The sequence below is a fragment of the Paraburkholderia sp. EG304 genome, assembly GCF_046543485.1.
GTDB lineage: Bacteria > Pseudomonadota > Gammaproteobacteria > Burkholderiales > Burkholderiaceae > Paraburkholderia > Paraburkholderia youngii.
Genome location: NZ_JBKGUA010000003.1, coordinates 1 through 112,297, shown reverse-complemented (window position 1 = coordinate 112,297; position 112,297 = coordinate 1). Strand labels below are relative to the sequence as shown.

Genomic DNA, 112,297 nt, shown 5'->3' with positions numbered 1-112,297 from the left:
CGAAAAAATTGAAGAGCCGGAACAGCGGAATCAGAATCACCTGCGGCGGAAAGAACATGCCGGACACCAGCACCAGGAACAGGCCATTCGAGCCGCGAAAAGGCAGCTTCGCGAATACGTAACCGGCGAGCACGCCGAGCGCGGTCGAGACGATCGTGGCGGGCACGGTGACGGTCAGCGTGTTCACGAAATACTGGTGTACCGCGGGCTTCGACAGCACTTCGATGAAATTGCCGAGGTACAACCTCACTGGCAAGCTCCAGAGATCGCCCAGCGCAATGTCGCGCTGCTCCTTCACCGACGACAGCAAGACGCCGACAGTGGGTAACAGGAACAGCACCGCCAGCACCACGAGAATCGTGAAAGTGGCCGCTCTCGCCGGATTGAAGCGGGCATACAGACGCTCATCCATAGATGCGGTCCACCTTGCGCAACTGACGGAAATACAGGCCGATCACCGACACGGCGATCAGGAACAGCACCACCGAAATCGCACTGCCATAGCCCATGTGATATTTCTTGAAGCTCTCGTTGTACATGTGCATGGCCAGCGTATCCGAACTGTTGAACGGTCCACCGCCGGTCATGATGTAGAGAATGTCGAAACCCTTCAGTGAGTTGATCACCGACAGCGCCACCGCGACCACGGTGGACGGCGTCAACAACGGCAGAATCACGAGGCGGATGCGCTGCCAGCGGCTCGCGCCTTCGATATGGCATACCTCCTGCAAGTCTTCGGGAATCGCGGTGAGCCCGGCGAGATAGATCACCATCGACAGCCCGGTCTGTTGCCACGACCACGCGACGATCACGGACCACAGCGCCGTATTCGGTTTAGCGAGCCACGCAAAGTCGTGAGGGGTTCTTGTCGCGTGAGACAGAAACAGGTTGAGCAGCCCCCAGTCGGGCTGATAGATCCAGATCCAGATCTGGCCGACGATCACGGCCGACAGACAGATCGGCAGATAGAAGATGCTCTTGAACACCCGGGAACCGGGCACCTTCGAATCGAGCAGCAGCGCCAGACCTAAGCCCAACAGCGTCGGCAACGCGATAGCGGCAACGATCCAGAGCGCGGTATTGAGCGCCGCATGCGAAAACAGATGATCGTCGCGAATCCGCGTGAAATTGGACAACCCGACAAAATCATAGTCGGACGAAAAGCCATTCCAGTCTGTAAAGCTGTAATAGAACGACGACAGCAGGGGGCCCACCACCAGTATTCCGAAAAACCCCAGGGGCAGCGCGAGAAATACCACGCGCCATAGCCGATCGTGTTTCCTCATCTCGCGTCTCTACCGGAAAACAAGGCGGGCCGCCGTCGGGCGACCCGCCTTCGTGGAGGTGTTACTGCTTCTTGAACGCGGCCTGCGCATCCGTCTGGGTCTGACTCAGCAGGCCCTTGATATCGCCAGGCTGGTCGATGAACTTCGCGAACATCGACAGACCGACTTCGGACACCGGCGGCGGCGTGGCGAGGTCATAGTTGAAGGCGAAGCTGTTGGACTTCTCGACCGCGGCGGCGGCTTTCTGCATCACCGGGCTGTAGTGGGACTGATCGACCTTCACGTTGGCCGACAGCGCGCCCTGGGACGACGTCCATGCCGACTGCACGTCGGTGTTGCTGACCATGTAGTCGAGCAGCTTTTCGCTACCCGCCACGTTCTTCGAGTTGGCGGAAATCACGAGGCCGTCTACCGGACCCAGCGCGACGTTCGGCACACCTGCCTGCATCTGCGGGAACACCGCAACGTCATAGTCCTTGCCCGCCACCAGATGGTTGTTGTTCCAGTAGCCGGTGATCCACGTGCCCATCAGCGTCATCGCGGCATCGCCCTTCGCGACCTTGTCGGCGGCATCGGTCCAGTCGATTGCGTTGGCGTTATTGTTGAAATAGCCCGCATCGAGCATGGACTTCCATTGGCCCATCACCGAGCTCACCTGCGGATCGTCGTAGCGGGCATGCCCCGTCATCAGCTTCGCGCGATAGTCCGGCCCCGCGGTACGCAACAGCATGTAGTCGAACCAGAACTGCGCAGGCCAGCGATTCTTCGAACCCATCGCAATCGGCGTGATGCCTTGCGACTTGAGTTGCTTGCACATGGCGAGGAAGCCGTCCCACGTGGTCGGCATCGTCGTGATGCCCGCCTTGGCCATCACCTTCGGGTTATAGAAAACCCCGACGAAGTGATAGTCGACCGGCACCAGATAGCGATGCCCGCTGTAGCTCGTCGCCGCTGCCGCGATCGGTTTGGAGATCACGGAATCCAGCCCCGCGGACTTCCACATGCCGTCGATCGGACGCAGGCTCTTCGAATCGGCGATGAATTGCGTCTTGGCGCCCGCCCAGAAACTGAATACGTCGGGCAGGCTATGCCCGGCCGCGCGTACCAGGATCACCGACTTGAAATCCTCGTGTCCCACCGGGCTTTGCTTGATTGCGATCCCGGTCGCCGTGGTGAATTTGGCGAGTTGTTCGTTGAACGCCTTCTCCCCCATGTCGCCGGTGAAATAGTCGCTGATCGACACTTCGCCCGAATCCGCGAAGGCCGGGGTCGTGAATCCCGCGGCCGAGGCCAGTAGTGCAGCCAGCACAAGCGCGCGACGCTTTACTCCGTGTCTCCCCAACATGCCTGCCTCCGTAAAGTTGACGCATGCAAAACAACTTGGATTAAAAACTGAACTCACCCGACAGACCGACCCAATTCACCAGTACTGAATTTGCATAGGCACAACATCACTTCACATCTAGCGTAAAAAAATCCGTGTAATTCCCTACGTTGAGTGATTTTTCGGCTAGAGTTTTCCTATGTAAAACTTTTTAATGTTTTGCACACGAAAACTTTTATTGGTGTGGAGGGATATTTCATGCGACTGCTCCAGTCCCTGACTCGCGGCCTCGAAGCACTGACGTATCTGCGGACTCATCACGGCCCCGTCCGGCTAACGGAACTCGCGAGCGAACTCGAGATGGACAAATCCATGGCCGCCCATCTTCTGAAGACGCTGGTTGCCGCCGGCTATGCGGCGCAGGATTCCAACCGGCGCTATCTGGCCTCGAACGGCAGTCAGCCGGGCAAGCCGGTACAACGCACGCTGGAGGAAGTCGTCGCGATCAAGGAAGCATGGCGCCCGGCGCTGGAAAGACTCGCCGCGTCCACCGGGGAATGCACGCATCTGGCGGTGCTGGTCGGCTCGCGCGTCTGGTATATCGACAAGGTCGACTCGACCTTGCCGCTCAAGGTCGATCATCCGATCGGCGCGCTGTCGCCGCTGCACTGCACGGCGCTCGGCAAAGCGTTCCTGGCCTTCGGCCATGCCGAAACGCCGGCCGAATTGGCCACGTACACGTTGCGCACCCTGACCTCGGAGCTGGCTCTCGCGCAGGAGTTGGAACTAACGCGCCAGCGCGGCTATGCCATCGATGACGAGGAATTCACCGATGGCATCCGCTGCGTGGCTCGCCCCATCTACGACGGGCACGACGAGATGATCGCCGCGATGGGCATCTCGTGCCCGAGCGTGCGCGTCGACGCGGCCCGCCTCGCCGAATTGGGCGACATCGTGCTGCGCGAGTCGGGTAGTTGAACGGGGGATATCGTCGGCGGCGATTTCAGTCGCGACGCCCGCAAGCGACGATGCGTTGACGCGAGCCGAGCCACGCGACACGGGTTGAGCCAGCAGCCTGCTGGCTACAACTTATGAGGTCCAGTGTATTTCGACGGTCGAAACGGCAAACTTCAAATCGTCCGCCTCAAGACAACAGGTTTTCCACCCATCGTCTGTTTGGTCATCCATGCGGCAAGCGCCGAATCCAGGTAGTCGGCGTGTCCGGGAAACCAGTTGTACAGATGCATGCCGATGTCATGCACCAGCGCGCAACCGGCCTGCCCCGCTTCGACCGCTGCTTTAACGTCGCGGACTGACTTCAGCACGGCTTCGTGCTCTTCGATGTGGCAGTCGCGCGGGGGAAAGTTGGTGGTGCGCATCCATTCGTCTTCCTGCTCGAAATGGCTGACCGCATGCTTCTCGAATTCCTCGATCGCGGCAAGGGCGCTCGCATCGGTGCAGGTCACGAGCCGTAGCGCGACTTCATAGAATTCCTTATGCACGTCATCCATCGGCGTGAAGCCGAGGAGCCGTGCGTCTGACCACACAAGGCTGTTGTCACTCTCCCGCACAGGGGCTTCGACATCTTTCAATACAGGGGCTGTCATGTCCGTTCAATCCGGCTTTATCAAGAGTTCTATGATAGCCGTCAAACATGGAACGCCGCGAATTTCCCAGCATTCCATCATCAGCGTGGCTTAAATCCTTCCGTCTTTCGAGACTAGCTGGCTCGAACACCAGCGCCTCGCAGATCGAATATTCCTGACTCGGCTGGCCACGGCATACTGCTCCCTCGCTCAACACGACTTGCAGGAGCGCGATCGCTACGTCATCGCGGTCAAGCGTGACAGCAACGGACGCGGCGGTTCGATGAGCTTCATCGACGACACCGCCGAGGGCGACGCCGTGGACGTCTCCTTGCCCCGCAACGAGTTTCCGCGTGCTGGTTCTGATTCAGGAAATCCTGACGGCTGAAATCAGTGCTTCCTGAGACGACATTCCGCCGGCGCCGATTGGACGCACGCACCGATCTCCATAGCATCGACTCATCGTCTATCGAAGGGAAAATCATGGCGGGCAATCGGTCACTGCGTTCGGAGGTCGAAAAACTCGTTGGCCCGACACGGGGCCGCGGGGCGTGCGTGCGTCTGCTGGACCGCTCCCGCTCGGGTGAAACATGCCGCGTGCGCATTCAGATCGATCGGCCGTCCGGGACGTTTTCACTCTTCTTCTTTCGCCATGCCGACGGCACATGGCACGTGTTCCCGCCGGGCCTGCGCCGTCCGGAAATGGGGATAGGCCGCCTGGCGGCCTGACCGTTCATCAATCGATGAAACGTCACATCGTCGGGCGCTATCGCGGATTCGTTATCGAAGCACACATGGAGCCACGCACGGCCCGTTTGTCCGATCGAATTGCGCTGACCTATCACGTCACGTGGTCGTTACGCAGAAGGACACGAAAACAACACCTCACCGGTGATTTCGCCGATCCGGTTACATACGAGTCGGAGAGCGTTGCCCTCGTGTGCATCGACCGCGAGGCTCGCGCTCTTAGCGATACGATGCTGGCGAATCACGCCAGGCACACGCCAACCGCTACCACGCGTTCTGCAGATCCGCGATCGTCGCCGCCAGGAAGCGCGCCGCCTCGCCGCCTGTCACGACGCGATGATCGAACGTCAGACTGAGCGGCAAGATCCGGTGCACGGCAGGCGCACCGTCTGCCGCGACCACCTGTTCATGGATGCGCCCCGCGCCGAGAATCGCGACGGTGGGCGGCACGACGATCGGCGCTGCGTACTTCCCCGAAATCATTCCGAAGTTCGACAGCGTGATCGTGTTGCCGCGCATTTCTTCCGGCGGAATCTTGCGCGCGCGGATATCGGCGCGCATCCGGTCGAGACCGCCGCGCAGATCCGCCGCATCGCGATGCGCGACGTCGCGCAGCACCGGCACGAAAAGCCCATCGGGCAGATCGACGGCAATGCCGAGATCGATCTTCTCAAGGACGTGGCGTCGCCCCGTATGTCCGTCGAACCATGCGTTCAGTGGCGGCTCGGCGCGGCAGCCCGCGACCAGCGCCCGGATCAGGCGGATCGTCACGTCGGTGTGCGGCGGCCACGCATGAATATCGGCGTCGTCGATCACGGTCGCGGCGGCCACTTCGCTTTGCGCGCGCGCCATGTTGTGCGCCATCGCACGCCGCACGCCGCGCAGCACTTCGGCCGGACCGACTTCGCCAAGTATCTTCGCGACGCGCTGCACGTCAGCCGCCGTGATCACGCCTTCCGGGCCGGACGGCGTCACCATCGAGAGATCGACATCCAGTTTGCGCGCAAGCGCGCGCGCCGCCGGAATCGCCTTGATCACACCACCGGCCGCGCTGACGCCACCGCCCGTGCCAGGCGACGCAGGCGCCTCCTGCACGACATGCTGGCCAACTTCCATATGGCCGACGACAGTGCCCGCGTCTGCATCATCGGTCTCGCCCTCGAACGCGACGAGCGGCGCGCCCAGGTGCACGATATCGCCCGTCCGTCCGAACAGCTTCGTGATGCGGCCGGATTGCGGCGACGGAATCTCGACGATCGCCTTCGCCGTTTCGACCGACAGCAACGGTTGATCCGCGCGTACTTCGTCGCCATCTTTCACATGCCATTCGACGATTTCCGCTTCCTGCAAGCCTTCACCGAGGTCCGGCAGTTTGAAGATTTTCATGGCTTTACGACGCCTCCATAGCTTGCCGCACCGCCGCGACGATGCGCGAGGCACCCGGCATGTATTGATTCTCGAGCCGGTACAGCGGCACTACCACGTCATAGCCGGTCACGCGCTGCACAGGCGCGAGCAGCGAATAAAGCCCGCGCTCGGCGATATTGGCGGCGATCTCCGCGCCGATGCCGCCCGTGCGCGAACCCTCGTGCACGATCACGCAGCGGCCCGTCTTCGCCACCGAGGCCAGGATCGTGTTCATGTCGATCGGCTTGAGCGTCGCGACGTCGATCACTTCGGCCATCACGCCTTCCTGCGCGAGCAGATCGGCGGCGCCCTGTGCGTCCTGCACGGCACCGCCCCAGCACACCAGCGTCACATCCGAGCCGTCGCGCAGCGTAAAGCAGGTGTCGAGCGGCAGCCCTTCGCCGTTGTCTTCCACTGTCTGCCGGAACAGCCGATAAAGGCGGGTCGGCTCGAAGAAGATCACCGGGTCGGGATCGCGAATCGCGGCCAGCAACAACCCGTACGCGCGCGCCGGCGACGAAGGCGTGACGACGCGCAAGCCAGGAATGTGCGCGAACAGGGCTTCGGGGTTTTCCGAGTGATGCTCCGGGGCATGGATGCCTGCGCCGCACGGCGCGCGGATCACCAGCGGACAGGTGAGGCGTCCGCGAGTCCGATGGCGCAGACGCGACGCATGATTGAGCACGTGATCGATCGCCGGATACAGAAACCCGCTGAACTGGATCTCGGCGACGGGCTTCAGTCCCATCGCTGCCATGCCGATCGCGGTGCCCGCGATCGCTGACTCGGCGAGCGGCGTGTCGAGCACGCGCTGCGCGCCGAAGCGTGCCTGCAAGCCGGCCGTCGCGCGAAACACGCCGCCGTTCACGCCGATGTCCTCGCCGAGCAGCACGACGGCGGGATCGTGTTCGAGTTCGTATGCGAGCGCCAGATTGATCGCATCGATCATGTTCAGATCAGCCATGGCCGTTGCCTCCGTTCTGACCATGCCGACCATTGCCCGCTATCGGTGCGAATCGCTGCGCGTTTTCCAGTTGCTCACGCATGGCATGCGGCAGCGTCTCGTACAAGTGATCGAACATCGCCGAGGTATCGGGGGGCGGCACAGCCAGATACGCCTCGACGGCTGCCTCGACCTGCGCGTGACACGCCCGGCCGAGGTGCTCGTCCTGCGCTTTGTCCCAGGAGTTCATCCGCATCAGATACTTGCGCAAACGCAGCAGCGGCTCGTATTCCCATTGCTTCCGAATCTCATCCGGGTCGCGATAACGCGTTGCATCGTCGGCCGTCGTGTGATCGCCGAGTCGATAGCTGAGCGCTTCGATCAGCGTCGGGCCATCGCCTCGGCGCGCTTTCGCGAGCGCCGCATGCATCACCTGATGCACGGCGATGACATCGTTGCCGTCGACCTGCAAACCGTCGATGCCCGCCGCGATTGCCTTCTGCGCGAGCGTTTGCGCCGCGCTCTGCGTGCTGCGCGGCACCGAAATCGCCCACTGGTTGTTGTTGACGACGAGCACGAGCGGCGCCTGCCAGACGCCCGCCATGTTCATCGCTTCGTAGAAGTCGCCCTTCGATGTGCTGCCATCGCCGCAAATCGTCACGGCGACGCGCGGTTCGCCGCGCAACTTGAACGCGTAGGCCGCGCCGGCGGCATGACACACCTGTGTGCCGATGGGAACGCAATTTGGAAAGTCGAGCCGCGGTACGCTGAAGTCGCTGCCGCGTTCGTCACCGCCCCAATACAAGAGGCTTTCCGTCATCGTGACGCCGCGCAGCAATTGCGCCGCATGATCGCGATACGAAGGAAACAGCACGTCATCGGCCTGCATCGCGCTCGCGACGCCCACTCCGATCGCCTCCTGCCCCACCGACGAAGCAAACGTGCCGAGCTTGCCAGTGCGCTGCAGCGCGACCGCTTTGGTATCGAATGCGCGGGTCAGCACCATCGCGCGATAGAGGGAGATCAGCGCCTCGGGTTCCCGCGCAAAGGCCGGCAATGGCTGTACGGGCTCGCCTTCGGGACCGAGATATCGCGTATACCCGATGTGAAAACTGGCAGTCGTGGTCATGACCGCCCTCCTTATTCTTCCGATGTGGAATGCGTGCAGGAGATCACGTGCACAACCCGTGCCTGTAGGCGCGGAAGTGCCGGCGCCCTGAACGGCAATTCGGGCGGCTTATCGTTTGACACGGAAAGCGGGGATAAGGTGCGAAATTTTTCTGCGTAGTGCGTGTCAGTGCAGGAGCCGCATCTTTACGGCAGCACGACGCTGAAGGACATCGAACAGAACTGCCTCGCGCTGGCCGACGGCTACTTGCTGGCGGTCCGCGCAATTGACGATCTGTGGGCCAACCGGACCTGAGCCGCCTCTTCGGTCAAAGAAGCACGCGGGCTCCGCGATGGAGCCCGCTTCGGCCGAATGCTTCGGATTACTTTGCGACGCTATCCAGCGCGGTGGCCCGAATGAGCCGTGTCTCCTGTGCCGTGATCAGATGGCCGGATGCCTTCAGATAGGCGGGGAAGTCCGGGTGCGTATCGCGTGCCAGGCACCGTCGTTCGTAGTCGGCCAGATCGTCATACCCCCACAGGTGAGTGAACTGGTTCTGCGGTCCGACCATACTCGTCCAAAAACCGAGCGGATGTCCAAGCGTCTCGAGCAGGATTGGCATCGCGAGCCTGTCGAACACGTCGAGAAACTCGGGCATCTTGCGTAGCGCGATCGTGTAGACCCGGAAATCGACGAGGGGCTTGGCCAGAAACATTGGTTGGGTATTCATGCGTATGCCTTCTCGTTGCGAGTCATCGCTTTGGTGGCGATCGCATTTCCGGTGACGAACCCGAACGTCATATTCGGCCCGTGGGTGATACCGGCGCCCGGGTAGTTGCCGCCCATCACGCTGCGCCGGTCATTGCCGACCGCGTAAAGGCCCTCGATCTCGCTGCCGTCGGCCCGCAGCACCTCGCCCGTGACGCTCGTCTTGAGGCCGTCGAACGTGCCCAGATCGCCCATCACCACCTTCACCGCATAGAAGGGGCCGGTCGCTATAGGCGCCACGCAAGGATTGGGCTTGTGGTCCGGATCGGCGAGATAGCGGTTGAACGAGGTGCGGCCGCGTTGGAACGCCGGGTCTTCTCCGCGCTCGGCATCGCGATTGTAGGCATGGACCGTCATTTCGAGCGTATCGGGAGCGATGCCGCAATTGCGCGCCAGCTCGCCGATCGTGTCGCCCTTGATCAGATAGCCTTTGCGCAGCAACGGCCCCACCGGCATCGGCGCGGGCTTCGCATAGCCCAGACCATATTTGCCGAGCGCCACCTTATCGCAGATCAGCCACATCGCCGTCTCCCGTTCACCCTCGCAGGCGCGCATCAACGCGGCGCCAACGTCGTGGTAGGAGTTCGATTCATTGGTGAAGCGCTGACCGTTGCGCAGTACGCCGATCACCCCGGGCTTATACCGGTCGAGCAGATGCGGGAACACGCCAGTGCGGCCCTTGCCAAACGGCACCTTCGAGACAGGCATCCAGGCCGCCGCATCGTCGAAGCCGAGCTTCACGGCACCGCCCACCTTCTCCGCCATCGTCAACCCGTCGCCGGTATTGCCGACGGGCGTGGGCGACAGATGCTCACCGCCACGCTTCACATGCGGATAGACCTGCGCAATGCGCTTGAGATCGTGCGGGAAGCCGCCACAAGCCAGCACGACGCCGTGCCGGGCGGTGATTCGAAGCTCACCGTCCGCTGCGCTCGCGCGCACGCCGATCACCTTGCCGCTCTTGCTCAGCAGTTCCTTCACAGGCGTCGAAGTGAGGATCGGAATGTCGATCGCCAGCGCCGACTTCGCGAGTCTCGCGGCGAGCGCGTTGCCGCTCGTGACGTTGATGCCCCGCCGGTAGAGCGCCAGCTCCTTGATGTGCGTAGCCAGACGGCGGGCCACATACATGAACGAAACGATGGACTTGGTCGCGCGGAAGAAGTGCTTGAGGTCCGCGTTCGAGGAATTGAACATCATCCCCATGAACGTGATCGTCTCGAGCGGCTGCTTGAGGCGGCGCATGTCCTTGCCCAGCCCGCGAATGTCATATGGCGCGGCGAGGATCGAGCGACCGATGTCGACGCCGCCGGGCGCGTCCGGGTGATAGTCCGGATAGAGCGTGGGCACGAACTTCATCTCGGTCTCGCGCTCGAAGAACTCGACCATTTTCGGCCCGTTCTCGACAAAGCACTCGACCGCGGCGGCATCGTAGTTATTGCCCGTCTCGCTCATCATGTATTCGCGCACGCGCTCGACGGTGTCAGCCGGGTTCTGCTGTCGGCCGTATTTGCTCAGCGGAATCCATAAGACGCCGCCCGACAGCGCGGTCGTACCACCGAACACGGGCTCCTTCTCGAGCACGATGACATCGAGGCCGCGCTTGCGTGCCGTGATCGCAGTGGCGAGGCCCGCGGCGCCCGATCCGACCACGACCAGATCGCAGGTGATCTCCTTGGTCATATCCAATCTCCTTGTCGTTGTGGTGTGACGGCGCTCACGCGGCCGCAGTAGCGTTGAAACCGGGGCGCGGAACCATGTCCATCAGCATGCAATCGAGCCCGCCGTCGACGAGCACCTCCGCGCCATTGACGTAGGCAGCCATATCAGAGGCGAGGAACAGCGCCGGGCCGGCGAGGTCTTCCGGCTCGCCGATGCGGCGGCTCGCGGTGGCGGCGGCGCGGCGAGCCTCGAAGCCGGGCTCCTCGTAGAACTTCGCGGACAGCGCGGTGCGGATCATGCCGGGCAGCACACAGTTGCTGCGCACGCCGCGTGGGCCCCACTCCGCCGCCAACTGCCGCGACAGCAGCAGCACGCCCGCTTTGCTCGGGCTATAGGAACCGCTATTGGTCTGCGGATTGAGCGACGCAATCGACGCAACGTGGACGATACTGCCTTTGCCCGCCGCCAGCATGTCGCGCCCGAAAGCCCGGGCACACAGCAGATAGCCGGTCAGATTGACGGCGATGGCCTGGTTCCAGTCCTCGATCGAGACCGTCTCCAGCGCTCCGGCGCGCAGCAGCCCTGCATTGTTGACGAGCGCGCCGACCGGCCCGAGCTCCGCGCGAACCTTGTCGGCAGCAGCGGCAACCGAGGCTTCGTCCGACACGTCGCAGCCGATCGCTTGCGCCACCGCACCGGCCTTCCGAAGTTCGGCGGCGACAGCTTCAGCACCGGCAAGGTTCCGATCCACGAGCGCGACGTGTGCGCCGACAGCGGCGAACGCGCGCGCGATGCCGGCACCAATGCCACTGCCGGCACCCGTCACCACGCAGACCTTTCCGTTCAAGTTCAGCGCGTACGGGGTCGAGGCCGCTGCGCGATTTTCAAGTTCCTGTCTCATGTAATTACCTTCCTGAAATATGTATGCGATTACGCTTCCTGATATCCGTATCGACATTGAACGCCCCGAGCGCCTGTGGAACAATGGACAGAGTCGACATAGAGCAGGACATAACGTGCATCATGGCCTCTGACCAGCAGCGCCGCCGGACCGTGCTGCATTTCGCGCTCTATGGCGCGGAAGCCGACCAGCCTTGGGTCGACATGGTCCATTACGAGCGCATTCCGCTGCGTGCCGGGCGTTTCGATTTCGACATCGAACCGCACGTCCACGATGCGCTGATCCAGGTGCTCTACGTGACCGCCGGCGGCGGCGAGACTTTCATCGACGGCAAAACCTGGGCCGTCCAGGCGCCATGCCTCGTGGTCGTGCCGGCGCGCTCGGTCCACGGCTTTCACTTCCGCAGCGACGTCGACGGTCACGTGATCACCGCCGCGCAGTCCGCGCTGGAATCGCTAGCGATGACGGCCGCGCCCGAGCTGCTCGAATTCATCCGCACGCCGACGGTGTTGTCGATCGATCCCGCCGTGGAGCGCGGCACATCTCTGGACACGCTGTTCCAGTCGATCGGGCACGAGGCGGAGAGCCACGAGCGCTGGCAGTTCACCGCGGGCGCCGCACTCACTATCACCCTGTTCGTCAAGATCGGGCGTCTCAGCGAGAGCGCCCGGCTCTCAGCCAGTTCCGAGCAGCGCACGATGGCCGCGCGAATCGAGCGGTTCCGCGCCCTGCTCGACCGCCATTGCCGTGAGCGGCGCCCGGTCGCCAGCTATGCCGGCGAGATGGGCGTCACCACCGGCCAACTTTCGCGGATCTGCCGCGCTACGTTCGGGGTCTCGGCCATCGAGGCGATCGATGCACGCTCGATCCATGAGGCCAAGCGGCTGCTCGGCTATTCGACGCTCAGCGTGAAGCAGATCGCCAGCGAACTGGGCTTCCAGGACGAGGCGTATTTCGGACGCTTCTTCCGCAAGCAGACGGGACTGCGGCCAACCGAATACCGCTCCGCAGCGCACGACCGATCCTTGCCGCCTGAAAAGGCAAGAGCGAACTGACTCGCTCTCGCCCCTTGATCCGCTTCAGGCCGACAACGCCCCCAGCTTCACGAACAGATGCTCGGGCCCGGAGTTGGTCAGATTGTTGCCCCGCACATACTGGATCGGCCTTGCCGGATCGAGCGCAATCTCGCCGATCTTGCGGGCCAGAGCCTTCGTCGCGATCAGCGTCTCCAGCTTGGCGAGCGGCGCACCGAGGCATTTGTGCATGCCGTTGCCGAAGCCCAGATGACCGCTGGAATCGCGGTCGATGTCGAAGGTCTCGCCATCGGCAAACTTGCGGCTGTCGCGGTTCGCGGCCGACAGCAGCAATCGCACCACCGCGCCCTTCGGCAGATCGACGCCCGCGACGGTGGTCGCCTCGGTGGTGATGCGGCTCACGCGCTGGACGGTGCCACGGTAGCGCGCCACCTCCTCGACGTAACGCTCGGCGTCGGCGGGGTTTTCGCGGATACGTGCCAGCAGGTTCGGCTGTTCGGCGAACATGCGAAACGCGTTGGCAACGAGGATGGTCGTCGTGTCGTGCCCGGCGATGAACACGAACGCGCACAGCTCCTTCGCTTCCTTTTCCGAAAGCAGCCCGTCTTTCCACATGCGCGCGATATGTCCGCCGATCGACTGGCTGTCGGTCAAAGCGAGCCGCTCCATCGCTTCCTTCAGGTAAGCGAAGAAGGCCTGCGCGCTCTGCTCGTCGGTGCCGGTCCCCGGCGCATTGCGGGCCAGGCGCCCGAAATAGCTAAAGGTCTCGTCCGACCAGAACTTCATTTTTTCCTCATCCTCGTTCGGCACGTCGATCATCGCGGAGATCGTCGAGATGCTGAGCGGGATCGCGAAATCGTCGACGACGTCACCGCCGCCCTTGGCGATCATCACATCGAGCAAATCCTCCGCCCTTTGCGCGATCTGATCGATAAAGGGATCGAGCGCCAGCGGCAGGAACGACGGCTGGACGACCTTGCGCAAGCGCGAATGCGCGGGCGCATCGAACAGCGTCAGGAACGTCAGCGGCGGCGGGCTGACGACCTCGGAGGAAAACAGCTTCGGATTGCGGATCGCCTGGTAGACATCGTCATAGCGCGACAGGAACCACACGTCTGAAGTCGCCGATTGGCAACGCAGCACCGGCGCATGCTCCCGCATCCAGCGGTAGTGCTCGTAAGGGTCGCCTTGCGAGCCGTCATCGACCACCTTGAATGGTTCCAGCCCCTCGGGCCAGTCCAGCTCGTGTGAATAAGCCGGAAGCGTGCTGCCCGAGAATGGACACACCTGCGGCGCGCTTTGCGGCACGGCAGGCGGGAGAGCGGGAGCCGCTGCGGCAGCCGGTGCCGTCTTGCCCGTCGCCATGCGCTCCAGCGCCCGGCTCATCGTGGCCTTGGAATGGAGCGCATGCAGCGCAATCACGTCCCGCGCCGCGTTCAGGTCGCCCAGTTCGAAGGCGGCGACGATGTCCCGATGCTGCTGGACGATATCGCCGACGATCTCGATCTGGTCGGTCAGCGCGCGAGCGATGTAGTCCTGCACGGCCAGCTGCCGGTAGAGCGCGATCAACTGCGCGTTCCCGGAAGCTTCGATCGTGAACAAGTGGAACGCGTGGTTCGCCTCGATGTAGCGTGGCACGTCGGTAAAGTGCCGCCCGCGCACGAACGGCGCGGTCGCCTCGGCGAGCTGGCGGAAGGTGATCAGTTGCTCGCTCGACAGCCGGCCCATCGTCAGTTGAGCCGCCCCCAGTTCGAGCGCCATGCGCAGGTCGAACGCTTCATCGACATCGACAGGAGCGATGCGCTCCTCGCCGGTCTGGACCACGAGGCCCGTGCCGGCGAACTTCTCATAGTAGAAATTGCGCGGCGTCAGCCCCTCTGACGACAGAAAATCGCGCACCGCATCGACCATCGGCGGCGGGCCGCAGAGATAGACATCCGCTTCGCCACCATTGAGCTGCGACGCGCTGATGTGGTGGGTCACATAGCCCCTGTTGGGATAGGCACTGTCAGGGTTGGAAACGGTGCAGGCATACGTGAAGTTCGGCAGGCGCTGCGCATAGGTTTCGAGCCGGTCGATGCCGACCAGATCCTCATCGGTGTTCACACCGAGGATCATGTGGATGGGATACGGACTGCCGCCGTCCTCCACGATCTTGTCGAGCATCGACAGGAACGGCGCGAGACCCGTGCCACCCGCCAGAAACAGCACCGGCCGCTCGATGGCGCGCAGATAGAAGCTTCCCATCGGGCCGCGAAATTCGATCGCGTCGCCGACTTTGGCGGTTTCGCAGAGCCAGCTCGACATCACCCCTTGACGCACATTGCGCACAAGGAACGACACGTGCGGCTCGGACGGCCCCGAGCTGAACGAATAGGACCGGGTCTGATCGGTGCCGGGCACCTGGACATTGACGTACTGCCCGGGAAGAAAACTGAGATCCGCGCGGTTCTCGAGCTCGACCGAGAAGGCGATCGTAGTGTCCGACGCTCGTTGGCAGGCGACGATCCGCCCCTTGTGGGAGGACGGGCCGGTTCCCGAGACATCGGAGTTCGTGGCGATCTGGATCACGCAGTCGGAGCGCGGGCTCATCTGGCAGGTGAGAACCTTGCGGGCGCTCACCTCGTCCGGGCTCAGCGCATCTTCCACGCAGTCGCCCAGAACGTACTCACCGGACTCGCAGACCGCCTTGCAGGTGCCGCACACGCCATCACGGCAATCGAGCGGGATATTGATCCTGGCGCGGATGGCGGCATCGGTGACGCGCTCGCCCTCCTCGCAGTGGATGAAGCGGGTCACTCCGTCCTCAAAACGGAGGGTTATCTGGTGGGCCATGCCGGTGTCTCCTCTAGAGCCGCCCGATCAGTCCGCTTCGCTGTCGGTATGTTCGGGCGGGTGGCGCGCGAGGTAATCTTGTTTCTCTCGCAAGCGCCAGGTGGGCTTAATGGCGCCAATTTAGAGCCTGGGCCGCGTTCGCCTCAATGGACAGAGACGACGTTTGCCCGGACAAAACGTGCATCTAGATGGATACCCGATGGCGTTCGTAGTCTGCCCCTCACTGCTTCGGAGCCGAACTCAATAACGCCAAACGGCGCCTATCATCCAAGTACCGCCGGGCGGCGCATGCGCCACAGCACCGGCGTGGATTCACGCACCAAACGTGTTCGGCAGTCGATCCCGGATTGGGAGGTCACATGTCATCGCTACGCGCAAACGATTTGCTCCGTTCGAAGGAAGGAAGCCGTCTGCATGGCCCGGACCTCGATTGCTGGCGCCGCTGGGGACCTTATCTGAGCGACCGGCAGTGGGGCACGGTTCGCGAGGACTACAGCGACTACGGCACCGCCTGGGAGTATTTCCCCCACGATCAGGCGCGCAGCCGCATGTACCGCTGGGGCGAGGACGGCATTGCCGGATTCGGCAACGACCCACTCGACTGGTGCGTGTCGCTCGCGCTCTGGAACGGGCGCGACGCCATCCTGAAGGAACGGCTGTTTGGCTTGACCAATGCGCAGGGCAATCACGGCGAGGACGTGAAAGAGCTTTACTTTTATGTCGATGGCACGCCGACGCACTCGTACATGAAGATGCTCTACAAGTACCCGCACGATGCGTATCCGTATCAGGACCTGATCGACGAAAACGGCCGGCGCGGCGCCGATCAGCCCGAATACGAAATCCTCGATACCGGCGTGTTCGACAACGATCGCTATTTCGACGTCTGGGTCGAGTACGCGAAGCACACACCCGACGACATCGTGATGCGCATCAGCGTCGAAAATCGCGCGGATCAGCACGCGCCACTGCATGTGCTGCCGCTCTTCTGGGCGCGCAACCGCTGGGCGTGGTCAGGCAAGCCCGGCAGGCCGTCGCTGACGCTCGAGACGGAGTCCGCCGAAGGCGCGCGGGTGATCGCGCACAATCCCGCGCTGGGCACGATGATCGTCACGGCCTCGGCGCAGCAGCCGATCGAATGGCTGTTCTGCGAAAACGAAACTAATGTGCGCCGCATTTTCGGCATCGCCGGCGCGGGCCCGTTCAAGGATGGCTTCAACGATTACCTCGTCGATGGCGACGAGCAGGCGATACGCCGCGACGCGGGCACCCGCGCCGCCGCGCATGTGGCGCTGTCGCTCGCGCCGCACGAACGCGCGGTGCTGTATCTGCGCTGGCGTCCGGCGGCACTGCCGGGCATCACGCGCGACGACGCGCCGCTCGACTTCGAAGCGCTGTTCGCGCGCCGGATCGCGGAGGCCGATGAGTTCTACGCGGCGCTCCAGCACGATATCGCCGACGCCGATGCACGGCTCGTGCAACGCCAGGCGCTCGCCGGCATGCTATGGACGAAGCAGTACTACCAGTTCGACGTGACGCGCTGGCACGACGGCGACCCCGGTCAGCCGAAGCCGCCGAAAGGACGCCGGCACGGCCGCAACGCCGACTGGCGGCATATGTGCAACGGCGATGTCGTCTCGATGCCGGACAAGTGGGAGTACCCGTGGTACGCGTCGTGGGATCTCGCGTTTCATGCCGCCGCGTTCGCGATGATCGATCCCGACTTCGCGAAGAAACAGTTGCTGCTGCTCGTGAAAGAACGGTACATGCATCCGAACGGGCAGTTACCCGCCTACGAATGGGCTTTCGGCGACGCGAACCCGCCCGTTCATGCATGGGCGACCTGGCGCGTGTACGAACTCGACCGTGAAGTCACGGGCGTCGGTGACCACCAGTTTCTCGAAGTGATGTTCCACAAGCTGCTGCTGAACTTTTCGTGGTGGGTCAACCGCAAGGATGCGGAAGATCGCAACATCTTCCAGGGCGGCTTTCTCGGGCTCGACAACGTCGGGATCTTCGACCGCTCTTCCCCGCTGCCGACGGGCGGGCGCATCGACCAGGCCGACGGCACCGCGTGGATGGCCTCGTATGCGCTCGACCTGATGCAGATCGGACTCGAACTCGCGATGACGAACAACGCGTATGTCGAAATCGCGGTGAAGTTTTTCGAGCATTTCCTGTATATCGCGGAAGCCGTCGGTTGCAGCGAGGGCTGCAGAACAGGGTTGTGGGACGGCCGCGACGAGTTCTTCTATGACGTACTGCATCTTCCGGACGGAACCCGTGTGCCGATGCGCGTTCGCTCGATCGTCGGTCTGATTCCGCTGTTCGCCGTGCATGTGCTCGAAGAGCGGATATACGGTCACCTGCCCGGCCTGCGAGAACGGCTCGCGTGGTTTCTCGATCACCGCCCGAATCTGGCCAAACTGGTGTCGCGCTGGACCGAACCCGGCAAGGGCAATACCACGCTTCTGTCGCTGCTGCGCGGATACCGGATGACGGCGCTGCTGCGCCGCGCGCTCGACGAAGACGAATTCCTGTCCGATCACGGCGTGCGTGCGCTGTCACGCGTGCATCGCGGTACACCGTACGAGTTCGATCATGGCGGCGCACATGTCTGCATCGAGTATCAGCCGGCCGAATCGGATTCGCGCGTATTCGGCGGCAATTCGAACTGGCGCGGACCCGTGTGGATGCCCGTCAACTATCTGCTGATCGAATCGCTGTATGAATTCCATCGCTACTACGGCGACGAGTTCCGCATCGAGTATCCGACGGGGTCAGGCAACCGGTGCTCGCTCAGCGAGATCGCCGACGGTCTCGCACGGCGTGTCACCACCCTCTTTTTGAAGGACGAGCACGGCATGCGGCCGGTGATGGCGGCTTATCCGCAATTGCAGGCCGACCCGCGTTCGTCTGATCTCGTGCTTTTCCACGAGTACTTTCACGGCGACAGCGGACGTGGCGTCGGCGCTTCGCATCAGACGGGCTGGAGCGGTCTCGTCGCGCTGCTGCTGCAGCCGCGTCTGATGAAGCTGGCCCATGTGGCGTCCGATATCGCCGCCGCTGCCGAAGATGTGCAGGCAGGCGCGCCAGTCGCCGAAGACGCACTCCCCACGATGGCGCGTTAGACGACGCTCGCCTGCGGCAATCTTCATAACGCCTGTCGGACCAAAGTCTCATTGACCGACCGCAAGGTCGCGTGTCTTATTGGTTGGGGAGACTCCACGTGCCCGAGGAGTCTCCATTTCATCGTCCAAGGCGAACCGCGAAGCAGGAAGAGCGCAAACATGGACTGGAACCGCTGGTACAGCTTGAAGAGTTACCTCAGGTCTTCCCTGTGGACGGTCCCGCTCGTCGCAGTAGCGATCTATGCGGTGGTGAAGCCGCTCACTGAAATGCTGGGAAGGTGGTTGATCGGACACGACATCCTCGACCCGAAAACCGGCCTTTTCGGGCTGTCCATGACTGGCGCGCGGTCACTTGTCGGCGACATCGTTTCCGCAGACCTGGCGTTTCTGGTATTTACCTTCGGTTCGCTGCTCGTCGCGATCCAGGTCGCTGGCGGTCAATACACCCCGCGGATCATCGCGACGACCTTGCTGCGCGATAACGTGATCCGCAACATCTCGGGATTGTTCGTTTTCACACTTCTATTCGCCAACAGGACCCTGGGCTGGATGGGTGACAGCGAGGTGCACCAGCTTCAGGTATTCATTGCAGCGCTATTCGGATTCGCTTCCGTCGTCGCATTCCTTTTCCTGATCGACTATGCGGCGAAATTTCTGCGTCCAGTGAGCCTCGTGGCGCGCGTTGGAGAGCACGGGATCGCGGTCATCGAGAGCGTTTATCCCGCGCCGGCGACGGGCCGCATCGCCCCGCCGTGCGTTGACCGCAAGCGAGGCGTGCCTGATCGCATCGTTCGCCACAGCGGTACATCCGGCATCGTTCTGGCCGTGAATCTGGAAAGACTGGTCGCCAAGGCGAGGCGCACGAACTCGGTTATCGAATTCGTGCCGCAAGTCGGCGATTTCGTCGCAGTCGACGAACCCTTGTTTTATCTGTACGGGGACGCTGGCGCAATCGATGAAGACCGGCTGCGTACACTGGTCGCCTTTGGGACCGAACGCACGATGGAACAGGATCCGATGTTCGCGTTCCGCATCCTTGTTGATATTGCACTCAAGGCGTTATCGGCCGCGATCAACGATCCCACAACGGCCGTGCTGGCCATCGATCAACTACAGCGGCTATTGCGCGTAGTCGGAAAACGGTCTTTGTACACCGAAGAGATCAGGGATAAGTCTGGCCGTGTGTGCGTGATCTTTCGAACGCCGAACTGGGAAGATTTCGTGCATATCAGTTTTCGAGAGATACGTCAGTATGGCGCCGGCAGCATCCAGATCGCGCGGCGTCAGCGCGCGGCGATAGAGAATCTCCTCCAGTGCCTGCCGGAGCATCGTCACGACGCATTGCGTGTCGAGCTGACCCTGCTGGACCGAGAGATCGGCGCGCGGCATCCATTTCCGGAGGACCTGGCGTTGGCGCGTATCCCGGACTCGCAAGGGCTTGGAGGCTCGGAGACGTCGGCGGCAAGGCAGCCGGTCGTTTGAGAGGCGATCATGCGAAAACTCATCATGGGCATCGTCGAGTTCCGGGAGAAGATGCTGCCGCAATACGCGCAGCAGTTCAGCAAACTGGCGCTCGCGCAGACTCCCGATGCGCTCTTCATCACCTGCTCGGACAGCCGCGTCGTGCCGGACCTGCTGGCATCGACCCATCCCGGCGATCTCTTTACGATGCGCAACGTGGGCAATCTGATCCCGCCGGCGACTGCGGAGGGCGTCTCTATCGGAGATCTTTCCGAGGCAAGCGCAATCGAATATGCGGTGCTGGTGTTGAAAGTCGCGAATATCGTCGTGTGCGGGCATTCCGAGTGCGGCGCGATGAAGGCCGTGTTCTCACGCAACGCCAAGCTGAAATCGCCAAACCTCGATAAATGGCTATGCCACGCCAACAACGCGGCGTTTAGGCTCGAACAGGAAGGTCCGCTCGATGACCGCTTGAAAGCGCACGATCAATTGTCGCAACTCAACGTGCTGGTGCAGCTCGAACACCTGATGACCTACCCGATCGTCCGCCAGCAAGTCAGCGCCGGGGCACTCGTATTGAGCGGCTGGTGGTTCGATATCGCGACTGGCGCCATGTATGCCTATGAGCGCACGAGCCGTTCATTCGAAGTCATCGACCGCGCGATGGCTGAGCGGATCATTGCGCGCCTTGCGGCGCGGGCGAGGTGACGGTTTCCGAAGCTTCGCAACGGCACCGAATTGGCGCGCATGAAGTTAAACGACAGATATCAGAGTCAATCAGTGGCGCGGCACCGCCGCTCGATAACCAAAGTTAGACGCTTCTCTCTAATCTGCCAATAACCCCGGTATTGCACCACGCGGGTAAGTCCGAATATTACATATAGATTAGCAAATCCATACTGCGTCACGACAGGCGCTCAGGCTCCCTGAGAACGCCCGGTCAGTGTGCATGGAAGCCGCTTCCAGGCTCTGTGCAAAAAAAGACATGCTACGGAGACAGTATGGGAATTCGCTTGAAGAGCGTCGTGAGTGCGCTCGCGTTGTGTGCCCTCATTGACGTCAGTTACGCCGCCGACCCGATCAAGATCGGTGTCGACGGACCTTTCACCGGCGGTTCGTCTTCGATGGGCGTGAGCATGCGCGACGGCGTGCGGCTCGCCACCGCGGAAATCAATAAGGCCGGTGGCGTGCTTGGCCGTCAGATCGTGCTGGTCGAGCGCGACGACGAGGCGAAAAATGAACGCGGCGTACAGATCGCGCAAGAGCTGATCAACAAGGAAAAAGTGGCTGCGGTGGTGGGCTACATCAATACCGGCGTGGCGCTCGCGTCTCAACGCTTCTTCCAGGAAGCCAGGATTCCGGTGTTCAACAACGTCGCGACTGGCAGCGTCCTGACGAAGCAATTCACCGATCAACCGGATAACTACGTCTTCCGCAACGCCGCCGCCGACCGCATTCAGGCGCCGATGATCGTTGAAGAAGCGATCGCGAAACGCGGCTTCAAGAAGGTCGCGATTCTCGCGGACTCCACCAATTACGGTCAGCTCGGCCGCGAAGACCTCGAAAAGGCGTTGGCCACGAAAGGCGTGAAGCCGGTTGCGGTAGAAAAATTCAATATCAAGGACGTCGACATGACCGCGCAGCTGCTCAAGGCCAAGGAGGCCGGCGCTGAAGCGGTGCTGACCTATGGCATTGGGCCGGAACTCGCGCAGATCGCCAACGGCATGGCCAAGCTCGGCTGGAAAGTGCCGCTGATCGGCAGCTGGACCCTGTCGATGGCGAACTACATCGACAACGCGAGCACCAACGGCGAAGGCGCCCGGATGCCGCAGACCTTCATTCAGGAAGCGAACACGCCCAAGCGCAAGGCGTTCATCGACGCGTACCTCAAGGAGTTCAAGCCGAAGAACAACCGCATCGAATCGGCGGTGTCCGCCGCCCAAGGCTACGACTCGGTCTATCTGCTGGCCGCGGCGATGACCCAGGCGGGTTCGACCGAAGGTCCGAAGGTGCGCGCCGCGCTGGAAAACCTCAACGGCAAGGTGGAAGGCGTCGTGATGGTGTACGACAAGCCGTTCACGCACGACGACCACGAGGCGATCAGCCCGAACGAATCGACGGATGGTCCGGCAGCCCTGAATTCTCCGGTTCCGGTTGTCCGCCGCCCCACAGGATCAGATCGCGAAACAGGATCATCGGCAGGAACGAATGGACGATCAGATCCGTCGACGCCCGGCGTTTGGCGCGCTCGTTCGCATCGGCTTGCGCCGGCAACGAGGGATGCCACTTGCGCGACGAGCGCACGATATCGCCGATCGCCTTCGCCACGCAGATGCCGTTCGGCAGTCCGCCGCCCTCTTCGTCGGCCCAGGTCTGCACCAGATCCCACGGCTCGCCGATCGGCACGCCGAGGAAGTAAAGACCCAGCGACACCGCGGTCAGCAACTCGACATAGAACTGATTCGCCTGATAAGGCGCTGCCGGAATGCCCCGCATCAACTGCGGGTCGGCGAGCAGCTTCTTGCCCGAACCGACCTTGCACAGCGCGCTGGCGCAGGCCTTGAGCCGGTCGACGAGAGCGCGCACGTCGCGATCGGCAAGCGGCGACTGCCCGCCGACCAGATGATGCCTGACCGTCAATGAAATCGGCGTCGTGAAATTCGCGCGGTCCGTGGTTTTTGTCGGCACCACGATGGACATCACCAGGCCGCTGATGATCTCCAGGTCGGCCAGCATCGCATCGATGGAAGTACTCATCATTCGACCTCCGCTGCGATCTCTTTGATCGACGGATCGTGTTGGCCGTCGATCGTCGCCGTCTGCGTCGGCTCGGACGCGGCGATGATCGCCACGGCATACCGGATCAAGCCCTTGCAGCGTGCCGCCAATACTTTCTTGCGAATGCCCGACGGCGCGTCGCCCTCGTTCGCCCACTCCTTGAATCCGAGTCTGTCGAGTATGTGATCCTCGTTCTGTCCGAAGGTGGCGGCGCCGTCCGCTGGTATGGCCTGATGGGCGTCGGTCAGGCAGGTGCAGATGTACTCCTCGGCGGTCGGGCCACGCGCGGCCAGCGTTTGAATTTCGCGCTTGGCCCAGCGTGCGAGCGATACCGAGATCTCATCCATGTCATGCGTCAGGTTGCGCACCTTGACGTCCCTGCCGCGATCGTCGCCGAGAATCTGATAGACGGTCCGGTCGACCACATGCAGCCACAGCGAGGTCTGCGCAATGCGGATCTTGTGTTCGCACACGAGCTCTTTCGAGTCGCCCTCGAGCGCGCGCCGAACGTGCCACAACACGACGTAATGCCATACGAGGCCGATGAACTTGCCGAAGAAGAGTGCCTTGTCCTGCATCGATTCGTCGTGGAACTCGGGATATTCGAGCGGCGTCACCAGCGTCATCTTCGTGCGCGCGCCTTCCTTCAAGGTCCGATACAGTGTCGCCGCAGGGCTGTTGCAATACTCGTCCCACGACTCGCGCGCCCACCATTGCTTGTCGATATCGAAGAAACGATAGATCGAGAAAATGCCTTTCTCCGACTCGTGAACGTTCGCCGCGCCGCCTTGGGCCTGATGCGCCCCACCCGGCTGCGAACGCTTTCTCTCATCCGCGCGGGACTGGTCGCGGTTTGGGTCGCGATAAGCGTCGTAAATCACGCGAAGACCGTAGCGGGTTCCCATCGCGTTATCGATACTGGCCACCTTGTCGCTGAGTTCCTTGCGGATGGTCTCGAGCACCGCTTCCTGCTCATCGACGAGCTTGCGCTGCTGCTCGAGCGCGGAATAGTGTTCGGCGGCCACATAGATCGCGGCGAGCGCCAACGCGAGTACGACCGCATCGGTATAGCCCTCCCATATTTCTCCGCCGAACAGCAGTACCGCGGGGAAATAGCAGAACACGGGAATCCACCAGCGCGACACGAACCACTTTCGCAGCCTGCCGATTCCCCCCTTCGAACGGGAGATGCTTGCGGGCGCGGGTTCTCCTTCCTCTTCCGCGATGCGTTTGCGCTCTTCGAATTCACGCTCCGCGATCGTCCGAGCCCGCTCTTCCTCGCCACGGCAAATGTGCACGTAGAAAACCAGGAACGTGAAGGCCGTGACCAGCAATGCGAGCAGCCAGCTCTCGCCTATGCTGGTGGCGCGCTCCGCGTCGCTGACTTCCTTCATCACCGCGACGACCTTGTTAAAGCACTCGATGCCGGGAGGAAAGCAATTCGCACCCGGCACGCGATGCGAAAAGGTGAGTACCCAGTAGACGATGCTGCCCGCCACCACCACCATGCCGCCTAGCGCAGTGAGGACGAGCTTTGTTGCACTGGGGCCCTGCTCGACGCGGGAATCGGGTTTGTCGCCGAAGGGTTTGGAGCGGCGATCCTCATCTGACGGCTTTTCCATACGCATTGCCTCCTGATCCGATCAAGAGCACGAGAATGCGGAAACGGTGACGTGTGAACGCACCGTAGGTCGGAAGAGCGCCCGTGATGAGGGCTGTGAGCAGGCTATGCCAGTCGGGACGGGGCTGAACTCTCTATCTAAGATTGCGCCCAGGTGGATGTCAATTAGTGCACGCGGTCTGTGTGCGCCAGACCACAATCGGCGCCGGGCGGCTGACGGGTGGAACGTCCGGAGCCGTGATGCCAGGCAGAGCTAAGGCCGCTGGCGCTCCAGGCTGGCGAGCGGACGCCGGGCCCCGCTCGCCGCTCACCATGCGGCATGCGCGATGCCGCACAAGTCAGTCGCCATGATCCGCGCCCAGCCCCGCCAGCGGATGAGCGTCGCCTTGCCACGGCGAGCTCAGGAAATGCCGCACGCGCTCGGGTTGCACCTCGGCGAGCGTCGCCGGCGACCAGCGCGGCCGGCGGTCCTTGTCGATCAGTTGCGCGCGCACGCCCTCGCGGAAATCGCCTTCCTTGATCGAGCGCTTCACGATGCCGAGCTCCATCCGGAAGCATTCGGCGAGCGTCATCTGCCGGCCGCGCAGCAGCGCTTCGCGCGTCACGTGCAGCATCGTCGGCGAATGGGCGCTCAGTGCGTCGAAGGTCGCTTGCAGCCATTGCCGCACCTCGCGCGGCGGTTCGCGTTCGAGATCCTGACGCAGCGTCGCGACGATGCGCTCGACGCCCGAGCGCCGGTCGAAGTGGCGCAGTATCAGTTGCGTCAGCGCGCCGAGCGGCGCATGCGGCACGATATTGCACGGCGGCTCGAACACGGCGCGCAGCGCGTCGATGCGCCCGGTGTCCGACGTGTCGTGCGACATGCGCTGCAACCGCTCCTCGAAGCTCGCCAGCCAGTCGGCCGGCACGCACAGGTCGGCCAGTTGCAGGCGCTTCGCGTCGGCGCCCGCTAGCGTCGCGCCGGTCAGCCCGACATACAGCGCAAGCTCGGCCGGCATCACGCTCAGAAAATGGCTTGCGCCGACATCGGGAACGAAGCCGATGCGTGTTTCCGGCATCGCGATGCGGCTGCGCTCGGTCACGATGCGCAGCCGCGCCGCCTGGCCGAGGCCCATGCCGCCGCCCATCGCGATGCCGTCGAGCAGTGCGACCACCGGCTTCGGAAACGTATGCAACGCGTAGTCGAGCCGGTATTCGTCGACGAAGAACGCGAGCCAGCGCGGATCGCCCTGAGTTGCGAGCCGATGCACCTCGCGCACGTCGCCGCCCGCGCAAAAGCCCTTGTCCCCAGCGCCCTTCAGCACCAGCGCGACGATCCCGGCATCGGTGCGGCAATGCTCGACCAGCACGGCGAGCTCGCGCACCATCGCGTGCGACAGTGCGTTGAGCGCGGCAGGCCGGTTCAGCGTGATGATCGCCACGCGGTTGACGACGCGAAACAGCACGTCCGCTTCGGCCTGCGTATTCGACGCGTCGCGCGTTTCGACCACAACGCTTTGCAATGTGCTCATCGCTGCGTCTCCCGTGGTGCATGGCTCGTCTGCCAGCGCGGCGCGCGTTTTTCGAGGAACGCGTTGACGCCCTCGCGCTGATCCGCGCCATCGAACAGATCGACGAAACGCTCGCGTTCGAGCGCGAGCGCGGCGGCGCGCGGCACGCCATGCCGCGCCTGATGGATCAGCTCCTTGCTGAAGCTGACCGCCTGCGGGCTCAAACCGGTGACGCGCTGCGCCATCTTCAGCGCGGCTTCACGCGCGGCGCCGCGCTCCACCACTTCTTCGACCAGACCGATGCGCAGCGCGCTCGCCGCATCGACGCGCTCGCCGGTCAGAATCATCCGCTTGGCCCAGCCTTCACCGACGAGCCACGGCAGCGTCTGCGTGCCGCAGCCGCAAGGCAGCAGGCCGACCGCGGTCTCGGGCAGCGCCAGCACCGCATGCTGCTCGGCGATGCGGATATCGCACGCGAGCGCGCATTCGAGACCGCCGCCCATCGCGAAGCCGTTGAGCGCCGCGATCACGACAGGCCGCGCATTCTGCAGCGTTTCGAACGCCGCGCCGAAGCGCGCCGCCGCGGTGCGCGCGACTTCGCGATCGCCGTCGGCGAACGTGTTCAGATCGGCGCCCGCGCTGAAGAACTTCGGGCCGTCGCCGGTGATCACCAGCGCGCGCACGCGCGCATCGGCGTTCAACTGCTCGACGGTGCGCTGCAATTGCAGCAGGCCGTCGGGCGTGAAGGCGTTCGCGGGCGGCCGTTTCAACGTGATCAACGCAACGGCGCCGTCGTGCGCGTAATCGAGCTCGATCATTGCGCGCCTCCCTGGCCGTCACCGCCGCGGTCTCGCGAGCGATACAGCTTGATCACCGCCGAAAAGTCCAGACGTCCCGCGCCGTTCGTGCTCATCGTTTGATAAAGCTGCTGCGCGAGCGCGCCGAGATAGACCGGTTGACGCACGCCGCGCGCGGCATCGGTGGCGAGGCCGAGGTCCTTCAGCATCAGGTCGGTGCCGAAGCCGCCGGTATAGCCGCGCGACGAAGGCGCGGTTTCGATCACGCCCGGCATCGGGTTATACGTGTCCGAACTCCAGCAACGCCCGGTCGACGTGTTGATGATGCTGCCGAGCACCTTCGTGTCGATACCGAGCGCCTCGCCGAGCGACATCGCCTCCGCGACGCCCGCCATCGAGATGCCGAGCACGAGGTTGTTGCAGATCTTCGCGACCTGGCCGGTGCCGGTATCGCCGCAATGGACGATGTTTTTTCCCATCGCCAGCAGAACGGGCTTGACCTGCTCGTACGCGCTCGCGCTGCCGCCGACCATGAAGGTCAGCGTGCCCGCCGCCGCGCCGCCGGTGCCGCCCGACACCGGCGCATCGACGAAGCTGTTGCCATGCGCCGCGGCGAGTTCGGCAAACGCCTTCACGCTGGCGGGATCGATGGTGCTCGAATCGATGATCGGCACGCCCGGCGCGATGCCGGCGAGGATGCCGTCGTCCGCGACGAGCACGCTGCGCACGTGAGCCGCGGCGGGCAGCATCGTGATCACGCATTCGACGTCGCTCGCGGCCGCCTTCGGCGAGCCGGCCGCTTGCGCGCCCGCGTCGACGAGCATGCGCACGGCCTGCGCGCTGAGGTCGAACACGTTGAGCGCGTGGCCCGCCTTCAGCAGGTTCAGCGCCATCGGCGCGCCCATGTTGCCGAGTCCGATAAAGGCTATTTTCATGGTGTCGTCTCCGTATGTGCGTTCAATGCGTTCAATGCGTTCAACGCAGGCGGATCGTCGTGTTGACGCCGTCGTTAACGGTGTCGTCGTCGAACCAGCGCGCGGTGACCGTCTTCGTCTGCGTGTAGAACTGCACGACCTGCTTGCCGTACGGACCGAGATCGCCGAGTTTCGAGCCGCGCGAACCGGTGAAGCTGAAAAACGGCACCGGCACCGGAATCGGAATGTTGATGCCGACCTGGCCGATATCGATCTCGCTCTGGAACTTGCGCGCCGCCGCGCCGCTTTGCGTAAAGAGGCCCACGCCATTGCCGAACGGGTTCGCGTTGACGAGCGCGATCGCATCGTCGAGCGTCGCGACGTTGACGACCGCGAGCACCGGTCCGAAGATTTCGGTGCGGTAGATTTCCATGTCGGTCGTGACGTCGCTGAATACCGTCGGGCCGATGAAATTGCCCTGCTCATAGCCCCGCACGCTCACGTCGCGGCCGTCGAGCGCGAGTGTCGCGCCCTCCTTCAAGCCGGCGTCGATCAATCCGAGAATGCGCTCTTTCGCCGCGCGCGAGACGACCGGCCCGACATCGGTGCCCGGCTCGTGACCCGCATTGACCTTCAGCGTCTTCGCCTTCGCAACCAGCTCGGGCAGCCACTCGCGCGCGGCGCCGACCAGCACCGCCACCGAAGTCGCCATGCAGCGCTGCCCGGCCGCGCCGAACGCGGCGCCCGCGAGCGCGTTGAGCGTCTGTTCGCGATTCGCGTCGGGCAGCACGACCGCGTGGTTCTTCGCGCCCATCATCGCTTGCACGCGCTTGCCGTGTTCGCTGCCGAGGCGATAGACGTGCGTGCCGACCGCCGTCGAGCCCACGAACGAAATCGCCTTTACCAGCTCATGCGTGCACAGCGCATCGACCACTTCCTTGCCGCCGTGCACGACGTTCAGCACGCCCTTCGGCACGCCGGCTTCGAGCGCGAGTTCGACGAGCTGCATCGTCGACAGCGGGTCCTGCTCGGACGGCTTCAGCACGAAGGTGTTGCCGCACACGAGCGCCATCGGGAACATCCACAGCGGGATCATCGCGGGGAAATTGAACGGCGTGATGCCGGCGCACACGCCGAGCGGCTGACGCAGCGTGTAGGTGTCCACGCCACCAGCGACGTTCTCGGCGAATTCACCCTGCTGCAAGGTGCCGATCGAACACGCGTGCTCGACGACTTCCAGACCGCGGAAGATGTCGCCCTCGGCATCGGGAATCGTCTTGCCCTGCTCGGTCGACAGCGTCTTCGCGATGCGCGGCATATGCTCGCGAATCAGCGCCTGGTACTTCAGCATGATGCGCATGCGCGCGCCGATCGGCGTGTCCTTCCACGTTTTGAACGCGGCGTGCGCGCTGCGCACCGCTGCGTCGACTTCCGCGACGGTCGCGAACGGCACGCGGGCGAGGACCGCCTGGGTGGCCGGGTTCACGATGTCGCGCCACTCGGTCGTCTTCGATTCGACGAACTCGCCGTCGATCAGCAGTTTGACGGTGGCCACGGCGCCGGCAACGTCGCGGCTGGTCTCGTTCGAAGCAAGGGTGCTCATGCTGAAACTCCTGTGCGATGGCCGCGTGGCGGCCGGACAGCGATAGGGAAGAAAAAACGGTGCCCCGACGCGTCGAATCCGAAGCTCGAATTCGACGCGTGCGATTCAGACCGGGGCGGCAAAACCAGCAATAGCGTGGAATAACGACAGTCAACGCAAGTCGGGGAAATCCTCTTCCCAGTACTCGCGTCGGGCAGACGCGCGGGCTCGGCCGCGCGCTCCATTTCGCGGCGCCGCAACTCGACGCGGCGAATCTTGCCGGAGATCGTCTTCGGCAGTTCGCTGAATTGCAGACGACGAATCCGCTTGTACGGCGCGAGTTTTTCGCGCGAGAACGCGAACACCGCGCGCGCGAGTTCGGGACCGGCTTCATAGCCCTGACGCACGGTGACGAACGCCTTCGGCACCGACAGGCGCAACGCGTCCGCGCTCGGCACGACGGCCGCCTCGCCGATCGCCTCGTGTTCGATCAGCACGCTTTCGAGTTCGAACGGACTCAGGCGATAGTCGGACGACTTGAACACATCGTCCGAGCGGCCGACGTACACGTAGTAGCCGTCGTCGCGACGCAGCGCGACATCCGACGTGCGATAGAAGCCGTTGCGCATCGCCTGGGCGGTCGCGTTCGCATTGTTCGCGTAACCGGTCATCAGGCCGAGCGGCCGTTCGGCGAGCGGCAGCGCGATTTCGCCTTCGGTCACCGGTTGGTCGTCGGCATCGAGCAGTTCGACGCGGTAGCCGGGCAGCGGACGCCCCATCGAGCCGGCCACGACCGGCTGGCCCGGCGAATTGCCGATCTGGCAGGTCGTCTCGGTCTGACCGTAGCCGTCGCGGATCGTGATGTCCCACGCGTGCTTGACGCGTTCGATGACCTCAGGATTCAGCGGCTCGCCCGCGCCGACGATCTCGCGCAGCTTCACCGGATAGTCGCCGAGCGGCTCCTGCACGAGCATGCGCCAGACGGTCGGCGGCGCGCACAGCGTGGTCACGTTGAAGCGCACGAGCGCGGCGAGTGTGTCTTTGGGCACGAAGCGCGGGACGTTGAACACGAACACGCAGGCCTGCGCGTTCCACGGCGCGAAGAAGCAGCTCCACGCGTGCTTGGCCCAGCCCGGCGAGCTGATGTTCCAATGGATGTCGCCGGGTTGCAGGCCGATCCAGTACATCGTCGACAGATGCCCGACCGGATAGCTCTGATGCGTATGCTCGACGAGCTTCGGCTTCGACGTGGTGCCGGACGTGAAGTACAGCAGCATCGGATCGCTGGCGCGGGTGACGCCGTCCGGCGTGAAATCCGGCGCCGCCTCGTACGCGGCGGCGACATCGATCCAGCCGTCGCGCGGGGCGCCGACCGAGAAGCGCGTGAGCGGCACTTCGAGCGTATCGAATTTGCCCAGCTCCGCGCTGTCGACCACGGCGAACTTCGCGCCGCCGATCTGCACGCGGTCGCGCACGTCGTCGGCCGATAGCTGCGTGGTGGCGGGCAGCACGATCGCGCCGAGCTTCATCGCGGCGAGCATCACGTCCCATAGCTCGACGCGGTTCGGCAGCATCAGCAGCACACGGTCGCCTCGACCGACGCCCGCGCCGCGCAGAAAGTTCGCCATCCGCGACGAGCGCTCCGACATCTGCGCGTACGACAGGCGCAGGCCGTCGCTGGAAGGATCGTCGACGATCCACAGCGCGGGGTTGTCGTTGTTGCGCGCGATCGCGTCGAAGTAGTCGAGCGCCCAATTGAACTCGTCGAGCGCCGGCCAGGTGAATTCGCGGTACGCGCGCTCGTAGTCGGTGCGATGGCGCACTAGCAGATCGCGCGCTTCGAGAAAGGCTTTCGCTGCTGTCATCGTCGTCTCCTGTTCGGCGCAGGGCGCGCTCGGTTTTTTTGCCTCTGGTTTTTGCCGCCGCGACGCTCAACGAAGCATTCGCAGCCAGGCTATTGTGCGCTCAAACGCCGCCCTCAAACATGGCGCGCAATCACCATCCGCTGCACTTCGCTCGTCCCTTCGTAAATCTGCGTGATGCGCGCATCGCGATAGTGGCGCTCCACCGCATAGTCCTCCAGATAGCCGTAGCCGCCATGAATCTGGATCGCGTTCGAGCAGATCTGCTCGGCCAGCTCCGACGCGAACAGCTTCGCCTGCGACGCCTCCGACAGACACGGCCGCCCCGCCGAGCGCAGCCGCGCCGCGTGATGCACGAGCAGGCGCGCGGCGTTCAGCCGCGTCGCCATGTCGGCGAGCATGTTGGCGATGGTCTGATGGTCCTTCAGCGGCTTGCCGAACTGTTCACGCTCGCTCGCGTAGCGGCGCGCGGCATCGAACGCGGCTCGGGCGATGCCGACCGCCTGCGCGGCGATGCCGATGCGCCCGCCTTCGAGATTCGACAGCGCAATGCGCAGACCCTCGCCCGGTTCGCCGAGCAGATTGGCCTCGGGCACCGCGCAGTGATCGAGCGAGATCGGACAGGTGTCGGACGCGCGAATGCCGAGCTTGTGTTCCGGCCGGCCGACCTCGAAGCCCGGCGTCGTGGTCGGCACGATGAAGGCGGACAGGCCGCGCTTGCCGCGCTCGGGATCGGTGACCGCGAACACGATTGCGAGCCCGGCGCGCGCGCCGTTGGTCACGAACTGCTTGCTGCCGTTCAGAACCCACTGCCCGTCGTGCAGCTGCGCGCGGGTGCGCAGATTGTTCGCCTCGGAGCCTGCCTGCGGCTCGGTCAGGCAGAACGCGCCGATCGTGCGGCCAGTGGCAAGGTCGCGCAGATAGCGGTCCTTCTGCGCGGCGCTGCCGAAGTTCAGGATCGGCGCGCAGCCGACCGAGTTGTGCACGCTCATCAGCGTCGCGCAGGCGGCGCAGCCCGCCGCGATCTCTTCGAGCGCGAGCGCGTAGGCGACGTAGTCGGTATAGGAGCCGCCCCACTCGGCCGGCACCATCATGCCCAGAAAACCGAGCTCGCCCATCTGCGCGACGACCTCGGCCGGCAGTTGCGCGTCGCGATCCCATTGCGCCGCGTGCGGCGCGAGACAGTCGGTCGCGAAGTCGCGCGCGGCGTCGCGGATCATCCGTTGTTCGTCGGTGTAGAAGCTGTCCATGACTGCGTCCTCGTGGGTGCTGACGGCCGTGCTGGCGATCTCGGTGATGCGGCAAGTGTAGGCAAGCGGCCCGCGCCACTCGATGCTCGCTGCGCTCACATTTGCTGAGCGCTTTTGCCATACTGCTACCATGCGCGTGCATGGAGCCTCGTCATTTCAGGGGCTTCACGGACCATGAGCCAACCGATGCTGAGCGCTTTTGCCAGAGAAACCAAATTCCGATGAAAAGCGACAAAGGCACGATCTCCGTCAGTCTCGTCGAGGAAACGCTCGCGCTCGCGACGGCGCGCGGGCTCGATGCTCAAGCGTTCGCCGAAGCGGCCGGCATTGCCGCGCCGATGCTCGCGTCGCCGAAAAGCCGCGTGTCGTCGGCGCAATACGGCGCGCTGTGGGCCGGCATCGCGCGCGCGCTCGACGACGAGTTCTTCGGCCAGGACTCGCATCCGATGAAAAGCGGCAGCTTCATCGCGATGACGCAGATGGCGCTCGGCGCGCGCAACGGCGCGCAGGCGCTCGCGCGCGCGGTCGGCTTCATGCGGCTGGTGCTCGACGACCTCGGCGCGACGATCGACGCCGACGCCGAGCGCGTGCGCCTGAAGTTCGTCGAACGCGCGGGCACGCGCAAGCCGGCGATGTTCGCTTACGCGACGTATTTCATTCTCGTGTACGGTCTCGTCTGCTGGCTCGTCGGCCGGCGCATTCCGTTGCTCGAAGCGCGCTTTCGCTGCACCGCGCCTCCGGCCGCGCACGAATACCGGCTGATGTTCTGCGAAGACATGTATTTCGACGAGCCCAAGTCGTACGTCGATCTCGACCCCGCGTTTCTGCAACTGCCGGTGATCCAGACGTCGCGCTCGGCGCGCCCGTTTCTGCGCGATGCGCCGGGCAGCTTCATCGTCAAGTACCGCAATCCGGGTTCGCTCGCCGCGCGCGTGCGCAAGGCGCTGCGCGCGCTGCCGATGTCCGGCTGGCCCGCGGCCGATCAGATGGCCGCGCGACTGCACGTTGCCGAGGCGACGATGCGGCGGCATCTGAAGCAGGAGGGCCACACGTATCAGTCGATCAAGGACGCGCTGCGGCGCGACATCGCGATTGCCGAACTGCAACTAACGCAGCGCACGATCGCCGATATCGCGAACGCCGTCGGCTTCGCCGAGCCGAGCGCGTTTCATCGCGCGTTCCGCAAATGGACCGGCATGCGCCCGACCGACTATCGGCCGGCCCGGGCCGCGGGGCTCGATCTCACGCGTCGCGCCGAATCGGACTAAGCTTTAAGCGGCAACCGGCCAGCCTTGATCGAGGTATGGGCCCGCGCCGCCGGTTCGCACCGGCTGGCGCGACGGCCGTCAGCGATGAACACGATTCCGCGTCTCCCGCTCCGGCAGTCCGGTCCGCGCACGCCGCTCATCCACGGCGGCATCGCGGGCCGTTTGATGCGCGGCATCGCCGTGCTCGGCGTGCTTTGCGCGTTCGGCTTCGCGACGTGCGGAACGCTGGCGCCGCTGCAAGCGGCCAACGCGGCGCGCGTGGCCAACCTTGCCGCCGCAACCGCCGACAGTGTCGAGGTGATTCCGGTGAACGGCGCAATCGGGCCGGCCAGCGCCGATTTCATCGTGCGGGGCTTGCAGCGCGCGGCCAGTCAGCACGCGCAGCTCGCAGTGCTGCAACTCGATACCCCCGGCGGCCTCGATACGTCGATGCGGCAGATCATCAAGGCGATCCTCGCGTCGCCGGTGCCGGTCGCGACCTTCATCGCGCCGAGCGGCGCGCGCGCCGCCAGCGCCGGCACCTACATCGTCTATGCGAGCCATATCGCCGCGATGGCGCCGGGCACCAACCTCGGCGCCGCGACGCCGATCCAGATGGGCATCGGCGGTAACGAGCCGCCCGCCGGCGGCCCGCCGGGAATGCCGGGCACACCTGGATCACCCGGAACACCGGGAACGCAGGGCACCCCAGGCACGCCGGGACTGCCGGACATGCGCACGCTGCCGGGCGGCGCGTCCGGGCCCGCGTCCGCGTCGGCGCCTGGGTCGCCCGGCGCGTCATCCGAAGCCGCCAGCGCGCTGCCGCTCGACACCCAATCGACCGAACTGCGCAAGCAGGTCCACGATGCCGCCGCGTACATCCGCGGCCTCGCGCAGATGCGCGGGCGCAACGCCGACTGGGCCGAGCGCGCGGTCCGCGAAGCGGTCAGCCTGTCCGATGAAGAGGCGCTCGCGCAGCATGTCGTCGATATCGTCGCGCGCGACGTGCCCGACCTGCTGCGCCAGCTGAACGGCCGCACAGTCGTCACGAGCGCCGGCAGCGTCACGCTGCAGACCGCGCATGCGCCGCTGATCACGCTCGAACCCGACTGGCGCAGCCGCTTCCTCGCCGTGATCACCGATCCGAGCGTCGCGCTGATTCTGCTGATGCTCGGCATGTACGGCCTGTTCTTCGAATTCGCCAATCCGGGCTTCGTGCTGCCCGGCGTGGTCGGCGCGATCAGCCTGCTGCTCGGTCTGTTCGCGATGCAGATGCTGCCCGTCAGCTATGTCGGCCTCGGGCTGATCTTTCTCGGCATCGCCTTTCTGATCGGTGAAGCGTTCCTGCCGACCTTCGGCTCGCTCGGTTTCGGCGGCGTGGTCGCGTTCGTGGTCGGCGCCATGATGCTGATGGATACCGACGTGCCCGGCTACGGCATCCCGCTGCCGCTGATCGCCGCGGTCGTCGTGTTCAGCGTCGCGTTCGTGCTCGGCGTGTCGCGGCTCGCGCTGCGCGCCCGGCGCCGGCCGGTCGTGACAGGCTCGGAGGCGCTGATCGGCTGCGTCGGCGTGGTGCTGGACGGCGGCTTGCTGCCCGAACCCGAACACTCGGCCAGCGGCCCGCTTGGCGGCTGGGCGCGCGTGCACGGCGAGCGCTGGCGCGTGTCGAGCACGACGCCGGCCGCGCCGGGGCAGAGCGTACGCGTCACGGCGCGCAACGGCCTCACGCTGACCGTGGTGCCCGTCAAGCCAGCCGCCCCAATACAAGGACAAGGAGAACCCTCATGATCGGCTTCACATTCGGCTTCGGCAGCATCCTGATCCTGCTGGTGGCCGTGCTGATCGCGTCGTCGGTGCGGATTTTTCGCGAGTACGAACGCGGCGTCGTGTTCATGCTCGGCCGCTTTTGGAAGGTCAAAGGGCCCGGGCTGGTGCTGATCATTCCAATCGTGCAGCAGGCGGTGCGCATGGATCTGCGCACCGTCGTGTTCGACGTGCCGACGCAGGACGTCATCACGCGCGACAACGTGTCGGTGAAGGTCAACGCGGTCGTGTATTTCCGCGTCGTCGATCCGGAGAAGGCGGTGATCCAGGTCGCGCGCTACTTCGAGGCGACCAGCCAGCTGTCGCAAACGACGCTGCGCGCGGTGCTCGGCAAGCACGACCTCGACCAGCTGCTGTCCGAGCGCGAACAGCTGAACACCGACATCCAGAAGGTGCTCGACGCGCAAACCGATGCGTGGGGCATCAAGGTGTCGATCGTCGAGATCAAGCACGTCGATATCAACGAAACGATGATCCGCGCGATCGCGCGTCAGGCTGAAGCCGAGCGCGAACGGCGCGCGAAGGTGATTCACGCGGAAGGCGAGTTGCAGGCGTCGCGGCAGCTGCTCGAAGCGGCGCAGACGCTCGCGCGCCAACCCCAGGCGATGCAGCTGCGCTATCTGCAGACGCTGACGACGATTGCCGCCGACAAGAACTCGACGATCGTGTTTCCGCTGCCGATCGACCTGGTGAGCGCGGTGATGGAACGGTTCGGCAAGCCCTCGGCGTGATAGGACGAGATCTTGTCAGGACGCCCATTTGGCATCGACTAGCGTCGAACTTTTGAAGTTTTAAGCAAACCCGCCCGCTTTCCGCGCTGCTTGCGCTCACGTGGGGAACGCGGTTCGCGGCGGGTTCTATTTGCCGGCAGAAATGGTGCGCCGCTTTCTACTGCTTTACCCGGCGCGCACCGAAAAACGACCAGGCCCGGCTGTTTTTCCGCTCCGCAGGAGCCCGCCATGAATCTGTTCTCCCGCATTGGACTCGGCACGCTGTTGGCCGCCGTAAGTATCAGCACCGTCTACGCGCAAACGGTGATGCAGCCCAACGACCCGTCGGCGCCGAAAACGCGCGCCCAGGTCCGCGCCGAACTCATCGAATGGCTTGCCGCCGGCTACGATCCGAACGACTGGGTCAACTATCCGGAGAACGCGCAGGAAGCCGGCCGGATCGTCGCGCAACGCCGCGCCGAACGGCAAGGCCTCGAACCGACGACAGTGCAGTAAAAGCAGTCGCTGCCGCACCCGCAGCCTGAATGCCGCCCGCCGCGGGCGGCAGGGAAGCCCTTTGCGTCGCGGCAAGGTATCATCCCGTCCCTCCAACCCCCACGCAGCAAACCAGCCGCACCTAGCCGGAACCCGCACCATGCCAATCTGGGTCGATGCCGACGCCTGCCCGGCCGTCGTCAAGGACATGCTTTATCGCGCGGCGCGCCGCACCGGCATGCCGCTGACGCTGGTCGCCAACGCGTTCCTGCGCGTGCCGCCGTCGCCGCTGATCCGCGCGATCCAGGTGCCGGCCGGCTTCGACGCCGCCGATCAGCTGATCGTCGAGCGGGTCGTCGCGGGCGACCTCGTGATCACCGGCGACATCCCGCTCGCCGCCGCCGTGCTGGCAAAAAATGCCCACGCGCTCGATCCGCGCGGCAACTGGTTCACGCCCGGCACGATCGAAGAACGGCTGCGCATGCGCTCGATGCTCGACCAGTTGCGCGCGAGCGGCGTCGACACGGGCGGTCCGTCCGCCTTCAGCGCGCGGGATGGCAAGACGTTTGCTGGCGAACTCGATCGCTGGCTCGCGCGTCATGCGCCGCGCGGTGATGTGCCGGCGTCACAGTCGCCCGGCAAACCGCCCGCCTGACGGGCCCGGCAGGCCTGCCGGGGCAGCCGCAAGCGAGGGGGCGCCGCCGTTGGTGTTTACAATTCCGCCGTAACACCGCCGCGCGACCTGTTTTGCCGGGGCCGCGCGGAGACTGCCTCAATCACAAAAACACTTTCCGAACGACGAAAGAGAAACCCGCCCCATGGACTCGATCAAACGCTACTTCGGCTTCGACGCCGTCGACACCAACCTGCGCACCGAAGTGCTAGCCGGCGTGACCACCTTCCTGACGATGGCCTACATCATCTTCGTGAACCCGGCGATTCTCGGCGACGCCGGCATGCCGAAGAGCGCGGTGTTCGTCGCGACCTGCATCGTGTCCGCGCTCGCGTCGCTGATCATGGGTCTGTACGCGAACTACCCGATCGCGCTCGCGCCCGGCATGGGCCTGAACGCGTACTTCGCGTACACGGTCGTCAAGGGCATGGGCTACACGTGGGAGGCTGCGCTCGGCGCGGTGTTCATCTCCGGCTGCCTGTTCCTGATCGTCACGCTGTTCCGCGTGCGCGAGGTGATCGTCAAGGGCATCCCGCATTCGATCCGGATCGCGATCACCGGCGGTATCGGCCTCTTTCTCGCGATCATTTCGCTGAAGTCGGCGGGCATCGTGGTCGGCAATCCGGCCACGCTCGTCACGCTCGGCAATCTGCATGACGCGCACGTCGTGCTCGCGGCGATCGGCTTCTTCGGCATCGTCACGCTCGATCATCTGCGCGTGCGCGGGGCGATCCTGATCGGTATCGTCGGCGTGACGATCCTGAGCTTTTTCTTTGGCGGCAACCAGTTTCACGGCGTCTTGTCGATGCCGCCGTCGATCGCACCGACGCTGTTCAAGCTCGATATCCGCACCGCGCTGTCGAGCGGGATTCTGAACGTGGTACTGGTGTTCTTCCTCGTCGAGCTGTTCGATGCGACCGGCACGCTGATGGGTGTCGCTAACCGCGCGGGGCTGCTCGTCGAAGGCAAGATGCATCGGCTGAATCGCGCGCTGCTCGCCGACAGCACCGCGATTCTGGCTGGCTCGATGCTCGGCACGTCGTCGACGACCGCGTATATCGAAAGCGCGTCGGGCGTGCAGGCCGGCGGCCGTACCGGCGCGACCGCGATCACGGTCGCCCTGTTGTTCGTCGCGGCGCTGTTTTTCGCGCCGCTCGCCGAAGTGGTGCCGCCGTATGCGACCGCGCCCGCGCTGCTGTATGTGTCGTGCCTGATGCTGCGCGAACTGGTCGACCTGCCGTGGGACGACGCGACCGAAGTGGTGCCGGCCGCGCTGACCGCGCTGCTGATGCCGTTCACCTACTCGATCGCGAACGGCGTCGCGTTCGGCTTCATTTCGTACGCGGCGCTCAAGCTGCTGACGGGCCAGGCGCGCCAGGTGAAGCTGGTCGTATGGATCATCGCGGCGATTTTCCTGTTCCGATATTTCTATCTCGGCAGCGAGTGAGGATGTTGCGGGGCCGGGGGCGAATGTGTCGTCGGGTTCAGGGACCGTTTATCATCCGATCTTTCGAACGACGATCGCCCGGGTCGCAGCGACACGGGTCGCCGCCCAGGAGCCGCCATGTCCTCATATAACCGCACGACGGACCGCTACACGAGGCCCGCGATTTTCTTCCACTGGATGATTTTTCTGCTGGTGGCGCTGGCCTATCTGGCCATCGAAATCCGCGGACCGCGCGGCTCCGAGGGCCGCGAGTTCTGGACCGGCGTGCATTTCTGGGCGGGCACGCTGGTGCTCGTGCTGGCCGTGCTCCGGCTGCTATGGAGACTGTGGGCTGGCGCGCCGGAGGAACTCGAAAACAACCGGCTGCTCGCTTTTGTCGCGCGCTCCGCGCACCTCGCGCTCTATGTGTTCATCTTCGCGCAGCCGCTGCTCGGCATTCTGATGGTCAACGCGGGCGGGCGGCCGGTGTCGCTCGCCTGGACGGACATCAGCTTCACGCTGGTGCGAGCGGATTCGATCGCGCGGCCGCTGTTGAAGGACGCACACGAGTGGCTTGGCAACGTGTTCTACTGGGTGATCGGCCTGCATGCGCTCGCGGCGATCGCGCACCATGTGGTGTTCAAGGATCGGGCGCTGCGGCGGATCGTTTGAAAGCGATGCGGCCGGCTGCGTGCAGTCAGTTACGCCAGTTCGCCTCGTAAAAACGCACGTAGCCGCTTCTGAGCACCAGACACTGCGCGCGCGTTTCCGACAACAGCCGGCGCGTGGCGGCCTCGATGCGCGGCCGGTGCGTGTCGAACGCAACGATCATGTCTTCCTGCCGGGGGGACGCGGCGCCGAAGTGATCCTCGAGCGCTTCCGCGGTGATCATGCACTCCACCCTCTGCCCATCGACCATTGCCGGAAACGCCAAAGTAAGTTCGCGACCTGAATATTCAGGGGCTTCGTTCGGAAATTGGATCTGCATGGGAGTCACCTGGAAGAGTGCGCACGCGATGCGCTCGGGTAATGCGCGCGCCGATTGTTTGCTATCGCGTCAGCCGCTAGTTCCTCCTTGTCCCATGCAGTCGACGCGGGCCGTCACCTCAACGCGGCATAGTCAGTTCGCGCCACGCGGAGGTGAATTGATTCACTTTAGACGAGTTCGGGCGAGGTGCAAGATTTCCCCGATTTTTTCTTGAAGATGCGACTGATTTGCCTATGTTGCAGCGCGGCATCAAGCGGCGTCCGATCCCGTGTAAAGTGTCGCGCACCTGGTAACCGACCCGCACGATGTCCGCCCCCACCCGCCCGCCTGTAGTCCGCGTCGAACCGCTCGGCCAGAGCTTCGAAGCGCCCGATTCGCTGACGATTCTCGAAGCCGCCGCATTCGCGAATCTGCGTTTGCCGCGTTCGTGCCGCAATGGCACGTGCCGCACATGCTTGTGCCGGATGACGTCGGGGCGTGTGCGCTATTCGATCGAATGGCCCGGTGTGAGCCGTGAGGAAAAGGCGGACGGTTATATCCTGCCGTGCGTGGCGATCGCGGAAACCGACGTGGTGATCGAAGTTCCGGATGCGGTCGTGATACCGGTGAGGTAAATGATGGCGCGAGCGTGAGCGCGACGCGCCCACACTCGCCGACGGCTTCAGACGCCGCGTGTTACCGCCCGTTGCCCATCGCGCGGGCGATTTTCTTGTCCGTGTTGTACTGGCTCAGCGCATACACCGACCAGATGGCCGCCGGCACCCAGCCGATCACCGTGATTTGCAGAATCAGGCAGATGATGCCCGCAAACGGACGGCCGATCGTGAAAAACTGCAACCACGGCAGAATGATGGCAAGCAAAAGACGCATTCGGTTTTCCTGTTCCTGTCGTTAAGGCAGCATGCGTTAGTCCGAGCGGGACGCATCTGCTTCGTTGTTGAACTCATCGAGCGGCGCAAAGCGCGGCACCTTGACGCCGTCCTGCTCGATCAGCTCGAAAAACACCGTCGCTGGACGGGTCCAGATCGTACCATTGGCCGCCTTGTAGACGATCATCGTGACCGTCGGATCCGATTCGAGCGTGGCCTCGCAGACCAGCTCGTAAATGCCGCCTTTGTAGTGTCGGTAGCGCATCGCGTATGTCCTTATTTTGGGCGTCATCGAAGCATTTTCAAGCACGGCGCGCCTGAGCTCAGCCGCCCTCTTTCATCTGCTTCAGGATCTTGTAGACGGTCGCGCGACCCATCGTCAGCACCGCGGCCACGTAGTTCGCCGAGCTGCGGCCGCGAAACGCGCCCTGCGCGTGCAGCGCTTCGACGATTTCACGCTTGTGCTCGCGCGTCAGCGCATTGATGCCGATCTGCCGGTCGCGCAACCACGTGTGCAGATACGTGTTGATGCGGTCCTGCCAGTCGTCACGGAACAGATCGTCGCCGGGCGCGTCCGTCATCGTGCCGCCCTTGATGAACAGATCGAGCGTCGAGCGCACGTCCTCGAACACCGCGATGTTGAAGTTCACGCACAGGATGCCGGCGGGCTTGCCATCGTCGTCGAGCAGGATGTTGCTCACGCAGCGCATGCGGCGGCCGTCCCAGTTCAGTTTCTCGTAGGGACCGATGGTCTGGCCGCGCGCCGCGAAGTGCGCGTCGTCGAGCACCGACGGCGCGCCCACCTCGAGCCGCGACAGATTGTTCGCCAGATACGCGATGGTCTGATCGCGCAGATCGTGAATCACCACTTCGGCGCACGGATAGAGCAGCGCGGCGATGCCGTCGGCGATCGGCGCGTAGCGCTTCAACAGCAGGTCTTTGACAGGAGACACGTTCGGGTTGCGCATGGAAAAAACGCGAGGTTCGAAGGAGGCGGCGCGCGATCGCGATGACGACGATGCCAGATGCCAGCAGCAGGCTTCGGCGCGCATGCTCGGTCCGCCATTCAGGAAGCCGCCATTGTAGCGGCCTCGCGCGGGCGCCGCGAATCGACGCCAGACGGCAATTTTGGCGACCTCGCGAGCGCATTTTTTTCGTGCGATAAACACTGATCCACCGACATCCAACCGTCCGGAGCCAACCGATGGCCACACTCGAAGCGCTTCGCGCCGTGCTCGACGACACGCGTACGCCTGAGATCATTCGCAACCACATCATCGATTCGCTGCAGTACGCACTGCGCAACTATGGTCAGGTCTTCACGGCGAAGGAAGTCGAATGGCTGGCCAGCTGGAACGATGCGCGCTTGCCGCTGGCAGCCGCGCGCGAATTGCAGAAGCGCGTCGCCGAGACGTCGCGCTGACGCCCGCGAAGCCCCGTCAGGCGGGCGTTCCGGCCGTGTGCTGAAGTTTGCACTATCCAATCAGGCCTATTTCAGGCATCATATTGCAATAGTTGCACCTCGCACCCATATAGCACTGGCAGCACCAGGCAGTCTCAACCCGGCATCGCCGCACCACCCCCGACAGTTCGACCGCCCCTTATCGGCGATCCCGTCACTCCGGCAATGCGACGTCCGCATTCGCCGCCGCGAGAAGTACACCGAGCGGTTCAGCATCATGCGCCCGGCGCACGAATCGGCGCGCCGCTTCAGCGTTTTCGGTCGAATCCGCGTTTTCGCGCGACCGCTCGAGCCATTGTCATTGAGCCCGCCGGGTCTAGCAGGCCTGTGCCAACCATTTTCATCGCGGCGCGCCCATTGGTGCTGCGCCGCCGGTCCGCGTCACGACGCCTCGAGGAGACGTTGCCGCAAGCAGCGCCCCGCACGCGGCGCGCGGACCACGCAATACAGGACACGTTTTCATGAATTCAGCAGTCAGGACCTACAAGGGTTACGAAATTCACCCGCTCGTCTATCCGCGCCGCGCGGCGGGCGCGCAAGCGACCCGCAATCCTGGCGCCGGTTACGACGCGTCGGTGCGGATCTGCCGCGTCGGCGCCAATCCGGCGGCCGACGGCCGGGTGTTCCGTCTGCAGTATCTGTTTCCGTTCGACGGCATGGGCAAGGCGCGCATCGCGTGCATGGCGCATGCGGAACGGCTGATCGACGGCCAGGTGAGCGGTCAGTCGGTCACCGATCTTTGAGCGGCGTCATCGGCGCGTCACTCATGTCGCGCAGCGTGCTTGCGGGCGCCGCTGCTTTTCCAACGAATCCACACTCGCGCCGCTCGCAATGCCCGCGGCCGATTTCCCCTTTATCCCATCGACCAGGAGTGATGCATGGCGAAAGAAGAACTGATTGAACTTGACGGTATCGTCGACGAAGTGCTTCCCGATAGCCGCTACCGCGTGACGCTCGACAACGGCGTCGTGGTCGGCGCTTATGCGTCCGGACGCATGCGCAAGAACCATATCCGTATTCTCGCGGGCGATCGCGTGACGCTCGAAATGTCGGTCTACGACCTGACCAAGGGACGGATCAATTTCCGCCACAAGGACGAACGCCCGAGCGGCGGCGGCGCGCCACGGCCGGCGTCGCAGGGTGCGCGGCGTAGATAAGCAGTGGTGACGGCGCCGCCCAGCGTACCTGCGATGCCATGCAGGTGACGCGGGCAGCCCGCCCGAGCATCGAGAGTCAGCGCGAGGCCCTACAGACTCGCGTTATACCTTCCGACTCCGCGTTCTGCCTGAACGAACGCGCGGCGTCTTGACTGAAATCTGGCGGCGCGCCGCTTCGGCGACCACGCACGTCGCAGCGCGTCTCGCTACACTCCGAACACCGCCCCCAAATCCTCCCCATCCGCGCTTTTGCGCACCTGCTCGACCACCCGCTCCTCCAGCTCCGACAGATGCTCGCGCATCGCCGTCAACGCGGCTTGCAGGTCGCCGGCATCGAGCGCGTCGATGATCCGCGCGTGCTCATCGGCGGAACAGCTCGAACCTTTCGACGGGTCGAACAGCGCCTTGTACAGCTCCGTCTTCGCGACCAGTTGCCCGACCAGTCCAAGCAACTCGGTGCCGCCCGCCAGCTCCGTCAGCAGCACGTGAAACTGGCCGGCCAGGCGCACGGATTCATCGATGGCGCCCGCGCGCAGCGCCTTTTCCTCGCTACGCACATGCGCGCGCAAGCGCCGCTTATGCGCGGCGCTCAGCGCCCCGCACAGCGATGCGACGATGCCCGCCTCGACGATCTGCCGCGCCCGATACACCTGACGAATGTCCTCCTCCGACGGCGACGGCACGAACGCGCCGCGATTCGCTTCGAGCACGAGCTTGCCTTCGAAGCCTAGCCGCGCCAGCACTTTGCGCAGCGCGCCGCGCGTGCAGCCGAACGCGGCCGCGAGATCGCGCTCGACCAGTTGCGCACCGGGCCGCAAACGCCCCTGCAGCAAGGCCGAGGTAATCGACGCGTAAATGCGCTCTTCGACGCTCGGCGAGGCGTCGCCGCTCGCGGGGGGTGCGGGCGGAGCGGATTCTGCGGAGGAAGAACGCGAGGAACGCGTAGCCATGATTTCAGTGACCGTAGACGGTGGAAAACAAGAACGGAACAAAGCCGCAGCATTCTAGCGATGCCCCGCGCACGACGCCAATCTGCCGGGCTACGCCGCTGCTTATACCGGACATTCGGGAAAATGGTCAACCATTTCAAGTTACTATGGTTGACCAAAAACGCAGACTGCAACGTTTTCCCGCAGTCCGGCTCTCAGGCTCGCCATGAATTCGCCCACCAGCGCTACTCCTCACAGTACCTCCGCAAGCCGCGCCCGCTCCGCGCTCACATGGCACGACCTCGCGTGGCTCGGCGCGATCGTCGTGATCGGCATCAATTTGCGTCCGCTGCTGACCTCGATCAGCCCGTTGATGACCACGATTCGCGGCGCGACCGGCCTGAGCTTCTACGGCGCGTCATTGCTGACCAGCCTGCCGGTCGTCGCGATGGGCGTCGGCGCATTCGGCGCGGCGGCGTTGACGCGCAGCGTCGGCGAAACGCGCGGAGTCGCGCTCGGTCTCGCCGCGATTGCGCTTGCGTGCGCGGCGCGCTGGATTGCGTCGAGCGGCTTCACGCTGCTTTCTACGGCCCTGCTCGCAGGCGCTGGCGTGGCCGCGATTCAGGCGTTGCTGCCCGCCGTCATCAAGCAGCGTTTCCACGCCCGCGTGCCGCTCGCGACGGGCGTGTTCTCCGCGTCGATCATGGGCGGAGGCGGCCTCGGCGCGAGTCTGAGTCCATGGGTCAGCCGCGCAATGCAGACGTGGCACGCGGGGCTCGCGGTGTGGGCGCTGCCGGCCTGTGGCGCGCTCGCGTGCTGGTGGCTGTTGACGCGGCGGCATGCGCTGGCCCCCGCCACGCTGCGCACCTCTGCCGTGCCCGCGTCGGCGTTCTCGCCGTGGACCACGCGGCGCGCGTGGACGCTCGGCCTGTACTTCGGCATCGTCAATGGCGGTTATACGAGTCTGGTCGCGTGGCTGCCGGCGTTCTATCAGCAGCGCGGCACGAGCGTCGCAGCGAGCGGCTCGCTGCTCGCTGCGATGACGGTCTTCCAGGCCACGTCGGCATTGCTGCTGCCGCTGGCCGCCGCGTCGTTCCGCGATCGCCGCCCGTGGCTGATGCTCGGGCTATCGGCACAACTGGCCGGCGTGCTCGGCCTGATCGCACTGCCCGACGCCGCGCCGCTGCTGTGGGTCGGTATCGCGGGCGCGGGGCTCGGCGGCGTGTTTTCGCTGACGCTCGTGACCGCGATGGATCATTCGAGCGATCATCGCGTGGCCGGCCAGCTGGTCGCGTTCACGCAGGGCGTCGGCTTCATCGTCGCGGCCGTCACGCCGCTCGTGGCCGGGATCGTGCGCGGCTGGAGCGGCGGCTTCGCCGCCGCGTGGATCATGCTCGCCGGCTGCATCGCCGCAATGATGGCGGTGACCTTGCTGTTTTCGCCGCGCAGTTGTTCGCGCTGGCTTTGAGGCTTCGAGCCTTCGACCGCTTTGTATGCGATGCGCCGCTTCGGTGCATCGGGCGTCCGCTGTCCTGCGTGCCCCGTGCCGGTGCAGCGCGATCGAGATAGCCGCACATCTCGTTCGCGGACGATTCGCGGCGATCGCCACAAAAATCCCGATTTGCCCGCGCCATTTGCGCGCGCGCACGCTGCTCACACACGTCGCCAATCCCCATCGCGCGATGACTGGCATATCCATTGCTTTACCGGTAGTCAGATGGCCCTTCCCCTGACTCCATGCTGCGCGTTCTTCTTGTCACCGACACCGACAAACCCATCGGCGATCTGCGCGACGCGCTCGCCTGTCTCGGCTGCGAAATGCTCGCCGGCACCGCGACGCCGCAGGCGCTGCATCGCGCGGTGCAGGACGAGCGGCCCGACGTGATCATCATCGATACGGAGTCGCCGTCGCGCGATACGCTCGAACAGCTCGCCGTGATGCACGCGACCGCGCCGCGCCCTGTGCTGATGTTCAGCCACGACGCGAACCAGCAGTTGATCCGCGAAGCGGTCAACGCGGGCGTCACCGCGTATCTGGTCGAAGGCCTCGCGACCGAGCGGCTCGCGCCGATCCTCGAAGTCGCGCTCGCGCGTTTCGCGCAGGAGTCGCAATTGCGCGAACGGCTCGCGCAGGCCGAAAACGAACTGGCCGAGCGCAAGCTGATCGACCGCGCGAAACGCCTGCTGATGGATCAGCAGAAACTCACCGAACCGGCCGCCTACGCGAGTCTGCGCAAACGCGCGATGAACCAGGGCGTCAAACTCGCCGAGGTCGCGCGCGAGGTCGTCGCGTCGGCCGCCTCGCTCAAATGATGCGCTCATGAATCCAGCCACTTCCGTCACCGCGGCGGCCTTTGCAGAGCCGCCTGAAAAGACCCACCTGCGGCTCGGCTTCGTCGCGTTGTCCGACGCGGCTCCGCTGATCGCCGCGAAGCTGCTCGAGTTCGGCCATGCGCATGGACTCACGCTCGAACTGTGCCGCCAGCCGTCGTGGGCCGCCGTGCGCGACAAACTGCTGTCGGGCGATCTCGATGCCGCGCACGCGCTTTACGGGCTCGTGTATGGCGTGCAACTCGGCCTCGGCGGACCGCGCACCGACATGGCCGTGCTGATGGTGCTGAACCGCAACGGCCAGGCGATCACGCTGTCGAACCGGCTCGCCGATGCGCTCGCGAAGCGCGGGACTTTGCGTGAGGCACTCGCGACGCTCGGCCGCAAGCCGGTGTTCGCGCACACCTTCCCGACCGGCACGCACGCGATGTGGCTGTACTACTGGCTCGCGGCGCAAGGGGTCGATCCGTTGCGCGACATCGACAGCGTCGCGATTCCGCCGCCGCAGATGGTCGCGGCGCTCGCCGAAGACCGGCTCGACGGCCTGTGTGTCGGCGAGCCGTGGAATGCGATGGCCGAGGCGCATGGCGTCGGCACAACGATCGCTTATACGAGCGAGGTGTGGCCCGAGCATCCGGAGAAAGTGCTCGCCTGCCGCCGCGATTTCGTCGACGCGCATCCGCGCACGACACGCGCGCTCGTGCAGACCGTGCTCGAAGCGTGCCGCTGGCTCGACGGCGCCGGGCACCGCGACGAAATTGCGCGCTGGCTCGCGCGGTCCGATTACATCGGTATCGACGAATCGCTGATCGCAGCGCGGCTTGGCGACCGGGTCGACACGGCGTACCCGCGCCGCCTGCCGATGCGCTTCTTCGACGACGGCGCGGTCAACTATCCGCATCCAATCGAAGGTGCGTGGTTCCTTACGCAGTTCGAGCGCTGGGGGATCGTCGACGCACGCAACGATCACGAAGCGATCGCCGCGCGCATCAACCAGACGCAGCTGTATCGCGAGGCCGCCGCGCGGGTGAACGTGCGGGTGCCTGGCGAGGATGTGACACGGGTATTGATCGATGGTGAGGTGTGGGGAAGCGGATCATCGCCCGCCGCGTATGGACAGCGTTTCGCGATCCGCCGCTGAGCAGACCGCACGCGAACGCTCGTACTGATGCGCTAACTGCCCACTCGCCGCCGACTGCGGTCAAGTGGACAGTCGGCGTCGGCGAAGCTCAGAAGTTGTACTTGTCGATATTGCTCGCATCGAACGTGGTCGGCGGCCCGAGAATGATCTCGCCTTGCGCGCCGATCGTGCGCTTGCCTAGCTTGCCCGCGTCGAACGATTCGCCCTCCTTACCCGAAATCTTGCCCGACGCGAGCGACGCCGCCGCGTACGCGGCCAGATAGCCGAGCTCGCTCGGGTCCCACAACTGGAACGCGGTCACGGTGCCGTTCTTCACGAACGCGCGCATCTGGTTCGGCGTGCCGAGGCCCGTCACCGCCACCTTGCCCTTGCTCGACGACGACGAGATGTAGCGCGCCGCCGCCGCGATACCGACCGTCGTCGGCGCGACGATCGCCTTCAGGTTCGGATAGGCCTGCAGCAGGCCCTGGGTTTCGACGAAGGACTTCTGATCGTCGTCGTTGCCGTACGCGATCTTGACGAGCTTGATCTTCGAGTACTCCGGTTTCTTCAATTCCTCCTGCATCCACTTGATCCACGTGTTCTGGTTGGTCGCGTTCGGCGTCGCGGACAGGATCGCGAACTCGCCCTCGCCGCCCATCAGCTTCGCGACCAGTTGCACCTGGCCGCGGCCGATGCCCTCAGCGTTCGCCTGATTGACGAACAGCTGGCGGCCTTCGGGCGCGGTATCGGAGTCGAACGTGACGACCTTGATGCCCTGGCCCATCGCTTTCTTCAGGTACGGCACGACCGCGTTCGCATCGTTCGCGGCAATCACGATCGCGTCCTGGCGCTGCGTGATCAGCGTGTTGATATACGACACCTGCGACGATGCACCCGCATCCGACGGCCCCACCGCCTTGCCCACGCCGCCGAACTCCTTGATCGCGGAGAGGCCGCCGTCGTCGGCGATCACTTCATAAGGGTTGTTGATCTGCTTCGGCACGAACGCGATCTTCAGGCCGCTTTTCAGGTCCGCGGCGAATGCGCCGCCGCAGCTGATCGCGAGCAGCGCGGCGCATAGCGCAGCCATGCCGGTGTGACGTAGAGGTTTGAACATGAAGTGTCTCCTGCGTTGTTGTTGGACAGAGAGGGGGCCGGGTTATCGGTCCTTGGGAGCTTCGTAAGAACGGTGACGATCAGGATGAAGAAGACGCCGCTGCGGACTTCGCGATGAAACGCCGGTCGCGCGCCGCACGCCAGCGCGCGACGAGGTTCGGAATCAGCACCGACGCGAGCAGCAGCACGCCGGTCACGATGGTCAGCGTTTCGCTCGATACGTCGTCGAACGTCAACGCGTTTTTCAGCACGCCGATGATCAGCAGCGACAACAGCACGCCGACCATCGAGCCGCGTCCGCCGAAAATGCTGACGCCGCCGAACAGCACCGCCGCGATCACCGATAGCTCGAAGCCCTCGCCGTTATCGCCGCGCGCACTGGTGAAGCGCAGCGTATAAGCGATGCCCGCGAGCGCGCTGACGAGACCCGACATCACGAACAGGCGCAAGCGGATCTTCGCGACTTCGATGCCAGAGAACGCGGCGGCGGTCGGATTCGCGCCGATCGCGTGGAGGCTGCGGCCGAACGCGGTGGCTTGCAGCAGCACGGTGAACAGCACGGCCGCGACGATCACGATCACGAACGGCAACGGGATGAAGGTGGGCCCAAGCGTGTTCATGCCGAACGCCGTATACGCGGCCGGAAAATCCGCGACCGCCTGATCGCCGAGCAGCACATACGCGAGACCGCGAAACAGCGCGAGCGTACCGATCGTAACCGCGAGCGACGGCAGGTTCAGCTTGACGATCACGAGGCCGTTCAGCAGACCGGCCAACGCGCCGGCGATCAGAACCAGCACGATCACGACCGGCATCGGCAGACCCATGTGCCACAGCACGCCCATCAGCGCGCTCGATGCGCCCAGCACCGACGCGACCGACAGATCGATTTCGGCCGCGACGATGATCAGCGTCATCGGCAGCGCCATCAGCGCGATCTCGGTCAGATCGGCGAACACGTTGCTCAGGTTCGCGCCGGTCAGAAACACCGGCGACAACCAGCGCCCCAACCCCAGCGACACGATTAGCACGATCACCAGCAACACTTCCCATTGCAGCGGCGTTTCGCGTTTGCGCGTCAGCAGCGCGGAATCGGGTTTAGCCATGATCGCGTTTCCTCATCATGCGTTTGGCGACGGAGCGGGCCAGCAGCGTATCGGCGGCGATCGCGGCGACGATCAGCGCGCCCTGGATCGCCTGCTCCCAGAACGGCGACACGTGCAGCACGACCAGCGCGATGCTGATCACACCGAGCACGAGCGCACCGAGCGTCGCGCCGAGGATCGTGCCGACGCCGCCCGTAATCGCGACGCTGCCGACCACCGCCGCCGCGACGACCTGCAACTCGATGCCCTTCGCGGTGCTCGCATCGACGGTGCCGAAGCGCGCGAGCCACAACGCGCCTGCAAAGCCCGCGATCGCACCGGACAACAGGAAGCCCGACATCACGCGACGCTCGACGTTGACGCCCGCGAGCCGCGCGGCCTCCGGATTCGAGCCGATCGCATAGTGCTCTCGACCGGCGCGAAACTGCTTCAGATATACCGACAGCCCGGCAAGCACGACGATCGCGATCAGCGCGAGCGTCGGGATACCGAACAGCGTGCCGGTCGCGAGCCGCGAGTACGCGTCGGGCAGACTGGTCGCGTTGATCTGGCCGCCGTGCACCCATGCGTAATCGGCGCCGCGAAAGATGTACAGCGTCGACAGCGTCGCGACCAGCGAAGGCACGCGCCCCACCGCGACCAGCAGCGCGTTGATGCCGCCCGCGACGAGCCCGATCGCGAGTCCCGCGGCCAGCGCGACGAGCACCGGCATATGCGGGAACGCAACATACAAACTCCCCACCGCATACGCGCTGACACCCACCGTCGAGCCGACCGACAGATCGATATGCCGCATCAGGATCACGACGGTCATGCCCGCCGTCAGCAGACTGATGATCGACACGTTCAGCAGCACGTCGCGCAGATTCTGCATGTTCAGGAACTGCGGCTTCGCAAGCCCGGTCCCCGCGATCAGCAGGATCAGCACGACGAACAACGTGGTTTCGCGGCTCTTCGCGATGCTCGCGACAAGACCGCCCGACGAAGCGGCCGAACGTTTCGGCAGCGATTGCTGGACCGGCGCGGGATGGGTCGAATGGCGCATCATGCTGCACGTCCCAATGGTGAGAGTCCCTGACCGAGCGCGGCGCCCATGATGCGCTCCTCGTTCGCGTCGGCGCGCGCGATCTCCGCGCTGATGCGGCCTTCGTGCATCACGAGGACCCGATCGGCCATGCCGAGCACCTCGGGCAGCTCGCTCGAAATCATCAGCACGGCCATGCCGTCGCGTACGAGTTCGGCGAGCGCGCTATACACCTCGGCCTTGGCGCCGACGTCGATGCCGCGTGTCGGTTCGTCGATGATCAGCACTTTCGGGCCGGTCGCGAGCCATTTGCCGAGCACGACCTTCTGCTGGTTGCCGCCCGACAGCGTGCCGACCGGCGCATTGGGGTCGCCGGCTTTCAGGCGCAGCCGCGTGCCCCACTTGTTCGCGAGCTGCGTTTCCCTGCGCGTCGAAATGAGGCCATGCCGCACGAGCCGGCCGAGCACCGTCATCGACGCGTTGCGCGCGATGCTCAGTTCCAGCGCCAAGCCTTGCTGGCGACGATCCTCCGGCACCAGCGCGAGCCCGGCGCGCACCGCGGCCGCGGGCTTGCCGGTGTCGAGCCGCTTGCCGGACAGCCACACTTCGCCCGCATCGAGCGGATCGATACCAAAGATCGCGCGCGCGACCTCACTGCGCCCCGCGCCGACCAGACCCGCGAGCGCGACGATCTCGCCCGCGCGCACATCGAACGAGACGTCCTTGAACACGCCGATGCGCGTCAAGCCGCGCACCGACAGACGCACTTCACCAGGCGTGCAATCGGCCTTCGGATAGAACGTTTCCAGATCGCGGCCGACCATCTTTGCGACGATCGCGTCGGTGCTCAGATCGGCGGTCAGTGCGTCGAACACTTTCGCGCCGTCGCGCATGATCGTCACGCGCTGCGTCAGTGTGAACACTTCGTCGAGCCGATGCGTGATGAACAGAATCGCGACGTCGCGTTCGCGCAGCTTGCGCACGATCGCGAACAGCCGCTCGACTTCGGGCAGCGACAACGCGGCCGTCGGCTCGTCCATGATCAGCACGCTCGCGTTCAGCGACAACGCCTTGGCGATTTCGATCACCTGCTGATCCGCGATCGACAGACCGCGCACCGGTTGATCCGCGCGCAGTTCGACGCCGAGCGACGCGAGCAGGCCGTCCACTTCGCGATGCATCGCGTCGTACTGGATGCGGCCGAAGCGGTCGACCGGCTGGCGGCCCATGAAGATGTTCTCCGCGATCGACAGATCGAAGAACAGCGTCGGCTCCTGATAGATGACCGCGAGTCCGGCGTCGCGCGCTTCGGCGGGTGTCGCGAAGCGGCGCGCCTCGCCGTTCACCAGCAATTCGCCGGCATCGGGCTGATGCACGCCGGCGAGAATTTTCACGACTGTCGATTTGCCCGCCCCGTTCTCACCGAGCAGCGCATGCACCTCGCCGGGCCACAGCACGAGGTCGCCGTCGGACAGCGCGCGCACCCGCCCGAAGGATTTGCTCGCGTGCCGCAATTCGAGTCGCGGCACCACGGATGTGGATGGCTGCACTGCGTGTCTCCTTTTTTGCGGCTGTGTTCTGCTCGACGCGGCGGCGCGTCAAATCCGGTAATACCGTTCCGCGTTACGCCGAAACAGCGCGTCTTTCTCAGCCTCGCTCGCATCGGCGACGATCGCCGCATACGCGCGCCACAAATCCGTATACGAACCAAACAGCCGGTCGACCGGAAAGTTCGACGCGAACATCGCGCGTTCGACGCCGAACGTATCGATCGTTTCGAGCACATACGGGCGCAGGCTTTCGACGGTCCAGTGATGATCGAACATCGCGAGCCCGCTGATCTTCACCGCGATGTTCGGACAGGCCGCGAGCACGCGCATGCCGTCGCGCCACGCGCGATAACCGGCCACGCTATTGCGATCGACGAACATGCCCGCATGATTGACGATCAATAGCGTGTCCGCATGCGCACGCGCTAGCGCGGCCGCCTGTTCCATCTGCGACGGATAAATTTGCAGGTCGAACGACAGGTCGAACCGGCGCAGCAATGCGAAATGCTCGCGCCACTGCGGCTCGCGCATATAGTGACGGCCGACGTAATCGAACAGCTTGTTGTCGTGCACGTTGAGAATCTGCCGGATGCCGCGCGTATTGGCGAACGACGCATGCGCTTCGAGCAACGCCGGTGCGTTCTGCGCGGACAGATCGACGGCGGCGATGATCGCATTCGGCATGCCGCGCGACGCGTCGCGATCCGCGATCGACTGCAACCAGCGCGTTTCTTCGACGGGATCGGCCGGATCGTGATTCGCTTCGACGTGCACGAGCTTCAGCACGTCGATGTCGCCCGCTTCGCCGAGCAGATCGTCGAGCAAATAGTCATGCTTCAGCTTGCGCGCATCGCCGACGAACGACACGCCCGGGTTCTCCAGCCATGGATAGCGATGCGTTTTCAGATCCCACAGATGGATATGCGAATCGACAACCTGCATGCGGCACCTCAATGACTGAGATGAAAGACCGGTTCGAGCGTCTGCGACAGCGGCGTGTGATCGGGCGCGGTCTGCATGATGTCGGCCATGTAATCCCACCATTTGCGCATCACGTCGAGTTGCGGCAACTGATCCATCGTGTGATCGCTCGTGCGCGACAGCACCGCGAAAAGATGATGCGTGTCGGGGTCGAAGAAAATCCGGTAGTCGCGCACGCCGGCGTTGTGCAATGCGTCAACGAGCTCGGGCCAGATCTCCGTATGACGCCGTTCGTACTCTTCGCGCATGCCGGGGTTCAGCACCATCCGGAAAGCGATCGTCTCCATTGCGGCCTGTCTCCTGTCGACTTCTTCGAACGACTATAATTCCTGCATCGATAGCCTCTCAATCCGTTGTTGGGATTGGGCGATCCACAAACCGAATCGCACGGGCACCTCTACTGGCAACCATGAGCCAACATTCAGCCGCCGTCGCACTCGTCAACCGTCTGAAGTTCAAGCATCTCGCCCTGCTCGTCGCGCTCGACGACACCCGCAACCTGCACCAGGCCGCCGAGGCCGTCAACGTCGCGCAACCGAGCGCGAGCCGCATGCTCGGCGATATCGAGGAAGCGTTCGGCTTTCTGCTGTTCGAACGCAACGCCCGCGGCATGACGCCGACGCCGCTCGGCGTCGTCACGCTCGCTTACGCGCGCCGCGCGCTTGCCGAACTCACACGCTTCGCCGAAGACCTCGATGTCAAACGCCGCGGCGGTCACGGGCAGTTGACCGTCGGCGCGATCATGGGCGCCGCGCCCGATCTGCTGGCAATGTCGGTCGCCACGCTGAAGACCGAAAGCCCGCTGCTCAACGTGCGCATCCTCGGAGAAACGAGCGACCAGGTCGTGCAATTGCTGCATCGCCGCGAGGTCGATCTCGCGCTGGGGCGCCTGACCAATCCCTTGCAGCACAACGACTTCAGTTTCGAGCCGCTCGCACGTGAAACGCTGCTGCTCGTCGTGCGCGCCGTGCATCCGCTCGCGCGGCACCCGCGCGTCACATTGCGCGAACTGGTCGCGTGGCCGTGGGTGGCGCAGCCGATCACGAGTCCGGCGCGCGTGCTGTTCGAGGAAGAACTCGCGCGCGCGGGGCTCGCCACGCCAGTCAATCTGACCGAATGCGCGTCGATCTTCGCGACGCTGCAATTGCTCGAAAACTACGATGCGGTCGCGATGCTGCCGGAGTCGGTCGTGCGCGATCATGTGCGCGGCGGGCTGCTCGTCGCGCTGCCGCTGGAAATCGGCAAGAGTCTCGCGGGTTTCGGCATTCTGACGCGCAAGGAAGAGCCGCTCGCCGAGCCGGCGCTGCGCTTGATCGAGCTGCTGCGCGGCTTCTCGCGCAACCTTGCGCGCGACAATCCTGCCATCGCACCTGGCGCGCTGACTACGCCCGCCACGGTCAATTGACGCCCGCATTTCGCGTCGCCTATTGCAGGTTCACGAACAGGCCGCCGTCGACGAGCAGCGCGGCGCCCGTCACATAGCGCGCGCGGTCCGACGCGAGAAACACGACGCAATCGGCGACGTCGTCGGGATGCCCGAGGCGGCCGAGCGGAATGCGCTTCTCGAAGTGGGCCTTCTTCGCTTCATCGGCGAGATCTTCCGCGTTCAGATCGGTTGCGATCGTGCCCGGCATCACCGAGTTGCAGCGGATGCCGTACGGCCCCAACGCAATCGCGCACGACTGCATCAGCGAATGCACGCCGGCCTTGGTCGGCGTGTAATGCGTCTGCATGCCGCCGCCCACCAGCGCGCTGATTGAACTCGTCGCGACGATCGCGCCGCCGGTGCCCTGCTTTTTCATTTGCTGCGCGGCCGCTTGCGTGACGAAGAACGCGCCGTTCAGATTGACCGCAACCGTCGATTCGAGCACGTCGGCCGGCATGTCGAGAAACGCGTGGAACGGACAGATGCCGGCATTGCTCGCGAGCACGTCGACCTTGCCGAACGCGTCGAGCGTACGGCGCACCAGCTCCTGACCGGTATCGCGCGCGGCGACGTTGCCTTCCACCGCGATCACGCGCCGCCCCAACGCCTCGATTTCGCCGACCACTTCCTCGACCGCCGAGCGGCGGCCATACGATGCGTCGTTGTCACCCCAGTAGTTGATCGCCACGTCCGCGCCTTCGCGGGCGCAGGCCACCGCGATCGCGCGTCCGATGCCGCGCGAGCCGCCGGTGACGATCACGACTTTGTCCTTGAGCAGCACCTTAGTCTCCTTTGCCAGGGTTCGCCGTTCGGCACGCGTTCAAATCGTTCAATGCTGGTAAGGCCGCACCAGCGCGCATTCCGGATTGAGCCGCACGCCGAAGCCCGGCGTGTCCGGCACCTTCATGCGCCCGTTCACCGGCACCGGCTCGTCGAGCAGCAGCGGGTTGAACATCGGCACGACTTCGTCGGCTTTCGGCGCCATCATCAGAAACTCGGAGAACGGCGAGTTATGGCGCGTGACGACGAAGTGATAGCTGTACACCGACGAACCGTGCGGCACCACCATCACATTGTGCGCATCGGCGAGCGCGGAAATCTTGATCAGCTCGGTGATGCCGCCGCACCAGCCGACGTCGGGCTGGATCAGATCGCAGCACTGCATCTCCAGCAGCATCCGGAAGCCCCAGCGCGTCGCCTCGTGCTCGCCGGTCGACACCATCATGCCGCGCGGCACGTTGCGGCGCAGTTCGGCGTAACCCCAGTAATCGTCGGGAGGAAGACATTCTTCGAGCCATTTGAGGCCGTATCCGTGCGCGCCTTGCGCGAGCCGCGTCGCATAGCGCACGTCGAGACTCATCCAGCAGTCGTACATCAGCCAGAAGTCGTCGCCGACACGCGAACGCATGTGGGCGAGCTTCTCGAGGTTCTGCCTGAGTCCGTCTTCGCCTTCCGCGGGACCGTGCTGCAAAGGCAGCTTGCCGCCGATGAAGCCCATCTCCTTCGCGAGATCGGGCCGCGCGCCAGTCGCATAGAACACCAGCTCGTCGCGCACCGGGCCGCCCAATAGTTGATATACGGGCTCCTTGCGAACCTTCGCGAGCAGATCCCACAGCGCGAGATCGACGCCGGAAATCGTATTGAGGACGACGCCCTTGCGCCCGTAGTACAGCGTCGCGAAGTACATCTGATCCCACATCTTCTCGATGTCGGTCACGAGCTGCCCTTCGAGAAAACGCGCGAGATGCTTTTCGACGATGAACGCGCCGATCTCGCCGCCGGTCGTCACCGCGAAGCCCACGGTACCGTCGCTCGCCTCGATCTCGACGACCAGCGTGCCGAGCACATTGATGCCGAATGACTGGCGGCTCTGGCGGTACTCGGGATAACGCGCCATCGGCGTCGCGATGTGATCGTCGATCCAGTGCCCGCCGGCCTGGTCGTGATAGTCCGCGCCGCCGCCGCGAACGATGAAGGCACGCACGTGCCGGATGGTAGGCATGGCCATGAAAGGGCTCCGTGAGAGAGAGGCGTCGAAGCGGCTCGACAACGCGCGTTCGACGCGTGAGCAATGCTCGAGCAGCGCGATTAATAAGTGGCGCGGCCGCCGGAAAGATCGAACACCGAGCCGGTGCTGAACGCGCAGTCTTCGGAAGACAGCCACAGGATCAGCGACGCCGCTTCTTCCGGCAGCAGGAAACGGTTCATCGGGATCTTCGACAGCATGTAGTCGATGTGCTGCTGCGACATGGAATCGAAGATCTCGGTCTTGGCCGCGGCCGGCGTGACCGCATTGACGAGGATGTTTCTGGTTGCGAGTTCCTTGCCGAGCGACTTGGTGAGCCCGATCAAGCCCGCCTTCGACGCGCTGTAGTGCGAAGCATTCGGATTGCCTTCCTTGCCCGCCACCGACGCGATATTGACGATGCGGCCATAGCCCTGCTTCAGCATCTGCGGCACGACCGCGCGGCAGGTCAGGTACGGGCCGATCAGATTGACGTCGATCACGCGGCGCCACGTGTCCGGCTCGAGCTCCCACGTCGTGCCGTTGCCGCCGGTGATGCCCGCGCAGTTGATCAGCACGTCGATCGAGCGGTGCTCGGCGAGCGTTTGCGCGGTGGCCTGCTCGACCGCGGCTTCGTCGGTCAGCTCGACCGTGACGGCGCTGACCTTGCCGAGCTCGCTCAGCTCGCGCTGGCTGCGCGCGAGGCGTTCGCTATCGACGTCCCACAACGCCACCGACGCGCCCGACTTCAACGCCCGCTGCGCGACCGCGTAGCCGATACCGCGCGCGCCGCCGGTGATGACGACCGCGCGCCCCTCCAGATCGATCCGATTCATTGCTGTGCTCCTGTGGGCCGCCGTGTGGCGTGCCGTCGAGTTGTTGTATATCGCTGCAGTCAATATACGGGCGGTGCGATGCACCAACAATTCGACTATCGAAGTGGGCGATAGCAAAAGTGAATCGGCGGCGGGATCGAGCGCTAATGGGAAGCGAAGATGCTAGTCATCGGCAGCGACGAAAAGCATCGACACATACAGAATGGTCGACACGACGATGATGCCGACGCCGACCAGCACCTTGGTCCGGTCGAAGTTGATGCCGCCGATGATCGCTATGCCGATGCCGAACACCGACGACAACGTGCCGACCGCCGCGAGGCCCACGTGGATCTTGCTGCGGACCAGCCTTTTGCGCTCCGATTCGGCAGTGGTTTCCGTTTCGCTCTGTTCCATTCCCCGCTCCTTCGCGCGCGACGCGATGATCTTGTGAAACCTGAGCTGCGATGGCCGGCGCGCGACGGCGAACCCCCGGTTGCGGTTCGACGCCGCACGCCTCGATACGCTTCAGCGTAGTTTATTTAAGCCTTCCCGAGCGCCGTTATTTGACGTCCGCGCCATTGCGCGACACCGCCGCCGCGATGGCCGACACGAACACCGCGCGCACCGAATCGCCAACCTTCAGTTTTTCGAGCGGAATGTCCGGCGCCACGTCGAGCGTTTCGGTGCGCGACGGCCCGCGCAGCGTGATCGTGCGCTTCTTGCGATCGATCTTGCGCACCGTCGCCACGACTTCGACGCGGCGCGCCGATGCAACCACACCGTTGGCCGCGGGCTGCGTGACTTCGGTATCGATGCGCTGGCGAATTCCGCTCGGCGCGAGTTTGTCGACGCCGACGAGCAGCGCGTTTTTGTACGCAATCGTCACGATGTCGCCGATATGCAGCTTGCTGACGTCGGCGGCTTGCGGATTCACGTCGAAGGTTTCGTCGCCGCCGTGTGGGCCGCGCAGCGTCACGCTGTTCGTCGCAGGATCGATCGCGACGACGCGCGCCTGAACGTGCAGCAGCGCGGCAGCGCCGATTGCCCGCTGTTCCGGCGCGGACGCCGCGTTGTCCTGCGCGAACGCCGAACCCGCCGGCGCGACCAAAACCGCGAACGCAACCGTGATCGCCTTCACTCGCATGAGCCTGGAGCCCGTTGTATTGCAAGCCATGAAATGCTCCTTTTGATTGCGTCGTTGTTACGGCAAATGTTTTGTCGCAGATCGCGTACTATGCGCAGCAGCGGCAACTGCGGTCGCTTCGAATAAAAAGGAAAACGGACTATTAATCGCTTTTAGCAGACGGGTACGCATTTTTGAAACCGGTAACGGTTCTTTTCTGATGCGCCGATTTGTCTCGCAGAACTGATCGTGAAAAGCGCGTGGTAGCGGGTGAGTGCGCGCAAGGAGCGGCGCGGCTTTGCGCACGCGTTCCCGGAGCGTCAGCGGAGGGGTTGAGAGCTAGCCATAACATATACCTCGCAAGGAGATGGACTACCGGGTGACCCAATGCAAGCGGGTCCGGAAATTGCCGTACGTTATGACTATTTCAAACTGTCTCGGGGATGCTAGCAAACGGGTAAAGGAATGGCAAGACAAAGGATCGCGCATCGCTATTGCGGATTAATCTGGCTTGCTGTGTCAAAACTTTTATGACGAGTGGCGATTCATTTGCGATAAAAATATGATGCTCGTCGTTTCGACTGTGGACGAATTGGCAATCAGCGAACGACTCAGCATAAACCCTTAATGGATGATACTGACGCTATTGCGCATCACTTCGCGACGAATACAAAAAATTGTCGTCAATCATTGGAATACTGCGAACACGGCCGGATTGATCGAGCGAATTTTGCCATCGAGATCACAGTCATCTGGCATCGCAGGCACAGCGTTTGCTCCAGCTCGCGTCGGCGTTTAACGCACAAACATTGGAATTATCGAAAGGACACCACACACATGGTCACGACTCGCCCCTGCACCGCCGCCTGCGTCATCGACGGCCGTCTCGTCACGCTCACTTTCTATCCGGACAACGGCGTATTGCGTATTGCCGATCCGACCGGCGTCTGTCTAAGGGAAACGCGCTGGCATGGGTCCTGGCGCGCACTGCTGGAAGTGTTCCGCGGTTACTACGATCCGGCGGAAAACAACGATACGGTACGCGGCGTCGACGATATCGTCGCGCGCCTCGGCGAGCGCAGCGCTGATGTTTCGCGGGAACTGGCATTCTCGTGAAATGGCATGCGCTTGCGGTCAAGCGCATGCACCGCCGCGGCGGCGCGCGACGCCTGCCCTTTGCCTGGAAACCCAGAGTCATTCGGGCGCGCCTCGTTAGGCGCGCCCTGCTGCCGCTCACCGATCGGTCATTGACCGAAATAGGTTTTGCACTCCGTGCTGAACGAGCAGGACTGGCTGTGTCGGCCACCCGCTTGTGACTCGCCCGCCGGGACACCGCCATACGACGCGTTGCGCACGCCCTGCTCGCGCGGGTCCCAGCTCCGACCGTAGGACATATCGGTCGTCGCCTGCGCCGATTCGTTCGCATTGAACTGCATCATCGCGCGACCTGACGTGCCGGGGTCCGCCTGGCCGCTCAGTTCCTCCGCGGTGGCTGTTCTCGGTACCAGCAACAGGACGGCGGTCGCGGCAATCATCAATATACGTGCTCTCATTTCCGGACTCCTCGATCCGGCGCAGCAGTGTTCGTCCTCCACAAGAATTGATCCGCGAACAGCCAGCCTGCCCAATGGGGCCGAGGAACGGGTCGATGCCAATGCGCTACTGCTGCGACGGGTCACCGAACTAAACAGATGAAGAATTACCGCGCTTGCAACCGATGCTCGACGCGTTCCTGAGCGTCGGCGGAATCGGCGGACATAAGGCGGTTGTAAGTCTGCGTTGCGCAGCTTTTCGTCTTTCTTTTATAGGTCGCGCCCCCCGGAATTCAATCCAGGAGCTTCCAGCAGAGTGGCCGATTGTCCACACCGTTCGATAAACCGCATTCACTGACAAATTCAATGTGAACTAAGCGTGCTTTGCTCGCGCATTGCGTTATGATGTTGCTACAAAGCACAAAAAGCGAACCCGCACATCGACGAAAGTCCGGTGAAAGACGGACAGCGTGGAGTGACTCCATCCATTCGCAATCATTGCCTCGAGACTCAGAGTTTTTCATAGCGAACGTCAGGCTTACCGGCCTCGTTCGCCGCGCTGCGACATGCTGAAATATTTGCTGATTGGGGCTCTCAGTTTGAGGGTCGGTTGTTCCAGCGGCCGTCTTTGTCCGAGGCCGTATTGCAAATTCGGGAGCAACGTTTTTTAACCCGGCACATGGCATTTCCGTCAATCGACAACTCCACCGCGGGGCGGCCCCACTCAGTCGGGCTCGACGCTTCGCAGCTTTTTCCCCGCAATCTGTCTTCGACAGTACGCTGCACGTTTTAGAAGGACAAATATCCTATGGACGAACGGAAGCGAGATAGCATGATTGCGTATCTCCGCCATCGCATGGAAGAGTTTGGTATCAGGCCAGAAGACCTTGCCGCGGCGCTGGCTAACGAATCATTGGCCAAAAACGCTGAGCGCTATCGCAATGCGACCGGAGACAGCTGGGATGGCAATGGCGAAATGCCGCAATGGTTGAAGCAGGCCATTAGTGCCGGCCAGAGCATTGAGCATTTTGAATTGGCCGCCAAACCGGCGCCCGCACCCCAACCGAAAGCCCAACCGAAAAAACAGGTGGACTGGTCGAATGACCCGTTCGCCGGAACGCGGCTCGCGCGCCCGAATAGTCGCTAGGTGCAGGCCGCCGCGCTCGAAGGCGCGGACACCATGGCTGCGGATTCGAAACGAACCGCCGTGCCACGCACCGGTTTTGTGCCACCGCCTGGCATATTCGCGGTATTCGCGGCATTCACCGTATTCCCCGCATTGATGGCATTCGCCGCATCGACGATATTCGCGTGATTCGCGCGATTCGAGGCAGGCTGCGCATATTGCGGCAACTCGATAAACGCGCTGACCTGACGCACGATCTGCCAGAAGGTCTTGTCGAAAAGACGGGCCTGCTCGTCAGCGGACCCGTGGCCGCCCGCGAGCGGATCGGCAATGGTCCAATAGACGAATGCCGGCGCGCCGGGAAATACCGGCGCATGCAGCCCGCCGACGAATTCGTCGAGCGCGATCACGATATCCATGCGCGGCGCCCATTCGCCGGTGAATTCCAGCCAGCTTTTAGGGCTCAGCACCGCGCGCCCCGAAATGCCGGGCTGCAATTGCGCGACCGCGAGTGGATGAAGGCGCGCGGCCGGCTCAGGGCCCGCGCTGAACGCCTCGAACCGGTGCCCCGCCAGTTCGCGAAGTAAAGCTTCTGCAATGATGCTGCGGATCGAATTATCGCGGCAGAGAAACAGCACCTTATATTTTCTGGACACGCTTACCCCGTACCGATGTTTTTTTATTTAACCTCTGGGCGGAATTGTGCCGCTCCAGTCTTGCGCCCCCGTGACACTACGGCGTTTTTTTATTTGCGCCACGGGATTCACGCCAGCTATCTCGAGTCCGGGGCACAGAGCACAACTTTGCGAATGGGCAGTGTACCAGTGTCCTGCCCCCAGTTTCAGCACCCTTTTTCAATATTTGTCAGATCAGGCGACGCTGCCGCCGGTGCGGCGATTCGGCGCGATCGGCGTGGCCGGGTCGTGATCGCAGCGCGCGGACCTGCGCGTAGGGGTATACGCGGTACGCGGGAAGCGTCGCCTCGAATGAGATTGCCGCAGGCAACCCGGATCGTCGCGACGCGTCAGAATTTCAGGCTGTTGAGGAACTGGAACCACAGGCTGCCGAGCGCACCGGCCGGATGGATGTCGCTGGCGGTCTCATCGCGCTTCGCGTGGTTCGCGCGTTTGACATGCGGTGTGTCGTGAAGGGCGGCTTCTGAAGCCGTGCTGGTTTCGTGCGCGGTTTTCGCCGGTTCGGCCTCGGCCGCCTCAGCTTGCGCCGCTGCCGCGCCCTTCGCCGCCTTACCCGCGCGCTGGGCATTTTGCGCGGCGTCCGCCTCGTCGCGGCGCGCCGCCTGCAACGCCGCGACGCTGTCGGCGATCTGCGCGGCGCGCTGTGGTTCGCATTGCCGGCCAAGCAGCACGCCGAACAGCACGTCGCGATTGTGGCCCTGGTCGGCGAAGCGGATCGCGATCGACACCATCTCCGCATACGCGGCTTCGTCGGCCGCTCGCGCCGCCGCCTCACGCTTCGCCTGCGCGCGTTGCCGACGCGTGTGCTGCGCCTCCCACTCGCGCATCTGTTCGGCGTAGACCGTGTCGTAGACCTTGCGCTGCTCGGCATCGGACAGGATCGCGTATGCGTCCTTGATTTCCTGGAACGCCGCGCGCGCCACGTCCTCGGCACCGTGATTACGATCGGGATGCCACTTCATCGCGGCTTTCCGGTAGGCCCGCTTGATTTCGTCGTCGGTGGCGTGCCCGGGCACGCCGAGCGTGTCATACAGGGTTGCCATGCTGGGCTCGATCTCGCGGAAAATCACTGCGGGCATCGTAGCATGCAAAAAGCGGCGTCATCGTGAAGCGGTTACCACGCAGACGCATGCAACCGGCATTGCCGCCATGGCGCATCGTCCGCCAGCGACCCACGAAAAAAAGGCCCCACCACTTGCGTAGCGAGGCCGAGTCCCATGTCTAACGCGATCTATGGAGGAGACGAGTCCATCTTAGGGTCTTGCCCGCACCCGCCCAACCAACGATTCGCCATATGCTTATCGCCCGCTTGCTCACGTGCATCGCAGATGCGACTCGGCGCGTCGTGGCCGCATGGTTATATCGTTAGAACAAAAAGTCGCTTAGCGGCGCGGCGCTCGCTCATTAAGATGACACTTCAAAGTCCGGTTCACTCCGGTCGGTCCGTTCACGGCCGTGCACATGCGTTGCTGACGCTGCATGAGTCCCACGTCGACCGCGCCGTCAACCGCAGCGTGAACCGCAATCGAAGGAGCATTTCGTTGAGCAGATCCGATCACTCCCGCCCGCCGCTCATCATCGGTATTGGCGGTACGACGCGCGAGGCCTCGTCGACCGAGCGCGCGCTGGCCTTCGCGTTGCGCGGCGCCGAAGCCGCCGGCGCGCAAACCCGCCTGTTCGGCGGCACTTTTCTGCATAGCCTGCCGCACTACGCGCCGGAACAGCCGGCCCGCACCGACGAACAACTCGAGTTGCTCGACGCGGTGCGTCGCGCGGACGCGGTGATCATCGCGACACCCGGCTATCACGGCGGCGTATCCGGGCTCGTGAAAAACGCGCTCGACACGCTCGAGGAATTGCGCGCCGACGAGCGCCCGTATCTGGATGGCCGCGCGGTGGGCTGCATCGTCACCGCCTACGGCTGGCAGGCGGCGGGCTCCGTGCTGACGTCGCTGCGCTCGATCGTGCATGCGCTGCGTGGCTGGCCGACGCCGTTCGGTGCCGGCATCAACACGCTGGAGACGCGTTTCGATAGCGTCGACAGCTGCTCCGATCCGAAAGTCATCGAGCAACTCGCGATCGTCGGCCAGCAAGCCGCGCAGTTCGCGCTCGCGTTCAATGCACAGCGTGCGCACGGCGCACCCGCCACGTCGAGCCATTCGACCGCGAGCCGGACCTCCGCACAAAACACCACCTCGATCGCCGCGGACGGCCGTTCCGCGCGCGTCCTGCACGCGGTCTGAAATACTCCCCCGGCACCCGTGACGCCGCCGCAATTGCGCGTGGCGTCACGCTTTGCGCCGAGCGACCGTGCGCCACATAACAGACATCGCGACCCCGCTCGAATAGAGTCCCGAACACAGCGACTTCGATCCAATCCGGGCTTCTGATTACCACTCCCGCGCCGCGCTGATTTGCTTCCGACGAAAGATTGGTTCACCCGCTGCGCAGCGCGCCCTACGCTTGACCCTGCCCGCCGCTTCACCCACCTTCGGCAACGACGGGGCCGCGCCGCACGCATTGGTATTCCGCACGACACCCGCGGACACACAGACAAGTCAGGATCATGAACTCACACATCCGCTACAAGGGCTACGAGGTCGAAGCGGCAACGCAACTGCTCCCCAACGGATTATTCGCCGCCAATCTGACGATCGAGCAGCGCGACGAAAATACGCGTAAAGCTTATTCGTTCGACGCGCTCGACTACTTCTTCGACGAAGAGCATGCGCTCGCCTATGCGTCGGACTGGGGGCGCATGTGGATCGATAATCACCGGTAAGCGCATCGATATCGATGAAAGCGAGCGCGACGCGCGTTGTGCATCGCCCGGCATCGGCCCTCAGGCGGATGTGCCAGAATAGCTGAACCCTTGCGTTCGCTGTCTGCCCGCGTGACCTGTCCGCTACTTCGACGGATGCAGTCGAACCTCGCGCCGCCCGCGACGCATCCATCGATACGGAGACGCCGGTAATGACATGGACCGTCGATGCACAACTCGCGCTCAGCGCGGCACAAGCGGTCGAGGCGCTGCAAGCGGGCCGGCTCAAAGCCGCCGACTACGTCGCCACCCTGCTCGCGCGCGCCGCCGCCCTCACGCAGTTGAACGCGCTCACCACGCTCGACTTCCACGGCGCGCTCGCCGCCGCGCAGCGCATCGACGCATTGACGCCAGCGGAGCGGGCGCGACTGCCGCTTTGCGGCCTGGCCATAGTCGTCAAAGACAACATCAACACCGCGGGCCTGCCGACGACGGCCGGCACGCCCGCGCTCGCCGGCTTCGTGCCGAACACCAATGCACCATCGGTGCAACGACTCGTCGACGCGGGTGCGATCGTGCTCGGCAAGGCCAATATGCACGAGCTTGCGTTCGGCATCACGAGTACCAACCTGTCCGCGCACGCGGGGCCGGTGCGCAACCCGTACGATCCGTCGCTGATACCGGGCGGTTCGTCGGGCGGCACCGCGGTGGCGATCGCCGCACGCATCGCGCCCGCCGGGCTCGGCACGGACACCGGCGGCTCGACCCGCATCCCGGCCGCGCTGACCGGCACCGCGGGCTTTCGTCCATCGGTCGGCAATGGCGGCGCCGAGCGGCGCTATCACGACCCCAACGCGGTCGTGCCGATCAGCCATACGCGCGACACCGTGGGCCCGATGGCGCGCAGCGTCGCCGATCTGGCGCTGCTCGACGGCATGATCACCGGCGACGGCGCGTTGCCTGCGATTGCGCTCGACGGCTTGCGCATCGGCTTGCCCGCGCCGCTGTGGGACGCTCTCGAGCGACAGGTCGAAGACGTCGCGCGCGCCGCGCTGCAAAAGCTCGAAGCGGCGGGTGTCACCTTCGTGCCGGTCGCGATGACCGAGTTGGAGCATCTGAACGGCATGGTCGGCGGTCCGCTCGCCATTCACGAAGCGCGCGACGACGTGCTCGCGTGGCTCGTCGCGAATCAGGCGCCGGTGCAGACCGTCGCCGATCTGGCCGTGCGCATCGCGAGCCCGGACGTGCGCGCGATTTACGACGACGTGCTCGCCGACGTGCTCGGCTCGCACTATTCGGCGGCGCTCAATTACTGGCGGCCGCGGCTGCAGAACTACGTCGCCGCGACGTTCGCGAATGCCGGTCTCGATGCGTTGCTGTTTCCGACGACGCGGCTCGTCGCGGTGCCGATCGACGATCTGAACGGTTCGTCGACTGTCACGATCGATGGCGGTCCGCCGATCGATACGATGGAAGCGTTCCTGCGTAATACCGATCCGGCCAGCACATCCGGCATTCCGGGGCTGTCGCTGCCGGCGGGTATCAGCGCGAGCGGGCTGCCGGTCGGCCTCGAACTCGATGGACCGCTCGGCTCGGACAGGCGGCTGCTGGCCATCGGTGTCGCAATTGAACAGGTACTGGGAGAGTTGCCGGCGCCGGTGCTGTGAAGCCCGAGTTTCACGTCGGCGCCATCCGGTTTGTGCTCTAATGCCTGCGCATTGCAGCCCGCATTGCGGCGCTTTCCCTGCCCGAACCCCACCCAAGCGACGATGACGGACCTCGCCACCGCCCTCTCATCTCGCGGCCTCGCGCGCCGCATCGTTCACTTGACCGCCGTGCTCGCGGCCGCTCTCGCCGCCAGCGCCTGCGCGCGCCTCGAGACGGTCGATTCCAACGCGCTGTGGAAGATCGTCGACATTCGCTGCGTGCCTTCGCAGCTGGCCACCGGCAGGCCGGGGCAATGCACGGTCGTCGATCTCGACAAGCGCTATGTCATCCTGAAGGACATTCTCGGCCGCTCGCAGTTTCTGCTGATGCCGACCGATCGCATCACCGGCATCGAAAGTCCGCTGATCCTCGCGGCCGATGCGAAGGACTACTGGAGCGACGCGTGGGTTTCGCGCCATTACGTTCAGCAAGCGGTCAAACGCGAATTGCCCGACGATCAGCTCGGCCTCGAAATCAACTCCGAATATCGTCGCTCGCAGAACCAGCTGCATATCCACATCGATTGCATGCGGCGTGAAGTCAGTGCCGCGCTCGCCAGTCACGCTCACGACGCGCCCGGCGAATGGCGCTGGGCGACGCTCGATGGCAAGCGCTACAGGATCATGCGCGTGAGCTCGCTAAGCGGCGCCGACGACCCGTTCAGGATCGTCGCGCGCGACAATCCCGATCCGGCGACGATGGCCACGCAAACCATACTGGTCACCGGCGCGGGACCGTCCGCGGCTCGGGATGGCTGGCTGATCGTCAACAGCGGTATCGACATCGATGGCGGCAGCGGCACGGCCGAAGGGCTGCTCGATCACGCGTGCCGCGTGGCGGACGATCATTGAACGCTTACCGGATACGCACTATCCGCGCCCGCTTTTCCACGATTGCGTGGATGCATTGCTCAATAAAATGGTTCGGGCACACAGCGTCGCCCCGTAGGATCGGTCTGGACCTGCGAGTCAACATCGCGGGTTCGAACATACATGCGGACCGATGCAACGATGGCGATCTATCTCGACTACTCCCAGCGCAACGATATCGACCGTCTGGCCGCTGGCCGGGCCTGGCGCACGCAGTGGCCGACATGGGCGCTGATCGTCGCGATCTACGGTGGCTGGTTCGGCGTCGCCGCGCACGCGCGTCTGCTGGGTCTGCCGCTGACGGCCGCGCTGCTGGCCATCTTCGGCGCATGGTACATGTCGTTGCAGCACGAGCTGCTGCATGGCCATCCGACGCGCTCGCGATTCGTCAACGCGCTGCTCGGCTTCGCGCCCCTCGCGGTGTGGTTCCCTTATCACGTGTATCGCGAGTCGCATCTGCGCCATCACGACGATGCGTATTTGACCGAGCCCGGCAGCGATCCGGAAAGCTATTTCGTTAGCGCAGCGGACTGGCAACGCGCGGGCACCGCGATGCGTGCGTTGCTGGTTTTCCGCAATACGTTGATAGGTCGCTTGCTGGTCGGGCCGGCGTTTGCGATCGCCGCGACCGGTGCGCAGGCACTCGACAAGATTCGCGACGGCGATTGGCGCGACCTGCCCGCATGGCTCGCGCATCTCGCCGCGCTGGTTGCACTCACTGTGTGGTTGCAGCAGCGGTGCGGGATACCGGCGTGGGTGTTCATCGTCGGTGCGGGGTATGGCTCACTCGCGCTTGCATCGGTGCGTTCGTTTCATGAGCATCGGATTGCGCAGGAGCCCGCGCATCGCACGGTCATCAATGAAGCGGGATGGCTGTGGCGGTTGCTGTTTCTGAACAACAACTATCATCTGGTTCATCATGATCTGCCGCAGGTGCCGTGGTTTGCGCTTCGGACGGTCTATCAAACGTCCCGCCAGCAGTACATAGAACGCTCCGGAGCCTTTCTGGTCAAGGGTTACAGCGAATGGGTCAGACGCTATGGATTCGCTGCGGTAGCGCATCCGGTGGCGATCGGCACGTCCGACTCAGGCCGAGGAAATCCGGCTGCTTCCGCCGGTTTTGCGGGTAAATTGCGGGAAAAATTTTTGGTAGTTGTCCGTCAAGGAGAACTCCATGAGGCTCACCTCCCCGCTCCTGCAGAACGCCAAACCGCAGAGCAAGCCCTATAAACTTCGTGATCGCGATTCCATGTATTTGCGGGTCTCGGTCTCGGGTTCGAAAGTCTGGCAATTTGATTACCGATTGGATGGCAAGGACTGTCGCTACAGCTGTCGGATGGACAGCGGTCATTCCAGGCTTACTGCTTGCCGCCGCTCCATCCGTCCCGTTCACGTAAGGCGATAAGCCTTGCGCGCGGTTCCCCGGAACAAAGCCTCGCGTTCGCCAGCGCTAGCGTGTGCCGTCAACTTCTTGAAGGCGTTCCAACCGTTGCTGAATGGATAGGAATCCGTTTACAAAATTGCGGTTGGCACCACGCTCGCTGACGACCGGTTATGCGTGCCGCAGCTTGAAGCGGCGATCGCGACCGTACTGGGTTTGCAGCCAGCGCAGATCAACATCTTCGTGACCATCGTTACACAGGAGGAAGTCGACCTGCACTTCGGTGTCTACGAGAGGATGCTGGCTGAAAAGCTCGGCGTGGTGCCGTCGATCCAGTAACCCACGCGGCAGGCATGGAGCGGTTGACTGGCAACAGAAGCGCCAGCATGAAGGGGCAACTGTCGGCAAGACAGCCCACGAGACCAGGTGCCCCTTTATGACCGGCCGCGCTCCCGTGGCGAGCGGGGCAGTACTCGTCCATCCCTCGAAGAACCCTGGAGTCATCGAGTCCATATTTCGATCCTTCTCGATCAGGTCGGCGTGGCGGGATCTTCGCTCGTATTCAGTCTCACCACCGCGGTTTTCGGCGGCTTCACGCTCGTCGCGAGCCTCGTGTCATAACGCCGGGGCGGCGTAGCCGGGCGGTCCGCGTTGTTCGCCTGAGGGTTGCTCCTGCCTCAGCCACCGCAAGCGAGACCGCCGGGCCGATGCGTTACCCGCTGCGGGGCCTCTTTTGCACGTCTGCATTGATAACCTTGGGACATCAATGCTTCGAAAAATTGCACTTCCCGTTTTGCGCGTCCTGCGCAAATATCGATCCCCAAGACGTTCATAACAGAGAACTCGTCGGAGAAAGGCGCGAAGCGCAAAACCGTGTTTCGCCTCTCCCAGTGCAAGCCCGATTATGGCTGCCGCCTGGAGGTACCGACGCGCATCTCGCCCGCCCCACCTCGCCACGTGATTCTCCTGCCGCCGCCTTCGAGCGCGTCCACGGCAGCGGTGCGTCTCGCGCCTGCCGCAGCGAGCTGACTGAATATCCAGTATCCGCTTCATTCGTCATTACCTTCAAATTCGGGAGACACTCACATGCAGATCACCGGAATGTTGCACGGCGCGCGCCTGCTGCAATTCGTCGGCTTTCCGTCCAGCGAAGTGCTGGGCCCGGGCGCCAGCGAAGAAGAGATCAAGTCGCTCATCGACCGGCATGGCCAGATATTCATCAAGCCGGTATTCAAGGGCGGCGTTGGCAAGAAAGGCAAGGCCGGCCTGCTCGGCCGCGCAACCGATCTCAAGACGGCGCTGGCGGAAAAAGAACGGCTGTACTTTGCCGAGCACGTTGTAGGTCACGTGCGGGCGAAGGCGAACGGCGTGACATTCGAAGCGGGTGTGCCCGCCAAGCACGAAGTCTACTTTTCGATCTCCGATTCCACGCGTTTTCGCGCTCCCACCATGACGCTGTCGCACATGGGAGGAATGGACATCGAGGAGGTCGATCCAAAGCACGTCGCGATGGTGCCGTTCGATGCGCTGACCGGACTTAAGGCGTTCGTCGTCGCCAATGCGCTGAGCGAGATCGGGGCGCCGCGTGAAATCATCTCGCCACTCGTGCAGCAGTTGCCGAAGCTCTGGGAACTCTTCCATGACTTCGGCATGACGACGCTCGAACTCAACCCGATCCGCATGCGCGAGGACAAAAAGGGGCGTCTCACGCCCGTGGCATGCGACTTCAAGTGCGGATTCGATCGCGACGATCCGCGCTTTTCGCGACTCGGTCTCCCGCCCCACCTGTTCGCCGCAGACTACTCGGACTTCGAGCAGGAGATCAACCAGCTTCGCACGCACCAAGGCCAAAGTGATGTCTACGTGATCAACGACAAGGGAACCATCCTCGCGCCCACGTTCGGGGGCGGGGCGAACTCACTCGTCACCGAGATGTTGGGCGACGCCGCCATTATCTCGTCCGATTTCGGTGGCAACCCGCCCTACGAAAAAATGAAGGAAGTGGCGCGCATCTGCTTCCGGCACTGGCTCAAGCAATCGAACGTGCTATTCATCATCGGCGGCAAATCCAACAACACGGACATCTACGAAACTCTGCGTGCGATGGCGGATGCACTGCGCGAGCACTTCAGCGAGCACGGTCCGACGCCGCTCTACGTCGTCCTCGGCCGCGGCGGTCCTAACCTGGTTCGTGGCATGTCCGCACTGCGCGACACCTGTGATTCGCTCGGCCTGCCCTATCGTCTCTTTGGCTTTGACTCCGATATCAGCGAAGTGATCCAGTACGCCCGTAAGGCCGACGCATGGATGCGCTCGGGTGGACGCTCGCAGGTCGCGGCGCGTATCGGCGCGCGCGACGCTCAATCGCAAACGGCATCGGCCTGAGGAGATCGACATGCACAAGCAAGGCAACAGCCACTTCAAATACTTCGTCGGAATCCAGTCGCTGGCGGACATCGCCACGCGTGAAGATCGCGTCTGCGTGCTCAATATTCTTGGGGGCGAGTCGTCGGACGTCACGCCGGTGAGTCACGCCTTCTCGGGCGCGAACGTCGTGTTCGGCACCGCGCCCGGCAAAGGCGGGCAAGTGCTCGCGACGCCTGCAGGCGACATTCCGGTCTTCAACAACGTGAGAGAGGGTTTGGAAGCCGGTCATCGGTTCAACTGTGGCGTGGTGTACCTGCCTCCGTCGGCCGCGCGCGACGGCGTGGCCGAGCTGATCCGTGTGAATCCGGATCTGCGCAAGGTCTTCATCATCACGGAGAAGATCGCCGTGCACGACGCCCGTGAAATCCGCGCAATGGGACAACAGGCGGGCGTCGACATCTTCGGCGCGAACGGGCTGGGCGTCGCGGACTCGTGGCAGCGCGTGCGTATCGGCGGCGCGCTCGGCGGTGACGATCCGGGCGCAACGCTGCGCCGGGGATCGATCGCCATCTTCTCGAACTCCGGCGGCTTCAGTACCACGATCGCGCAGTACCTGCGCATGAGCGGCTGGGGCACATCGACCGTCGTTTCCAGCGGAAAGGATGTCTATATCCACTATGCCGCACCGGAGTTCGCCTTTGCCCTCGCCAACGACGCGCGCAGCAAGGCCGCCGTGCTGTACTGCGAGCCCGGCGGGTACTACGAGGCCGAAGCGGAGTTCACCAAACCCGTGGTCGCGTGCGTGGTGGGCCGCTGGAAAAGCCGTCTCACGCGCGCAGTGGGACACGCGGGCGCGATGGCGGGTGGCGCCGACGATGCGCTCGCGAAGGAACGCTGGTTCATGGAGAAATTCGGCGTCGAGCGGCTCTTCACGCCCGACGATCCTTGCTGCTCGGCGAAGGGCGCGGTGGTGACGAACATCGCCCATATTCCCGCCGCGCTCACGGCGGTGATGCGCGCAAACGCAACGATGCCCGACTTCGAGCCGGAAGGCAGCCTCGCGCTCAAACCGTGGTTCGGCTCGGATCAGGGGCTCGAGTTACCCGGCGAACTCGCGCTGCCAGTCGTGCGGGCCGTCGCGCCCTACGACGAGCAAGTCGCGCGGGTGAACGACCAGGTCGGCGCGATCCCGCCGCGGCAGCCGTTGAAAGACGCCTCGGGCGCCTCGCAGATGGACGCGAAGACCCAGGTCAGCAGCTTGCACGGCGTATCGATGCTCGAAGCGGCGACGCATTCGTTCGAAGCGAACGTGTGCCTCGCACTTTTGCACGAGTTCGGTGGCACAAATGACGAGAAACTGGTCGACGTCGCAATCGGCGCGGCGGTGAACCTGTACGGCACGCCTGAACTGGCGGCCGCGCAGGCGGCGCGCGAGGCGGGCAATGCGCCAAACGCGGTGCTTGCCGCCGCCGCTGCGATCGTCGGGCCGAATCGCCAGCGCGCGGCGCGCGACGCAGCCAGGCTGATGATCGACCGCTTCGCGGCAGCAAAACTCATGGACGCGTTCGATCACGAATTCGACATCGACGCGATCGACACCGAAGGCAGCGCGGCACTTTTTTCCGACGAACCCGACCTGCAAGCGCAGGCCATGCTCGCCGGGCTCGCCGTGCGCAGTGTGAGTTCGGTATTCGTGCGATGGCTTGCCAACGGGCCGGGCCATCCGCGAGCGGACGCCGTGCTCGCGGCGATCACGACGACACTCGCCTGGGGCCCGCTCATGCGCAAGCGCATCTCGCGGCTCACGGCGGAGAACCTGCCATGGTGGATGAAACTCTTCGGCACGCTGATCGGCGCCTCGGCGGACGCCTCGCGCCACCGTGCTGACGGTTTCTGCGACTTTTCCACCGAGGCGTTGCTCGGCGAGCGCTCGCTGACGGAGGTGGCATTCGCAGCGCTGCTCGGTCTGAAACCGTCCGCCGACGACCTGTTCGCATTCAGGACGCTGACCGGATTACTGCTCACGAACGGACCGGGCGCGATCTCGGCGCAAGGTGCGAAGGGTGCGGTGTCCGCCGACGGTCCCGAATCTCCCGAACGCGTCCAATTGAACAAGGCGCTCACGGGCTTTCTCTCCCATTCGGGTTATACGCACGGCGGCAACGGCTATGAAGGCATCGCCTTTCTCATCGAGGCGTTTCGCGACAGTGGCCTCGACGACCCCGCCGACGCGCAACACGGCGTCGACCTCGAAGCACTCGCGCGCCGTTCGGTCGAGCACTATGCGCAGTACAAGGCGCAGCAGAAACAGCTGGGCAGCCTCGACATCGCCAAGCTGCCGGGCGTGAACCACCCGGTCTTCAAGGACAAGCCGGTGAACCATGATCCGCGCGAGGTGTTTATCTCGAGGCTTTACGAGGCCCGCGGGGAGTACAACGCGTTCCATGCGTACTACCGCGCGCTGGTGCAGGCATTGTTCGACGCGGGTGTCTCGCGCAACGTCTACTGCGTCAATGTCGATGCCGTGATCGCCGCGCTGCTACTGAAGATGCTGTGGCAGCCGCTCAAACGCGGAGAGTTCAGCGAGGCGGACCTTGAAACCGCCGCGTTCACAATCTTCCTCTACCCGCGCATGCTCGGATGCGCGGCGGAAATTGACGATCATCTGAACCGCGGACGCAATATGGACACGCGAACGCCCGCATCACAGTGTCGTTTCGTGGCCTGACTGTGGGACTCTGAAGGCGCGCCGGGCGCTAGTGCACAGGTAGCACCCGGCGCGGCAGAGCCAAATGTCGATCGATAACTAACAAACATCAAACGTTCGAAACATTGCAATTATGGTTTTATTGGTCATGGGCCAATATTCCCGAAAGACAAGACCGGACCACCGCATTTATCGGGATTTCAGGAGACACATTGATGCACCCCTCGCCCTCTACCCGTTGCCGGGACACTCCAAGGCTCCGGCGGTTTTCCGCGTAACGGCCGGCAATTTTCTGGAACAGTTCGACTTCTTTTTTTGGGCTTCTGATGGAAACCTGAAGGAAGGCTTGGCTCTGGCCATTTCCCTCTCACGTCTTCGGGGCATTCCTCGCGACTTCCTCCGCACTCTGCGCGCCGCCTGGCGTTGCTGCCCCGAGCATCCGCCCGAGACACGCACGATCGCACGCACCTTCCCACATCGAAACAAAGATCACTGCGCAAGCGTTGCTGACCACGCTCGTCAGCGCCCGCGCCTCTGACATGAAGCGGTCGATGCCTACCAGTAGCGCCACTCCGGCGACGGGCAAATCGGGAATCACTGTCAACGTCGCGATGAGCGCGACCAGCCCGCTGCCCGACACGCCGGCCGCCCCCTTTGAGGTGAGCAACATAACCGCGAGCATGGCCGCGATCTGCGGCGCGGAAACCGCTACGTCGCACGCCTGAGCAATGAACATCGAGGCGAGCGTCAGATAGATCGCGGTGCCGTCGAGATTGAACGAATAGCCCGCGGGCAGCACAAGCCCCACTAGGCCCTTGTCGCAGCCGAGCGCCTCCAGCTTCGCGATCAGACGGGGCAGTACCGGCTCCGTCGACGACGTCGCCAGAACGATCAGCAACTCCTCTCGCAGGTAGCGCAATAGCCGCCAGAGAGCGAAACCGTGCACGCGCGCGAGCAGAGCGAGAACCAGCGCAATGAACAGCACGCATGCCACGTAGAAAGACACCATCAACATGCCAAGCGAGCCGACCGAGCGGATCCCGAAGCGGCCCACCGTGAATGCCATCGCGCCGAATGCGCCGAGAGGCGCCAGTCGCATGATCATCGCGAGGATGCGAAAGAGCGTCTCGGCGATGCCGTCGATGAGCGCGAGCACCGGCCTGCCGGCGCCCGGACATGAATTCAGCGCGAAACCGAAGAGCAGCGAGAGCAGCAGCACGGGCAGCACCTCGCCCTTGTCGAAGGCACCAAGCATCGTCTCGGGGATGAGGCTCATCCCGAACGCGACAACGTCGCGCGGATGCGTGCCCTTCGCATATTGCGCGAGGTTACTCACGTCCAGGTGGCTTGCGTCGATGTGCATTCCCGCGCCGGGGCGCAGCACGAACGCCGTGACGAGTCCGAGCGCGAGCGCCGCGGCAGTTAGAAGATAAAAGAGCGCCAGCGCCCGGAAAATTGTGCGACCAATCGCGTTTCCGCTTCCAAGCGATGTAACGCCCGAGACGATCGTGCAAAAAACGATGGGCGCAATCATCATCCTGACAAGGCCAATGAACCCGTCGCTCAAGGGCTTCAGCAGCGGGCCCGCTTGCGGCAAGAAATGACCGAGCGCCATACCGAGCACCATGGCCAGCACAACCTGCACATAGAGCAAGCGAAGCGGTCTCACCAATCTCACGATGCGGTCTTCCTGCCTCGCCGCTCTTTCGGAGACGCTTCGTCACTTAAGGCATCGCCGCTTGCGCCGCCGCGCCTGAGCTCGATAATCGTTCTGTGGAACTCCTGAGCGGCCGGGGTCAGCGGACGCCCGCGGCGCCTCACGATTCCCACGCGCCGCTTGACCACCGGTTCGACGAGCGGCACGCTCGTGAGGATGGGGTGATTGTGCCCGGGCATGGCCATCGACGGCACCGCCGCGACACCGAGGCCCGCTTCGACCAAACCCAGCATGGTCGTGACATGGCGAGTCTCGCAGATACTCGGCAAGCGCGGTGCCACCGCCGAGAGCGCCTGATCGAGCAGTAATCGGTTGCCTGAAGTCTTGTCTACCGAGACGTACTCGTGCTCGTAAAGCTCGCTCCAGCTCACGCGCTTCTTGCTGGCGAGCGGATGATCACGACGGCAGGCGGCCACGAAGCGCTCCTGCAGCAGCACCTTGAAGTCGACCTCGGTCTCCTGGCTGCCCACAAAGCTCACCCCGAAATCAGCCTCTCCGCTGATGACGGCGGAAAGCACCTCATTGGCGCTCACATCCAGCAACTTGACCCGGATGCGAGGAAAGCGGCGATGATAGCTGGCAACGGCGTTTGGCAGGAAGTAGTAGGCGACCGAAGGCACGCAGGCAATGGTCACATGACCCAGGCGGCTCGAAGAAACGTCGCGGATGCCGAGCAACGCGACGTCGAGATCATCGAGCAGCTGTTCGGCGCTAGGCGCAAATACACGACCAACCGTGGTGAGCGTGACGCTGCGCGTGGTGCGCTCGAACAGACGCACGCCGAGCGCTTCCTCGAGCTTGTCGATGCGGCGGCTCAAGGCCGGCTGCGAAATGCTGACCGCCTCGGCGGCCTTGCGGAAGCTTCCGAGTTCCACGACCGCTCGAAACGCCTGCAAGTCGTTCAAGTCGAAATTGACGCCCACAGGTCATCCCTCCGCGTTTCAAATCAGGTATTTTGCACGATGCAGCGCAAAGCACCCATTGGGAACTACACGTGTTTGCGGGCGTAAGCGCACGACGGTCAAACTTGACAAGCCAGGTATTGATTGCGAGGTAACCTTCGCAGCAGATTGCCGCGCGGCATGCAACCTATATATTGGCATTACCGGTCAAGACGAGAGGTCGATTCGATGGACTTTGATTCGGCGAGTAGAACTCGTAGCGTCGCGGCGCTGTTGACGTTATCGGGAGGCTTTCTGGACGCTTTCGCGTATGTCGGGCATGGTGGCGTATTTGCCAATACGATGACGGGGAATGTCGCCCTTCTCGGTATCCAGATCGCGGCGGGGGACTGGGCGCGGGCGGCCCGCCATATTCCTCCATTGATCGCTTTCGTGTTCGCGGTATTTGTCGTTCATCTCCTGCGCCTCAATGCCTTTGCGCCTTCGGTCCGTCGTCCAGCACTCGTTTGCCTGCTTCTTGAGATTGCCTTTCTGTCCATGGCGGCAAGCGGTCTGGTCGGCGACTCGGATGTCTGGCTTATCCCTGGCATTTCGTTCGTCGCCACCCTGCAGACCTTGTCCTTCACGCACATCGAGAATCTGACCTACACGTCGGTCATGACAACAGGAAACCTACGGCGAGCGGCGAAAAAAATGCTGGAGGCCTTTATCCCGAGTTACGACAGAATTGCGTTGCACGAGGCGTCACTGCTTGGGATGGCAGGCTTTTGTTTTTTCGCAGGCGCGGTGTTTGGGGGTGTGACGACACGGATGCTACACGACGGAGCACTCTGGCTTGCAGTCCTGCTTCTCGTCGCAGCGCTTGTCCAGATAGGTCGGCTAGTTCGCCGGCGCGAAGACGAGGCTGCCGCGCGGAGTTACGGTGAGTGATACGGGACGTTTTGTGCTGATGGCCCTGGCTGGATTCCGGTTTGCCCCGCGCATTCGCGATCTTGGAAACATGAAGCTGAGAAAACGGCAATCGACAGGCGATTGAGTGGAGGCATTCGGCACCATCGGTTATGACCGACGGTTTTGTAGAACTGCCGCGAGCGTGCTTGCGCCTCGCGAATGGTCGCCGCGTCGATACCGTGACCGCGCAGATAGAAGAAGCCGATATCACGCGCGGCTTCGCGCAGCTTAACCAGAAAATTCGCGAGCGCTTCGGCATCGCCGTGGTCGAATTGCATCAGGTCGAGTACGGGCAAAGCAGTGGCGGCGCAGCGGTCTCTATTGGACATATGAACTTTCGCGGTCAGATCGTCATTCGCTGAATCAGCCGCGAAGCGCACGAGCGGCCAGCTCATCCGCGATAGCAACGAGATTGATCAACGGTGGACGTTTGGCTCAATCTCTCTTCGCTCGTTCGATCCGACACGGAAATCTGACGCGGTGTGCTGCTCGGGCAAATGATCGCCGCGCCCAAACAGCTTGCCGCGCAGCGTTCCGTCCGCATAAGCAGTCTTGTAAAGACCCCGGTTCTGCAGTTCGGGCACGATGTGATCGATGAAGTCTTCGTAGCTCTCGGGCACCACCGTACGGCTCAGATTGAATCCATCGATACCGGTTTCTTCGATCCAGCCCTGCAGCTCATCCGCGACCTGCGCGGCACTTCCGACGATGGCGGGATACCGGCCACCCAGCTCGAACATCTCGAGCAGCTTGCGCCGTGTCCAGCCGTGCTGCTTTGCTGTGCGCGTGGCGGACTCGATGGCATTGGTGGGCGCGTAATCGACGGTGGCGTCAAGATCGTATTGTGCGTAATCGATGCCCGTGCTGGCGGCAAAATGTGCAAGCCCTGCGTCGCGGCTTGCATACCGTAGATAGTCCGCGTATTTCTCGCGAGCTTCGCGCTCCGTGGCGCCGGTCACGACTGCCGCGCCGGCGAACACCTTCACGTCATCTGGGCGTCGTCCCGCTTCAACCAGTTGCTCGCGCAGCGTCTTGACCGTCTCGCGTGCAACCGCACGACTCGGGGGCGAAATGAACACGCATTCTGCGTGACGGGCGGCAAAACGTTGACCACGCCCCGAACTCCCCGCCTGAAACAAAACTGGCGTGCGCTGCGGCGACGGCTCCGCGAGGTGATAGCCGTCCACGTTGTAGTAGCGCCCCGCGTGCCGGATCTTGTGGACCTTCGCCGGATCGGCATACACACGCGCCGACTTGTCGCGAAGCACCGCGTCCGCTTCCCAGCTCCCTTCCCAGAGCTTGTACAGCACGTCGAGGTATTCGTCCGCGCGGTCGTAGCGCTCGTCGTGGGGCAACTGCTCTTCAAGTCCCATCGCCCTTGCCGCACTGTCGAGATAGCCCGTCACGATGTTCCAGCCGACTCTGCCTTGCGTCAGATGATCGAGCGTCGAGAAACGCCGTGCAAGCAGATAGGGCTGCTCGTAGGTGAGGTTGACCGTGACGCCGAAGCCGAGATGCCGGGTAACGGCGGCCATCGCCGAAATCAGCAGCGTGGGATCGTTGACGGGAAGCTGGATCGATTCCCGCAACGTCACGTCGACGTTGTGCTGATAAACGTCATACACGCCAACGATGTCGGCCAGAAACAGCCCGTCGAACAGTCCACGCTCGAGCGTGCGCGCCAGATCGGTCCAGTACGGCAGTGTCCGATAGTCTGCCGAGCGATCGCGCGGATGCGTCCATAACCCGTGGTTGATATGGCCGACGCAATTCATGTTGAATGCGTTCAGCAGGATCTGCTTTTTTGCCATCACAAGGCTCCGTGCCTGGGCGGATGTTTGTCGTTGAGATAGAAATTGCCGACGGCGTGATACTTCCAGCGCACGGGATCATGCAGCGTGTGGGTGCGTGCATTGCGCCAGAACCGGTCGAGGCCGAGGCCGTCGAGCGTCGCGGCGGTGCCGGCGAGTTCGAACAGCCGCGAGCCGGTTTCCAGTGAGACCGTCGTGGTGAGCGCGCGCGCCTCGGCCACGGCGATCGACGCCTCAGCAACGGAGCGTTCGGCTGGCTTCGCCTGGGCTGCGTCGACCAGGCGGCCCGCCCGGCGCAACAGCGCTTCCGCCGCGCTCAGGCGAACGGCAAGATCACCGAAGGCCGTGATGGTGAGCGGATCCTGCCACGCATGTTCCACCCTCGCGTCGATCCATGGCCGCGAATGCTCGCGCACGAACTGCAACGCTGCCTGAAATGCCCCGCGCGCCTGTCCCAGATCGATTGCCGCATGCATGATCTGCGCGAACGGGCCGATCGTCGTAGGCCGCTCGAACGAAGTCTGAAACGGCACGATCCATTCTGGCTCGACGCGCACCTGATCGAACTTCACGGAGCCGCTGCCCGTGATGCGTTGTCCGAAACCGTCCCAGTCGTCGATCACTTCGACACCCGGCGCGTCGCGCGGGATGAACACGAGGTAAGTGACATCGCGCCCGTCTTCTTCGCTGACCGCCAGTGTGGGAATCCAGTGTGCGAACAGCGCGCCGGTGCAATAGAATTTTCGCCCTTCGACTTGCCACCCGGCCGCGCCGCGCGTGAGCCGCGTGCGCCGTTTGAAGTCCTTGTGGCCAGTCTCGGCGAGTGCGTTGCCGAATCGGTCTCCCGCCAGTACGCGATCATAGAAGAAGCGCTGTTGCTCAGCGCGCCCGCCGACACGCAGCACTTCCAGTGCATAGAAATGATTCTGCGGAATCTGGCCCAAAGAGCCATCAGCTGCCGCAATGATCGCCGTCACTTCCGCGAGCGTCTTGCTGCTGACGCCCGCGCCGCCATATTCGCGAGGTACCGTGATCGCCCATAGACCACTCGCCACAAACGCATCGAGTTCGGCCCACGGCAACCGGCGATCGCGATCGCGCGCCGCGGCTTCGGGGGCGAAAGCTGCGGCGAGCTGTCGAGCGGCCAGCAACGCGTGTGCGTCATCGGCGATTCGTGCCGGCCTCGCGCGCGGCGATTCGGCCGGCGAGGTGCGCTCAAGCGTACTGTCATGAATGTCTGTTGCCATTTTTCAGTTCCACGAATGCCGCACGGGCAGTACGTCATTCAGAAAATAGTTGCCGACCAGATGCAACTTCCAGCGCACGGGATCGTGCAGCGTGTGGGTGCGCGCATTGCGCCAATGGCGATCGAGGCTGTGTGCCGCGCGCGTCGACGCGGACCCCGCCAGTTCGAACAGCTTCTCGCTGGCTTCAAGCGCGATGCGCGTCGTGAGCACTTTTGCCTGAGCCACGGCAACGGACGCACGCGCGCTCGCCGCGGCATCCACCGGCTGCGAGGCGGTGGTGTCGAGCGTGTGGCCAGCCTCGATCAGCACTTCGTGCGCGGCGTGGAGATCGATTTGCAGGCGGCCGACGTCGGCGATGATGTAGGGATCGTCGACGGCGCGCTCCAGCCCCGAATCGATCCACGGCCGGGAACGCTCGCGCACGAAATGGATTGCATCGGCCACGGCCGCCTCGGCGATTCCCTGGTCGATGGCGGCCTGTATCAGTTGAGAAGTCGGCCCGAACAGACCTGGACGGTCGCCAAGCTGCCAGATGGGCAATACATCGTCGGCATCGACCGACACCTGGTCGAAAATCACGGTACCGCTCGCGGTTGTGCGCTGCCCGAACGAATTCCAGTCATCGACCACGCTCAGGCCAGCGGCATCGCGCGGCACCCAGACCTGAACGGCACGTCCTTCGTCGTCGGTCGCGCGGGCCGGGACGCGGTGCGCAAACAGCGCGCCCGTAGAATAGAAACGCTTGCCGTCTAGCCGCAGCCCATCTTGCGTCGCACGCAAGCGCGTCGTGCCTTGCAGGATCGTCGCGCTCGATGCGGAGCGGCGTTCCGGGCCGGCATTGCCGAGCCGCTGGCCCGCCAGCACTTCGCCGTACAGGCGCGCTTTTTGGGCTCGTGTGCCGATCTCGCGAAGTACGCCCAGCACGCCGAAATGATTTTGCGGGATCTGACCCAACGCGGGATCGGCCGCGCAAAGAATCACGAAGACTTCCGCAAGAGTCGCGAACGAAACGTCGGCGCCGCCGTATTCCGCCGGCACGGTAATCCCTCCCAGCCCGCTTTCGGACCACCGGTCGAGTTCGGCCCATGGCAGGATGCGGTCGCGATCTCGTTCGGCGGCACCCGCTGCGAAGTCTGCCGCGAGGGTGCGCGCCGCATCGAGGGCTTCGGAATCGTCCTTGATGCGCTTGACACGCGCAGGATCGGGACGTCGCGGCAACTGCGCCACGGCATCAGATTGAAATGTCGACATGATGTTGGCTCGAATGCAAAAGTGAAGCCCGCAGCGCCGCGATTCGCTCCCGGCCGATCTGGCCGGACTTCACGCCCGTCGCGCGAGACGGCGAACGAGGCGGTCCCCGACGACCTGCACCGCCGTGACAATCGCGATGAGCAACACAATGACCGTCACCATCACAGTCGTGTCGAAGCGCTGGTAGCCATAACGGATCGCGAGATCGCCAAGCCCGCCCGCACCGACGGCGCCCGCCATCGCGGACGAGCCGATCATCGCCACGATCGTGATCGTGAATCCGCCCAGGATGCCCGGCAGCGCTTCCGGCAGCAGTACATGCCAGATGATGTGGCGGCGCTGCGCACCCATCGCCTGGGCGGCTTCGATCAGACCGCGATCCACTTCGCGCAGACTGACTTCGGCAACGCGGGCAAAGAATGGAATCCCTGCGATAGAGAGCGGCACGATCGCAGCCCACACGCCGATCGTCGTGCCGACCAGAACACGCGTGAGCGGCAACAGCGCGACGAGCAAAATGATGAACGGCGTCGAGCGCAGCGCGTTGACGAGACCGCCAAGCGTCGAATTCACAGTGCGTCGCTCGTAGATACCACCCCGCGTGGTCGTGACGAGCACCAGCGCAAGCGGAATACCGACGATCAACGCGATGCATGCCGAAATGCCGACCATCAGCAACGTGTCACGAATCGCACCCGTCAGTTCCGAAAGCCACAGTTCAGACATAGCCAAGCACCTCCACGTGATCCGCGTGTCGCCGCGCACGCTCAACCAGCACGGCGATGTGGCTCGCGAATGCATCCTCTGACCTCTCATGCGCCGACAACCGCGCCGCCAGCACGAGACGCCCCTGTGCATGTCCCTGAATGCGGTCGATTCCGCCATGCACGAAGCTCACCGCGCCGCCGTCCACCGTCAACGCCGAGCTCAATGCCGCAAGGTCCGGATCGTTTCCGCTGGCCCCCGTGTAGCGCACGTCAAGCAGAACATCGGCCGCCTCGCCAAGCAATGCAGGATTGCTCGCCGGCTTCAGGCGGGCGGCAAGATCGTCGGGAAGGGCGTGCACCAATGTGCGCAACAGCGCGCGCGTCGCGTCATGCTGTGGCTCGCCGAACACTCGCCACACGGGGCCTGTTTCGACTACGGCGCCCTGCTCGATGACAGCGACGGTGTCGCAGGCTTCGCGTATCACGCCCATTTCGTGCGTGATGAGAATGATCGTCAGACCGAGACGCCGGTTGATATCGCGTAACAACGCGAGAATCGACTGTGTCGTCTCCGGGTCGAGCGCAGAGGTCGCTTCGTCGCACAGCAAAATGTCGGGATCGTGTACCAGCGCACGTGCAATGCCGACGCGCTGCTTCTGCCCGCCCGAAAGACTCGCCGGAAATGCGTTTCGCTTGGCCGACAACCCGACGAGATCGAGCAGGGCCGAGACTTTCTCTTCGATGGCCGCCCGGGACACGCCCGCGATCCTGAGCGGCAACGCGATATTGTCATAGACCGTTTTCGCCGACAGCAGGTTGAAGTGCTGGAAAACCATGCCGATGCGCCGACGCAATGTGACGAGTCCGCTCTCGTCGAGCTCGCCGACGCTCACGCCGTTCACGAGCACCGCTCCCGAGGACGGCTTTTCGAGTCCATTGACAAGGCGCAGCAAGGTCGACTTGCCCGCGCCGCTGCGCCCGATGATGCCGAATATCTCGCCACGACGCACGTTCAACCGTACGTTCGTCAACGCGACGGCGGGCCGACCGCGTGCCGGCTTGAATACCTTGCCTGCGGCGTCGAATACGACGGCAGGTGCGGTGCCGTGCTGGGGCGCTCCGACGGCGAATGCCGATTCTTCCTCGATGAAGCGCGCAGCGTCGAGCAGATGGGTCATGTGGAATTCCTTGCCGATCCTCGTCTCACCACGCGACAGCGTACAGATTGCCGAACGCCTTATCGAGCGCAACTCGCACAGCATGCGAATGCTGGTAGATCGAAATGAACTTGAGGATGCGCGGGTCGTTGACGCTTTCCGGGCGCACCACCCATTGAATCGCAAAGTTCTTGTTTTCGAGGCCATCGAACAACAGCGCGCTATTCGGATCGGCCGTGCCCGCGAGTTTGATAAAGCTCGGATAGCCCTGCGCGAGATCGACGTCATCGAGCGAGCGTGCCAGCTGCGACGCCTCGAGGGCAACGATCTTCAGATGCTTCGGGTTATCGACGATATCCAGCGTGGTCGCGCGGTAGTCGACGCCAGGCTTCAGCTTGATAAGTCCAGCGCGTTGCAGCAGGAGCAGTCCGCGACCGCCGTTGACGGGATCGTTCGCGATCGCAACCGTGGCACCATCCTTCAGATCCTCAAAGCGCTTTACCTTCTTCGAATAGAGGCCGATCTTCATGATCGTGCCGGGAGCAATCGCCACGAAGTTGTAACCACCCTGCTTCTTGGCGTTTTCGAGGAAGGGAATGTGCTGGAAATAATTGACGTCGATATCCTTGTTCGCGAGGGCGGCGTTCGGCGTATTCCAGTCGGTGAATTCGATGATCTTGACGTCGAGCCCTTGCTGTTTGGCTTCCTGAGCCGCGGTCTTCAACGCTTCGATTTGCGGGCTGGTCGATGTGCCGATCTTGAGTGTCTGTGCGTCGCCCGCGAATGCGGATGACGTACTGAAGGCCAGCACGAAGAGGATAGCGTGGACTGCCGACGCGTTTCGAGCGAAAAAGAAACGCCGTAATGTGGACAAAGCTTGATTCATACTCGACTCTCGTCAATGGAATGTATTGATTCAAAGCGCTCGCGACTGCAAGAGGCTCAGATCACGCCTCCACGGACTTCCACGTGCGGGAATGGACTGGGAACCCATTTGGCCGTTAGATAACACCTCGCCGCGCTCAGTCCGGGGAGAGCCGATAATAGAGTCACGCAAAAACCCGGTCTACGAAGCGATTTTCGAATGGAAATCGTAAAACGCGATATGAAAGCGTTGCAGATCGCTTGCGCAACATGCGATCTCTATATGTTTATCTGAATTTACTATTTAGTCTTTGCATAACGTAGTGTTAGCCTCGTTTCGATCATCCGCAGGCGCTTCGTTCATCGTTGCGTCTGTTGTGACATGTATTTCCTCATCAAAACGGATTTCCGCAAGGAACTAACATGAGCGTCGAATTCATCGGCATGATTCAACAGCGCAAGGTGTCGGAAACGCATCTTCCGCAAGGGCCCGCTATCGATACCGACTACGTGCGCGCCTTTGCGCAGGCGCACGAGAACGCCGGCTTCGACCGCATTCTGGTCCCGCACAGTTCGACGAGCCCCGATGCGACGATCACGATCGCCTACGCGGCGAGCGTGACATCGAAAGTGCATTTCATGCTCGCGCATCGCCCGGGCTTTGTCGCGCCGACACTCGCGGCCCGGCAGATCGCCACGCTCGATCACTTCTCGGGCGGCCGACTCGGTGTGCACTTCATCTCCGGCGGCAGCGACGAAGATCAACGGCGCGACGGCGACTTCCTGAGTCACGACGATCGTTACGCGCGCACCGACGAATACCTGCAGATTCTGCGTCGCGTGTGGACGGAAGATCAGCCGTTCGATCACGAAGGCCGCTTCTACCGCGTAGAAAAGGCGTTCTCCGAGGTCAAGCCGAAACAGTCGCCGCATGTGCCCATCTATTTCGGCGGTGCATCCGAGCCCGCGCTCGCCGTGGCCGGCAAACATGCCGATGTCTACGCGCTGTGGGGCGAATCGAAACAGCAGGTGCACGAACAGGTGACGCGCGTGCGCGCCGAAGCCGCGAAACACGGCCGCAGCGTGCGCTTCTCCGTGTCGTTCCGGCCGATCCTTGCCGCGACGGAAAGTGCCGCATGGGAGCGCGCAGAACACATCCTCGAAGAGACACGTCGCCTGCGTGTCGAACAGGGCTTCTCGCGCGGCGGTCCGCAGCAAAGCGAAGGCGCGCGCCGCCTGCTCGCGGCATCCGGCGACGGCGTACGCGCGGACGAACGTCTCTGGACCGCCGTGGCAAAAGAAATCGGCGGCCGCTCGAATTCCACTGCGCTTGTCGGCACGCCGGCGCAAGTCGCCCAGACGCTCGCCGAATATCATGAACTCGGCGTGACGACCTTCCTGATTCGCGGCTTCGATCCGCTCGAAGACGCCATCGACTATGGGCGCGAACTGATTCCCGCGACCCGCGAACTCACGTCCCGCGAACGCCGCGCCGCCTGACAGGAGCGATCATGAGCACCCTTCTCGCCGCCGATCAACCGTCGCTCGTGCGGCGTCACGCACCCGTGCGCAAGTTCTGGTTCGACGAAGAACCGGAACCTCAACGTACGCTTGCAGAAGAACGTCTGCATCGTCAGCAACGTCTTGCGGGCGCATTTCGACTGTTCGCGCAATATGGCTTTGCGCAAGGTCTCGCGGGCCATATCACCGCGCGCGATCCCGAATGGACCGATCACTTCTGGGTCAATCCGCTGGGTCGGCATTTCGGCCGCATGCGCGTGTCCGATCTGCTGCTGGTGAATCGCCACGGCGAAATCGTGGTGGGCGATGGTCCTGTGAATCAGGCTGCGTTTGCCATTCACGCTGCCATTCACGAGGCGCGCCCCGATGTCGTCGCAGCCGCTCACACGCATTCGCTGTATGGCAAGGCATGGTCGACGCTCGGCCGAAAGCTCGATCCGTTGACGCAGGACTCGTGCGCGTTCTACGAAGACCACGCGCTGTTCGATGATTTTCGTGGCGTCGTGCTCGATACGACGGAAGGCGCGCGCATTGCAGATGCCCTCGGGTCGCGCAAGGCCGTGATCCTGAAGAATCATGGCATTCTGACAGCAGGCCCAACAGTCGAAGCAGCTGCATGGTGGTACATCGCGCTCGACAACGCATGCCACGCTCAACTGCTCGCGGAAGCGGCAGGCACGCCGCAGCCGATTCCTCACGACATGGCAGACCTCACGCATCAGCAGGTCGGCCGCGCAAACGGTGCGCGTCATGCATTCGACAGTCTGTATGAAGGGCTGATCGAAAGCGAACGGGAGTTGCTCGACTGATGGCCATTCACAAACTGCGGCACTTTGTCGGCGAGATTGCGGAACTCGTCGATGCCGGCGTCGATGAAGCCGGGCTGCTCGATCAGGCCGCGCTTGCGCTGCGCGAACTGATCCGCGTCGACGACTGGCTGCCCAATGCCTACGCGCAGCCGTCCGTCGAACGCTACCAGCAATTTCTGCTCTACGCCGACGCACGTCAACGCTTTAGCGTCGTCAGCTTCGTCTGGGGTCCGGGCCAGCAGACGCCGATTCACGATCACACCGTGTGGGGACTCATCGGTGTGCTGCGCGGCGCGGAACTTGCCGCACCCTACGCGCGCAACGACGACGGCACGCTATGCGTGGCGGGCGCCGAAGTACGTCTCGAAGCGGGCGATGTCGAAGCGGTGTCGCCCGCCATCGGCGACATTCATCGCGTGCGCAATGCGTACGACGACCGCACGTCCGTCAGCATCCACGTTTATGGTGCGAACATCGGCGCGGTGCGCCGCTCCACGTATCCGCCAAACGAGCGGCCAAAACCCTTTATTTCAGGCTATTCGAACGACACGCTCCCCAACCTGTGGGATCTCAGCAAGGAAATACCTCTTTCATGACGTCATATCCCGTCCGCACGTATGAAGACGTGCGCGAAGCGCTGCTCGCGCGGCGAGAAATCGCGCTGCTCGATGTGCGCGAAGAAGACCCGCACGCACAGGCTCATCCGCTTTTCGCCGCGAATTTTCCGCTGTCGAAGATCGAACTCGACGCGTACACGCGTTTGCCGCGCCGCGACGTGCCCATCGTGCTGTTCGACGCAGGCGAAGGACTTGCGACGCGCGCCGGCGACAAGCTCGCTTCGCTCGGCTACACGCAGATCGCGCTGCTGGCGGGCGGACTCGACGGATGGATTCGCGCCGGCGGCGAAGTGTTCCGCGACGTCAACGTGCCGAGCAAGGCTTTCGGCGAATTCGTCGAAGCGCAGCGGCATACGCCTTCGCTTTCCGCCGAGGCGGTCGGAACCCTGCTTGAAAGCGGTGACGACGTCGTCGTGCTCGACGCGCGCCGCTTCGACGAATATCAGACGATGAACATTCCCGGCAGCATCAGCGTGCCCGGCGCGGAACTCGTGCTGCGCGCGCGAGCGCTCGCGCCGGATCCTAAGACGCGTGTGATCGTCAATTGCGCGGGGCGCACACGCAGCATCATCGGCACGCAATCGCTAGTCAATGCGGGGCTGCCGAACCCCGTCGCGGCGCTGCGCAACGGCACCATCGGCTGGACGCTCGCGGGGCAGACGCTGGAGCACGGCAGCAGCCGTCGGTTCGATGCCGAGGCCGGTCTCGATCAGACGAACCTCGCTGCATCGCGCACCGCAGCGCGCGCGCTCGCCGACCGCGCGGGCGTCCAACGCACGACGGCCGATGAAGCCGCTCGCTGGGCGTCCGATCCGTCGCGCACCACGTATCGCTTCGATGTGCGCACGCCAGCCGAATACGAACGCGCGCATGCACCGGGGTTTCAGGGCGCGCCGGGCGGCCAGCTCGTGCAGGAGACGGACATGTTCGCGCCCGTGCGCGGCGCGCGCGTTGTGCTGTTCGACGACGACGGCGTGCGCGCCAACATGACAGCATCTTGGCTCGCGCAGATGAACATCGACGTCTACGTGATCAATGACGCTGCCGGACAGGAACTCACGGCTAGTGGCCCTTGGCGCAGCACGAAGCCGGAGCCCGCGCATACCCCCGCTTTATCCGCGGAAGAACTCGCCGCGCTGCTCGCCGATCCATCGAGCCGCACCGTGGTGATCGACGTTACGTCGAGCGCGAACCACGTGAAGGCGCATATTCCGGGTGCGCATTGGATTGTGCGTTCGCGCCTGTCGAACGATGTCGACGATCTTCGCGCGCTGCCCGACGCGAAACGTTATGTCGTCACCTGCGCGACCAACGCGCTCGCACCGTTCGCGGCCCCCGAAGTTGCCTCGCTAACGGGTAAGCCCGTGCATGTGCTGGAGGGCGGCACATCAGCGTGGATACGTGCGGGATTTGCGACCGAATCGGGAGACGCCCGGCTCGCTTCGCCGCGTATCGATCGTTATCGTCGTCCGTATGAAGGGACCGACAATGCGCGCGAAGCGATGAACGCGTATCTGGAATGGGAATACGGCCTCGTCGCGCAACTCGATCGCGACGGCACGCATGGGTTTTTCGTGATCTAAGCGCGCCATCAGGCGGCGCGTGACAGACGTGCCGCCGCCTTGAAGCTCTGTTCGACGCTTTCCGCGAGTACGGCGAGCGCGGACTGCATCTTGCCCAACGCGCGCGAACGTACGATCCACACGGCGATTTCAGGTTTGAAGTCGGTGATCTGAACCACGTCGAGGTGCGCTGCATGCACGCTGCTGCGCAGCAAGGGCAGCGGAACCAGCCCCAGGCCAACGCCGTCGGCGACGAGTCCGAGCTGCAATTCTGTGCCGAGCGTTTCGAGGTTGAGCTTCAGCGTGTAGCCTTTCGCCGCGAGAGCCTGCTGCAAGCCCGCGCGAAAACCGCAGCCATCGGGATTCAACACCCAGCCATACGCCTCGCATTCGGCGAGCGCATAAGCACGCTTCTTCATGCTGCCCTTTTGCGCGACCACAGCCAGCTTCAGTTCGCCTAGCGTTTCGCCTGCGAGCGTTTCCTGTAACGCCCGGTTCGTTGGCAGCAGCACGAACGCCGCATCCAGTTCGCCCTCGTCGACCTTCTGCAGCAGCGGGTTGCCCCATCCCGTCGACACCCGCGCCCGCAACTCGGGATGCGCACTGCGCAGCGTATGGAGAGCCTTCAGCATCGCCACATCGGCAACCGTCTGTGCGACGCCGAGGCGCAATACACCCGCGAGTGGCGCGTCGTCCGCGACCAGATGTCTGAGCGCGTCCACCTCGCGCACGATGGCACGGCATTGCTCATACACAACGCGGCCCATCGGCGTCGTCTTCAGCGGCTTCGTGTTGCGATCGAGCAGTTCGACGCCGAGCGCCTCTTCGAAGTTCTGGATGCGGCGCGTCACGGCAGGTTGCGTCAGTGCGAGAGAATCGGCGGCCTGACTCAGCGACTGGCCGCGCACGACGGCAACGAAGGCCTCGATTTCATCGAGTTTCATGGATGATCTTGTCGTTGATTGAAGTGTTGGTGGAGCGACATTAGCGTGCAACCGCCCGCATGCTCAAGCGGTACTTCCCGCTTTCCGTTTTCCTCCCACGCATATTAACAAAGAAGAACAATGCGTTTGCCTTATAAAACCTGCGACCGTATCGTGTGTTCTTATCCAACTACCTCATGCTGCGCTCCCTCATGCACTTTTTTCCCAATCGATTCCTGCAAAGATTTTCCGGCCTTCTGATTTGCGCGATCGTCGCGAGCGCATCGCCTGTCGCGCTGGCGGACACGACGCTGAAAGTCGGCGACCAGCAGTTGCAGACGCGAGGCATACTCGAAGCGTCAGGCCAGTTGAAGGACGTGCCCTACAAGATCGAATGGTTCAACTTCCCTGCTGCGCAACCGCTGGGAGAGGCGCTCAACGCGGGGGCAATCGACGTCGGCGGCCTCGGCGATGCGCCGCTGATCTTCGCGTACGCAGCGGGCGCGCGAGTGCGTGCAGTAGCCGCAACGCGCTCGACGCCGACCGATCTCGCGATCATCGTGCCTGACGCATCGCCCATCAGGACGGCCGCCGATCTCAAGGGCAAGCGCATCGCGACCACGCGCGGCTCAATCGGCCATTACCTCGCGATCGCGACACTCGAACGCGCGGGCATCAAGCTGTCGGATGTATCGCTGCGCTTCATGCAGCCCGCCGACGCAAAAGCAGCGCTCGCGTCCGGCAACGTCGACGCGTGGTCCACGTGGGACCCGTATGTCGCGCTCGCCGAGCAGCGCGATCACGATCGCAGCATCGCGAATGGCGTCAATCTGTCTTCTGGCCTTAGCTTCCAGGCTGCGACCGAAACGTCCATCAAGGACAAGCATGCCGAAATCGCCGATTTCCTCAAGCGCGTCGCGGCCGGCCAGCGGTGGGCGCTCTCGCATCCGGACGAAGTGGCCGCAATGCAATCGAAAGTGACGGGCTTACCGCCCGAAGTGCTGAAGACCGTGTATCAGCGCGCGCAACTGCATCCCGTCGTCATCGACGATGGCCTCATCGCCGAACAGCAAAAGACGGCCGATCTCTATCACCGTGCGGATGTGATCAAGACACCGCTCGATGTCACGAAGAGTTTCGACCGGCAATTTCCGCTCTCCGCACAGTGAACCGACCGACCATGACCAGCCGTCAACCCGAAGCCGCGCTTGCCGATGTAGAACGCGACGCCGATGCGCTCGAAGCACTCGCCGATCTCGACAGTCCGCAAGCCGATGCGTGGCTCGCCGCGCTGACGGCCGAATTCGGCGCAGGCGCCGCCGCGCTCGACGCCGGCCCGATCTTCCCGCACGAGAACCTCGCCCGTCTGCGTCGCGCGGGCCTGCTTTCGCTGACCGTGCCGCGCGCGCTCGGCGGACGCGAAGCCACGCTTGCACAGGCGCTCAAAGTGGTCCGCGCGGTAGCGCGCGGCGAACCTTCGACGGCGCTGATTCTCGTCATGCAATGCCTCTACCATTTGCGCCTGCAAGCCAATCAAAACTGGCCACTCGCGCTGAAACAACGCATTGCGCGCGATGCCGTCGAACGCGGCGCGCTGATCAACTCGTTGCGCGTCGAGCCCGAACTCGGCTCACCTTCGCGTGGCGGTCTGCCCGCCACGGTTGGCCGCAGCGAAGGCAATCATTGGATACTGAGCGGCCGCAAGCTGTATTCGACGGGCAGTCCCGGTCTGACCTGGTTCGCCGTGTGGGGACGCACGGACGAAGCGGCACCGCGAGTCGGCACGTGGCTCGTTCATCGCGACACGCCGGGCATCCGTTTCGGCGAGCCGTGGAATCATCTGGGCATGCGCGCGACGGGCAGCCACGAAGTGATCTTCGATAACGTACGCGTACCGTTCGAGCAGGCCGTCGATCTTCAACCGCCCGGCCCGACCAACGGCATGGACCCGGTGACGAGCCTGTGGATGAACGTGTTGCTGCCATCGATCTACGACGGCGTCGCACGCGCCGCGCGCGACTGGTTCGTGCAGTGGGCGGCGCAACGCGTGCCTTCGGGACTGAACGCCCCGCTATCGACGCTCGACAGTTTTCAGCAGACGGTGGGGCGCATCGATGCGCTGCTGTTCAACAACCGCGTCCTGCTCGATGCAGGCGCAGCCGGCCAGATCGGTACGGTCGAAGCGCCGACCATCAAGTATCTCGTCAGCCAGCACGCTATCGATGCCGTCGAACTCGCACTCGAAGCGAGCAGCAATCCTGGCCTCAGTCGCAACAACGCACTGGAGCGCCACTACCGCGACGTGCTGTGCGCGCGCATTCACACACCGCAGAACGACACCGTGCTCGGCAATCTGGGCCGCGCCGCATTCAACACCACTTCACCCACGAGGAGCGAACCCAGATGAGCGTCGAATTCATCGGCTATGTGAGCCATCAGGAATCGAGCGAGATTCATTTGCCGAAAGGACCTGCGGTCAATCCGCCGTACATTGCCGCCGTCGCGCAAGCGCATGAATATGGCGGCTTCGACCGTGTGCTGATTGCGCACTCGAGCGCGTCGCCCGACGGCTTCCAGATTGCGTCGTTCGTCGCACAGCAGACGAAGCGCCTGGGCATCCTGCTCGCGCATCGGCCCGGCTTCGTCGCGCCGACGCTCGCCGCGCGGCAACTCGCGACACTCGATCACTTCAGCGCGGGACGCGCCGCCGTGCACATCATCTCGGGCGGCGACGACGCGGAGCAGCAGCGCGATGGCGATTATCTGTCGCACGCTGACCGGTATCGGCGCACCGACGAATATCTCGATGTGGTCAAGCGCTCCTGGACCAGCGATCAACCGTTCGATCACGATGGCGCGTTTTACCGCGTGACGGGCCACAAGTCGCAGATTCGCCCGTTGCAGCGGTCTCATTTGCCGGTGTATTTCGGCGGATCGTCCGAGCCGGCGATCGAGGTCGCGGGCAAGCACGCCGACGTCTACGCGCTGTGGGGCGAGTCGCTCGCGGCCGTCGAAGAGACCATCGCGAAGGTGCGCAAAGCCGCCGCGCGCTATGGCCGCGAACAGCATGTGCGTTTCAGCCTGTCTCTGCGTCCCATCATCGCCTCCACCGAAGACGCCGCATGGGCGCGCGCCGAATCCATTCTCGAGCGCGCGAAAGACATTGTCGCCACGTCGCCGAATTTCACGCGCCGGCCGAAGAACCCGCAGAACGTCGGCTCGCAACGGCTGCTCGCCGAAGCTGATAAGGGCAATGTCGTCGATACGCGACTGTGGACCGGCATTACCGCGCTCACGCGTGCGGCGGGCAATTCGACGTCGCTGGTCGGCACGCCGCAACAGGTGGCCGACGCGCTGCTCGAATATCACAAGCTCGGCGTATCGACCTTCCTGATTCGCGGCTTCGATCCGCTCGAAGATGCGCTGGCGTATGGCCGGGATCTGTTGCCTGTGGTGCGCGCCGCCGTCGCGCGCGAAACGGCACCCGCTTGATTATCTCTCTCATGCAACCGACGCGCGCCTGCTAACCAGGCGCGCGTCGCGGCTTTTTGCACGTCAGGCAAGCACGTCCGAAAACACACGCGCCGCGAAACGATCCGAATTGGTACCGTCGTTCAACACACCGACCGATTTCAGATCGTCGGCATAGAGCGCGATTTCCTTCTTGAACGCATCGCCCACCGGATGATGGTGGTCCGTATGGCTCTTGAGCATCGCCGTCAGTTGCTCGACATTCGCGCCCGGCGCGTTCGGCGCGAAGATCGCGGCGGCCTGCGCGGGGTTGTTCGCGGTCCACTCGGTCGCTTCGAGCAAGGCCTGAGTCAGCGCTTGCGCCGTCGCGCGGTCCTTGCGGATCAGCGAGCCGCGCACGCCCAGCACGCAGCACACACGGTTCGCGTACTCGCCGCACAGGTTGTTCGACACTTCCTGCAAATGGTCGCCTTCGCGCAAGGTCCAGATGGTCGGGTCGCCATCGGCGATCGCCTGCACTTCGCCCTTTTTCAATGCTTCGCCAAGCAGCGGAGCGGGATATTGACGCCAGTGCACATCGTTGTCCGGGTCGACGCCGATCTTTTTTAGCGTGACCGCGAAGAAATTCTTCGCGGGGCTCGCCATGTCGCTCACGCCGACCGTGCGTCCCATAAGCCCCTGAAGATCGACGATACCCGACGCCTTCGTCGCGAGCAGTCTCATGCAGCCGCCGTGAATGCCCGCCGTCAGTTTCACGTCGAAGCCCTGTTCAAGCGGTTTGATCCAGCGCAGCGCCATGCCGACGCCTGCATCCGATTTGCCGGTTGCGATCGCTTCGAGCAGCTGGTCGGTCGAGCCTGCGAAGTTGACCAGTTCAACTTGCAAGCCATGCTTGCGGAAAAAACCCTGCTTCTCCGCGACCGGCACGGGCGCGGTGCAGATCGCCGACGCGTTCCATGAAAGCTTGAGCGGCTTCAGCGCTTCGTCAGCCGATGCGCGCACGCCCGGCAGTCCGAACGCCGCGCCGCCCAGGGCAGCCGCGCCGGCGGCCCACGCGGTGTTGCGCAGCCACACGCGGCGCGCGGCGTTCGATGGCTGATTGTCGTCGGTATGGTTCATCGTGTTGCTTCCCTGTGCTTGAGTGGATGGTCTATGGCCGCGTCTGCGCGCGGGCTACGTTTCGAGGCCCAGCAGCCCCAGTACATCGCGGCGCAACGACACCAGCGCGGGATCGTCGCGATGGCGCGGATACGGCGCGTCGTTGCGAACCTCGGAAACGATGCGCGCCGGCCGTTCGCTCAGCACGATCACGCGGTTCGCGACGTACAGCGCTTCCTCGACGTCGTGTGTGACGAGCAGCACGGAAAACCTTTCCGCCTGCCACAGCCGCACGAGTTCCGCCTGCATGCGGATACGCGTCAGCGAATCGAGCTTGCCGAACGGTTCGTCGAGCACGAGAAGGCGCGGGTTATTGACCAGCGCGCGCGCGAGTGCCGCGCGCTGCGCCATCCCCCCCGACAGTTGATGCGGAAACGCGTTCGCAAACGCGGACAGGCCGACCGTCTGCAGCGCTGCGTCGATACGTTCCGCGGTTTCGCGCTTCGCCTGATCGCCGCGTGCTTTGCGCTGCGCCTGGGGACCGAGCCCGACGTTGTCGCGCACGGTGCGCCACGGAAACAGCGTCGGGTCCTGAAACACGACGACGCGCGACGGATCGGGACCAGCGATCGCTTCGCCGTCTGCGTGGATCTCGCCGCGCGCGGGCGCATCGAGGCCGGCGACGAGCCTCAGCAACGTCGATTTGCCGCAGCCGCTAGCGCCAAGCAGCGCGACGAACTCGCCGGGCTCGACCGTGAGGCTGATGTTGTCGAGCACGGGCAGCGCCTCGCCGCGCAGCGTGAATTGATGGCTGACCTCGCGCACATCGACTCGCGTGCCTCGCCGCGCGTGAGCGGACGAGGCCTGCCGAAACGACCCGGAAAACGATTGAGACAGAGAAGCGGCTACCATTTGAGCAATCCTTTTTGCCATGTCAGCAGACGGTCACGCACGCGAAACAGCAACGTGATGAGCCCCGAGCACATCAGCGCCATCACGAGCAGCGCGGCGTACATGTTCGAATAGGCGGCCCAGCCCTGCGCCCATTGCAGATACCAGCCGAGGCCCGCTTTCACGCCCATCATCTCCGCGATGATCAACACCGCGAACGACGCGCCCAGACCCATGAACAGCCCGACGAATACAGAAGGCAACGCAGCCGGAATGGCGACGCGAAGAATCAGGAACGATGGCCGCGCGCCGAGAGTGCGGGCCACGTCGTAATACGCGGAACTCACGCTCGCTACACCGGACCATGTGAGCACGGCGACCGGGAACGCGGCAGCGAGTGCGATCAGGAACACGCTTGCACTGAAGCTCGACGGGAAAAAGAAGAAGGCGAGCGGCAGCCACGCGGTGGCGGGCAACGGACCCACAAGGCGCAGGATCGGATGAAGCCAATACCCCACCGCCTTCGACCAGCCGATGCTGACGCCGATCACGAAGCCCGCCAGCGCGCCGCACACGTAGCCATACGCGAGCAACACGAACGAGTGGCCGACGCTCGACGCGAGTCTCGGCAGATCGTCCGCATAGACGGCGAGCAATGCTTGCGGGGGCGCGAAGAACGGACGCGGCAGCCATTCGAGCTGCGCGGTGACCACTTCCCATGCCGTCAATCCGATAGACAGCGCCAACAGCCAGGGCGCCGCGTTGAGCCACGCCTGCACGCGCAGACGCTTTGCGCTTGCCGCGTGTGTCGAGGCGTTCACTCTCCAGCCCGCCACGCCGATACCCGCCGATAACACCGCGAACAGCAGCTTGAGGATCAGCAGTTCACGCGTGTATGGCCAGTCGTCGAGTGCGGGCCACCATTGCGTGATCGCCGCGCCGCCGAGCCATCCAAGCGCGGCGAGCCCGGACACGATCAGCTTGGGGTCGTGCCGCGCAGTGCTCGCGGCATCGGCGGCAAGATTGGCCCGAGGGAAAGTTTGTGTTTGCGTGGACATGTCGCGCTCCGTCAGTCGAGGTCATGCGCTGGCAAGATGGGTTTCCGAGATCGCGCGCACGTCGATCCGGCGTGGCAGGATCGCGTCGCGGTTCGCGCTGTCGGCTACTTTTTGCAGCGCTTCGATGTCCGCGTTGGTGACGAAGTGCTGCTTCAGCGAAGCGCGCTGCGTGATCTGCTTCGCGGCGTCGAGTGGCGAGCGCGTGAGCGTCGCGTAGATCTGCGCATAGGCATCGGGGTTCGCAAGGGCCCAATCGCCGGCGCGTTGATAGCGCTTCAGGACATCGGCAATCGCCGCGCGTTTGCGCGGGTCCGTCAGTGAGTTGCCCGACGCAGTGATGAAGCCGAGGCCGCTGTTGATCCCGCTGCCGTCGCGCAGCACCCGGCCGCCGCGCTGCACGGCGATTCCGTAGTACGGGTCGAAAGTCGCCCACACTTCGATCGAACCGGACGCGAAGGCGGCGAACGCGTCGACCGGCAGAATGAAGCGCACGTTGACGTCATCTTTTGATAAACCCGCTTCCGCCAGCGCGCCATAAAGCTGGAACTGCGAAATGTTGCCGCGCGCCGACGAGACGAACACCGTGCGCCCCTTGAGGTCGGCCACGGTGCGAATAGTCGAATTCGGGCTCACCAGAATGCCGAGTTGCGCGCCCGACCCGACGCGGGTCGCCACGATTTTCAACGACGGGTCGCCCACTGCCGCGGCGAGCACTGGCAAGTCGCCCGCAGGCGCGAGATCGACGGCGCCCGCGCGTTGCGCTTCGAACAAGGGCGCGGCGCCCTGGAAGTTAGCCCAGCGGTATGCGTAAGGTGCGCCGTCCAGTACATTCGATGCTTCGATCAGCGCCCGCGTGCCGCCGGCCTGATCGCCGAGCACCAGCGTTACGCCGTTGCTTGCCGTGCTCGCGTTTGGACTGGCCGCGGACACGCTTTGCCCACGTGCCGCGGCGGCCACTGCGGCGAGCGGCGCTGCAGTGAGCGCACGCAACACGCGTCGCCGCGTGGAAAAAGACGCTGGAACGGAAGGGGTCATAAGTCCTCGCCGAAGATAGTCAGCACAGAGTAGCGAGGAAGGACCCGCGTGAGAATTATTCGATTTCGATATGTTTATATTTATTCAATATTTATGTTTTGCATGTCAGCACCGCATCAATAGGTGAGTGCGCGTCCAGCGCGTGATGCGATGCCACGTTCGGGGGAGACGTGGCTTATCCGGGAATAGGAGCCGTCGCGACGCGGATCGGATCACGCGGGCTCGGTCGTTACGCCCCAGGTGAGGGTGCCGCCCGGAACCGGCTTCTTCGACGCGCTTTGCAGCGCCTCTTGCACGGAGTCCGCCTCTCTGCACGCAGCCAGCGATCCGACTGCCCCGGCAATCGCGAGCGCCCAGAAAAAATACCGCAACGACCTGTCCGTTCCTTTGATCATTTTTCGCCCAATCGACGAAATGGGCATCTATCTCATCAAGCGCACGCGGTAAGCTCAACGATGTATATGGGCTAAGCGTGGCAGCGCGTCGACCATAAGCTAATTCTGCGCACCCGAAGACTTATGCCGTTCAATGAACACGAGCCAGCAATTCGAAACTCGCGTCCTGATCGGCGGTAGGCTGCCGGTCGCGCCCCCAGCCAATCGCGCGACGGTACTGACCGAATTCGACCGGACGCACTTCCCCCTTCCGCAACGGCTCGACTTGCGGCGCGACGAAGAGCGCATCTTCCGGGCAATACAGTTCGCACATGAAGCACGTCTGGCAATCGCTCTGACGCTCGATACGGGGCGGTTCGTTCGGCACGACCTCGAACACGTTGACCGGACACGCGCGCACGCAGATATTGCAGCCGGTGCAGCGCTCGCTATCGACAATCTCGATCATGCGGCAACTCCTTTGACGAAATCCGCCGAGCGTCGTGCATCCAGTCTTTCGACCCACACTCTGTCCAGTCCGCTGCTCAACAACCGTTCGCGCTGCGCCGGGTCCGGCGTCGCATGCTCCTTCCTCCGATGCATGCCGCGCGTCTCGGTGCGTTGCAACGCGCTGCGATACATCCAGCGCGAGGTTGCCAGCATCGCTGCCGCCTCGCGCGCGCGCACGGCTTCCTGTGCGCTGCGTGCTGGAGCCGCGCGGCGTACCCGCTGCCATAGCGTGTCCAGCCGCGTCAGCGAGTCTTCGAGCAGCGCGCCGTCGCGCGTCCAGTTGCGTTGCGTGGGAAACACTTCCTGCTGCACGCCGCGGATGACTTCATCGGCGTCATAAGGCGCACTGCCGCCGCCGTCGCGCAGCGCCACGCCTCCGGCGCGCACGACGCATGTTGAGCGCGTAGCGCCCCGTCGTGAGCGCGCATAGTCCGCTGCGCCCGCGCCGGCCCAAAAGCCGGACGACATCGCCCACGCCGCGTTATGGCTGCCGCCTCCGGTAAAGCCGCCGCAGATGAGCTCGCGCGTGGCCGCATCGCCAGCCGCATACAAGCCCTCGGCGGACGTCGCGCAGGACTCGTCGATCAGATGCAGACCACCGGTTCCACGCACCGTGCCTTCGAGGCGCAGCGTAACGGGAAACCGCTGCGCGAATGGGTCGATGCCCTGACGGTCGAACGGCAGAAAGAAGTTGGGCTGCGCCTTGCGCATCCATGCGCGGACCTGTTCGTCGGCGCGATCGAGGCGCGCGTACACCGGCTGGCTCTCCAGTACCTGAGCGATCACACCGCGCCCATGAGACGATCCCGCGCCGGGAATCGCCGATCCGTCGCGATAGTAGAAAGTCGCCCAGTTGTAAAACAGCGATTTGGTCACCGACGAAAACGCGGGCCCAAGTCCATACGCATTCGAGAACTCCATGCCCGACAGAACCGCGCCCACTTCGGCGGCCATCAGCTGGCCGTCGCCCGTCAACACGTTGCAGCCGAGCGCGTTGCTGAGAAACGCGCAGCCGCCCGTCGCGATCACCACTGCGCCCGCGCGCGCGAGCCACGGCTCGCCCGCCTGACGATCGATACCCGCAGCACCCGACACCGTGCCGTCCTCGTCGATCAGCAATTCGAGCGCGGGGCTGTGGTCCAGGATGCGCACGCCCGCCTCCTTGACGCGCTTGCGCATCAGCCGCATGTACTCAGGCCCTTGCAGCGACGTGCGCCGCTCGGTGCCGGTTTCGTCGAGCGGGAACGGATAGCCCCACTCCGCGAGTTGCTGCACGTTCAGCCAGGTCTGCTCCAGCACGCGATCCATCCACGACTGGTCCGCGAGTTCGCCGCCGAGCTTGAAGCGGCTCGCTTTCGCGGCAGCGCGCGATGTCCCGTCCGGCGGCACATACCAGACGCCGGTGCCTGCTGGCGCGGTCGCGCCCGACGTGCCGCAGAAGCCTTTGTCCGCAAGCACGACTTGCGCGCCGCGCGCGGACGCGCTGATCGCCGCCCACGCGCCGGCGGGACCGCCGCCGATCACGAGCACATCGGCATCGTGCCGCGTGCCCTTATCCGCGTGAGTGACCCTGGGCGCACCGCTTCTCGCCGGATTGTCCGTCATGAAAATGCATCTCCTGTGATGACCGTTGCCATTCCCTCACGAAGCCAAAGCGCGCTCAGCGCTCGCCCTTCCAGGCCGTGAGCCGCCGCTCCGCAAGCAACACCGCGTGATTGAAGACGAGCCCGAGCAGCGCGAGCGTGACGATGCCCGCGTACATCTTCGGAATCTCGAATGTGAATTGCGAATAATTGACGAGGTAGCCGAGCCCCGCCTTCGCGCCGACCATCTCGGCGGCGATCAGCACGAGAATCGAATAGGCCGCCGCGACGCGTATGCCGGTGAACACAGCCGGGACCGATGCTGGCAATACGACTTTGCGAAACAGTTGCACCGGCGTGAGTCCCATCGACAACGCCGAGCGGATCAGGAGCGGATCGACGTTGCGCACGCCGCTCACGGTGTTGAGCATGACAGGCCACACGCACGAATAGACGACCATCGACACCTTCGAGGTCTCGCCCATTCCCAGCACCAGCACGAACACCGGAAGCAGCGCGAGCGGCGCGGTATTGCGAAACAGTTCGAGCAGCGGATCGAGCATTTCGGCCAGCGTTCGATACCAGCCAATCATTAAACCGAACGGCACGCCAACCGCGACTGCGATCGTGAACCCCGCGAGCGCTCGCGACGCGCTGGCGAACAGGTGTTGTTCAAGCTCGCCCGAACGCAGCATCTCGATCAGCGCGCCAAGCACCGTCGAAAAAGGCGGCAGAAACGTCGCGTCGATCCAGCCAGCACGCGGCAGAATCTCCCACAGCGCACAGAACGCGACGATCACGACACCGCCGCGCAGCACGCGCGACAATGTCGATACGAGACCAGTGGCCCACGAGCCAGCCGACAAAAAGCGGGTGGATAACGTACTCATCTTCGTTCGGGCTCCAGGTTCAGGCCGCATGCGCGACCGCCGCGCGCGAGACCGCGCGCGGCTGATGCGTCAGTTGCCAGATCTCGTGTCTCAGCTGCACGAACTCAGGTTTGGAGCGCAGGTCTTCATTCAGGTCGAGCCGCTCCAGATTCACGTCGAGCGCATGCGTGACACGTCCCGGCGCTGCCGCCATCACCAGCACGCGCTGCCCGAGATAGATCGCCTCATCGATCGAATGCGTGATGAACACGATCGTGGTGCCCGTGCGTTGCCAGATCCGCAGCAGTTCGTCTTGCAGTGTCTCGCGGGCCTGAGCGTCGAGCGCGGCAAAGGGCTCGTCCATCAGCAGCACGTCGGGCTCGAATGACAACGCGCGCGCGATCGCAACACGCTGCTTCATCCCGCCCGACAGTTCATGCGGATAGCGGTCGCCGAAACCGCTCAGGCCCACGAGTCCGAGGAATGCGCGAGCCTTCTCCGTGCGCTCCGGTTTCGGCACGCCTTTCGCCGCGAGGCCGAACTCGATGTTGCCGAGCGCGGTCTGCCACGGAAACAGCGCGTACTGCTGAAACACCACGCCCCGGTCGAGACCCGGCCCTTCGACCGCGCGGCCATCGACGAGAATCTGTCCACGGTCGGGCTTCGCCAATCCCGCGATCAGATCGAGCAGCGTAGTCTTGCCGCAGCCGCTGGGTCCGACGAGCGTCACGAACTCGCCAGCGGCCACGTTGAACGACACGTCCTCCAGCACGCTGAAGTGTCCGCGCCGCTTCAGATGAAATCCTTTCGTGACGTTGCGCACGCCGATTGCAGCACCCATCGCAGGCCTCGGAAGTCGACGCGATAGCGCCCTAGTGGGACGCCACCGACTGATTGAACGGATTGAACTGGTTCGAGTAGATGCTCTCGGCTTTCACCTGGTTCTGCTTCAGCACGCCGTTTTTCACGTACCAGTCGATGTATGTCGTGAAATCGTTCGCGTCGATCAAGCCGCCCTTGCCGCCGACGCCCGCCGACTTCCAGTAATCGACGATCGTCGTATCCTCGTTGCGATGCCGCGCTTCGACGATCTTCTTCAGACGCGCGACCACTTCGGCGCGCGGCGTGGTCTTCGCCCATTCGATCGCGCGCGCCGTGCCATCGACGAACTTGCGCACCGTGTTCGGGTTCTGCGCGATGAAGCGATCCGTGAACAGATAACTCGCGTAGCCGAACGAGCCGAACAGTTGATAGTCGGTGACCAGCAGCGTGGCGCCGCCTTGCGCGAGCTGCTTGTCCTTGATGATGTCTTCGAGGAACACCGCGTCGAGCTGCTTCTGCTTGAGAAGCTGCGCGAGGTTGACCGGCGGCGCGGCGACGAACACTACCTTGTCGATTTCATCTTTGGACAACCCCGCTTTCTCCAGATACGCCGTCACCAGGTATTGCTCATACGCACCCGGCGTATTGACGCCCACCTTGTGCCCGATCAGATCGCGCGGACCATGAATCGGACTGCCCTGCAACACGAACAGTCCGCCGTTGGTGTCCTTGTCGGTGCCCACGTACGAAATCACGGCCTTCACAGGCGCATGCGCGGCCACCAGCTTCACGATAGATCCGTTGAACGCGCCGCCGAAATCCACGTCTCCGGTTACTGCGGCCTGAATGTCCTGCGGTCCGCTGATCGTATTGCCGACCCACTTCAGCTTGATCGGCGCGAGATAGCCCAGATCCTCGGCAAGCTCGGGATACAGCACCTTGCTCGCCCAGCCCTGATAGCGCAGTTCGAGCTTTTCAGGAGTCTGCGCAAACGCAGACGCGCCGCAAAACAATCCGCCCGCGATCAGCGACGCCAGGTAGAAGATCCATGTGACACGCTGCCGCCAGCGTCGAGCCGTTTGCTTCATGTTCCGTTTCTCCGTGATCCAATGCCGAAGGCCGAGCCCCAGTTAGAAAACCCCGTCGTGCTCCAGCGTGATGCGGTGAATGCGCCGCCGCGCCGAGCCGTAGTCGCGCGCCGCGTAGTGTTGGACCTGACGGTTGTCCCAGATCGCGACGTCGCCGGCTTTCCACTCGAAGCGCGCCTGCACTTCAGGCGTCTTGATCAGGTCGTATAGATAGTTCAGCAGGCTCTGACTCGCCGTCTTCGAAACACCGAGCAGATGGCTCGTATGTCCTTCGTTGACGAACACCAGCTTGCGGCCGTTTTCAGGGTGCGTTTTGATCACCGGCACTTCGATCGGCGGAAACTTTTGCGAAGCGTCGCGCACCCGTTCGAGCCCGGCCTGAACGTTGTCCTCGCTCGTTCCCTCGGGAATGTCGTAGCCGCTCAACAGGTCCGCAAGCGCATGCTTTTTCGGCGAAGCGATGAACGTGTTGACCGCTTTCAGTTTCTCGAAGTAGCGGGCCAGATCGGGATCCAGCAAGTCGTAGACTGCCGCCGACGAGGTCCAGATCGTGTCGCCGCCGCCCCCTTCGGGAATCTCCTGTGCGTGAAGGACGGTTGCCTTGGGCGGCTGTGCCTGCCATGAAACATCGACGTGCCAGTTGTCGGTGCCGCCGGATTGCGTCTTCTCGCTATGGGCGATGACCTCGATCTCCGGGAAGCCCGCGACGGCCGGCAGATAGATGTTCTTGCGAATGGGCGTGCCGAAGATGCGTGCCAGCGCGACATGCTGCTCGGGCGTAAGCTCCTGCTCGCGAAAAAAGATCACGCCGTGATCCACGAGTGCCTGCCTCACGGTTCGCTGGTTGGCGTCGCTGAGCGGTTGGGACAGGTCGACGTTTTCGATGACTGCGCCGATAAGCGGTTTGTATCGGCGCACGCGAATGTCCTGATGTGCTGCGGAGTGCGGTTGCTGAACCTCGAGTACTGAACTCATGGCTTCCTCCTTATGGGATCGATGGCGGACTCCATGAAAGCAGAGCGCGCACGGCATCGGCAACCAACGATTCCGCGCATGAATATGTGACGGATAGCGATTCGTTTAGTCGGCGCGGTCATACTAGGTTCGAACCAAAGTTTCTTTCCGTGCGGGCGATGCGTTGCCTATAGTGAAAGATTCGCTGTTTCGATAGCGCTCGATGGTTGCGCTGGCTACAGCGTCGCAATACGTGTTCGAGCGGAACAAGGATGACAAGCCGCGCCGCGGAGGCGCGATGTGACACAATCGGCAAGGGCTGCCGGTCGGCATGTTTGGCTAATAGATGTGGGCAGGCCGGAGACTGTCCGGCGACGCAAGTGCGGTACTTCGCCAGTCTAATGGACTAAAGAACGCGCGGCGCTCAGGTGGGAAAGAAGCGATTGGCAGGCCGTGGCAGCCCGAGATATTCGCGCAGCGTCGCGCCCACGTATTCACGACGAAACAGCCCGCGCCTCCGAAGTTCAGCGCGGCATCGGGATTGGACGTCGTGACGACGTTCCAGCCTGCCCGCCCGCCGCTGATGCGATCGAGCGATGCGAAGCGCCGCGCGACATGGTAAGGGGCGTCGAAGGTGGTCGAGGCGGTGGCGACCAGGCCCATCTTCTCCGTTACCGCGGCCAGTGCGGACTGGATGGATGCCGACCGCGCAGTCACGCTCGTCGGCGAAGCGTGCTCATGTCTCGCGCTTCGCCGAATGCGTTGTTGGGCTGGACCGCGGCGAAGGCGTTACGCGCCCGAGGCGCTCCGTTGCTGCCGTGTCCAGGTTGCGCCGCGGGATACCCGAACCATGCGAGGTTAGCGCCGCAGCACAATGAACGATAAGGGAATTTGCGACGACGGTGAAGGAAGCGAATCTTCAATGGCTATCGTGGCGTGTCAGCTATGCGTCGCGCTTTGTGCGGCGCTCATGGAGCGATCGCCGTGCTTGCCGCCCGCGCATTTCACACGCGAGGAAGCGGCGGCCGTTGCTGGCCGCCGCCTGTTTCAGCGTCGCGATGACAGCCGCCGCACCACCGACACCAGCGCATCGATCTCATCGCACGTGTTGTAGAACGCGAGCGACGGCCGCACCGTTGCCTCGACACCGAAGCGACGCAAGATCGGCTGCGCGCAGTGATGCCCGGAGCGCACCGCGATGCCCTCCTCGTTGAGCGCCTTGCCCACCTCTTCGGTTTCGTAGCCCTTCAGCACGAACGACAACACGCTGGCCTTGTCGCGCGCCGTGCCGATCAGCCGCACGCCCGGCACCGGTTGCAGCACGCTCGTTGCGTACGCGAGCAGATCGTGTTCATAACGCGCGATATTCTCGATACCAATGCGCTGAACGTAATCGATCGCCGCACCCAGGCCCACCGCATCGGCGATATTGCCCGTTCCCGCTTCGAAGCGGTTCGGCGGCGGCTGGAACACCGTGCGTTCGAACGTCACGTCCGCGATCATGTTGCCGCCGCCTTGCCACGGCGGCATGTCTTCGAGTATCGCGCGCTTGCCATACACCACGCCGATGCCGGTCGGACCGAATACCTTGTGGCCCGAAAACACGAAGAAATCCGCGTCGAGCGCCTGCACATCCACACGCATGTGCGATACCGACTGCGCGCCATCGACCAGCGCCTTCGCGCCCGCACGATGCGCAAGCTCGACAATCTCCCTGACCGGCACCACGGTGCCCAGCGCGTTCGACACCTGCGTGACCGAGACGATTTTTGTCCGGTCATTCAGCAGCCGACGGTATTCGTCGAGCAAAACCTGCCCGCTGTCATCGACCGGAATCACCCGCAGCTTCGCGCCGGTCTGCGCGGCAAGCTGCTGCCACGGCACGATGTTCGCGTGATGCTCCAGATGCGACACGATGATCTCGTCGCCTTCGCCAACGTTCTGCACGCCCCACGTCTTCGCGATCAGGTTGATCGCTTCGGTGGTGCCGCGCACGAAGATGATCTCCTCCGGCGATGCCGCGCCGATGAAGCGCTGCACCTTGCTGCGCGCCGCCTCGTAGGCATCGGTCGCGCGGCCGGCCAGAGCATGCGCCGCGCGATGGATGTTCGAGTTTTCGTGTGCGTAGAAATACGCGAGCCGGTCGATCACCGCCTGCGGCTTGTGCGTCGTCGCGGCGTTGTCGAACCATACGAGTTGCCGGCCGTTAACGCGCTCCTGCAGAATCGGAAAGTCGCGGCGAATCGCATTCACGTCGAACGGTGGATGCGCCGCGCTTGCCGCCTGCGGGACGTTCTGCGCGCCATGAAGCGACTGCCCCGGCGTGCGAGAACGATCCTGCATATTCAGGAAATAGTGTGACGGGCTCGCGGGTTGCGCCGCTGCGGGTGAAGCAGCCGCCCGGTCATACGGAAAGCGTTGTTCGACAAGCGGCCCGTCAACAGCAGGCAAGCCGAGCGATTGCGCGGTCACTTCCTGCCAGCCCGGCACGACGATCTCCGGCGGCACGGCGGAAGTCTCTCGCGAGTGCGTCGCATCGCCGAGGAAGTAGTAAGGCGAAGCCGACTGCCTTGCCAGCGCTCCACCGCCGCCCTGACGCTGCGCGCCCTGTCCTTCCGGCACACCCAGCGCGGCGCTGCCAAAAGGCGGATCGAGCGCGGGCGCTACCGTCACCACGTTATCGGGCAAGCCGTTCTGAGCCGCCGCATGCGGCACCAGCGCGGGCGCGCGATGCCCCAGCGACAGAACGTGCGTCGGCGCGGAAGGCAGCAGGTTGCCGCCCGGCACGTGACCTTGCGGCAACGCCGCGCCCGGGATGCCGGTGCCCGTGCCTCCGGGTCCCGCGAGCGGCGACCCAGCCGGAGCTGGATTGCCGAGCTCGCTGGTCACGGGCGCGGTGAACGGCTGCGTGCCCGCGAGACCCGGCGTTGCCGACGTATCGGGCGCATTGCCCGGCAGCGCCGAGAAGAACGCGTTAGCGAGCGACGCCAGAAGCGCGGGGTCGGGCAATCCCGCTGGAGGACCGTCAGGCACTTCGTGCGGCGGGACGTTGTCCATCGGCTTACTTGTAGGTGTCTGGGTAGTCATGGTACTTGCCGATCTCCACGTCATCGAGAACCGCCAACGCGTCCGGCGAATGCACGGCGAGCGAGCAATAGAGCGAGATCAGATACGACGCGATCGCATGATTGTTGATGCCCATGAAGCGGACCGACAGCCCCGGACCCTGCTCGCCCGCGACACCCGGCTGGAACAGGCCGACCACGCCCTGGCGCTTGTCGCCGACGCGCAGCAGCAGGATCTTGGTCTTGCCGTCCGCAACCGGCACCTTGTCCGACGGAATCAGCGGAATACCGCGCCACGTCAGGAACTGCGAGCCGAACAGACTGATGGTGGGCGGCGGCACGCCACGGCGAGTGCATTCACGGCCGAACGCGGCGATCGCGAGCGGATGAGTGAGGAAGAACGCGGGCTCTTTCCAGACCTTCGTGAGCAGCTCGTCGAGATCGTCCGGGGTCGGCGCGCCGGTCAACGGAAACACGCGCTGTTCTTCAGCGACGTTGGCGAGCAGACCGTAATCGGGATTATTGATGAGCTGGCTTTCCTGCAGCTCCTTGATCGTTTCGATCGTGAGGCGCAGTTGCTCCTTGATCTGATCGTGCGGGCTGCTGTACAGATCCGAGACCCGCGTATGCACATCCAGCACCGTGCTGACCGCATTGAGAAAGTACTCGCGCGGCGCTTCCTCGTACGGCACAAAAGTGCGCGGCAATGCGCTCTCATCTTCACGCGCGGTGCAGGCGGCCACCACCGCTTCAGGATTCTTCACCTGGTTCAGACGATAGATGCCTGCCTCGACCGGCAGCCACTGCAGCAGGTGCGTGAGCCAACGCGGCGTGATCGTCGCGAGTTGCGGAACGGTTTTGGTGGCATTAGCTAGTTGCCGTGCTGCGGTATCGCCGAGCGCCGTCAGGCCGCCCACTGTTGCTGTCATCTGTTGCTCCGGGGTTGTTAGATGAAAATCGGGAAAGCTTATGAGCGGAACAGATTATCGAGAGCCAACCCCGGCCCTTCAACATGCTATAGACAGCAACGTTCGATCTAACGCAGCGAAGCGGGATCGACCTCCGCAGTTGCAGCGGCAGGATTGAGCAGACGTTCTATCGGCACCTGAAACGCGCGCGCGAGTTTGTCGACCGTGACGATAGATGCGATCGCGGCACCGCGTTCAATCTCGCCGACATAGGAGCGGTTCAGTTCGGCGTACTCGGCCAGTTGCTCCTGCGACCAGCCATAAGTCTCATCCGTCTGACCGCCGCGCCGAATTCCCTGACGAGGCCGCTCATCGCGCTGCTCCCGTCACGAGAGGTTCGTCCTCCCGCTGCGCGCGTGACGTGCGTTCGCCCGGCACGGCAACGCCGGTGCCTTCATTGCGCGACACCGCCTGCGTCACGTGCGACCCCGGCGCGACATCCTGCGTGAGCCACACATTGCCCCCGATCACCGAACCCCGGCCGAGCGTCACGCGTCCGAGTATGGTTGCGCCCGCGTAGATCACCACGTCGTCCTGGACGATCGGATGACGCGCGTGCCCCTTCTCCAGGTGCCCTTGCGCGTCGCGAGGAAAGCGCTTGGCGCCGAGCGTCACCGCCTGATAGACGCGCACCCTCTCGCCGATCACGGCCGTCTCGCCGATCACCACGCCGGTGCCGTGATCAATGAAGAACGCCGCGCCGATCTTCGCGCCGGGATGAATATCGATCCCGGTCTGCGCATGCGCATGCTCGGCAACGATCCGCGCCAGCAGCGGCAAACCGAGTCCGTACAATTCGTGCGCGATGCGGTGGTGAATCATCGCGAGCACGCCCGGATAGCACAACAGCACTTCATCGACGCTGCCCGCCGCGGGGTCGCCATGAAACGCGGCGAGAACGTCGCTGTCGAGCAGCGTGCGGATCGCCGGCAAGCGCGTCGCGAACGCGCGCACCGCGACGCTTGCCTGCGCTTCCACCACGGCCGCGGGCGGTGGGTCGTGCCGGGTGCGGTAGTGCAACTCCAGCCGCGCCTGCGCCAGTAGCGCATGCAAGGCCGCGTCGAGCGCATGCCCGACGTAGAAGTTCTCGCTCTCCTGCCGCAGATCGGCGGGCCCGAGACGCATCGGAAAAAGCACACCCTTCAGCGTATCGACGATGTCCGCGAGCGCTTCGCGCCCCGGCAACTCGCGCCCGCCTGGTTCGAGCGAACGCTTCTGCACTTCACGCCACTGCTGGCGCACCGTCTGAAGCGCCTGAACTATTTCATCGACGTCGAACACTGCCACAGCGTTGACTCCCCATAAAGTGCAGCGCGGACCGTTTCAGGTGCATCAGTCCTGAATCCACGGCAGGCCGTGAAAACGCCAACCATTGCTGGCGCCGCGCCGTTGCGCGTCGTCCAGCTCTCCTTCGAAACCTTCCAGCACGTTGAAAACCCGCGTGAAGCCCGCTTTCGCGGCAGCCTCGGCCGCCAGCGCGGAGCGGTTGCCGCTGCGGCACAGCAACAGCACGACCGCATCCTTGCCGGTCTTCGCTTCAAGCTCGCGCACGAAGCGCGGATTGCGCGTCAGGCTCGTGCCAGTTGCCCATGCAACATGCAGACTGTCCGGCACGAGTCCGACGAATTTGCGTTCCTCGGCAGTGCGCACGTCCACGAGGACTGCGGCGCCGGCCTGAACGAGTGCCCACGCGTCTTGCGGCGGCACGCCGCCCGCATAGGACAGGCCCGCTTCGGCAGCGCGTGCGCGGGCGCTTTCGAGCAGCGCGTCGGTGGATCGTTCTGCGAGTTCAAGCGTCATGACGTCTCCTTCGATATAGCGCGATTCCTTACGCGCTGTTTCTAGACAATGGCGAATGCAACCGCCTATAGCCATCAGGAGACACTATGAGAGATCGGCGACCGAAGCCGAACCAATTTATTTTCATTTCTAAAGAAGCATCGGTTTAGTCGCTGCGACTTACGGAAACGCTGCTTGCCATTCAATCCGGCGGCAGATCGTGCGGCACGACAAACATGCCCGGCGTGTATTCCAAATGGAAATAGCCGCCGCGCGCATACGCCGCGATCCGCTCCGCCGATTGCGCGCGCTTGTCTGGCGCGCGTAGTCCGTCGGAACGCTCATCGGACTGTGCCGATGAACGCTTCGCATAACGCTGCCGCAAGGTCCGCACGGGACGCAGCAGCCCACTCGGGAAAATTGCCGTGGCCATGCGACCTCCAATCGATCCATTGCTCTATGGACTCAATCTAGCGTTCGCATAAAAGAACGGCAAACAAGGTTTGATGGATTGGATTTCACTACGCGTATCAAACGCTAATCTTTTCTGGACGATCGAACGTCGCCGCGTTCCGAGGCCTTCGAATCAACAACGTCGATCACGCTTTTTCCGGCGACGCCGCGGCACTCTTCGACGCCATCGCAGGGGCATTCGTTTCACTGCGTCGAAACGCATTCGCGCCGCTATGCAAATGCCAAATCAATATTGGCGCGCGCGGCAAGCCGCTGACGATAATCAGGCGCATCAGTCTCTCTTCTCGCGGCAACCCGTCCAAGGAGCATTGATATGACAGCAGCTGTTGACACTCAAGCGGAAAGCGCGCTCTCGCGGCTCAGACACGCCAATAATGACGCCCTTCCCGACGACATCGAGCGGCTCGTGCAATCGCATGACGGCGATAACTGGATTCGCGCGCTCGCATTGAATCCGGACACCACCCGGCGCTTCGTCCGTTACTTCGAACAACTGTTTGGCGCGACAGGCGGGAAGCTCCCGCTCGTCGAACGCGAACTGATCGCGGTCGTTGTCTCCACGACCAACCGCTGCGGTCTGTGCGCGCTTCATCACACTCACGCACTGGGCGCCGCGCTCGACGATCCGGCAAAAGCACGCCGCATTGCCACGGACCTTCATTTCGCGGGGCTTTCGTCGCGTGAGCAGGCACTCGCCGATCTTGCGATCAAGGTGACGCAAGACCCGCGCAGCGTGAATCAAAAAGATTTCGAGCGGCTGCGTGGCGAAGGCCTTTCCGAGCCGGCCATTCTCGAAGCTGTTGAAACGGCGTCGTGGTTCAACCACACGAACCGCATTTTCATTTCGCTGGGCGTCGTCCCCGACGACAAATACTTCGCTTGAACAATCGTCGTATGGGAGAAGGAGAAAATCACTGTGAGCACAGTCAGTACGGCACTGGAACCCGACCTATCCGCCCCCACGAATAACCAAGCGCAAGCCGCCAACACATCCAGTTCGTTGCTCTCTGAAGCGCTGCTCGATCGCATCGGTACGCGCGCGGCGCTATACGATCGTGAGAACCGCTTCTTTGCCGAAGACCTCGACGAGCTGAAACAGGCGGGATTTCTGCGTGCGAGCGTGCCAGTCGAGTTGGGAGGCTTGGGGCTTACATTGCCCGAATTCATCCAGCAGCAGATCCGGCTCGCGGGACGTGCGCCCGCCACGGCGCTCGCGTTGAACATGCATCAATACTGGATCGGCGCGGCGCTGCATTTGCGGCGGCTTAGCGACAACTCCGCGCAATGGATTCTTACCGAGGCCGCAGCCGGCAAGGTCTTCGCCGCTGGCCACGGTGAACCCGGCAACGATCTGGGTCTCGCCCACTCGTTCGTGAAGGCGACGCCGCTCGCCGACGGCAGCTACCGCTTCGACGGCCGCAAGATTTTCACGTCGCTGGCTCCCGTTTGGGACTGGCTCGGCGTTCACGGTCTCGACGACTCGGACCCCGCGCATCCTAAGATCGTGCATGCGTTTATCGAGCGCAGCGCGCCGGGTCATCGCACGGTCAAGACATGGGACGCGCTCGGCCTGCGCGCGACGCAAAGCGACGATACCCTGCTGGAGGGCGCGGTGGCGCGCAAGGATCGCGTAATTCGCGTGCTGCCTGCCGGACCGCCGAACGATCCGTTCGTCGACGGCATTCTCGGCGCCGTCCTGCCGGGGCTGGCCGCCGTGTACTACGGCGCGGCAAAACGTGCGTTCGCTCTCGCGCTTGCGTCCGCCACCACGCGCTCATCCGCCGCATTGCAGGGCAGGACCTACGCATACAAGCCTCTCACGCAGCGCAGCGTCGCCGAGGCGTCGATCGAACTCGACAGCATCGAGGCATTACTGGAACGCGTCGCCGATAGATGGTGGTCCGGCTACCCGGAGCCCGAACCGTGGATCGCGAAACTGCTGGCCGCGAAACAGCACGCGGTGGATGGCGCGCTGCGCGTCGTGAACCTTTCGCTGCAAATTGCCGGGGCCGGCGCGTTGGCGCGGCGTGCGGAACTGGAACGGCTATATCGCGATGTACGTGCGGGCGCATTCCATCCGCCTAAGGCTACGCTGAACAAGCAGCTGAATTTGCGACGTGTCGGCGATGTAGAGGTGTTCAGGTCGTGAAGCCGACCGTCATCCTTTGGTTTTTGGCCCTTGCGGGCATTGCACGCGGGCGTTTTGC

General features: G+C 63.8%; 104 protein-coding genes and 8 pseudogenes (1 of these 112 cut by a window edge). 46 read left to right on the top strand and 66 right to left on the bottom strand.

What is annotated here, in order from left to right:
* From ACLFKU_RS04900 to ACLFKU_RS04890, 3 genes are all read right to left on the bottom strand, one after another.
* On the bottom strand, nt 1–412 hold the start of the coding sequence (locus ACLFKU_RS04900) for a carbohydrate ABC transporter permease (protein WP_410848344.1). The gene continues 434 nt to the left of window position 1, outside the view; 412 of the gene's 846 nt are visible here — the first part of the coding sequence; the start codon lies at nt 410–412; its stop codon lies off the left edge, out of view.
* Complete coding sequence (locus ACLFKU_RS04895; RefSeq protein ID WP_410848343.1) at nt 405–1,286, bottom strand: carbohydrate ABC transporter permease; 882 nt, start codon at nt 1,284–1,286, stop codon at nt 405–407. The genes ACLFKU_RS04900 and ACLFKU_RS04895 overlap by 8 nt, the downstream gene beginning before the upstream one ends.
* 61 nt (nt 1,287–1,347) lie before the next feature.
* On the bottom strand, nt 1,348–2,631 hold the full coding sequence (locus ACLFKU_RS04890) for an ABC transporter substrate-binding protein (RefSeq protein ID WP_410848342.1): 1,284 nt from the start codon (nt 2,629–2,631) through the stop codon (nt 1,348–1,350).
* Nucleotides 2,632–2,868: 237 nt separating this feature from the next.
* Here ACLFKU_RS04890 and ACLFKU_RS04885 point away from each other — a divergent pair, with 237 nt between their 5' ends.
* Entirely contained in the window at nt 2,869–3,588 is a 720-nt protein-coding gene (locus tag ACLFKU_RS04885) for an IclR family transcriptional regulator (protein ID WP_410848341.1), read from the top strand.
* A gap of 152 nt (nt 3,589–3,740) precedes the next feature.
* Here the strand turns inward: ACLFKU_RS04885 and ACLFKU_RS04880 are convergent, their stop codons facing one another.
* On the bottom strand, nt 3,741–4,217 hold the full coding sequence (locus tag ACLFKU_RS04880) for a bacteriohemerythrin (protein ID WP_410848340.1): 477 nt from the start codon (nt 4,215–4,217) through the stop codon (nt 3,741–3,743).
* A gap of 193 nt (nt 4,218–4,410) precedes the next feature.
* On the opposite strand from ACLFKU_RS04880, the pseudogene ACLFKU_RS04875 reads away from it, so the two are divergent.
* Together ACLFKU_RS04875 and ACLFKU_RS04870 are read left to right on the top strand one after the other, a co-directional pair.
* A pseudogene (locus tag ACLFKU_RS04875) lies at nt 4,411–4,548 on the top strand (oxidoreductase); the annotation flags it as partial.
* 131 nt (nt 4,549–4,679) lie between these two features.
* The gene (locus tag ACLFKU_RS04870) at nt 4,680–4,925 is read left to right on the top strand and encodes a hypothetical protein (protein ID WP_410848499.1); all 246 of its coding nucleotides are present in this window, start codon (nt 4,680–4,682) and stop codon (nt 4,923–4,925) included.
* Between the two features lie 282 nt (nt 4,926–5,207).
* Here the strand turns inward: ACLFKU_RS04870 and ACLFKU_RS04865 are convergent, their stop codons facing one another.
* Genes ACLFKU_RS04865 through pdhA form a run of 3 tightly spaced genes read right to left on the bottom strand, consistent with a single transcriptional unit; the run spans nt 5,208 to nt 8,422 of the window.
* On the bottom strand, nt 5,208–6,329 hold the full coding sequence (locus tag ACLFKU_RS04865) for a dihydrolipoamide acetyltransferase family protein (RefSeq protein ID WP_410848339.1): 1,122 nt from the start codon (nt 6,327–6,329) through the stop codon (nt 5,208–5,210).
* 4 nt (nt 6,330–6,333) lie between these two features.
* Complete coding sequence (locus ACLFKU_RS04860) at nt 6,334–7,314, bottom strand: alpha-ketoacid dehydrogenase subunit beta (RefSeq protein WP_410848338.1); 981 nt, start codon at nt 7,312–7,314, stop codon at nt 6,334–6,336.
* Nucleotides 7,307–8,422: a pyruvate dehydrogenase (acetyl-transferring) E1 component subunit alpha gene (gene pdhA / locus ACLFKU_RS04855; RefSeq protein WP_410848337.1), complete on the bottom strand. Its 1,116-nt coding sequence runs from the start codon at nt 8,420–8,422 to the stop codon at nt 7,307–7,309. The genes ACLFKU_RS04860 and pdhA overlap by 8 nt, the downstream gene beginning before the upstream one ends.
* Nucleotides 8,423–8,584: 162 nt before the next feature.
* Here pdhA and ACLFKU_RS04850 point away from each other — a divergent pair, with 162 nt between their 5' ends.
* A complete protein-coding gene (locus ACLFKU_RS04850) occupies nt 8,585–8,716 on the top strand; it encodes a hypothetical protein (protein WP_410848336.1) in 132 nt (43 codons plus the stop codon).
* A 67-nt stretch (nt 8,717–8,783) separates the two neighbouring features.
* Here ACLFKU_RS04850 and ACLFKU_RS04845 read toward each other — a convergent pair whose 3' ends face one another.
* The 3 genes from ACLFKU_RS04845 to ACLFKU_RS04835 are packed head-to-tail and all read right to left on the bottom strand — an operon-like array spanning nt 8,784 to nt 11,729.
* Nucleotides 8,784–9,131: an NIPSNAP family protein gene (locus ACLFKU_RS04845; RefSeq protein WP_410848335.1), complete on the bottom strand. Its 348-nt coding sequence runs from the start codon at nt 9,129–9,131 to the stop codon at nt 8,784–8,786.
* The gene (locus ACLFKU_RS04840; protein ID WP_410848334.1) at nt 9,128–10,855 is read right to left on the bottom strand and encodes an FAD-dependent oxidoreductase; all 1,728 of its coding nucleotides are present in this window, start codon (nt 10,853–10,855) and stop codon (nt 9,128–9,130) included. The genes ACLFKU_RS04845 and ACLFKU_RS04840 overlap by 4 nt, the downstream gene beginning before the upstream one ends.
* Nucleotides 10,856–10,883: 28 nt before the next feature.
* Nucleotides 10,884–11,729: an SDR family NAD(P)-dependent oxidoreductase gene (locus ACLFKU_RS04835; RefSeq protein WP_410848333.1), complete on the bottom strand. Its 846-nt coding sequence runs from the start codon at nt 11,727–11,729 to the stop codon at nt 10,884–10,886.
* 122 nt (nt 11,730–11,851) lie between these two features.
* On the opposite strand from ACLFKU_RS04835, the gene ACLFKU_RS04830 reads away from it, so the two are divergent.
* The gene (locus tag ACLFKU_RS04830; protein WP_368581406.1) at nt 11,852–12,784 is read left to right on the top strand and encodes a helix-turn-helix domain-containing protein; all 933 of its coding nucleotides are present in this window, start codon (nt 11,852–11,854) and stop codon (nt 12,782–12,784) included.
* Between the two features lie 24 nt (nt 12,785–12,808).
* Here ACLFKU_RS04830 and benC read toward each other — a convergent pair whose 3' ends face one another.
* Nucleotides 12,809–15,598 carry a benzoate 1,2-dioxygenase electron transfer component BenC gene (benC, locus tag ACLFKU_RS04825; protein WP_410848332.1) on the bottom strand — a complete coding sequence of 930 codons (2,790 nt, stop codon included), beginning with the start codon at nt 15,596–15,598 and terminating at the stop codon, nt 12,809–12,811.
* A gap of 359 nt (nt 15,599–15,957) precedes the next feature.
* Between benC and ACLFKU_RS04820 the strand changes: the two genes are divergently transcribed.
* The 4 genes and pseudogenes from ACLFKU_RS04820 to ACLFKU_RS04805 all read left to right on the top strand — a co-directional run.
* Nucleotides 15,958–18,729 carry an MGH1-like glycoside hydrolase domain-containing protein gene (locus ACLFKU_RS04820; RefSeq protein WP_410848331.1) on the top strand — a complete coding sequence of 924 codons (2,772 nt, stop codon included), beginning with the start codon at nt 15,958–15,960 and terminating at the stop codon, nt 18,727–18,729.
* A 159-nt stretch (nt 18,730–18,888) separates the two neighbouring features.
* On the top strand, nt 18,889–20,211 hold the full coding sequence (locus tag ACLFKU_RS04815) for a DUF2254 domain-containing protein (protein ID WP_410848330.1): 1,323 nt from the start codon (nt 18,889–18,891) through the stop codon (nt 20,209–20,211).
* A gap of 9 nt (nt 20,212–20,220) precedes the next feature.
* Entirely contained in the window at nt 20,221–20,898 is a 678-nt protein-coding gene (locus ACLFKU_RS04810; RefSeq protein ID WP_410848329.1) for a carbonic anhydrase, read from the top strand.
* 293 nt (nt 20,899–21,191) lie between these two features.
* Nucleotides 21,192–22,301, top strand: a pseudogene (locus ACLFKU_RS04805) (ABC transporter substrate-binding protein); the annotation flags it as partial.
* Here ACLFKU_RS04805 and ACLFKU_RS04800 read toward each other — a convergent pair.
* From ACLFKU_RS04800 to ACLFKU_RS04765, 8 genes and pseudogenes are all read right to left on the bottom strand, one after another.
* Nucleotides 22,291–22,947, bottom strand: a complete 657-nt coding sequence (locus ACLFKU_RS04800; RefSeq protein WP_410848509.1) for a hypothetical protein — start codon at nt 22,945–22,947, stop codon at nt 22,291–22,293. The pseudogene ACLFKU_RS04805 and the gene ACLFKU_RS04800 overlap by 11 nt on opposite strands.
* Nucleotides 22,947–24,590 carry a hypothetical protein gene (locus tag ACLFKU_RS04795; RefSeq protein WP_410848328.1) on the bottom strand — a complete coding sequence of 548 codons (1,644 nt, stop codon included), beginning with the start codon at nt 24,588–24,590 and terminating at the stop codon, nt 22,947–22,949. The genes ACLFKU_RS04800 and ACLFKU_RS04795 overlap by 1 nt, the downstream gene beginning before the upstream one ends.
* Before the next feature lie 337 nt (nt 24,591–24,927).
* Nucleotides 24,928–26,100, bottom strand: a complete 1,173-nt coding sequence (locus ACLFKU_RS04790) for an enoyl-CoA hydratase/isomerase family protein (RefSeq protein ID WP_410848327.1) — start codon at nt 26,098–26,100, stop codon at nt 24,928–24,930.
* Nucleotides 26,097–26,897 (bottom strand): enoyl-CoA hydratase, encoded by an 801-nt coding sequence (locus ACLFKU_RS04785; RefSeq protein WP_368624062.1) that lies wholly within the window; start codon nt 26,895–26,897, stop codon nt 26,097–26,099. The genes ACLFKU_RS04790 and ACLFKU_RS04785 overlap by 4 nt, the downstream gene beginning before the upstream one ends.
* On the bottom strand, nt 26,894–27,811 hold the full coding sequence (gene mmsB / locus ACLFKU_RS04780) for a 3-hydroxyisobutyrate dehydrogenase (RefSeq protein ID WP_410848326.1): 918 nt from the start codon (nt 27,809–27,811) through the stop codon (nt 26,894–26,896). Before mmsB ends, ACLFKU_RS04785 begins: the two co-directional genes overlap by 4 nt.
* Before the next feature lie 40 nt (nt 27,812–27,851).
* A complete protein-coding gene (locus ACLFKU_RS04775; protein WP_410848325.1) occupies nt 27,852–29,393 on the bottom strand; it encodes a CoA-acylating methylmalonate-semialdehyde dehydrogenase in 1,542 nt (513 codons plus the stop codon).
* 150 nt (nt 29,394–29,543) lie between these two features.
* Nucleotides 29,544–31,237: pseudogene (locus ACLFKU_RS04770) on the bottom strand (AMP-binding protein).
* Nucleotides 31,238–31,350: 113 nt separating this feature from the next.
* Entirely contained in the window at nt 31,351–32,484 is a 1,134-nt protein-coding gene (locus ACLFKU_RS04765) for an acyl-CoA dehydrogenase family protein (protein WP_368581932.1), read from the bottom strand.
* A 221-nt stretch (nt 32,485–32,705) separates the two neighbouring features.
* Here ACLFKU_RS04765 and ACLFKU_RS04760 point away from each other — a divergent pair, with 221 nt between their 5' ends.
* From ACLFKU_RS04760 to ACLFKU_RS04730, 7 genes are all read left to right on the top strand, one after another.
* On the top strand, nt 32,706–33,752 hold the full coding sequence (locus ACLFKU_RS04760; RefSeq protein ID WP_410848324.1) for an AraC family transcriptional regulator ligand-binding domain-containing protein: 1,047 nt from the start codon (nt 32,706–32,708) through the stop codon (nt 33,750–33,752).
* 84 nt (nt 33,753–33,836) lie between these two features.
* Nucleotides 33,837–35,519: an NfeD family protein gene (locus tag ACLFKU_RS04755; protein ID WP_410848323.1), complete on the top strand. Its 1,683-nt coding sequence runs from the start codon at nt 33,837–33,839 to the stop codon at nt 35,517–35,519.
* Complete coding sequence (locus ACLFKU_RS04750; protein WP_368581929.1) at nt 35,516–36,286, top strand: slipin family protein; 771 nt, start codon at nt 35,516–35,518, stop codon at nt 36,284–36,286. Before ACLFKU_RS04755 ends, ACLFKU_RS04750 begins: the two co-directional genes overlap by 4 nt.
* A 228-nt stretch (nt 36,287–36,514) precedes the next feature.
* A complete protein-coding gene (locus ACLFKU_RS04745; RefSeq protein ID WP_368581928.1) occupies nt 36,515–36,781 on the top strand; it encodes a DUF4148 domain-containing protein in 267 nt (88 codons plus the stop codon).
* A gap of 139 nt (nt 36,782–36,920) precedes the next feature.
* Nucleotides 36,921–37,415 carry a YaiI/YqxD family protein gene (locus ACLFKU_RS04740; protein ID WP_410848322.1) on the top strand — a complete coding sequence of 165 codons (495 nt, stop codon included), beginning with the start codon at nt 36,921–36,923 and terminating at the stop codon, nt 37,413–37,415.
* 163 nt (nt 37,416–37,578) lie between these two features.
* On the top strand, nt 37,579–38,880 hold the full coding sequence (locus ACLFKU_RS04735; protein ID WP_410848321.1) for an NCS2 family permease: 1,302 nt from the start codon (nt 37,579–37,581) through the stop codon (nt 38,878–38,880).
* 117 nt (nt 38,881–38,997) lie between these two features.
* Nucleotides 38,998–39,531, top strand: coding sequence for a cytochrome b (locus ACLFKU_RS04730; protein ID WP_410848320.1), 534 nt, complete (start codon nt 38,998–39,000; stop codon nt 39,529–39,531).
* A 25-nt stretch (nt 39,532–39,556) separates the two neighbouring features.
* Here the strand turns inward: ACLFKU_RS04730 and ACLFKU_RS04725 are convergent, their stop codons facing one another.
* Nucleotides 39,557–39,847, bottom strand: coding sequence for a DUF1488 domain-containing protein (locus tag ACLFKU_RS04725; RefSeq protein ID WP_013092011.1), 291 nt, complete (start codon nt 39,845–39,847; stop codon nt 39,557–39,559).
* A gap of 305 nt (nt 39,848–40,152) precedes the next feature.
* On the opposite strand from ACLFKU_RS04725, the gene ACLFKU_RS04720 reads away from it, so the two are divergent.
* Nucleotides 40,153–40,461 carry a 2Fe-2S iron-sulfur cluster-binding protein gene (locus tag ACLFKU_RS04720; protein WP_410848319.1) on the top strand — a complete coding sequence of 103 codons (309 nt, stop codon included), beginning with the start codon at nt 40,153–40,155 and terminating at the stop codon, nt 40,459–40,461.
* A gap of 61 nt (nt 40,462–40,522) precedes the next feature.
* Here the strand turns inward: ACLFKU_RS04720 and ACLFKU_RS04715 are convergent, their stop codons facing one another.
* From ACLFKU_RS04715 to ACLFKU_RS04705, 3 genes are read right to left on the bottom strand one after another with little or no spacing between them, the layout of a single operon-like run.
* Entirely contained in the window at nt 40,523–40,717 is a 195-nt protein-coding gene (locus ACLFKU_RS04715) for a YqaE/Pmp3 family membrane protein (protein ID WP_013092013.1), read from the bottom strand.
* Between the two features lie 36 nt (nt 40,718–40,753).
* A complete protein-coding gene (locus ACLFKU_RS04710) occupies nt 40,754–40,981 on the bottom strand; it encodes a DUF1653 domain-containing protein (protein WP_410848318.1) in 228 nt (75 codons plus the stop codon).
* Between the two features lie 58 nt (nt 40,982–41,039).
* Entirely contained in the window at nt 41,040–41,684 is a 645-nt protein-coding gene (locus ACLFKU_RS04705) for a transcriptional regulator (protein ID WP_026228479.1), read from the bottom strand.
* 236 nt (nt 41,685–41,920) lie between these two features.
* Here ACLFKU_RS04705 and ACLFKU_RS04700 point away from each other — a divergent pair, with 236 nt between their 5' ends.
* The 3 genes from ACLFKU_RS04700 to infA all read left to right on the top strand — a co-directional run bounded on the left by ACLFKU_RS04700 (nt 41,921) and on the right by infA (nt 43,335).
* Entirely contained in the window at nt 41,921–42,139 is a 219-nt protein-coding gene (locus ACLFKU_RS04700; RefSeq protein ID WP_368581922.1) for a hypothetical protein, read from the top strand.
* 500 nt (nt 42,140–42,639) lie between these two features.
* Nucleotides 42,640–42,921: a hypothetical protein gene (locus tag ACLFKU_RS04695; RefSeq protein WP_368581921.1), complete on the top strand. Its 282-nt coding sequence runs from the start codon at nt 42,640–42,642 to the stop codon at nt 42,919–42,921.
* A gap of 135 nt (nt 42,922–43,056) precedes the next feature.
* The gene (gene infA, locus ACLFKU_RS04690; RefSeq protein WP_008924062.1) at nt 43,057–43,335 is read left to right on the top strand and encodes a translation initiation factor IF-1; all 279 of its coding nucleotides are present in this window, start codon (nt 43,057–43,059) and stop codon (nt 43,333–43,335) included.
* A gap of 206 nt (nt 43,336–43,541) precedes the next feature.
* Here infA and ACLFKU_RS04685 read toward each other — a convergent pair whose 3' ends face one another.
* Nucleotides 43,542–44,285 (bottom strand): GntR family transcriptional regulator, encoded by a 744-nt coding sequence (locus tag ACLFKU_RS04685; RefSeq protein ID WP_410848317.1) that lies wholly within the window; start codon nt 44,283–44,285, stop codon nt 43,542–43,544.
* A gap of 205 nt (nt 44,286–44,490) precedes the next feature.
* On the opposite strand from ACLFKU_RS04685, the gene ACLFKU_RS04680 reads away from it, so the two are divergent.
* From ACLFKU_RS04680 to ACLFKU_RS04670, 3 genes are all read left to right on the top strand, one after another.
* Nucleotides 44,491–45,732, top strand: a complete 1,242-nt coding sequence (locus ACLFKU_RS04680) for a cyanate transporter (RefSeq protein ID WP_410848316.1) — start codon at nt 44,491–44,493, stop codon at nt 45,730–45,732.
* A gap of 269 nt (nt 45,733–46,001) precedes the next feature.
* Complete coding sequence (locus ACLFKU_RS04675; RefSeq protein WP_368581918.1) at nt 46,002–46,577, top strand: ANTAR domain-containing response regulator; 576 nt, start codon at nt 46,002–46,004, stop codon at nt 46,575–46,577.
* Between the two features lie 7 nt (nt 46,578–46,584).
* Complete coding sequence (locus ACLFKU_RS04670; RefSeq protein ID WP_410848315.1) at nt 46,585–47,736, top strand: CmpA/NrtA family ABC transporter substrate-binding protein; 1,152 nt, start codon at nt 46,585–46,587, stop codon at nt 47,734–47,736.
* Between the two features lie 88 nt (nt 47,737–47,824).
* On the opposite strand, the gene rhaS is transcribed toward ACLFKU_RS04670, so the two are convergent.
* From rhaS to rhaM, 6 genes are all read right to left on the bottom strand, one after another.
* Nucleotides 47,825–48,835 (bottom strand): rhamnose ABC transporter substrate-binding protein, encoded by a 1,011-nt coding sequence (gene rhaS / locus ACLFKU_RS04665; protein ID WP_368581916.1) that lies wholly within the window; start codon nt 48,833–48,835, stop codon nt 47,825–47,827.
* 79 nt (nt 48,836–48,914) lie between these two features.
* Entirely contained in the window at nt 48,915–49,940 is a 1,026-nt protein-coding gene (locus ACLFKU_RS04660; protein WP_410848314.1) for an ABC transporter permease, read from the bottom strand.
* The gene (locus tag ACLFKU_RS04655) at nt 49,933–50,988 is read right to left on the bottom strand and encodes an ABC transporter permease (RefSeq protein ID WP_410848313.1); all 1,056 of its coding nucleotides are present in this window, start codon (nt 50,986–50,988) and stop codon (nt 49,933–49,935) included. The genes ACLFKU_RS04660 and ACLFKU_RS04655 overlap by 8 nt, the downstream gene beginning before the upstream one ends.
* Nucleotides 50,985–52,514, bottom strand: a complete 1,530-nt coding sequence (locus tag ACLFKU_RS04650) for a sugar ABC transporter ATP-binding protein (protein ID WP_410848312.1) — start codon at nt 52,512–52,514, stop codon at nt 50,985–50,987. The genes ACLFKU_RS04655 and ACLFKU_RS04650 overlap by 4 nt, the downstream gene beginning before the upstream one ends.
* A 48-nt stretch (nt 52,515–52,562) precedes the next feature.
* Nucleotides 52,563–53,456: an amidohydrolase family protein gene (locus ACLFKU_RS04645; protein ID WP_410848311.1), complete on the bottom strand. Its 894-nt coding sequence runs from the start codon at nt 53,454–53,456 to the stop codon at nt 52,563–52,565.
* A gap of 8 nt (nt 53,457–53,464) precedes the next feature.
* Nucleotides 53,465–53,782 carry an L-rhamnose mutarotase gene (gene rhaM, locus ACLFKU_RS04640; RefSeq protein ID WP_176106219.1) on the bottom strand — a complete coding sequence of 106 codons (318 nt, stop codon included), beginning with the start codon at nt 53,780–53,782 and terminating at the stop codon, nt 53,465–53,467.
* Nucleotides 53,783–53,904: 122 nt separating this feature from the next.
* On the opposite strand from rhaM, the gene ACLFKU_RS04635 reads away from it, so the two are divergent.
* A complete protein-coding gene (locus ACLFKU_RS04635; RefSeq protein WP_410848310.1) occupies nt 53,905–54,900 on the top strand; it encodes a LysR family transcriptional regulator in 996 nt (331 codons plus the stop codon).
* Nucleotides 54,901–54,919: 19 nt separating this feature from the next.
* Here ACLFKU_RS04635 and ACLFKU_RS04630 read toward each other — a convergent pair whose 3' ends face one another.
* The 5 genes from ACLFKU_RS04630 to ACLFKU_RS04610 form a co-directional block, all read right to left on the bottom strand.
* On the bottom strand, nt 54,920–55,702 hold the full coding sequence (locus tag ACLFKU_RS04630) for an SDR family NAD(P)-dependent oxidoreductase (RefSeq protein WP_410848309.1): 783 nt from the start codon (nt 55,700–55,702) through the stop codon (nt 54,920–54,922).
* Nucleotides 55,703–55,750: 48 nt separating this feature from the next.
* A complete protein-coding gene (gene rhmD, locus ACLFKU_RS04625) occupies nt 55,751–56,929 on the bottom strand; it encodes an L-rhamnonate dehydratase (protein ID WP_368581909.1) in 1,179 nt (392 codons plus the stop codon).
* Between the two features lie 80 nt (nt 56,930–57,009).
* Nucleotides 57,010–57,762, bottom strand: coding sequence for an SDR family NAD(P)-dependent oxidoreductase (locus ACLFKU_RS04620; RefSeq protein ID WP_410848308.1), 753 nt, complete (start codon nt 57,760–57,762; stop codon nt 57,010–57,012).
* A gap of 162 nt (nt 57,763–57,924) precedes the next feature.
* Nucleotides 57,925–58,158, bottom strand: a complete 234-nt coding sequence (locus ACLFKU_RS04615) for a hypothetical protein (RefSeq protein ID WP_018434370.1) — start codon at nt 58,156–58,158, stop codon at nt 57,925–57,927.
* 145 nt (nt 58,159–58,303) lie between these two features.
* The gene (locus tag ACLFKU_RS04610; RefSeq protein ID WP_410848307.1) at nt 58,304–58,918 is read right to left on the bottom strand and encodes a copper-binding protein; all 615 of its coding nucleotides are present in this window, start codon (nt 58,916–58,918) and stop codon (nt 58,304–58,306) included.
* Between the two features lie 786 nt (nt 58,919–59,704).
* On the opposite strand from ACLFKU_RS04610, the gene ACLFKU_RS04605 reads away from it, so the two are divergent.
* Complete coding sequence (locus ACLFKU_RS04605) at nt 59,705–59,983, top strand: hypothetical protein (RefSeq protein ID WP_410848498.1); 279 nt, start codon at nt 59,705–59,707, stop codon at nt 59,981–59,983.
* Between the two features lie 128 nt (nt 59,984–60,111).
* Here ACLFKU_RS04605 and ACLFKU_RS04600 read toward each other — a convergent pair whose 3' ends face one another.
* Nucleotides 60,112–60,420: a hypothetical protein gene (locus tag ACLFKU_RS04600; protein ID WP_410848306.1), complete on the bottom strand. Its 309-nt coding sequence runs from the start codon at nt 60,418–60,420 to the stop codon at nt 60,112–60,114.
* A gap of 787 nt (nt 60,421–61,207) precedes the next feature.
* On the opposite strand from ACLFKU_RS04600, the gene ACLFKU_RS04595 reads away from it, so the two are divergent.
* Nucleotides 61,208–61,546: an H-NS family nucleoid-associated regulatory protein gene (locus ACLFKU_RS04595; RefSeq protein WP_368581904.1), complete on the top strand. Its 339-nt coding sequence runs from the start codon at nt 61,208–61,210 to the stop codon at nt 61,544–61,546.
* Here ACLFKU_RS04595 and ACLFKU_RS04590 read toward each other — a convergent pair.
* Together ACLFKU_RS04590 and ACLFKU_RS04585 are read right to left on the bottom strand one after the other, a co-directional pair.
* Nucleotides 61,543–62,181, bottom strand: a complete 639-nt coding sequence (locus ACLFKU_RS04590) for an arsenate reductase ArsC (RefSeq protein ID WP_368581903.1) — start codon at nt 62,179–62,181, stop codon at nt 61,543–61,545. The two genes, ACLFKU_RS04595 and ACLFKU_RS04590, sit on opposite strands and share 4 nt — an antisense overlap.
* 368 nt (nt 62,182–62,549) lie before the next feature.
* Entirely contained in the window at nt 62,550–63,263 is a 714-nt protein-coding gene (locus tag ACLFKU_RS04585; RefSeq protein ID WP_410848305.1) for a J domain-containing protein, read from the bottom strand.
* Between the two features lie 498 nt (nt 63,264–63,761).
* On the opposite strand from ACLFKU_RS04585, the gene ACLFKU_RS04580 reads away from it, so the two are divergent.
* The 6 genes from ACLFKU_RS04580 (at nt 63,762) to ACLFKU_RS04555 (ending at nt 68,962) form a co-directional block, all read left to right on the top strand.
* Nucleotides 63,762–64,463, top strand: coding sequence for an NADPH-dependent FMN reductase (locus ACLFKU_RS04580; RefSeq protein ID WP_410848304.1), 702 nt, complete (start codon nt 63,762–63,764; stop codon nt 64,461–64,463).
* 323 nt (nt 64,464–64,786) lie between these two features.
* On the top strand, nt 64,787–65,002 hold the full coding sequence (locus ACLFKU_RS04575; protein WP_176106231.1) for a transcriptional regulator: 216 nt from the start codon (nt 64,787–64,789) through the stop codon (nt 65,000–65,002).
* 191 nt (nt 65,003–65,193) lie between these two features.
* A complete protein-coding gene (gene iaaH / locus ACLFKU_RS04570; protein ID WP_410848303.1) occupies nt 65,194–66,648 on the top strand; it encodes an indoleacetamide hydrolase in 1,455 nt (484 codons plus the stop codon).
* 102 nt (nt 66,649–66,750) lie between these two features.
* A complete protein-coding gene (locus ACLFKU_RS04565) occupies nt 66,751–67,539 on the top strand; it encodes a CDP-diacylglycerol diphosphatase (protein ID WP_410848302.1) in 789 nt (262 codons plus the stop codon).
* A gap of 159 nt (nt 67,540–67,698) precedes the next feature.
* Nucleotides 67,699–68,787, top strand: coding sequence for a fatty acid desaturase (locus tag ACLFKU_RS04560; protein WP_410848497.1), 1,089 nt, complete (start codon nt 67,699–67,701; stop codon nt 68,785–68,787).
* Entirely contained in the window at nt 68,732–68,962 is a 231-nt protein-coding gene (locus tag ACLFKU_RS04555) for an Arm DNA-binding domain-containing protein (protein WP_410848301.1), read from the top strand. The genes ACLFKU_RS04560 and ACLFKU_RS04555 overlap by 56 nt, the downstream gene beginning before the upstream one ends.
* Here ACLFKU_RS04555 and ACLFKU_RS04550 read toward each other — a convergent pair.
* A pseudogene (locus tag ACLFKU_RS04550) lies at nt 68,947–69,063 on the bottom strand (amidohydrolase); the annotation flags it as partial. The gene ACLFKU_RS04555 and the pseudogene ACLFKU_RS04550 overlap by 16 nt on opposite strands.
* A 13-nt stretch (nt 69,064–69,076) precedes the next feature.
* Here ACLFKU_RS04550 and ACLFKU_RS04545 point away from each other — a divergent pair.
* The 3 genes and pseudogenes from ACLFKU_RS04545 to ACLFKU_RS04535 form a co-directional block, all read left to right on the top strand.
* Nucleotides 69,077–69,277: pseudogene (locus ACLFKU_RS04545) on the top strand (hypothetical protein); the annotation flags it as partial.
* Nucleotides 69,278–70,024: 747 nt separating this feature from the next.
* Entirely contained in the window at nt 70,025–71,323 is a 1,299-nt protein-coding gene (locus tag ACLFKU_RS04540) for an ATP citrate lyase citrate-binding domain-containing protein (RefSeq protein WP_368581789.1), read from the top strand.
* A gap of 10 nt (nt 71,324–71,333) precedes the next feature.
* A complete protein-coding gene (locus tag ACLFKU_RS04535; protein ID WP_410848300.1) occupies nt 71,334–74,033 on the top strand; it encodes a CoA-binding protein in 2,700 nt (899 codons plus the stop codon).
* 346 nt (nt 74,034–74,379) lie between these two features.
* Here the strand turns inward: ACLFKU_RS04535 and dctA are convergent, their stop codons facing one another.
* Nucleotides 74,380–75,690, bottom strand: coding sequence for a C4-dicarboxylate transporter DctA (dctA, locus tag ACLFKU_RS04530; RefSeq protein WP_410848299.1), 1,311 nt, complete (start codon nt 75,688–75,690; stop codon nt 74,380–74,382).
* Complete coding sequence (locus ACLFKU_RS04525; RefSeq protein WP_410848298.1) at nt 75,687–76,652, bottom strand: LysR family transcriptional regulator; 966 nt, start codon at nt 76,650–76,652, stop codon at nt 75,687–75,689. The genes dctA and ACLFKU_RS04525 overlap by 4 nt, the downstream gene beginning before the upstream one ends.
* Before the next feature lie 207 nt (nt 76,653–76,859).
* Between ACLFKU_RS04525 and ACLFKU_RS04520 the strand changes: the two genes are divergently transcribed.
* Complete coding sequence (locus ACLFKU_RS04520) at nt 76,860–77,561, top strand: YoaK family protein (RefSeq protein WP_410848297.1); 702 nt, start codon at nt 76,860–76,862, stop codon at nt 77,559–77,561.
* 155 nt (nt 77,562–77,716) lie between these two features.
* Here the strand turns inward: ACLFKU_RS04520 and ACLFKU_RS04515 are convergent.
* From ACLFKU_RS04515 to ACLFKU_RS04485, 7 genes and pseudogenes are all read right to left on the bottom strand, one after another.
* Nucleotides 77,717–77,911 (bottom strand): annotated as a pseudogene (locus tag ACLFKU_RS04515) (2-oxoglutarate and iron-dependent oxygenase domain-containing protein); the annotation flags it as partial.
* 87 nt (nt 77,912–77,998) lie between these two features.
* On the bottom strand, nt 77,999–79,393 hold the full coding sequence (locus ACLFKU_RS04510) for an LLM class flavin-dependent oxidoreductase (protein ID WP_410848296.1): 1,395 nt from the start codon (nt 79,391–79,393) through the stop codon (nt 77,999–78,001).
* A complete protein-coding gene (locus ACLFKU_RS04505) occupies nt 79,393–80,640 on the bottom strand; it encodes an SfnB family sulfur acquisition oxidoreductase (RefSeq protein WP_410848295.1) in 1,248 nt (415 codons plus the stop codon). The genes ACLFKU_RS04510 and ACLFKU_RS04505 overlap by 1 nt, the downstream gene beginning before the upstream one ends.
* Before the next feature lie 3 nt (nt 80,641–80,643).
* On the bottom strand, nt 80,644–81,891 hold the full coding sequence (locus ACLFKU_RS04500; RefSeq protein WP_410848294.1) for an SfnB family sulfur acquisition oxidoreductase: 1,248 nt from the start codon (nt 81,889–81,891) through the stop codon (nt 80,644–80,646).
* Between the two features lie 69 nt (nt 81,892–81,960).
* The gene (locus ACLFKU_RS04495) at nt 81,961–82,617 is read right to left on the bottom strand and encodes a methionine ABC transporter permease (RefSeq protein ID WP_410848293.1); all 657 of its coding nucleotides are present in this window, start codon (nt 82,615–82,617) and stop codon (nt 81,961–81,963) included.
* Nucleotides 82,610–83,776: a methionine ABC transporter ATP-binding protein gene (locus tag ACLFKU_RS04490; RefSeq protein WP_410848292.1), complete on the bottom strand. Its 1,167-nt coding sequence runs from the start codon at nt 83,774–83,776 to the stop codon at nt 82,610–82,612. The genes ACLFKU_RS04495 and ACLFKU_RS04490 overlap by 8 nt, the downstream gene beginning before the upstream one ends.
* Nucleotides 83,777–83,801: 25 nt before the next feature.
* Nucleotides 83,802–84,641 carry a MetQ/NlpA family ABC transporter substrate-binding protein gene (locus ACLFKU_RS04485; protein ID WP_368581778.1) on the bottom strand — a complete coding sequence of 280 codons (840 nt, stop codon included), beginning with the start codon at nt 84,639–84,641 and terminating at the stop codon, nt 83,802–83,804.
* Between the two features lie 401 nt (nt 84,642–85,042).
* Here ACLFKU_RS04485 and ACLFKU_RS04480 point away from each other — a divergent pair, with 401 nt between their 5' ends.
* From ACLFKU_RS04480 to ACLFKU_RS04465, 4 genes are read left to right on the top strand one after another with little or no spacing between them, the layout of a single operon-like run.
* Complete coding sequence (locus tag ACLFKU_RS04480; RefSeq protein WP_410848291.1) at nt 85,043–86,119, top strand: LLM class flavin-dependent oxidoreductase; 1,077 nt, start codon at nt 85,043–85,045, stop codon at nt 86,117–86,119.
* 11 nt (nt 86,120–86,130) lie between these two features.
* Complete coding sequence (locus ACLFKU_RS04475; protein ID WP_410848290.1) at nt 86,131–86,949, top strand: class II aldolase/adducin family protein; 819 nt, start codon at nt 86,131–86,133, stop codon at nt 86,947–86,949.
* Nucleotides 86,949–87,545: a cysteine dioxygenase gene (locus ACLFKU_RS04470; RefSeq protein ID WP_410848289.1), complete on the top strand. Its 597-nt coding sequence runs from the start codon at nt 86,949–86,951 to the stop codon at nt 87,543–87,545. The genes ACLFKU_RS04475 and ACLFKU_RS04470 overlap by 1 nt, the downstream gene beginning before the upstream one ends.
* Nucleotides 87,542–89,149, top strand: coding sequence for a rhodanese-related sulfurtransferase (locus ACLFKU_RS04465; protein ID WP_410848288.1), 1,608 nt, complete (start codon nt 87,542–87,544; stop codon nt 89,147–89,149). Before ACLFKU_RS04470 ends, ACLFKU_RS04465 begins: the two co-directional genes overlap by 4 nt.
* An 8-nt stretch (nt 89,150–89,157) precedes the next feature.
* Here the strand turns inward: ACLFKU_RS04465 and ACLFKU_RS04460 are convergent, their stop codons facing one another.
* Nucleotides 89,158–90,072, bottom strand: a complete 915-nt coding sequence (locus ACLFKU_RS04460) for a LysR substrate-binding domain-containing protein (protein ID WP_410848287.1) — start codon at nt 90,070–90,072, stop codon at nt 89,158–89,160.
* Between the two features lie 191 nt (nt 90,073–90,263).
* Here ACLFKU_RS04460 and ACLFKU_RS04455 point away from each other — a divergent pair, with 191 nt between their 5' ends.
* Genes ACLFKU_RS04455 through ACLFKU_RS04445 form a run of 3 tightly spaced genes read left to right on the top strand, consistent with a single transcriptional unit; the run spans nt 90,264 to nt 93,543 of the window.
* Nucleotides 90,264–91,220 carry an ABC transporter substrate-binding protein gene (locus ACLFKU_RS04455; protein ID WP_410848496.1) on the top strand — a complete coding sequence of 319 codons (957 nt, stop codon included), beginning with the start codon at nt 90,264–90,266 and terminating at the stop codon, nt 91,218–91,220.
* A gap of 11 nt (nt 91,221–91,231) precedes the next feature.
* Complete coding sequence (locus ACLFKU_RS04450; protein WP_410848286.1) at nt 91,232–92,458, top strand: acyl-CoA dehydrogenase family protein; 1,227 nt, start codon at nt 91,232–91,234, stop codon at nt 92,456–92,458.
* Nucleotides 92,455–93,543, top strand: a complete 1,089-nt coding sequence (locus tag ACLFKU_RS04445) for an LLM class flavin-dependent oxidoreductase (protein ID WP_410848285.1) — start codon at nt 92,455–92,457, stop codon at nt 93,541–93,543. The genes ACLFKU_RS04450 and ACLFKU_RS04445 overlap by 4 nt, the downstream gene beginning before the upstream one ends.
* Before the next feature lie 63 nt (nt 93,544–93,606).
* Here the strand turns inward: ACLFKU_RS04445 and ACLFKU_RS04440 are convergent, their stop codons facing one another.
* Genes ACLFKU_RS04440 through ACLFKU_RS04425 form a run of 4 tightly spaced genes read right to left on the bottom strand, consistent with a single transcriptional unit; the run spans nt 93,607 to nt 97,604 of the window.
* Nucleotides 93,607–94,641, bottom strand: coding sequence for an ABC transporter substrate-binding protein (locus ACLFKU_RS04440; protein WP_410848284.1), 1,035 nt, complete (start codon nt 94,639–94,641; stop codon nt 93,607–93,609).
* Nucleotides 94,642–94,695: 54 nt separating this feature from the next.
* Nucleotides 94,696–95,532: an ABC transporter ATP-binding protein gene (locus ACLFKU_RS04435; protein WP_410848283.1), complete on the bottom strand. Its 837-nt coding sequence runs from the start codon at nt 95,530–95,532 to the stop codon at nt 94,696–94,698.
* Nucleotides 95,526–96,569, bottom strand: coding sequence for an ABC transporter permease (locus ACLFKU_RS04430; protein ID WP_368581767.1), 1,044 nt, complete (start codon nt 96,567–96,569; stop codon nt 95,526–95,528). The genes ACLFKU_RS04435 and ACLFKU_RS04430 overlap by 7 nt, the downstream gene beginning before the upstream one ends.
* Nucleotides 96,570–96,590: 21 nt before the next feature.
* On the bottom strand, nt 96,591–97,604 hold the full coding sequence (locus ACLFKU_RS04425; protein ID WP_410848282.1) for an ABC transporter substrate-binding protein: 1,014 nt from the start codon (nt 97,602–97,604) through the stop codon (nt 96,591–96,593).
* Nucleotides 97,605–97,850: 246 nt separating this feature from the next.
* On the opposite strand from ACLFKU_RS04425, the gene ACLFKU_RS04420 reads away from it, so the two are divergent.
* Nucleotides 97,851–98,051: a hypothetical protein gene (locus tag ACLFKU_RS04420; RefSeq protein ID WP_410848281.1), complete on the top strand. Its 201-nt coding sequence runs from the start codon at nt 97,851–97,853 to the stop codon at nt 98,049–98,051.
* Nucleotides 98,052–98,129: 78 nt separating this feature from the next.
* Here the strand turns inward: ACLFKU_RS04420 and ACLFKU_RS04415 are convergent, their stop codons facing one another.
* From ACLFKU_RS04415 to ACLFKU_RS04355, 13 genes and pseudogenes are all read right to left on the bottom strand, one after another.
* Entirely contained in the window at nt 98,130–98,447 is a 318-nt protein-coding gene (locus ACLFKU_RS04415; RefSeq protein ID WP_410848280.1) for a 4Fe-4S binding protein, read from the bottom strand.
* Nucleotides 98,444–100,093, bottom strand: coding sequence for an FAD-dependent oxidoreductase (locus tag ACLFKU_RS04410; protein ID WP_410848279.1), 1,650 nt, complete (start codon nt 100,091–100,093; stop codon nt 98,444–98,446). Before ACLFKU_RS04410 ends, ACLFKU_RS04415 begins: the two co-directional genes overlap by 4 nt.
* 55 nt (nt 100,094–100,148) lie before the next feature.
* Nucleotides 100,149–100,961, bottom strand: a complete 813-nt coding sequence (locus tag ACLFKU_RS04405) for an ABC transporter permease (RefSeq protein WP_410848278.1) — start codon at nt 100,959–100,961, stop codon at nt 100,149–100,151.
* 19 nt (nt 100,962–100,980) lie between these two features.
* Nucleotides 100,981–101,781: an ABC transporter ATP-binding protein gene (locus ACLFKU_RS04400; RefSeq protein WP_410848277.1), complete on the bottom strand. Its 801-nt coding sequence runs from the start codon at nt 101,779–101,781 to the stop codon at nt 100,981–100,983.
* Nucleotides 101,782–101,812: 31 nt separating this feature from the next.
* A complete protein-coding gene (locus tag ACLFKU_RS04395) occupies nt 101,813–102,850 on the bottom strand; it encodes an ABC transporter substrate-binding protein (RefSeq protein ID WP_410848276.1) in 1,038 nt (345 codons plus the stop codon).
* A gap of 42 nt (nt 102,851–102,892) precedes the next feature.
* Nucleotides 102,893–103,825 carry a TauD/TfdA dioxygenase family protein gene (locus tag ACLFKU_RS04390; protein ID WP_368581759.1) on the bottom strand — a complete coding sequence of 311 codons (933 nt, stop codon included), beginning with the start codon at nt 103,823–103,825 and terminating at the stop codon, nt 102,893–102,895.
* A gap of 495 nt (nt 103,826–104,320) precedes the next feature.
* Nucleotides 104,321–104,563, bottom strand: a pseudogene (locus ACLFKU_RS04385) (LLM class flavin-dependent oxidoreductase); the annotation flags it as partial.
* A 288-nt stretch (nt 104,564–104,851) separates the two neighbouring features.
* Nucleotides 104,852–106,891, bottom strand: a complete 2,040-nt coding sequence (locus tag ACLFKU_RS04380; protein WP_410848275.1) for a family 2A encapsulin nanocompartment cargo protein cysteine desulfurase — start codon at nt 106,889–106,891, stop codon at nt 104,852–104,854.
* The gene (locus tag ACLFKU_RS04375; protein WP_410848274.1) at nt 106,866–107,798 is read right to left on the bottom strand and encodes a family 2A encapsulin nanocompartment shell protein; all 933 of its coding nucleotides are present in this window, start codon (nt 107,796–107,798) and stop codon (nt 106,866–106,868) included. Before ACLFKU_RS04375 ends, ACLFKU_RS04380 begins: the two co-directional genes overlap by 26 nt.
* Nucleotides 107,799–107,905: 107 nt before the next feature.
* Nucleotides 107,906–108,150, bottom strand: a pseudogene (locus ACLFKU_RS04370) (helix-turn-helix domain-containing protein).
* Complete coding sequence (gene epsC, locus ACLFKU_RS04365) at nt 108,147–109,124, bottom strand: serine O-acetyltransferase EpsC (RefSeq protein WP_368581756.1); 978 nt, start codon at nt 109,122–109,124, stop codon at nt 108,147–108,149. Before epsC ends, ACLFKU_RS04370 begins: the two are co-directional and overlap by 4 nt.
* Nucleotides 109,125–109,169: 45 nt before the next feature.
* Nucleotides 109,170–109,637: a rhodanese-like domain-containing protein gene (locus ACLFKU_RS04360; protein ID WP_410848273.1), complete on the bottom strand. Its 468-nt coding sequence runs from the start codon at nt 109,635–109,637 to the stop codon at nt 109,170–109,172.
* 181 nt (nt 109,638–109,818) lie between these two features.
* Nucleotides 109,819–110,049, bottom strand: a complete 231-nt coding sequence (locus tag ACLFKU_RS04355; protein WP_410848272.1) for a hypothetical protein — start codon at nt 110,047–110,049, stop codon at nt 109,819–109,821.
* A 354-nt stretch (nt 110,050–110,403) separates the two neighbouring features.
* On the opposite strand from ACLFKU_RS04355, the gene ACLFKU_RS04350 reads away from it, so the two are divergent.
* Both ACLFKU_RS04350 and ACLFKU_RS04345 read left to right on the top strand, forming a co-directional pair.
* A complete protein-coding gene (locus ACLFKU_RS04350; RefSeq protein ID WP_368581753.1) occupies nt 110,404–110,973 on the top strand; it encodes a peroxidase-related enzyme in 570 nt (189 codons plus the stop codon).
* Nucleotides 110,974–111,006: 33 nt separating this feature from the next.
* The gene (locus ACLFKU_RS04345) at nt 111,007–112,239 is read left to right on the top strand and encodes an acyl-CoA dehydrogenase family protein (RefSeq protein ID WP_410848271.1); all 1,233 of its coding nucleotides are present in this window, start codon (nt 111,007–111,009) and stop codon (nt 112,237–112,239) included.
* Nucleotides 112,240–112,297 lie beyond the last annotated feature (58 nt).

What these genes read in the sequence shown, in the direction of transcription:
- ACLFKU_RS04895 (WP_410848343.1), bottom strand. Translation starts at nt 1,286, where the DNA reads ATGAGGAAACACGATCGGCTATGGCGCGTGGTATTTCTCGCGCTGCCC.
- ACLFKU_RS04890 (WP_410848342.1), bottom strand. Translation starts at nt 2,631, where the DNA reads ATGTTGGGGAGACACGGAGTAAAGCGTCGCGCGCTTGTGCTGGCTGCA.
- ACLFKU_RS04885 (WP_410848341.1), top strand. Translation starts at nt 2,869, where the DNA reads ATGCGACTGCTCCAGTCCCTGACTCGCGGCCTCGAAGCACTGACGTAT.
- ACLFKU_RS04880 (WP_410848340.1), bottom strand. Translation starts at nt 4,217, where the DNA reads ATGACAGCCCCTGTATTGAAAGATGTCGAAGCCCCTGTGCGGGAGAGT.
- ACLFKU_RS04870 (WP_410848499.1), top strand. Translation starts at nt 4,680, where the DNA reads ATGGCGGGCAATCGGTCACTGCGTTCGGAGGTCGAAAAACTCGTTGGC.
- ACLFKU_RS04865 (WP_410848339.1), bottom strand. Translation starts at nt 6,329, where the DNA reads ATGAAAATCTTCAAACTGCCGGACCTCGGTGAAGGCTTGCAGGAAGCG.
- ACLFKU_RS04860 (WP_410848338.1), bottom strand. Translation starts at nt 7,314, where the DNA reads ATGGCTGATCTGAACATGATCGATGCGATCAATCTGGCGCTCGCATAC.
- pdhA (WP_410848337.1), bottom strand. Translation starts at nt 8,422, where the DNA reads ATGACCACGACTGCCAGTTTTCACATCGGGTATACGCGATATCTCGGT.
- ACLFKU_RS04845 (WP_410848335.1), bottom strand. Translation starts at nt 9,131, where the DNA reads ATGAATACCCAACCAATGTTTCTGGCCAAGCCCCTCGTCGATTTCCGG.
- ACLFKU_RS04835 (WP_410848333.1), bottom strand. Translation starts at nt 11,729, where the DNA reads ATGAGACAGGAACTTGAAAATCGCGCAGCGGCCTCGACCCCGTACGCG.
- ACLFKU_RS04830 (WP_368581406.1), top strand. Translation starts at nt 11,852, where the DNA reads ATGGCCTCTGACCAGCAGCGCCGCCGGACCGTGCTGCATTTCGCGCTC.
- benC (WP_410848332.1), bottom strand. Translation starts at nt 15,598, where the DNA reads ATGGCCCACCAGATAACCCTCCGTTTTGAGGACGGAGTGACCCGCTTC.
- ACLFKU_RS04820 (WP_410848331.1), top strand. Translation starts at nt 15,958, where the DNA reads ATGTCATCGCTACGCGCAAACGATTTGCTCCGTTCGAAGGAAGGAAGC.
- ACLFKU_RS04815 (WP_410848330.1), top strand. Translation starts at nt 18,889, where the DNA reads ATGGACTGGAACCGCTGGTACAGCTTGAAGAGTTACCTCAGGTCTTCC.
- ACLFKU_RS04810 (WP_410848329.1), top strand. Translation starts at nt 20,221, where the DNA reads ATGCGAAAACTCATCATGGGCATCGTCGAGTTCCGGGAGAAGATGCTG.
- ACLFKU_RS04800 (WP_410848509.1), bottom strand. Translation starts at nt 22,947, where the DNA reads ATGAGTACTTCCATCGATGCGATGCTGGCCGACCTGGAGATCATCAGC.
- ACLFKU_RS04795 (WP_410848328.1), bottom strand. Translation starts at nt 24,590, where the DNA reads ATGGAAAAGCCGTCAGATGAGGATCGCCGCTCCAAACCCTTCGGCGAC.
- ACLFKU_RS04790 (WP_410848327.1), bottom strand. Translation starts at nt 26,100, where the DNA reads ATGAGCACATTGCAAAGCGTTGTGGTCGAAACGCGCGACGCGTCGAAT.
- ACLFKU_RS04785 (WP_368624062.1), bottom strand. Translation starts at nt 26,897, where the DNA reads ATGATCGAGCTCGATTACGCGCACGACGGCGCCGTTGCGTTGATCACG.
- mmsB (WP_410848326.1), bottom strand. Translation starts at nt 27,811, where the DNA reads ATGAAAATAGCCTTTATCGGACTCGGCAACATGGGCGCGCCGATGGCG.
- ACLFKU_RS04775 (WP_410848325.1), bottom strand. Translation starts at nt 29,393, where the DNA reads ATGAGCACCCTTGCTTCGAACGAGACCAGCCGCGACGTTGCCGGCGCC.
- ACLFKU_RS04765 (WP_368581932.1), bottom strand. Translation starts at nt 32,484, where the DNA reads ATGGACAGCTTCTACACCGACGAACAACGGATGATCCGCGACGCCGCG.
- ACLFKU_RS04760 (WP_410848324.1), top strand. Translation starts at nt 32,706, where the DNA reads ATGAAAAGCGACAAAGGCACGATCTCCGTCAGTCTCGTCGAGGAAACG.
- ACLFKU_RS04755 (WP_410848323.1), top strand. Translation starts at nt 33,837, where the DNA reads ATGAACACGATTCCGCGTCTCCCGCTCCGGCAGTCCGGTCCGCGCACG.
- ACLFKU_RS04750 (WP_368581929.1), top strand. Translation starts at nt 35,516, where the DNA reads ATGATCGGCTTCACATTCGGCTTCGGCAGCATCCTGATCCTGCTGGTG.
- ACLFKU_RS04745 (WP_368581928.1), top strand. Translation starts at nt 36,515, where the DNA reads ATGAATCTGTTCTCCCGCATTGGACTCGGCACGCTGTTGGCCGCCGTA.
- ACLFKU_RS04740 (WP_410848322.1), top strand. Translation starts at nt 36,921, where the DNA reads ATGCCAATCTGGGTCGATGCCGACGCCTGCCCGGCCGTCGTCAAGGAC.
- ACLFKU_RS04735 (WP_410848321.1), top strand. Translation starts at nt 37,579, where the DNA reads ATGGACTCGATCAAACGCTACTTCGGCTTCGACGCCGTCGACACCAAC.
- ACLFKU_RS04730 (WP_410848320.1), top strand. Translation starts at nt 38,998, where the DNA reads ATGTCCTCATATAACCGCACGACGGACCGCTACACGAGGCCCGCGATT.
- ACLFKU_RS04725 (WP_013092011.1), bottom strand. Translation starts at nt 39,847, where the DNA reads ATGCAGATCCAATTTCCGAACGAAGCCCCTGAATATTCAGGTCGCGAA.
- ACLFKU_RS04720 (WP_410848319.1), top strand. Translation starts at nt 40,153, where the DNA reads ATGTCCGCCCCCACCCGCCCGCCTGTAGTCCGCGTCGAACCGCTCGGC.
- ACLFKU_RS04715 (WP_013092013.1), bottom strand. Translation starts at nt 40,717, where the DNA reads ATGCGTCTTTTGCTTGCCATCATTCTGCCGTGGTTGCAGTTTTTCACG.
- ACLFKU_RS04710 (WP_410848318.1), bottom strand. Translation starts at nt 40,981, where the DNA reads ATGCGCTACCGACACTACAAAGGCGGCATTTACGAGCTGGTCTGCGAG.
- ACLFKU_RS04705 (WP_026228479.1), bottom strand. Translation starts at nt 41,684, where the DNA reads ATGCGCAACCCGAACGTGTCTCCTGTCAAAGACCTGCTGTTGAAGCGC.
- ACLFKU_RS04700 (WP_368581922.1), top strand. Translation starts at nt 41,921, where the DNA reads ATGGCCACACTCGAAGCGCTTCGCGCCGTGCTCGACGACACGCGTACG.
- ACLFKU_RS04695 (WP_368581921.1), top strand. Translation starts at nt 42,640, where the DNA reads ATGAATTCAGCAGTCAGGACCTACAAGGGTTACGAAATTCACCCGCTC.
- infA (WP_008924062.1), top strand. Translation starts at nt 43,057, where the DNA reads ATGGCGAAAGAAGAACTGATTGAACTTGACGGTATCGTCGACGAAGTG.
- ACLFKU_RS04685 (WP_410848317.1), bottom strand. Translation starts at nt 44,285, where the DNA reads ATGGCTACGCGTTCCTCGCGTTCTTCCTCCGCAGAATCCGCTCCGCCC.
- ACLFKU_RS04680 (WP_410848316.1), top strand. Translation starts at nt 44,491, where the DNA reads ATGAATTCGCCCACCAGCGCTACTCCTCACAGTACCTCCGCAAGCCGC.
- ACLFKU_RS04675 (WP_368581918.1), top strand. Translation starts at nt 46,002, where the DNA reads ATGCTGCGCGTTCTTCTTGTCACCGACACCGACAAACCCATCGGCGAT.
- ACLFKU_RS04670 (WP_410848315.1), top strand. Translation starts at nt 46,585, where the DNA reads ATGAATCCAGCCACTTCCGTCACCGCGGCGGCCTTTGCAGAGCCGCCT.
- rhaS (WP_368581916.1), bottom strand. Translation starts at nt 48,835, where the DNA reads ATGTTCAAACCTCTACGTCACACCGGCATGGCTGCGCTATGCGCCGCG.
- ACLFKU_RS04660 (WP_410848314.1), bottom strand. Translation starts at nt 49,940, where the DNA reads ATGGCTAAACCCGATTCCGCGCTGCTGACGCGCAAACGCGAAACGCCG.
- ACLFKU_RS04655 (WP_410848313.1), bottom strand. Translation starts at nt 50,988, where the DNA reads ATGATGCGCCATTCGACCCATCCCGCGCCGGTCCAGCAATCGCTGCCG.
- ACLFKU_RS04645 (WP_410848311.1), bottom strand. Translation starts at nt 53,456, where the DNA reads ATGCAGGTTGTCGATTCGCATATCCATCTGTGGGATCTGAAAACGCAT.
- rhaM (WP_176106219.1), bottom strand. Translation starts at nt 53,782, where the DNA reads ATGGAGACGATCGCTTTCCGGATGGTGCTGAACCCCGGCATGCGCGAA.
- ACLFKU_RS04635 (WP_410848310.1), top strand. Translation starts at nt 53,905, where the DNA reads ATGAGCCAACATTCAGCCGCCGTCGCACTCGTCAACCGTCTGAAGTTC.
- rhmD (WP_368581909.1), bottom strand. Translation starts at nt 56,929, where the DNA reads ATGGCCATGCCTACCATCCGGCACGTGCGTGCCTTCATCGTTCGCGGC.
- ACLFKU_RS04620 (WP_410848308.1), bottom strand. Translation starts at nt 57,762, where the DNA reads ATGAATCGGATCGATCTGGAGGGGCGCGCGGTCGTCATCACCGGCGGC.
- ACLFKU_RS04615 (WP_018434370.1), bottom strand. Translation starts at nt 58,158, where the DNA reads ATGGAACAGAGCGAAACGGAAACCACTGCCGAATCGGAGCGCAAAAGG.
- ACLFKU_RS04610 (WP_410848307.1), bottom strand. Translation starts at nt 58,918, where the DNA reads ATGGCTTGCAATACAACGGGCTCCAGGCTCATGCGAGTGAAGGCGATC.
- ACLFKU_RS04605 (WP_410848498.1), top strand. Translation starts at nt 59,705, where the DNA reads ATGGTCACGACTCGCCCCTGCACCGCCGCCTGCGTCATCGACGGCCGT.
- ACLFKU_RS04600 (WP_410848306.1), bottom strand. Translation starts at nt 60,420, where the DNA reads ATGAGAGCACGTATATTGATGATTGCCGCGACCGCCGTCCTGTTGCTG.
- ACLFKU_RS04595 (WP_368581904.1), top strand. Translation starts at nt 61,208, where the DNA reads ATGGACGAACGGAAGCGAGATAGCATGATTGCGTATCTCCGCCATCGC.
- ACLFKU_RS04585 (WP_410848305.1), bottom strand. Translation starts at nt 63,263, where the DNA reads ATGGCAACCCTGTATGACACGCTCGGCGTGCCCGGGCACGCCACCGAC.
- ACLFKU_RS04575 (WP_176106231.1), top strand. Translation starts at nt 64,787, where the DNA reads ATGAACTCACACATCCGCTACAAGGGCTACGAGGTCGAAGCGGCAACG.
- iaaH (WP_410848303.1), top strand. Translation starts at nt 65,194, where the DNA reads ATGACATGGACCGTCGATGCACAACTCGCGCTCAGCGCGGCACAAGCG.
- ACLFKU_RS04565 (WP_410848302.1), top strand. Translation starts at nt 66,751, where the DNA reads ATGACGGACCTCGCCACCGCCCTCTCATCTCGCGGCCTCGCGCGCCGC.
- ACLFKU_RS04560 (WP_410848497.1), top strand. Translation starts at nt 67,699, where the DNA reads ATGGCGATCTATCTCGACTACTCCCAGCGCAACGATATCGACCGTCTG.
- ACLFKU_RS04555 (WP_410848301.1), top strand. Translation starts at nt 68,732, where the DNA reads ATGAGGCTCACCTCCCCGCTCCTGCAGAACGCCAAACCGCAGAGCAAG.
- ACLFKU_RS04540 (WP_368581789.1), top strand. Translation starts at nt 70,025, where the DNA reads ATGCAGATCACCGGAATGTTGCACGGCGCGCGCCTGCTGCAATTCGTC.
- ACLFKU_RS04535 (WP_410848300.1), top strand. Translation starts at nt 71,334, where the DNA reads ATGCACAAGCAAGGCAACAGCCACTTCAAATACTTCGTCGGAATCCAG.
- ACLFKU_RS04520 (WP_410848297.1), top strand. Translation starts at nt 76,860, where the DNA reads ATGGACTTTGATTCGGCGAGTAGAACTCGTAGCGTCGCGGCGCTGTTG.
- ACLFKU_RS04510 (WP_410848296.1), bottom strand. Translation starts at nt 79,393, where the DNA reads ATGGCAAAAAAGCAGATCCTGCTGAACGCATTCAACATGAATTGCGTC.
- ACLFKU_RS04505 (WP_410848295.1), bottom strand. Translation starts at nt 80,640, where the DNA reads ATGGCAACAGACATTCATGACAGTACGCTTGAGCGCACCTCGCCGGCC.
- ACLFKU_RS04500 (WP_410848294.1), bottom strand. Translation starts at nt 81,891, where the DNA reads ATGTCGACATTTCAATCTGATGCCGTGGCGCAGTTGCCGCGACGTCCC.
- ACLFKU_RS04495 (WP_410848293.1), bottom strand. Translation starts at nt 82,617, where the DNA reads ATGTCTGAACTGTGGCTTTCGGAACTGACGGGTGCGATTCGTGACACG.
- ACLFKU_RS04490 (WP_410848292.1), bottom strand. Translation starts at nt 83,776, where the DNA reads ATGACCCATCTGCTCGACGCTGCGCGCTTCATCGAGGAAGAATCGGCA.
- ACLFKU_RS04485 (WP_368581778.1), bottom strand. Translation starts at nt 84,641, where the DNA reads ATGAATCAAGCTTTGTCCACATTACGGCGTTTCTTTTTCGCTCGAAAC.
- ACLFKU_RS04480 (WP_410848291.1), top strand. Translation starts at nt 85,043, where the DNA reads ATGAGCGTCGAATTCATCGGCATGATTCAACAGCGCAAGGTGTCGGAA.
- ACLFKU_RS04475 (WP_410848290.1), top strand. Translation starts at nt 86,131, where the DNA reads ATGAGCACCCTTCTCGCCGCCGATCAACCGTCGCTCGTGCGGCGTCAC.
- ACLFKU_RS04470 (WP_410848289.1), top strand. Translation starts at nt 86,949, where the DNA reads ATGGCCATTCACAAACTGCGGCACTTTGTCGGCGAGATTGCGGAACTC.
- ACLFKU_RS04465 (WP_410848288.1), top strand. Translation starts at nt 87,542, where the DNA reads ATGACGTCATATCCCGTCCGCACGTATGAAGACGTGCGCGAAGCGCTG.
- ACLFKU_RS04460 (WP_410848287.1), bottom strand. Translation starts at nt 90,072, where the DNA reads ATGAAACTCGATGAAATCGAGGCCTTCGTTGCCGTCGTGCGCGGCCAG.
- ACLFKU_RS04455 (WP_410848496.1), top strand. Translation starts at nt 90,264, where the DNA reads ATGCACTTTTTTCCCAATCGATTCCTGCAAAGATTTTCCGGCCTTCTG.
- ACLFKU_RS04450 (WP_410848286.1), top strand. Translation starts at nt 91,232, where the DNA reads ATGACCAGCCGTCAACCCGAAGCCGCGCTTGCCGATGTAGAACGCGAC.
- ACLFKU_RS04445 (WP_410848285.1), top strand. Translation starts at nt 92,455, where the DNA reads ATGAGCGTCGAATTCATCGGCTATGTGAGCCATCAGGAATCGAGCGAG.
- ACLFKU_RS04440 (WP_410848284.1), bottom strand. Translation starts at nt 94,641, where the DNA reads ATGAACCATACCGACGACAATCAGCCATCGAACGCCGCGCGCCGCGTG.
- ACLFKU_RS04435 (WP_410848283.1), bottom strand. Translation starts at nt 95,532, where the DNA reads ATGGTAGCCGCTTCTCTGTCTCAATCGTTTTCCGGGTCGTTTCGGCAG.
- ACLFKU_RS04430 (WP_368581767.1), bottom strand. Translation starts at nt 96,569, where the DNA reads ATGTCCACGCAAACACAAACTTTCCCTCGGGCCAATCTTGCCGCCGAT.
- ACLFKU_RS04425 (WP_410848282.1), bottom strand. Translation starts at nt 97,604, where the DNA reads ATGACCCCTTCCGTTCCAGCGTCTTTTTCCACGCGGCGACGCGTGTTG.
- ACLFKU_RS04415 (WP_410848280.1), bottom strand. Translation starts at nt 98,447, where the DNA reads ATGATCGAGATTGTCGATAGCGAGCGCTGCACCGGCTGCAATATCTGC.
- ACLFKU_RS04410 (WP_410848279.1), bottom strand. Translation starts at nt 100,093, where the DNA reads ATGACGGACAATCCGGCGAGAAGCGGTGCGCCCAGGGTCACTCACGCG.
- ACLFKU_RS04405 (WP_410848278.1), bottom strand. Translation starts at nt 100,961, where the DNA reads ATGAGTACGTTATCCACCCGCTTTTTGTCGGCTGGCTCGTGGGCCACT.
- ACLFKU_RS04400 (WP_410848277.1), bottom strand. Translation starts at nt 101,781, where the DNA reads ATGGGTGCTGCAATCGGCGTGCGCAACGTCACGAAAGGATTTCATCTG.
- ACLFKU_RS04395 (WP_410848276.1), bottom strand. Translation starts at nt 102,850, where the DNA reads ATGAAGCAAACGGCTCGACGCTGGCGGCAGCGTGTCACATGGATCTTC.
- ACLFKU_RS04390 (WP_368581759.1), bottom strand. Translation starts at nt 103,825, where the DNA reads ATGAGTTCAGTACTCGAGGTTCAGCAACCGCACTCCGCAGCACATCAG.
- ACLFKU_RS04380 (WP_410848275.1), bottom strand. Translation starts at nt 106,891, where the DNA reads ATGACTACCCAGACACCTACAAGTAAGCCGATGGACAACGTCCCGCCG.
- ACLFKU_RS04375 (WP_410848274.1), bottom strand. Translation starts at nt 107,798, where the DNA reads ATGACAGCAACAGTGGGCGGCCTGACGGCGCTCGGCGATACCGCAGCA.
- ACLFKU_RS04360 (WP_410848273.1), bottom strand. Translation starts at nt 109,637, where the DNA reads ATGACGCTTGAACTCGCAGAACGATCCACCGACGCGCTGCTCGAAAGC.
- ACLFKU_RS04355 (WP_410848272.1), bottom strand. Translation starts at nt 110,049, where the DNA reads ATGGCCACGGCAATTTTCCCGAGTGGGCTGCTGCGTCCCGTGCGGACC.
- ACLFKU_RS04350 (WP_368581753.1), top strand. Translation starts at nt 110,404, where the DNA reads ATGACAGCAGCTGTTGACACTCAAGCGGAAAGCGCGCTCTCGCGGCTC.